Origin of the sequence: Burkholderia sp. AU44665, from assembly GCF_030504405.1 — a bacterium.
GTDB lineage: Bacteria > Pseudomonadota > Gammaproteobacteria > Burkholderiales > Burkholderiaceae > Burkholderia > Burkholderia semiarida.
Map to the genome: position 1 here is coordinate 228,326 of NZ_JAUJRI010000003.1, position 113,866 is coordinate 342,191.

103 protein-coding genes and 1 pseudogene (2 of these 104 cut by a window edge) are annotated in these 113,866 nt (G+C 67.3%); 59 read left to right on the forward strand and 45 right to left on the reverse strand.

What is annotated here, in order from left to right; genetic code table 11:
* The 4 genes in view from hpnD to QZM15_RS09565 are tightly spaced (at most 54 nt apart) and all read left to right on the forward strand, a layout consistent with a single transcriptional unit that may run on beyond the window.
* A protein-coding gene (gene hpnD / locus QZM15_RS09550; protein WP_059581498.1) for a presqualene diphosphate synthase HpnD crosses the window boundary here: on the forward strand, window positions 1–518 show its 3' portion. Its footprint begins 331 nt before the window's first position; the window shows 518 of its 849 coding nt (coding positions 332–849); its start codon lies beyond the left edge, outside the window; the stop codon is at window positions 516–518.
* Window positions 519–531: 13 nt separating this feature from the next.
* On the forward strand, window positions 532–1,785 hold the full coding sequence (gene hpnE, locus QZM15_RS09555; RefSeq protein ID WP_302106276.1) for a hydroxysqualene dehydroxylase HpnE: 1,254 nt from the start codon (window positions 532–534) through the stop codon (window positions 1,783–1,785).
* Window positions 1,786–1,797: 12 nt separating this feature from the next.
* Complete coding sequence (gene shc / locus QZM15_RS09560) at window positions 1,798–3,771, forward strand: squalene--hopene cyclase (RefSeq protein WP_059581505.1); 1,974 nt, start codon at window positions 1,798–1,800, stop codon at window positions 3,769–3,771.
* Between the two features lie 54 nt (window positions 3,772–3,825).
* Window positions 3,826–4,482: a phosphorylase gene (locus QZM15_RS09565; protein WP_059581508.1), complete on the forward strand. Its 657-nt coding sequence runs from the start codon at window positions 3,826–3,828 to the stop codon at window positions 4,480–4,482.
* A gap of 114 nt (window positions 4,483–4,596) precedes the next feature.
* Here QZM15_RS09565 and QZM15_RS09570 read toward each other — a convergent pair whose 3' ends face one another.
* Window positions 4,597–5,601 (reverse strand): VacJ family lipoprotein, encoded by a 1,005-nt coding sequence (locus QZM15_RS09570; protein WP_099318092.1) that lies wholly within the window; start codon window positions 5,599–5,601, stop codon window positions 4,597–4,599.
* A complete protein-coding gene (locus QZM15_RS09575) occupies window positions 5,594–8,227 on the reverse strand; it encodes an MMPL family transporter (RefSeq protein WP_060011162.1) in 2,634 nt (877 codons plus the stop codon). Before QZM15_RS09575 ends, QZM15_RS09570 begins: the two co-directional genes overlap by 8 nt.
* A gap of 327 nt (window positions 8,228–8,554) precedes the next feature.
* On the opposite strand from QZM15_RS09575, the gene QZM15_RS09580 reads away from it, so the two are divergent.
* Window positions 8,555–9,151, forward strand: a complete 597-nt coding sequence (locus tag QZM15_RS09580; RefSeq protein WP_059581520.1) for a phospholipid-binding protein MlaC — start codon at window positions 8,555–8,557, stop codon at window positions 9,149–9,151.
* Between the two features lie 249 nt (window positions 9,152–9,400).
* Here QZM15_RS09580 and QZM15_RS09585 read toward each other — a convergent pair whose 3' ends face one another.
* The 8 genes and pseudogenes from QZM15_RS09585 to QZM15_RS09620 form a co-directional block, all read right to left on the reverse strand.
* On the reverse strand, window positions 9,401–9,619 hold the full coding sequence (locus QZM15_RS09585; protein WP_081059309.1) for a hypothetical protein: 219 nt from the start codon (window positions 9,617–9,619) through the stop codon (window positions 9,401–9,403).
* A gap of 9 nt (window positions 9,620–9,628) precedes the next feature.
* Window positions 9,629–9,799, reverse strand: a complete 171-nt coding sequence (locus QZM15_RS09590; RefSeq protein ID WP_155634545.1) for a hypothetical protein — start codon at window positions 9,797–9,799, stop codon at window positions 9,629–9,631.
* A gap of 166 nt (window positions 9,800–9,965) precedes the next feature.
* Window positions 9,966–10,610 carry a response regulator transcription factor gene (locus tag QZM15_RS09595; RefSeq protein ID WP_060011164.1) on the reverse strand — a complete coding sequence of 215 codons (645 nt, stop codon included), beginning with the start codon at window positions 10,608–10,610 and terminating at the stop codon, window positions 9,966–9,968.
* Window positions 10,611–10,641: 31 nt separating this feature from the next.
* Window positions 10,642–12,027 carry a cache domain-containing protein gene (locus QZM15_RS09600; RefSeq protein ID WP_059581525.1) on the reverse strand — a complete coding sequence of 462 codons (1,386 nt, stop codon included), beginning with the start codon at window positions 12,025–12,027 and terminating at the stop codon, window positions 10,642–10,644.
* Between the two features lie 179 nt (window positions 12,028–12,206).
* Window positions 12,207–13,775 (reverse strand): sensor domain-containing diguanylate cyclase, encoded by a 1,569-nt coding sequence (locus tag QZM15_RS09605; protein WP_302106277.1) that lies wholly within the window; start codon window positions 13,773–13,775, stop codon window positions 12,207–12,209.
* A gap of 573 nt (window positions 13,776–14,348) precedes the next feature.
* On the reverse strand, window positions 14,349–16,523 hold the full coding sequence (locus QZM15_RS09610; RefSeq protein WP_059644537.1) for a malate synthase G: 2,175 nt from the start codon (window positions 16,521–16,523) through the stop codon (window positions 14,349–14,351).
* Window positions 16,524–16,562: 39 nt separating this feature from the next.
* Window positions 16,563–16,967 (reverse strand): heme-binding protein, encoded by a 405-nt coding sequence (locus tag QZM15_RS09615; RefSeq protein WP_059581533.1) that lies wholly within the window; start codon window positions 16,965–16,967, stop codon window positions 16,563–16,565.
* A 28-nt stretch (window positions 16,968–16,995) separates the two neighbouring features.
* A pseudogene (locus tag QZM15_RS09620) lies at window positions 16,996–17,243 on the reverse strand (hypothetical protein); the annotation flags it as partial.
* A gap of 81 nt (window positions 17,244–17,324) precedes the next feature.
* On the opposite strand from QZM15_RS09620, the gene QZM15_RS09625 reads away from it, so the two are divergent.
* On the forward strand, window positions 17,325–18,776 hold the full coding sequence (locus QZM15_RS09625) for a DEAD/DEAH box helicase (protein WP_302106278.1): 1,452 nt from the start codon (window positions 17,325–17,327) through the stop codon (window positions 18,774–18,776).
* 172 nt (window positions 18,777–18,948) lie between these two features.
* Entirely contained in the window at window positions 18,949–19,332 is a 384-nt protein-coding gene (locus QZM15_RS09630) for a hypothetical protein (protein ID WP_060011169.1), read from the forward strand.
* 246 nt (window positions 19,333–19,578) lie between these two features.
* Here QZM15_RS09630 and QZM15_RS09635 read toward each other — a convergent pair whose 3' ends face one another.
* The 5 genes from QZM15_RS09635 to QZM15_RS09655 all read right to left on the reverse strand — a co-directional run bounded on the left by QZM15_RS09635 (window position 19,579) and on the right by QZM15_RS09655 (window position 25,934).
* Window positions 19,579–20,430 carry a carbohydrate ABC transporter permease gene (locus tag QZM15_RS09635; protein ID WP_060011171.1) on the reverse strand — a complete coding sequence of 284 codons (852 nt, stop codon included), beginning with the start codon at window positions 20,428–20,430 and terminating at the stop codon, window positions 19,579–19,581.
* 21 nt (window positions 20,431–20,451) lie between these two features.
* Window positions 20,452–21,396: a carbohydrate ABC transporter permease gene (locus tag QZM15_RS09640; RefSeq protein ID WP_060011173.1), complete on the reverse strand. Its 945-nt coding sequence runs from the start codon at window positions 21,394–21,396 to the stop codon at window positions 20,452–20,454.
* A 54-nt stretch (window positions 21,397–21,450) separates the two neighbouring features.
* Window positions 21,451–22,710 carry an ABC transporter substrate-binding protein gene (locus QZM15_RS09645; RefSeq protein ID WP_060011175.1) on the reverse strand — a complete coding sequence of 420 codons (1,260 nt, stop codon included), beginning with the start codon at window positions 22,708–22,710 and terminating at the stop codon, window positions 21,451–21,453.
* Between the two features lie 66 nt (window positions 22,711–22,776).
* Window positions 22,777–24,768 carry a beta-galactosidase gene (locus QZM15_RS09650; protein WP_060011178.1) on the reverse strand — a complete coding sequence of 664 codons (1,992 nt, stop codon included), beginning with the start codon at window positions 24,766–24,768 and terminating at the stop codon, window positions 22,777–22,779.
* A gap of 8 nt (window positions 24,769–24,776) precedes the next feature.
* Entirely contained in the window at window positions 24,777–25,934 is a 1,158-nt protein-coding gene (locus tag QZM15_RS09655) for an ABC transporter ATP-binding protein (RefSeq protein ID WP_060011180.1), read from the reverse strand.
* 189 nt (window positions 25,935–26,123) lie between these two features.
* Between QZM15_RS09655 and QZM15_RS09660 the strand changes: the two genes are divergently transcribed.
* Window positions 26,124–27,149, forward strand: coding sequence for a LacI family DNA-binding transcriptional regulator (locus tag QZM15_RS09660; protein ID WP_060011182.1), 1,026 nt, complete (start codon window positions 26,124–26,126; stop codon window positions 27,147–27,149).
* Between the two features lie 26 nt (window positions 27,150–27,175).
* Here the strand turns inward: QZM15_RS09660 and QZM15_RS09665 are convergent, their stop codons facing one another.
* Window positions 27,176–27,817, reverse strand: a complete 642-nt coding sequence (locus QZM15_RS09665) for a GntR family transcriptional regulator (protein WP_059581559.1) — start codon at window positions 27,815–27,817, stop codon at window positions 27,176–27,178.
* A 130-nt stretch (window positions 27,818–27,947) separates the two neighbouring features.
* Between QZM15_RS09665 and QZM15_RS09670 the strand changes: the two genes are divergently transcribed.
* The 9 genes from QZM15_RS09670 (at window position 27,948) to QZM15_RS09710 (ending at window position 42,871) form a co-directional block, all read left to right on the forward strand.
* Entirely contained in the window at window positions 27,948–28,424 is a 477-nt protein-coding gene (locus QZM15_RS09670; RefSeq protein WP_060011291.1) for an OsmC family protein, read from the forward strand.
* Between the two features lie 438 nt (window positions 28,425–28,862).
* Complete coding sequence (locus QZM15_RS09675; protein WP_302106279.1) at window positions 28,863–38,198, forward strand: hemagglutinin repeat-containing protein; 9,336 nt, start codon at window positions 28,863–28,865, stop codon at window positions 38,196–38,198.
* Between the two features lie 120 nt (window positions 38,199–38,318).
* Window positions 38,319–39,044, forward strand: coding sequence for a polymorphic toxin type 22 domain-containing protein (locus QZM15_RS09680; RefSeq protein ID WP_179231803.1), 726 nt, complete (start codon window positions 38,319–38,321; stop codon window positions 39,042–39,044).
* Between the two features lie 240 nt (window positions 39,045–39,284).
* On the forward strand, window positions 39,285–39,695 hold the full coding sequence (locus tag QZM15_RS09685) for a hypothetical protein (RefSeq protein ID WP_226223406.1): 411 nt from the start codon (window positions 39,285–39,287) through the stop codon (window positions 39,693–39,695).
* The gene (locus tag QZM15_RS09690) at window positions 39,692–39,871 is read left to right on the forward strand and encodes a hypothetical protein (RefSeq protein WP_302106280.1); all 180 of its coding nucleotides are present in this window, start codon (window positions 39,692–39,694) and stop codon (window positions 39,869–39,871) included. The genes QZM15_RS09685 and QZM15_RS09690 overlap by 4 nt, the downstream gene beginning before the upstream one ends.
* Window positions 39,868–40,119 (forward strand): hypothetical protein, encoded by a 252-nt coding sequence (locus QZM15_RS09695; RefSeq protein WP_226223408.1) that lies wholly within the window; start codon window positions 39,868–39,870, stop codon window positions 40,117–40,119. Before QZM15_RS09690 ends, QZM15_RS09695 begins: the two co-directional genes overlap by 4 nt.
* Window positions 40,120–40,221: 102 nt before the next feature.
* Window positions 40,222–40,869, forward strand: coding sequence for a hypothetical protein (locus QZM15_RS09700; protein ID WP_226223409.1), 648 nt, complete (start codon window positions 40,222–40,224; stop codon window positions 40,867–40,869).
* Window positions 40,866–41,138: a hypothetical protein gene (locus QZM15_RS09705; protein WP_226223411.1), complete on the forward strand. Its 273-nt coding sequence runs from the start codon at window positions 40,866–40,868 to the stop codon at window positions 41,136–41,138. The genes QZM15_RS09700 and QZM15_RS09705 overlap by 4 nt, the downstream gene beginning before the upstream one ends.
* Window positions 41,135–42,871 carry a ShlB/FhaC/HecB family hemolysin secretion/activation protein gene (locus QZM15_RS09710; RefSeq protein WP_302106281.1) on the forward strand — a complete coding sequence of 579 codons (1,737 nt, stop codon included), beginning with the start codon at window positions 41,135–41,137 and terminating at the stop codon, window positions 42,869–42,871. The genes QZM15_RS09705 and QZM15_RS09710 overlap by 4 nt, the downstream gene beginning before the upstream one ends.
* Window positions 42,872–43,039: 168 nt before the next feature.
* On the opposite strand, the gene QZM15_RS09715 is transcribed toward QZM15_RS09710, so the two are convergent.
* Window positions 43,040–43,990, reverse strand: a complete 951-nt coding sequence (locus QZM15_RS09715) for a LysR family transcriptional regulator (RefSeq protein ID WP_059581569.1) — start codon at window positions 43,988–43,990, stop codon at window positions 43,040–43,042.
* Window positions 43,991–44,104: 114 nt separating this feature from the next.
* On the opposite strand from QZM15_RS09715, the gene QZM15_RS09720 reads away from it, so the two are divergent.
* From QZM15_RS09720 to QZM15_RS09785, 14 genes are all read left to right on the forward strand, one after another.
* Window positions 44,105–45,856 carry an IlvD/Edd family dehydratase gene (locus QZM15_RS09720; RefSeq protein ID WP_059581572.1) on the forward strand — a complete coding sequence of 584 codons (1,752 nt, stop codon included), beginning with the start codon at window positions 44,105–44,107 and terminating at the stop codon, window positions 45,854–45,856.
* 115 nt (window positions 45,857–45,971) lie between these two features.
* A complete protein-coding gene (locus QZM15_RS09725; protein ID WP_059581575.1) occupies window positions 45,972–46,901 on the forward strand; it encodes a dihydrodipicolinate synthase family protein in 930 nt (309 codons plus the stop codon).
* A 25-nt stretch (window positions 46,902–46,926) separates the two neighbouring features.
* Window positions 46,927–47,856: a Gfo/Idh/MocA family protein gene (locus QZM15_RS09730; RefSeq protein WP_060968186.1), complete on the forward strand. Its 930-nt coding sequence runs from the start codon at window positions 46,927–46,929 to the stop codon at window positions 47,854–47,856.
* A 90-nt stretch (window positions 47,857–47,946) separates the two neighbouring features.
* The gene (locus QZM15_RS09735) at window positions 47,947–48,960 is read left to right on the forward strand and encodes an arabinose ABC transporter substrate-binding protein (protein ID WP_059581581.1); all 1,014 of its coding nucleotides are present in this window, start codon (window positions 47,947–47,949) and stop codon (window positions 48,958–48,960) included.
* A gap of 20 nt (window positions 48,961–48,980) precedes the next feature.
* Window positions 48,981–50,531: an L-arabinose ABC transporter ATP-binding protein AraG gene (gene araG, locus QZM15_RS09740; protein ID WP_059581583.1), complete on the forward strand. Its 1,551-nt coding sequence runs from the start codon at window positions 48,981–48,983 to the stop codon at window positions 50,529–50,531.
* 30 nt (window positions 50,532–50,561) lie between these two features.
* The gene (gene araH / locus QZM15_RS09745; RefSeq protein WP_059581586.1) at window positions 50,562–51,587 is read left to right on the forward strand and encodes an L-arabinose ABC transporter permease AraH; all 1,026 of its coding nucleotides are present in this window, start codon (window positions 50,562–50,564) and stop codon (window positions 51,585–51,587) included.
* Between the two features lie 50 nt (window positions 51,588–51,637).
* Window positions 51,638–52,546, forward strand: a complete 909-nt coding sequence (locus QZM15_RS09750; RefSeq protein WP_302106282.1) for an SMP-30/gluconolactonase/LRE family protein — start codon at window positions 51,638–51,640, stop codon at window positions 52,544–52,546.
* A gap of 104 nt (window positions 52,547–52,650) precedes the next feature.
* Window positions 52,651–53,169, forward strand: a complete 519-nt coding sequence (locus QZM15_RS09755; protein WP_302106283.1) for a MarR family winged helix-turn-helix transcriptional regulator — start codon at window positions 52,651–52,653, stop codon at window positions 53,167–53,169.
* Window positions 53,170–53,461: 292 nt separating this feature from the next.
* Window positions 53,462–54,292: a p-hydroxycinnamoyl CoA hydratase/lyase gene (locus QZM15_RS09760; protein ID WP_059581593.1), complete on the forward strand. Its 831-nt coding sequence runs from the start codon at window positions 53,462–53,464 to the stop codon at window positions 54,290–54,292.
* A gap of 70 nt (window positions 54,293–54,362) precedes the next feature.
* Window positions 54,363–55,811: an aldehyde dehydrogenase gene (locus QZM15_RS09765; RefSeq protein ID WP_302106284.1), complete on the forward strand. Its 1,449-nt coding sequence runs from the start codon at window positions 54,363–54,365 to the stop codon at window positions 55,809–55,811.
* A gap of 11 nt (window positions 55,812–55,822) precedes the next feature.
* Entirely contained in the window at window positions 55,823–57,721 is a 1,899-nt protein-coding gene (locus QZM15_RS09770; RefSeq protein ID WP_302106285.1) for a feruloyl-CoA synthase, read from the forward strand.
* A 215-nt stretch (window positions 57,722–57,936) separates the two neighbouring features.
* A complete protein-coding gene (gene mhpT / locus QZM15_RS09775; protein ID WP_060011188.1) occupies window positions 57,937–59,142 on the forward strand; it encodes a 3-(3-hydroxy-phenyl)propionate transporter MhpT in 1,206 nt (401 codons plus the stop codon).
* A 68-nt stretch (window positions 59,143–59,210) separates the two neighbouring features.
* Window positions 59,211–60,350 carry a porin gene (locus QZM15_RS09780; protein WP_059644485.1) on the forward strand — a complete coding sequence of 380 codons (1,140 nt, stop codon included), beginning with the start codon at window positions 59,211–59,213 and terminating at the stop codon, window positions 60,348–60,350.
* A 33-nt stretch (window positions 60,351–60,383) separates the two neighbouring features.
* Entirely contained in the window at window positions 60,384–62,108 is a 1,725-nt protein-coding gene (locus QZM15_RS09785; RefSeq protein WP_302106286.1) for a tannase/feruloyl esterase family alpha/beta hydrolase, read from the forward strand.
* Between the two features lie 63 nt (window positions 62,109–62,171).
* Here QZM15_RS09785 and QZM15_RS09790 read toward each other — a convergent pair whose 3' ends face one another.
* On the reverse strand, window positions 62,172–62,648 hold the full coding sequence (locus QZM15_RS09790; RefSeq protein ID WP_059581607.1) for an Lrp/AsnC family transcriptional regulator: 477 nt from the start codon (window positions 62,646–62,648) through the stop codon (window positions 62,172–62,174).
* 179 nt (window positions 62,649–62,827) lie between these two features.
* Here QZM15_RS09790 and QZM15_RS09795 point away from each other — a divergent pair, with 179 nt between their 5' ends.
* Window positions 62,828–64,060: a diaminopropionate ammonia-lyase gene (locus QZM15_RS09795; RefSeq protein ID WP_302106287.1), complete on the forward strand. Its 1,233-nt coding sequence runs from the start codon at window positions 62,828–62,830 to the stop codon at window positions 64,058–64,060.
* Window positions 64,061–64,089: 29 nt separating this feature from the next.
* Entirely contained in the window at window positions 64,090–65,274 is a 1,185-nt protein-coding gene (locus tag QZM15_RS09800) for a M20 aminoacylase family protein (RefSeq protein WP_226223426.1), read from the forward strand.
* Between the two features lie 129 nt (window positions 65,275–65,403).
* Here QZM15_RS09800 and QZM15_RS09805 read toward each other — a convergent pair whose 3' ends face one another.
* On the reverse strand, window positions 65,404–66,765 hold the full coding sequence (locus QZM15_RS09805) for an aspartate aminotransferase family protein (RefSeq protein WP_226223427.1): 1,362 nt from the start codon (window positions 66,763–66,765) through the stop codon (window positions 65,404–65,406).
* A gap of 480 nt (window positions 66,766–67,245) precedes the next feature.
* On the opposite strand from QZM15_RS09805, the gene QZM15_RS09810 reads away from it, so the two are divergent.
* Together QZM15_RS09810 and QZM15_RS09815 are read left to right on the forward strand one after the other, a co-directional pair.
* Window positions 67,246–67,821, forward strand: coding sequence for a CS1 type fimbrial major subunit (locus QZM15_RS09810; protein WP_099318073.1), 576 nt, complete (start codon window positions 67,246–67,248; stop codon window positions 67,819–67,821).
* 260 nt (window positions 67,822–68,081) lie between these two features.
* Window positions 68,082–70,079, forward strand: a complete 1,998-nt coding sequence (locus tag QZM15_RS09815) for a glycoside hydrolase family 28 protein (RefSeq protein WP_302106288.1) — start codon at window positions 68,082–68,084, stop codon at window positions 70,077–70,079.
* A 64-nt stretch (window positions 70,080–70,143) separates the two neighbouring features.
* Here QZM15_RS09815 and QZM15_RS09820 read toward each other — a convergent pair whose 3' ends face one another.
* Both QZM15_RS09820 and QZM15_RS09825 read right to left on the reverse strand, forming a co-directional pair.
* Window positions 70,144–70,653, reverse strand: a complete 510-nt coding sequence (locus QZM15_RS09820; protein ID WP_059582180.1) for a GNAT family N-acetyltransferase — start codon at window positions 70,651–70,653, stop codon at window positions 70,144–70,146.
* A gap of 285 nt (window positions 70,654–70,938) precedes the next feature.
* A complete protein-coding gene (locus QZM15_RS09825; RefSeq protein ID WP_059581620.1) occupies window positions 70,939–71,586 on the reverse strand; it encodes a glycine zipper 2TM domain-containing protein in 648 nt (215 codons plus the stop codon).
* A gap of 464 nt (window positions 71,587–72,050) precedes the next feature.
* On the opposite strand from QZM15_RS09825, the gene QZM15_RS09830 reads away from it, so the two are divergent.
* The 3 genes from QZM15_RS09830 (at window position 72,051) to QZM15_RS09840 (ending at window position 75,030) form a co-directional block, all read left to right on the forward strand.
* On the forward strand, window positions 72,051–73,250 hold the full coding sequence (locus tag QZM15_RS09830; RefSeq protein WP_302106289.1) for an amidohydrolase family protein: 1,200 nt from the start codon (window positions 72,051–72,053) through the stop codon (window positions 73,248–73,250).
* A 67-nt stretch (window positions 73,251–73,317) separates the two neighbouring features.
* Window positions 73,318–74,502, forward strand: coding sequence for an amidohydrolase family protein (locus QZM15_RS09835; protein WP_059644457.1), 1,185 nt, complete (start codon window positions 73,318–73,320; stop codon window positions 74,500–74,502).
* Window positions 74,503–74,556: 54 nt separating this feature from the next.
* Complete coding sequence (locus tag QZM15_RS09840) at window positions 74,557–75,030, forward strand: nuclear transport factor 2 family protein (RefSeq protein WP_124658178.1); 474 nt, start codon at window positions 74,557–74,559, stop codon at window positions 75,028–75,030.
* 220 nt (window positions 75,031–75,250) lie between these two features.
* Here QZM15_RS09840 and QZM15_RS09845 read toward each other — a convergent pair whose 3' ends face one another.
* Both QZM15_RS09845 and QZM15_RS09850 read right to left on the reverse strand, forming a co-directional pair.
* On the reverse strand, window positions 75,251–76,114 hold the full coding sequence (locus tag QZM15_RS09845) for a LysR family transcriptional regulator (protein ID WP_059581630.1): 864 nt from the start codon (window positions 76,112–76,114) through the stop codon (window positions 75,251–75,253).
* 27 nt (window positions 76,115–76,141) lie between these two features.
* Window positions 76,142–76,366, reverse strand: a complete 225-nt coding sequence (locus QZM15_RS09850; RefSeq protein ID WP_302106290.1) for a hypothetical protein — start codon at window positions 76,364–76,366, stop codon at window positions 76,142–76,144.
* Between QZM15_RS09850 and QZM15_RS09855 the strand changes: the two genes are divergently transcribed.
* Window positions 76,365–76,538 (forward strand): hypothetical protein, encoded by a 174-nt coding sequence (locus QZM15_RS09855; protein ID WP_226093803.1) that lies wholly within the window; start codon window positions 76,365–76,367, stop codon window positions 76,536–76,538. The two genes, QZM15_RS09850 and QZM15_RS09855, sit on opposite strands and share 2 nt — an antisense overlap.
* Here QZM15_RS09855 and QZM15_RS09860 read toward each other — a convergent pair.
* Window positions 76,535–77,224 (reverse strand): nucleotidyl transferase AbiEii/AbiGii toxin family protein, encoded by a 690-nt coding sequence (locus QZM15_RS09860; protein ID WP_089465869.1) that lies wholly within the window; start codon window positions 77,222–77,224, stop codon window positions 76,535–76,537. The two genes, QZM15_RS09855 and QZM15_RS09860, sit on opposite strands and share 4 nt — an antisense overlap.
* Window positions 77,221–77,700, reverse strand: coding sequence for a helix-turn-helix domain-containing protein (locus QZM15_RS09865; RefSeq protein ID WP_089465868.1), 480 nt, complete (start codon window positions 77,698–77,700; stop codon window positions 77,221–77,223). Before QZM15_RS09865 ends, QZM15_RS09860 begins: the two co-directional genes overlap by 4 nt.
* Window positions 77,701–78,285: 585 nt before the next feature.
* On the opposite strand from QZM15_RS09865, the gene QZM15_RS09870 reads away from it, so the two are divergent.
* Window positions 78,286–79,143, forward strand: coding sequence for a phytanoyl-CoA dioxygenase family protein (locus QZM15_RS09870; protein ID WP_059581640.1), 858 nt, complete (start codon window positions 78,286–78,288; stop codon window positions 79,141–79,143).
* Between the two features lie 66 nt (window positions 79,144–79,209).
* Here QZM15_RS09870 and hutC read toward each other — a convergent pair whose 3' ends face one another.
* Together hutC and QZM15_RS09880 are read right to left on the reverse strand one after the other, a co-directional pair.
* The gene (hutC, locus tag QZM15_RS09875; RefSeq protein WP_059581643.1) at window positions 79,210–79,947 is read right to left on the reverse strand and encodes a histidine utilization repressor; all 738 of its coding nucleotides are present in this window, start codon (window positions 79,945–79,947) and stop codon (window positions 79,210–79,212) included.
* A 31-nt stretch (window positions 79,948–79,978) separates the two neighbouring features.
* Window positions 79,979–80,521 carry a helix-turn-helix domain-containing protein gene (locus QZM15_RS09880; protein ID WP_059644440.1) on the reverse strand — a complete coding sequence of 181 codons (543 nt, stop codon included), beginning with the start codon at window positions 80,519–80,521 and terminating at the stop codon, window positions 79,979–79,981.
* Window positions 80,522–80,666: 145 nt separating this feature from the next.
* Here QZM15_RS09880 and QZM15_RS09885 point away from each other — a divergent pair, with 145 nt between their 5' ends.
* From QZM15_RS09885 to QZM15_RS09895, 3 genes are read left to right on the forward strand one after another with little or no spacing between them, the layout of a single operon-like run.
* The gene (locus QZM15_RS09885) at window positions 80,667–81,449 is read left to right on the forward strand and encodes an aldolase (protein WP_059644435.1); all 783 of its coding nucleotides are present in this window, start codon (window positions 80,667–80,669) and stop codon (window positions 81,447–81,449) included.
* A 50-nt stretch (window positions 81,450–81,499) separates the two neighbouring features.
* Window positions 81,500–82,396, forward strand: a complete 897-nt coding sequence (locus QZM15_RS09890; protein WP_060968201.1) for a dihydrodipicolinate synthase family protein — start codon at window positions 81,500–81,502, stop codon at window positions 82,394–82,396.
* On the forward strand, window positions 82,393–83,097 hold the full coding sequence (locus tag QZM15_RS09895; protein ID WP_302106291.1) for an MOSC domain-containing protein: 705 nt from the start codon (window positions 82,393–82,395) through the stop codon (window positions 83,095–83,097). The genes QZM15_RS09890 and QZM15_RS09895 overlap by 4 nt, the downstream gene beginning before the upstream one ends.
* Window positions 83,098–83,114: 17 nt before the next feature.
* On the opposite strand, the gene QZM15_RS09900 is transcribed toward QZM15_RS09895, so the two are convergent.
* Window positions 83,115–83,876: an SDR family oxidoreductase gene (locus QZM15_RS09900; RefSeq protein WP_302106292.1), complete on the reverse strand. Its 762-nt coding sequence runs from the start codon at window positions 83,874–83,876 to the stop codon at window positions 83,115–83,117.
* 407 nt (window positions 83,877–84,283) lie between these two features.
* Here QZM15_RS09900 and QZM15_RS09905 point away from each other — a divergent pair, with 407 nt between their 5' ends.
* Window positions 84,284–84,991 carry a YceH family protein gene (locus QZM15_RS09905; RefSeq protein WP_059644423.1) on the forward strand — a complete coding sequence of 236 codons (708 nt, stop codon included), beginning with the start codon at window positions 84,284–84,286 and terminating at the stop codon, window positions 84,989–84,991.
* 158 nt (window positions 84,992–85,149) lie between these two features.
* Here QZM15_RS09905 and QZM15_RS09910 read toward each other — a convergent pair whose 3' ends face one another.
* The gene (locus tag QZM15_RS09910) at window positions 85,150–85,704 is read right to left on the reverse strand and encodes a hypothetical protein (RefSeq protein ID WP_059581666.1); all 555 of its coding nucleotides are present in this window, start codon (window positions 85,702–85,704) and stop codon (window positions 85,150–85,152) included.
* Window positions 85,705–86,053: 349 nt separating this feature from the next.
* Here QZM15_RS09910 and QZM15_RS09915 point away from each other — a divergent pair, with 349 nt between their 5' ends.
* Both QZM15_RS09915 and QZM15_RS09920 read left to right on the forward strand, forming a co-directional pair.
* Window positions 86,054–87,184 carry a 3-deoxy-7-phosphoheptulonate synthase gene (locus QZM15_RS09915; protein ID WP_059581668.1) on the forward strand — a complete coding sequence of 377 codons (1,131 nt, stop codon included), beginning with the start codon at window positions 86,054–86,056 and terminating at the stop codon, window positions 87,182–87,184.
* Between the two features lie 373 nt (window positions 87,185–87,557).
* Window positions 87,558–87,986, forward strand: coding sequence for a PRC-barrel domain-containing protein (locus QZM15_RS09920; protein WP_059581669.1), 429 nt, complete (start codon window positions 87,558–87,560; stop codon window positions 87,984–87,986).
* A 60-nt stretch (window positions 87,987–88,046) separates the two neighbouring features.
* Here the strand turns inward: QZM15_RS09920 and QZM15_RS09925 are convergent, their stop codons facing one another.
* The 8 genes from QZM15_RS09925 to QZM15_RS09960 all read right to left on the reverse strand — a co-directional run bounded on the left by QZM15_RS09925 (window position 88,047) and on the right by QZM15_RS09960 (window position 93,965).
* Window positions 88,047–88,799 carry an SDR family NAD(P)-dependent oxidoreductase gene (locus QZM15_RS09925; protein WP_302106293.1) on the reverse strand — a complete coding sequence of 251 codons (753 nt, stop codon included), beginning with the start codon at window positions 88,797–88,799 and terminating at the stop codon, window positions 88,047–88,049.
* A 40-nt stretch (window positions 88,800–88,839) separates the two neighbouring features.
* Complete coding sequence (locus QZM15_RS09930) at window positions 88,840–89,355, reverse strand: Ohr family peroxiredoxin (RefSeq protein WP_060968205.1); 516 nt, start codon at window positions 89,353–89,355, stop codon at window positions 88,840–88,842.
* Between the two features lie 20 nt (window positions 89,356–89,375).
* Window positions 89,376–90,131, reverse strand: coding sequence for an SDR family oxidoreductase (locus tag QZM15_RS09935; protein WP_302106294.1), 756 nt, complete (start codon window positions 90,129–90,131; stop codon window positions 89,376–89,378).
* A 205-nt stretch (window positions 90,132–90,336) separates the two neighbouring features.
* Window positions 90,337–91,350, reverse strand: a complete 1,014-nt coding sequence (locus QZM15_RS09940; protein WP_059581680.1) for a LysR family transcriptional regulator — start codon at window positions 91,348–91,350, stop codon at window positions 90,337–90,339.
* 110 nt (window positions 91,351–91,460) lie between these two features.
* Window positions 91,461–91,865, reverse strand: coding sequence for a cupin domain-containing protein (locus tag QZM15_RS09945; RefSeq protein WP_059644407.1), 405 nt, complete (start codon window positions 91,863–91,865; stop codon window positions 91,461–91,463).
* A gap of 73 nt (window positions 91,866–91,938) precedes the next feature.
* Complete coding sequence (locus QZM15_RS09950; RefSeq protein WP_059581685.1) at window positions 91,939–92,418, reverse strand: carboxymuconolactone decarboxylase family protein; 480 nt, start codon at window positions 92,416–92,418, stop codon at window positions 91,939–91,941.
* Between the two features lie 192 nt (window positions 92,419–92,610).
* Window positions 92,611–93,495: an RNA polymerase sigma-70 factor gene (locus QZM15_RS09955; RefSeq protein WP_226223454.1), complete on the reverse strand. Its 885-nt coding sequence runs from the start codon at window positions 93,493–93,495 to the stop codon at window positions 92,611–92,613.
* The gene (locus QZM15_RS09960) at window positions 93,495–93,965 is read right to left on the reverse strand and encodes a hypothetical protein (protein WP_302106295.1); all 471 of its coding nucleotides are present in this window, start codon (window positions 93,963–93,965) and stop codon (window positions 93,495–93,497) included. Before QZM15_RS09960 ends, QZM15_RS09955 begins: the two co-directional genes overlap by 1 nt.
* A 269-nt stretch (window positions 93,966–94,234) precedes the next feature.
* Between QZM15_RS09960 and QZM15_RS09965 the strand changes: the two genes are divergently transcribed.
* The 3 genes from QZM15_RS09965 to QZM15_RS09975 all read left to right on the forward strand — a co-directional run bounded on the left by QZM15_RS09965 (window position 94,235) and on the right by QZM15_RS09975 (window position 97,350).
* The gene (locus tag QZM15_RS09965) at window positions 94,235–96,313 is read left to right on the forward strand and encodes a carbon starvation CstA family protein (protein ID WP_059581690.1); all 2,079 of its coding nucleotides are present in this window, start codon (window positions 94,235–94,237) and stop codon (window positions 96,311–96,313) included.
* A 12-nt stretch (window positions 96,314–96,325) separates the two neighbouring features.
* Window positions 96,326–96,532 carry a YbdD/YjiX family protein gene (locus QZM15_RS09970; protein ID WP_027781714.1) on the forward strand — a complete coding sequence of 69 codons (207 nt, stop codon included), beginning with the start codon at window positions 96,326–96,328 and terminating at the stop codon, window positions 96,530–96,532.
* A 197-nt stretch (window positions 96,533–96,729) separates the two neighbouring features.
* Entirely contained in the window at window positions 96,730–97,350 is a 621-nt protein-coding gene (locus QZM15_RS09975; RefSeq protein WP_060968207.1) for a hemolysin III family protein, read from the forward strand.
* 58 nt (window positions 97,351–97,408) lie between these two features.
* On the opposite strand, the gene QZM15_RS09980 is transcribed toward QZM15_RS09975, so the two are convergent.
* Both QZM15_RS09980 and QZM15_RS09985 read right to left on the reverse strand, forming a co-directional pair.
* Entirely contained in the window at window positions 97,409–97,834 is a 426-nt protein-coding gene (locus tag QZM15_RS09980) for a nuclear transport factor 2 family protein (protein WP_302106296.1), read from the reverse strand.
* 120 nt (window positions 97,835–97,954) lie between these two features.
* Window positions 97,955–98,308 carry a DOPA 4,5-dioxygenase family protein gene (locus tag QZM15_RS09985; protein WP_059581700.1) on the reverse strand — a complete coding sequence of 118 codons (354 nt, stop codon included), beginning with the start codon at window positions 98,306–98,308 and terminating at the stop codon, window positions 97,955–97,957.
* A 175-nt stretch (window positions 98,309–98,483) separates the two neighbouring features.
* Between QZM15_RS09985 and QZM15_RS09990 the strand changes: the two genes are divergently transcribed.
* The 4 genes from QZM15_RS09990 (at window position 98,484) to QZM15_RS10005 (ending at window position 100,320) form a co-directional block, all read left to right on the forward strand.
* Complete coding sequence (locus tag QZM15_RS09990) at window positions 98,484–98,660, forward strand: hypothetical protein (RefSeq protein WP_155753852.1); 177 nt, start codon at window positions 98,484–98,486, stop codon at window positions 98,658–98,660.
* Between the two features lie 136 nt (window positions 98,661–98,796).
* A complete protein-coding gene (locus QZM15_RS33975; RefSeq protein WP_060011197.1) occupies window positions 98,797–99,174 on the forward strand; it encodes a hypothetical protein in 378 nt (125 codons plus the stop codon).
* A gap of 223 nt (window positions 99,175–99,397) precedes the next feature.
* The gene (locus QZM15_RS10000; RefSeq protein WP_060011201.1) at window positions 99,398–99,877 is read left to right on the forward strand and encodes a hypothetical protein; all 480 of its coding nucleotides are present in this window, start codon (window positions 99,398–99,400) and stop codon (window positions 99,875–99,877) included.
* 182 nt (window positions 99,878–100,059) lie between these two features.
* A complete protein-coding gene (locus tag QZM15_RS10005) occupies window positions 100,060–100,320 on the forward strand; it encodes a hypothetical protein (RefSeq protein WP_059581711.1) in 261 nt (86 codons plus the stop codon).
* Window positions 100,321–100,468: 148 nt separating this feature from the next.
* On the opposite strand, the gene hpnH is transcribed toward QZM15_RS10005, so the two are convergent.
* Both hpnH and ispH read right to left on the reverse strand, forming a co-directional pair.
* A complete protein-coding gene (hpnH, locus tag QZM15_RS10010) occupies window positions 100,469–101,629 on the reverse strand; it encodes an adenosyl-hopene transferase HpnH (RefSeq protein WP_006480287.1) in 1,161 nt (386 codons plus the stop codon).
* A gap of 12 nt (window positions 101,630–101,641) precedes the next feature.
* Window positions 101,642–102,583, reverse strand: a complete 942-nt coding sequence (ispH, locus tag QZM15_RS10015) for a 4-hydroxy-3-methylbut-2-enyl diphosphate reductase (RefSeq protein WP_059581714.1) — start codon at window positions 102,581–102,583, stop codon at window positions 101,642–101,644.
* A 402-nt stretch (window positions 102,584–102,985) separates the two neighbouring features.
* Between ispH and QZM15_RS10020 the strand changes: the two genes are divergently transcribed.
* Window positions 102,986–104,173, forward strand: a complete 1,188-nt coding sequence (locus tag QZM15_RS10020; protein WP_302106297.1) for a glycosyltransferase — start codon at window positions 102,986–102,988, stop codon at window positions 104,171–104,173.
* 122 nt (window positions 104,174–104,295) lie between these two features.
* Here QZM15_RS10020 and QZM15_RS10025 read toward each other — a convergent pair whose 3' ends face one another.
* Window positions 104,296–105,702 carry a phage tail protein gene (locus QZM15_RS10025; protein WP_302106298.1) on the reverse strand — a complete coding sequence of 469 codons (1,407 nt, stop codon included), beginning with the start codon at window positions 105,700–105,702 and terminating at the stop codon, window positions 104,296–104,298.
* A gap of 108 nt (window positions 105,703–105,810) precedes the next feature.
* Window positions 105,811–106,818: a hopanoid-associated sugar epimerase gene (gene hpnA, locus QZM15_RS10030; RefSeq protein ID WP_057925559.1), complete on the reverse strand. Its 1,008-nt coding sequence runs from the start codon at window positions 106,816–106,818 to the stop codon at window positions 105,811–105,813.
* 152 nt (window positions 106,819–106,970) lie between these two features.
* Here hpnA and QZM15_RS10035 point away from each other — a divergent pair, with 152 nt between their 5' ends.
* The 3 genes from QZM15_RS10035 (at window position 106,971) to QZM15_RS10045 (ending at window position 109,729) form a co-directional block, all read left to right on the forward strand.
* A complete protein-coding gene (locus QZM15_RS10035) occupies window positions 106,971–107,267 on the forward strand; it encodes an acylphosphatase (RefSeq protein ID WP_006480292.1) in 297 nt (98 codons plus the stop codon).
* Window positions 107,268–107,283: 16 nt separating this feature from the next.
* Window positions 107,284–108,183: an EamA family transporter RarD gene (rarD, locus tag QZM15_RS10040; protein WP_302106299.1), complete on the forward strand. Its 900-nt coding sequence runs from the start codon at window positions 107,284–107,286 to the stop codon at window positions 108,181–108,183.
* 421 nt (window positions 108,184–108,604) lie between these two features.
* Entirely contained in the window at window positions 108,605–109,729 is a 1,125-nt protein-coding gene (locus tag QZM15_RS10045) for an OpgC domain-containing protein (RefSeq protein WP_302106300.1), read from the forward strand.
* A 44-nt stretch (window positions 109,730–109,773) separates the two neighbouring features.
* On the opposite strand, the gene QZM15_RS10050 is transcribed toward QZM15_RS10045, so the two are convergent.
* Both QZM15_RS10050 and QZM15_RS10055 read right to left on the reverse strand, forming a co-directional pair.
* Window positions 109,774–109,980, reverse strand: a complete 207-nt coding sequence (locus tag QZM15_RS10050; protein ID WP_302106301.1) for a hypothetical protein — start codon at window positions 109,978–109,980, stop codon at window positions 109,774–109,776.
* 120 nt (window positions 109,981–110,100) lie between these two features.
* A complete protein-coding gene (locus tag QZM15_RS10055) occupies window positions 110,101–111,618 on the reverse strand; it encodes a peptide MFS transporter (RefSeq protein WP_059608903.1) in 1,518 nt (505 codons plus the stop codon).
* A gap of 497 nt (window positions 111,619–112,115) precedes the next feature.
* Between QZM15_RS10055 and QZM15_RS10060 the strand changes: the two genes are divergently transcribed.
* Entirely contained in the window at window positions 112,116–112,694 is a 579-nt protein-coding gene (locus QZM15_RS10060) for a cupin domain-containing protein (RefSeq protein ID WP_011548888.1), read from the forward strand.
* A 178-nt stretch (window positions 112,695–112,872) separates the two neighbouring features.
* Window positions 112,873–113,866, forward strand: partial view of a peptide ABC transporter substrate-binding protein gene (locus QZM15_RS10065; RefSeq protein WP_059581732.1) — the 5' portion only. 623 nt of this gene lie beyond the right edge of the window; only the first 994 of its 1,617 coding nucleotides appear in the window; it begins with the start codon at window positions 112,873–112,875; its stop codon lies beyond the right edge, outside the window.

Here is a 113,866-nt window from a genome sequence, read left to right on the forward strand (position 1 = left end):
TGGACGCGGTGGAAGACATCTGCGCGCCCGACGAACCGACGCTCGACCTCTTCTGCGATCGAGTGGCGAGCGCGGCCGGTCGGCTGTCGGTGAGGATTTTCGGGATGCCGGAAGCCGAAGGGATCACGCTGTCGCACCACCTCGGCCGTGCGCTGCAACTGACGAACATCCTGCGCGACATCGACGACGACGCGGCGATCAACCGCTGCTACCTGCCGCGCGAGCTGCTCGCGCGCGAAGGCATCGCGATCACCGATCCGGCGACGATCGTGCGCGATCCGGCGTTGCCGCGCGTGTGTGCAACGCTCGTCGAGCGCGCGCTCGAGCACTTCCGCCAGGCCGACGCGGTGATGGACACCTGCCCGCGTGCGCAGGTGAAGGCGCCGCGCATCATGTCGGGCGCGTATCGCTGCATTCTCGACGCCGCGATCGCACGCGGCTTTGCCGCGCCGCGCGCACCGCTGCGCAAGCCGAAGGCGCGCATGCTGATGATCGCCGCGCGCTACGCGCTGTTCTGAGTCGACCGACGCGATGCCCAGAACCGTCCACGTGATCGGCGCAGGACTCGCGGGCCTGTCGGCCGCGGTCGAGCTGCAACGTCGCGGGCGGCGCATCGTGCTGCACGACGCGCATGCGCACGCGGGCGGCCGCTGCCGCTCGTGGTTCGACGGGACGCTGAGCACGACGCTCGACAGCGGGCTGCACACGGTTTTCGCGGGGCAGCCGGCGACGCAGCGCTACCTGCGCGCGATCGGCGCGGCCGATCAGCTCGCGGGGCCCGCGCTGGCGGAATTCCCGGTCATGGACATCGCGTCGCAGCAGCGCTGGACGCTACGCTTCGGCAACGGCCGTTGGCCGTCGTGGCTGTTCGATGCCGCGTCGCGCGCGCCGGGCACGACGCCGTTCGACTACCTCGCGCTGGCTCCGCTCGCGTTCGCCCGCACGGGCCGCTCGCTTGCGCAGACGATGCGATGCGACGGCGTGCTGTGGGATCGCTGGCTGCGACCGTTTTTCCTCGGGGTGCTGAATATCGAGCCGCGCCACGCGAGCGCCGAGCTCGCGCGCGCCGCGCTGTGCGGCACGTTCGCCGCGGGCGGCCCCGGCTGCCGTCCGCTCGTCGCGCGCCGCGGGCTCGGCAGCGCGTTCGTCGAACCGGCGCTGCGGATGCTGCAGTACGGCGGCGCGCAGATCCGCCTGAATTCGCGGCTCGATGCGTTCGAATTCGGCGCGCACGGCAATGCGGTCGACGCGGTGTCGGTCGGCGGCGAGCGCATCGATCTCGCGCCGGGCGACGCGGTCGTGCTGGCCGTGCCGCCCGAGGTCGCGCGGCCGCTCGTGCCCGAACTCACCGCGCCCGACACGTTCAGCGCGGTCGTGACCGCGTATTTCGCGGTCGAATCGTCGGCCGGCAATCCGTTGCAGACGACCGTCGTCAACGGCGTCGTCGACGCGGTGCGTACCGGCGACGGCCAGCTCGTGGCGACGATCCGCGATGCGGGGCGCTGGCTCGACTTGCCGCGCGACACGCTCGCGCGGCGCATCTGGGAAGACGTCGCGCGCGTGACCGGCGCGAACCCGCAAGCCATTCCCGCGTGGCAGCTCGTCGTCGAGCCGCGCGCGGGCTTTGCGGCGGTGCCGTCGCAGGAAATGAAACGTCCGGCCGTGCGTACGCGCTGGACCAATCTTGTACTCGCGGGCGACTGGATTGCCACCGGCTTGCCCGCCACGATCGAGGGCGCGATCCGTTCCGGCCAGCTGGCCGCGGACGTGCTCCAGACGCAATAAACAGAGGGACCGATGAACGATCTCACCGAAATGGCTACCCTGTCCGCCGGCGCCGTGCCGGCCGGCGTCGACGCGGCTGTCGCGCGTGCGACCGACGCGCTGCTCGCGGCGCAGCAACCGGACGGACACTGGGTCTACGAACTCGAAGCGGATTCGACGATTCCCGCCGAATACGTGCTGCTCGTCCACTATCTGGGCGAGACGCCGAACCTCGAGCTCGAACAGAAGATCGGCAAGTATCTGCGCCGCATCCAGCAGGCCGACGGCGGCTGGCCGCTGTTCACCGACGGCGCGCCGAACATCAGCGCGAGCGTGAAGGCGTATTTCGCGCTGAAGGTGATCGGCGACGACGAGAATGCCGAGCACATGCAGCGCGCGCGCCGCGCGATCCATGCGATGGGCGGCGCCGAGATGTCGAACGTGTTCACGCGCATCCAGCTCGCGCTGTACGGTGCGATCCCGTGGCGCGCGGTGCCGATGATGCCGGTCGAGATCATGCTGCTGCCGCAGTGGTTCCCGTTCCACCTGTCGAAGGTGTCGTACTGGGCGCGCACCGTGATCGTGCCGCTGCTCGTGCTGAACGCGAAGCGTCCGCTCGCGAAGAACCCGCGCGGCGTGCGCATCGACGAGCTGTTCATCGACCCGCCCGTCAACGCCGGGCTGCTGCCGCGCCAGGGCCACCAGAGCCCGGGCTGGTTCGCGTTCTTCCGCGTGGTCGACCATGCGTTGCGCGCGGTCGACGGCCTGTTCCCGAGCTATACGCGCGAACGCGCGATCCGTCAGGCCGTGTCGTTCGTCGACGAGCGCCTGAACGGCGAGGACGGCCTCGGCGCGATCTATCCGGCGATGGCCAACGCGGTGATGATGTACGACGTGCTCGGTTACGCGGAAGATCATCCGAACCGCGCGCTCGCGCGCAAGTCGGTCGAGAAGCTGCTCGTCGTGCACGACGACGAAGCGTATTGCCAGCCGTGCCTGTCGCCCGTATGGGACACGTCGCTCGTCGCGCATGCGTTGCTCGAGACCGGCGACGCGCGTGCGCAGGCAGCCGTGCTGCGCGGCCTCGAATGGCTGCGTCCGCTGCAGATCCTCGACGTGCGCGGCGACTGGATCTCGCGCCGCCCGAACGTGCGGCCCGGCGGCTGGGCGTTCCAGTACGCGAACGCGCACTACCCGGACGTCGACGATACGGCCGTGGTCGTGATGGCGATGGATCGCGCGCAGAAGCTCACGCAGTCGGACACGTATCGCGAATCGATGGCGCGTGCGCGCGAATGGGTCGTCGGCATGCAAAGCAGCGACGGCGGCTGGGGCGCGTTCGAACCGGAAAACACGCAGTACTACCTGAACAACATCCCGTTTTCCGATCACGGCGCGCTGCTCGATCCGCCGACGGCCGACGTGTCGGGCCGCTGCCTGTCGATGCTGGCGCAGCTCGGCGAGACGCCGCTGAACAGCGAGCCGGCGCGCCGTGCGCTCGACTACATGCTCAAGGAGCAGGAGCCGGACGGTAGCTGGTACGGCCGCTGGGGGATGAACTACGTGTACGGCACGTGGACCGCACTGTGCTCGCTGAACGCGGCCGGCCTGACGCCGGACGATCCGCGCATGAAGCGCGGGGCGCAGTGGCTGCTGTCGATCCAGAACAAGGACGGCGGCTGGGGCGAGGACGGCGACAGCTACAAGCTGAACTACCGCGGCTACGAGCAGGCGCCGAGCACGGCGTCGCAGACGGCCTGGGCGCTGCTCGGCCTGATGGCGGCCGGCGAAGTGAACAACCCGGCCGTTGCGCGCGGCGTCGACTACCTGGTTGCCCAGCAGAACGAAGAGGGCCTGTGGGACGAGACGCGCTTCACGGCGACGGGCTTCCCGCGCGTGTTCTACCTGCGCTACCACGGCTATCGCAAGTTCTTCCCGCTGTGGGCGCTCGCGCGCTACCGCAACCTGAAGCGCGCCAATGCGACGCGCGTGACGGTCGGGATGTAACGCGTGCCGACGACGCAGCACAATGGCACGTTGCCCGTCATCGCGGTTACCGGGATGGCGTTCGAGGCGCGCATCGCGCGCGGTGAAGGCGTCGAGGCCGTGTTCGCCGCGCGGGCCGACCGGCTCGAGCGCGCGCTGACCGAAGCGACCGCGCGCGGTTGCGCGGGCATCGTGAGCTTCGGCACGGCGGGCGGGCTCGCGCCCGACCTGACGCCCGGCGCGCTCGTGATCGCGAACGCGATCGACGGGCCGTTCGGCCGCGTGGAGACCGATGCGGGCTGGAGCACGCGGCTCGTCGCCGCGCTGCACGACACGCCGGTGTGGGCGCGCGTCACGCGCGGCACGATCGCGGCCGTCGGTGCGCCGGTCGTCAGCGAACAGGACAAGGCGTCGCTGCATCATGCGAAGGGTGCACTGGCCGTCGACATGGAGTCGCACATCGCCGCCGCGTTCGCGGCCGCGCGCGGCGTGCCGTTCGCGGTGTGCCGCGCGATCGTCGATCCGGCGTGGCGCACGCTGCCGCGTGCGGCGACGGCCGGCCTGCGCGACGACGGCAGCACGGCGATCCTGCCGATCCTGCGCGAACTGCTGAAGCAGCCGTCGCAGCTCGGCCCCTTGCTGCAGGTCGCCAGCGACGCGCGTGCGGCGCGCACGACGCTGATCCAGGCGCGCCACGCGTTCGAGCGGGCAGGCGCGATGCGGATCGTCTGAGCGGCGTTCGCCGCGGCCCTTTCCCCCGCTTTCCGGTTTGCCGTTTCGCGTGGACAAAAAAAGAGCGCTGCATCATGCAGCGCTCTTCGTTTGTGCGCGTCCGCCGTTGCGGCGTTACTGCGCGGCCGGACCGCTCGCGGGCAGCGTCGGCATCGCCGGCGCGATCGGCGCGCCGTTGGCGGCCGGCGCCGTGGTGGCGCCCGACGATGCTGCCGCCGGTGCCGCAGCAGGCGTACTCGCCGGCATCGCACTGTCCGCGCCGGGATCGTCGTACTGCGGCAATCCAGGTGCCGCCGGCGCGTTGTTCGGCGTGGCGCCCGATGTGCCGCCCGCATCGCCCGGATCCTCGTAGTTCGGCAGCCCCGGCACGGCCGGCGTCGCGGCCGGCACGGCGCCCGCTTCGCCCGGCTCGTTGTAGTTCGGCGCCGCGGCCGATGTCGACTGGCCGCGATACGTGAGCGACTTGCGCTGCTGCAGGTACGCGTCGCGCACGAACGAATACGGATCGAGCGCGGCCTGCTTCAGCAGGTCGGTCGCGCCGAGCAGGTCCGAGCGCGCGCTGATGAACTGCGCGATGTACATCGGATTGCGCGCGGCCGGCTCGATGTAGTTCAGCAGGTTGAAGCGCACGTCCACCGCACGGCCGACGCCGTCGCGGATCGTGCTCGGCCCGAACACCGGCAGCACGAGGTACGGGCCGGACGGCATGCCCCAGCGCGCCATCGTCAGCCCGAAATCCTGGTGATGCTTCGGCAGCCCGGCCGGCGTCGCGATGTCGATCAGGCCGGCGACGCCGAACAGCGAGTTCATCGCCACGCGCATCAGATCCTGCGTCGCATCGGTGATGCGCAACTGCAGCAGGTTGTTCGCCATGTTGCCGAGATCGCCGAGGTTCGAGAAGAAGTTGCTGATCGCGGTGCGCACCGGCGTCGGCGTGACTTTCTGGTAACCCTTCGCGATCGGCTGGGCGATGTTCGTGTCGACCGTGTCGTTGAACTTGTACATCGCCCGGTTCATCGGCTCGAGCGGGTCGTTGGGATTGCGGTTCGGTCCCGTCGCGCAGCCGGTCAGCATCGCGCTGGCGGCGACGGTCGCCGCAATGATTCGCACCTTATTCATTGATTCCTTGCGATTGGTTCTTGGCGCGCTTGACGCGCGGTTTGCCCATCAGGACGGGCTGGAACACCACGGCACCGATCAGCGTGCAGGTCAGGGCCAGCGCGAGCAGCTTGCCCATGCTCGACGTGCCCGGATGGTGCGACAGCCACAGGCTGCCGAAGGCGGTCGCCGTCGTCGCGGCGCTGAACAGCACGGCGTGCGTGAGGCTCGAATGCAGCAGCCCCGTCTGCCCCGCGCGCCACGCCATCACGAAATACACCTTGAACGCGACGCCGACGCCGAGCATCAGCGGCAGCGCGATGATGTTCGCGAAGTTCAGCGACATGCCGAGCACGACGCACATCTCGAGCGTCACGATGCCCGACACGAGCAGCGGCACCAGCGTGCGCAGCACGTCGCCGAAGCGGCGCAGCGTGACCCACAGCAGGATCGTGATCGAGATGATCGACCACAGCGCCGCATGCAGGAACGCGTTGATAATCGTGTCGGCCGAATGCAGGATCGAGATCGGCCCGCCGGTCGCGCCAGGCTCCGCGGCCTTCACGGCCTTCGCGAAACGGCGCAGCATCGTGTCGTCGTTCGGGTCGACGCCCTTCGGCACCTTCGGCGAGATCTGCACGAGCGCATGGCCGTCCGGCGCGACCCAGTCGCGCACGACCTGCGGCGGCAGCGATTCGCGCGTGATGTCCTGCGGCTGCAGCAGCGCGGCGAGCTGGTTCAGCGCGATGCGCAGCGTATCGGAGAACGCGCGTTCGGCACGGTCGCGCGTCGCGCTGTCGGCGGCGGCGAGCTTCGCGAGCGACGCGGACAGGTGCTGCGCGGCGGCCGCGCCCGGGCCCGGATGATCTTCGGCCGCATAGCTCAACAGGTCCGACACGCGCTTGAGCGCGGCCACGCGCTGCGCGTCGGTCGCGGGCGGCGCGGCCGGCTGCGTCAGTGCGGGCAGCAGCTCGCTCGCGGCCGCGGCGATTGCCGCGCGCTTGGCCGGCTGGTCGGCGGGGATGAAGGTCGACAGCGTGGTCGTGCGGCCCACTTCGGGCAGCGCGTCGAGGCGCTTCGCGGCCGCGTCGGCTTCGGCAAGCGACGGCGCGAGCAGCGTGACGTCGTTGACGGCGGCTTCCGGCGAATCCTTCAGCGCGAGCAGCGTCGCCATCGATTCGCTGTTCGGATCCTTCAGGTGCAGCGGGTTGAAGTCGAAATGCAGGAACGCGAGCAGCGGCAGCGCGCCGATCACGACCGCCAGCGTGCCGATCAGGATCGGCTTGCGATGGCGATCGAGATAATCGTCGACCGGCGCGAGCCACGGGAAGCCCGGCGTCTTCGATTCGCCCGGCGGCGCGAACAGGCGCAGCAGCGCGGGCAGCAGCGTGAGCGTGGTCAGCAGCGCGACGAACATCCCGACGCCCGCGATCAGGCCGAGCTCGGACACGCCGCGATAGGCAGTGGGAATGAACGAGAAGAAGCTCGCCGCGACCGCTGTGGTGGCCAGCGCGAGCGGCATGCCCATCGAGTGCGCGGCGCCGATCAGCGCGTGATCGATGCGTTGATCGCGAAAGCGTTCCTCGCGGTACTTCACGCCGTACTGGATCGAGAAATCGACGCCGAGGCCGACGAACAGCACCATGAACGCGACCGAGATCATGTTCAGCGAGCCAACCATCGCGAGGCCGAGCGCGGCCGTCACGACGAGGCCGACGAACAGCGTGACGAGCACCGAGCCGATCATCCGCTTCGAGCGCAGCGCGAGCCACAGGATCACGAGTACGGCGAGCAGCGTGAGCACGCCGTTGAGCGCGGCGCCGTCTTCGACCGACGCGAATTCGTCGTCGGCGAGCGGCTGTTCGCCGGTCAGGCGCACGGCCGCGCCATAGCGCTTGTCGAGATCGAGCGACCGGGCCGCGTCGCGGATCACCTGGCTCGTTGCCGCGCCGGCCTTCAGCGCGCCGTAGTTGACCACCGGCTGCACGGTGACGAACGCGCGCGCGGGCTGCCGCGCGGCATCGTTGTCGACCAGCGCGCGCCACGAGAACGCGGCCGGCTTGCCGGCCAGCACGTCGTCGACCGTCGCGGCGCTGCGCGCGAGCAGCTTCGCCATCGCGGGCAGCTTCACCTGGCCGGTCAGGAGCGGCTGGCCGAGCGTGGTGGACAGCGTGGTGGCGAGCCCCGTGAGGCTCGGGTTCTTCGCGAGTTCGTTGACGAGCGGGCGCGCGCTCGCGAGCTGGGCGGTCGTATCGGAGACTTCCTGCGGCGACAGGAACAGCAGCCCGTTGTGCTCGAAGAACGGCCCGCCGCCCGGTTCCGCGACCGGGCCGATGCGGCCGGCGGCGGCATCCTTCTGCAGCGCTTCGGCCAGCGCATGCGCGGCGGCAGTCGCGAATTCCGGCGCGGGCGCCTCGACGACCGCGAGGATCGTGCCGTTGCGTTGCGGGAACGCCTTGTCGACGGCCTGGCTGAGCGCGGCCCATTGCGGTTCCGCATCGACGAGCTTGCTGATGTCGGTGTTGATCTTGAAATGCTGCGCGACGTAGACGCCGCTGAAGGCGGCGATGACGAGCGACAGGACGACGACCCAGACGGGGCGGCGCACCGACCACGCAACGAGTCGGACGATGAGAGATGTCACCATGTGGCGGTGGGGAGCGGCTGGCTAGGGCAAAGTAGCCAAGTATACCGGCGCGGCGCGGCGACGGTCGTGACGGTGGGGAGATTCGGGGCGGGAAGGATATTTGCTTCCGGCGTCGCAATCGGAGTGCGCGGTCGGTTCATTTGTATGGGGATATTTACATAATGGGGCGCGGCGACGCGCCGACATGCGGCCGAGCGCCTGTGACAAACGGCGCTGAAAGGTAACAGTCGGTCACCGGGCGGCACCGGGGCGTCGGGCCCGGTATACTTTGCTCCACCGGCCGATGCAAAGAGCCGGCCGTTTTTTTCCATCGAGTGCGAAATTCGTATGAAACGTCATCTGTTTGCTTTCGTCGCGGCGGCCGCCGTGTCGGTTTCCGCTTTCGCGCAGAGCGCGCCGGTCGATGTCGTCCGCACGGCGGTCGAGGGCACCGTCAATGCGATGAAGGCCGATCCGGCCGCGCGCGGCGGTGACATGGCGAAAATCACGCAAGTCGTCGAGCAGCGCTTCCTGCCCGTGACGAACTTCGAGCGCACGACCCGCATCGCGGTCGGCGACGCGTGGAAGCAGGCCACGCCGCAACAGCAGCAGGAGCTGTACAAGCAGTTCAGGCTGCTGATGACGCGCACCTACGCCGCGTCGCTCGCGCAGCTCGGCAACCAGGACGCGAAGTTCTCGTTCAAGCCGGGCGGCGCTTCGGGCGCCGACGCGCTCGTGCAGTCGACGGTGACGACGCCGGGCGACAGCCAGTCGGTCGGCTATCGTCTCGGCAAGGTCGGCAACGACTGGAAGATCTACGACATCGACATGTCGGGTGCGTGGCTGATCCAGGTCTACCAGGGCCAGTTCAAGAGCCAGCTCGCGGCGGGCGGGATCGACGGCCTGATCGCGTATCTGCAGAAGCACAACTCGCGGACGAATTGACGGCTGCCGCGCGATGCGCGACTGAAATGCGGCTCGCAAAACATGACGCCCCGGCCGCGGATGCTGCCGGGGCGTTTCACATTGCGCCGTGGCCGGGCAATATCCGCCCGCCTCGCAAGCCAATCGATGCCGGGCCGGACGCTGCGAGTCTGCGGTGACAATCCGTTCGGCAAAGCGCCGGACGGCAGGTTCCGTCATCCGGCGGCTGCCTCGCCATGGCACGAATGACCGCCGTGCGGCATGCCCCGCTCACGGCTCGCGTCGTCGATTTTCGTCGGTGACTTGCCGCAGCGCCTTGCGAAGCCTGCGGTTATCGATAAGCAGCGCGAAGACGGTAATTGCCAGGATGATCGTCGGTGCATTCTTTCCCGACATTCGGGCAAACGCGCTCGCCAGCCCGGCGCACAAAAACGCAACCAGCAAAAGCAGTAACCGGTCCTTCCACCACGCGTACGAACCCAGTTTCACGTTGCGACCTCAGCTATATCGGCGGCGAGTACCCGCGAGCCCTTTGCGCGCATACGTTGCACGCGCCGGATTTTCCGCGTCGAATATTTCGGGATGCATTTTCAAATGCAATTGAAGGCTGTAGGGCACGTAGATGGCCGTTTGCGTGCCACCGGCATTCGATTCGAGCGTCGTGGCCACCGGAATAGTGTCATCTATCCAGCGAGGGGGCGATTGGACAAGTATGAAATCGGACGGGCGAATTGCGCGTGGCGCAAGGCAGACGCGCTGGCGTGTTGCCCGCTGCGGGTTTGTCGCCGTTCGCGCGACGGTCTTGGCGCGGGGGGCAAGCCGCCCCGGTGTCACCCTACCGCCGCCGATGCTCGACCGCGAACTTGATCAGCTCGGCCTGCCCTTCGATCTCCAGCTTGCGCTTCAGGTTGAGCCGATGCGTCTCGACCGTGCGCACCGACAGCCCCGTCTGCTGCGCGATCTGCTTGCTCGACAGCCCTTCGGCCAGCATGTCGAGGATGTCGCGTTCGCGCGGCGTCAACCGGTCCAGCGGCGACGCCGTCGCGCTGGCCTGGATCATCCGTGCGGCGAGCCCTTCGCTGAAGAACGTCTGGCCGGCCAGCACCGCACCGATCGCGCGGACGATTTCGCTCGCCGGCGAATCCTTCAGCAGATAGCCGCTCGCGCCGGCGCGCACCGCCTGCGTCACGTATTCGACGTTGTCGTGCATCGACAGCATCAGCACGCGAATGCCCGGAAAACGCTCGTGGAACACGCCCGCGAGCGTGATGCCGTTCATTCCGTTCATGCCGACGTCCATCAGCGCGAGATCGGGTTCGAGCGACGCGGCGAGCGCGAGCGCCTCGTCCGCGTTGCCGGCCTCGCCGACCACCGACAGGTCGGCGGCTTCGAGCCGCATCCGCAAGCCGTCGCGCACGAGCGGGTGATCGTCGACGAGCAGCAGTCGCGCGGCGGGCCGGGCGGTATCGGGGGCGCTCATGGGCAAAAGTCTCCGGTTAGGGTGCGCGTGCTCAGGCGGCGGCACGCCGCAGCGGCACGCGCGCGGCCACGACGGTGTGGCCGACCTGCGACGTGATCGTCAGCGTGCCGCCGAGCGCGTCGAGGCGTTCGCGCATGTTGCGCAGGCCGATGCCGCGGCTCGCGTCGGCCTGCGAGCGTTCGGCGTCGAAGCCGCAGCCGTTGTCGGCGATGGTCAGCGTGACGGATTGCGCGCCGACGTCCAGCGTGACGGCCGCGCGCGACGCCCGCGCATGATGCACGATGTTGCTCAGCGCTTCCTGCGCGATCCGGAACAGCGCGGTATTGACGGCTTCGGGCAGCGGCCGCGTGCCGCTGTGCGCGACCTGCGTATAGCCGATGTCGATGCCGCTTTCGGCGCCGAGCTCGCGCACGAGTTGTTCGAGCGCGGCCGCGAGGCCGAGATCGTCGAGCATCGACGGCCGCAGCGCATGCGAGATGCGCCGGACTTCGCGCAGCGTGTCGCCGAGCCGCCCGACGCCCGACGCGAGCGCCTGCTCGGCTTCCGGCACGCGCGACGCGCCGCGCTCGAAGCGCGCGAGCGCGGATTCGAGCATCAGCTTCGCGGACACCATCATCTGGCTGATCCCGTCGTGCAGCTCGCGCGACAGCCGCGCGCGTTCCTGCTCTTGCGATTCGACGACGCGCTGCGCGAGCAGCTTCAGCTTCGCGTCGGCGCTGCGCGACTCGCTGACGTTCAGCACCAGCGCGCACACGGCGATCGCCGCCGCGCCGGTGAGCGCGATCGCGGTCAGCCAGCTCATCGTGCGCTCGATGTTCGCGGACGCGCGCGCGTCGATGCGCTGCAGCGCGGTGTCGACGTCGTCGAGATAGATGCCGGTGCCGACCATCCAGCCCCAGCGCTCGAGCGCGACGACGTAGCCGAGCTTCGGCGCGACGCGGCCCGTCGACGGCCGCTGCCATGCGTAGCGCACGTAGCCGCCGCCCTGCGACGCCGCACCGATCAGCTTCTGGATGGTGAGCGCGCCTTGCGGGTCGCGCATCGACCAGAAGTTGTGGCCGACGCGCTCCGGCTCGCGCGGATGCATCAGCGAATTGCCGTGCAGGTCGTAGACGAAGAAATAGCCGTCGGGGCCGAAATCCATCTTCTGCAGCATCGCGAGCGCCTGCGTGCGCAGCAGCGCGTCGTCGCGCGCATTGCGGCCGCTCGCGTCGTAGAGCGGCATGATCGCGCTCGTCGCGAGTTCGACGTAGTGTTTCAGCTCGACTTCCTTGCTCGACAGGTACGCGGCCTGGATCGTCGCGTGCTGCGTGCGCGCGAGCGACGTCGCCTGGTGGCGCACGCCGAAGCCGATGCCGGCGATCGCGAGCAGGAACGGCACGATGGCCAGAAGGAAGATCTTTGCCTTGAGTCTCATGGTGGTGCGAAGCGGCCGTGAAGCGGCGCGGCCGGCTAGGCGCGGCCGGCCAGGCGCGGCCGGGGTGCTGCCGACAGGCCCGGGCCGGCCGGGCGCATCGGCCGCGCGGCGGCGTATCGAGCCGATATTGTCGGCGATTTTGCAGGCGGACGGCGGCTGCCCTGCCGCTGCCCGTACGCTCAGGCCCGCCGCGATTCGAGATCGACGGGCGGCGTGGCCGCCGTCTGCACGACGACGCGGTTGCGCCCGCCTTCCTTCGCCCGATACAGCGCATCGTCGGCGAGCTTCAGCGCGGCCTGGATGTTGTCGTCGCGTTCGGGATAGCTCGTCGTCACGCCGATGCTCACGGTCAGCCGGCCGACCGTGCCGGCGTCGTGCCGGATGCCGAGATCGAGGATGCCCGTGCGGATCGTTTCGGCGATCGTCGCCGCGCCGTCGCTATCGATATCCGGCAGCACCACGACGAATTCCTCGCCGCCGTAGCGCGCCGCATAGTCGGCCGGGCGGCGCAGGCAGCCGGCGATGCAGTGGCCGACCGCGGCGAGCGCGTCGTCGCCGGCCTGGTGGCCCTGCGTGTCGTTATAGTGCTTGAAGTAATCGACGTCGATGAACAGCAGCGACAGCGGATGTTGCGAGCGCGCGGCGCGCCGCCATTCACGCGCGAGCGTGACGTCGAGCATCCGGCGGTTGTCGAGGCCCGTCAGGCCATCGGTGCGCGCGAGCGCCTGCAGCTCGGTTTCGGCGCGGTGGCGTTTGCGCAGCTGCACGTCGAGCAGCAGCGACAGGCCGACGAAGCCGATCGCAAGCGCCACCATCGCGGAGCCGATCGGGATCGCACGGTCGTACCACGCGGCGTAGGTGTCCGCTTCCGAGCGCGCGACCATGACGATGAGCGGCAGGTGATCGAGGTGCCGGAACACGTACAGGCGCCGCACGCCGTCGATCGACGCGGTGTCGGCGAAGCTGCCTTCGCTGGCGGTCATGAATTGCCGGAACGTACTCGCGCGGCTGATGTCGCGGCCGACGATCCTGGGGTCGTACGGCTCGCGCGCGACCATCCTGCCGTCCGTGTTGATCAGCGCGACCGAGCCGCGATCGCCGAGCGACAGGCGCGAGAACAGGTTCTGGAAATATTCGAGCCGGATCGACATCACCGCGACGCCGCCGAACGACCCGTCGGGCCGCGTGATCCGCCGGCTGAGCGCGATGCTCGGCGAGCCGCCGCGCAGCCGCGAATGATACGGGGGGCTGACGTACAGGCCGACGTCGGGGCGGTCGCGGTGCACGGCGAAGTACGGCTCGTTGCCGAAGTTGGCCTTGCGCGGCACGTCGCTCATGCCGTCGACCGCGATGTCGCCTTTCGCGTCGAGCACGTAGATGCCGCCGAGGTACTTGGCCGTCGTCGAGCGGTCGAACAGCACCTGGCGGCGCAGCGGCATCGGCAGCCTGGCGACCTCGGGGTCGTTCGCGCCGTCGACGACCGCCTGCAGCGACAGCGAATAGATCTCGATGTTGCGTTCGATGTCCCACGCCGCCATCAGCGCGAGGTTCTGCTGCATGCTGCGCGAGCGGTCGCGCGCGTCGATACGGCCTTCGTACAGCACGATCGCGCACAGGAGCAGCAGGATCAGCGCGATCAGCAGCCCCGTGTAGAAGATCAGGTGCGGCAGCAACAACCGGCGCAGATGAGCGGCGACACGGCTCGTCACGCCGGATTCGCTGGGCATTGCGTAGTTGGTTTCGGCCATGGTCCGTGGATCGGGGGCATCGTCGCCGGGCGGCGTGCCGATGCGATTGTTCGTATGGCTACCGGTGGCGACCCGGTGCGCAGCCCTGCCCGTGCATACCTTCCGTCCAGCGGAGAAAACGGGCACCGATTATCGACAACCGCGGCCAGATAAACCCGATATTCACAGGTAACATCGGCTGCAATTCGACGATCTGACAAATCGCGCGATGCGAATGCCACGGAGTATAACGCGCGTGTTTGCGTGCGCGGAAAATGTTGCGACCGGTTGATCGGGGTCAAATTATGGGGTAATCCCGCGCTTGCAAATATCGGGCGGATCGTTGCTGAGCAAGGCATTGCGGTGCGGCGGGAAAGTTCGCGCGGCTTCCGGCCGCGGATACCGGCGGATCGGCGGATTAACGGCGGGCGGGCGTCGCACGCGAAAGCGCGCGATATGCGCCGATTATCGGTTTCAACGGTCGGGTGAATACCCATGTGAAAACGGGCAGCCGCGAGGGCCGCCCGTTTCGCAAGGCCGGTGTACCACCGGCATGCGGCGCCCGGCATGCGGGACGAGCCCGCATGCGCAGGTTCATGCGCCGTGCTGCTGCGCCTTGAACGCGAGCCGGAACCGGTGCAGCAGCGGCTCGGTATAGCCGCTCGGCTGCGACGTGCCTTGCAGCGCGAGCGCGCACGCGGCCTTGAACGCGGTCGACCGGTCGTAATCGGGCGCCATCGGACGATAGTTCGGATCGCCGGCGTTCTGCTGGTCGACGACGCGAGCCATCCGCTTGAACACGTCGAGCACGAACGCCTCGGTGATCACGCCGTGGCGCAGCCAGTTCGCGATGTGCTGGCTCGAGATGCGCAGCGTCGCGCGATCTTCCATCAGGCCGACGTCGTGGATGTCCGGCACCTTCGAGCAGCCCACGCCCTGTTCGACCCAGCGCACGACGTAGCCGAGGATGCCCTGCGCGTTGTTCTCGACCTCGCTCAGGATCTCGGCCTCGCTCCACGCGGCGCGCTCGACGACCGGCACGGTCAGCAGCCCTTCGAGCAGCGCGTCGCGCTCGCTCGCGTACGGCGTTTTCTCGAGTGCCTGCTGGACGGCCTGCACGTCAACGAGGTGGTAGTGCAGCGCGTGCAGCGTCGCCGCGGTCGGCGACGGCACCCAGGCGGTGTTCGCGCCGGCGCGCGGATGCGCGATCTTCTGCTCGAGCATCGCGTGCATCAGGTCCGGCATCGCCCACATGCCCTTGCCGATCTGCGCGCGGCCGCGCAGGCCGGCCGACAAGCCCGCGAGCACGTTGTTGCGCTCGTACGACTGGATCCACGCCGACGATTTCATGTCGCCCTTGCGGATCATCGGGCCCGCTTCCATCGCGGTGTGCATCTCGTCGCCGGTGCGATCGAGGAAGCCGGTGTTGATGAACGCGACGCGCGCGGCGGCGGCGGCGATACATGCGGCGAGGTTCACGCTGGTGCGGCGTTCCTCGTCCATGATGCCCATCTTCAGCGTGTTGCGCGGCAGGCCGTACAGATCCTCGATGCGCGCGAACAGCGTGTCGGCGAACGCGACTTCGGCCGGGCCGTGCATCTTCGGCTTCACGATGTAGATCGAGCCCGTGCGCGAGTTGCGCTTCGCCTTCAGGTCGTGCAGCGCGCACAGCGTCGTGACGACGCCGTCGAGGATGCCTTCCGGAATCTCGTTGCCGTCGCGGTCGAGCACCGCGCCGTTGGTCATCAGGTGGCCGACGTTGCGCACGAACAGCAGCGAGCGGCCGTGCAGCGACAGCGTGCCGCCGGCGGGCGTCGTGTACTCGCGATCGGCGTTCAGCCGGCGCGTGAAGGTCTTGCCGCCCTTCGCGACTTCCTCGACCAGCGTGCCCTGCATCAGGCCGAGCCAGTTGCGGTAGAGCTGGACCTTGTCGTCCGCGTCGACCGCCGCGACCGAATCCTCGCAGTCGATGATCGTGCTGACCGCGGCTTCGAGCACGACGTCCTTCACGTTCGCGAGATCGGCGCGGCCGATCGGCGTGGATGCATCGATCTGGATCTCGAGGTGCAGGCCGTTGTGCTTGAGCAGGATCGCGGACGGCGCACCGGCCGCGCCCTGGTAGCCGACGAACTGCGCCGGCTGCGCGAGCCCGACGTCGCCCTTCGCGGTTTCCACCGCGAGCTGGCCGTCCTGCACGCGGTAGCGCAGCGCGTCGCGGTGCGAGCCGCTCGCGAGCGGCGCGGCGTTGTCGAGCACGTCGCGCGCGTAGTCGATCACGCGCTGGCCGCGCGTCGGGTTGTAGGCCGCGGTGCGTTCGGCGCCGCCGTCTTCCGGCAGCGCGTCGGTGCCGTACAGCGCGTCGTACAGGCTGCCCCAGCGCGCGTTCGCGGCGTTCAGCGCATAGCGCGCGTTCGACAGCGGCACGACGAGCTGCGGGCCGGCCTGCGTGGCGATCTCGCTGTCGACGTTCGCGGTGGCTGCCGTGACGTTCGACGGGACCGGCACGAGGTAGCCGATTTGTTCGAGGAATGCGCGATACGCGGCATGGTCGCGTACCGGGCCGGGGTGCGCGCGATGCCACGCGTCGAGTTCCTGCTGCAGGCGGTCGCGTTCGGCGAGCAGCTCGCGGTTGCGCGGCGCGAGGTCGTGCACCAGGGCCGAGAAACCGCTCCAGAACGCGGCCTTGTCGATGCCGGTGCCCGGCAGCGCTTCGTTTTCAATGAACTGGCTCAGCGCTGGCGCGACTTGCAGTCCTGCTTGGTCGATCATCGTGAATCCTCCCGGGGAAAATGCGCGCGGTTTGGCTGGTTATTCCGCGACGCTCTGTGTGCCGGCGCGGGCGATCTGCGCGTCCTGTTCGGACTTTACGCCAGACACGCCGATCGCGCCCGCGATCCGGCCGCCGACCGTGACCGGCACGCCGCCTTCGAGCAAGCCCGTCAGCGGCGCGCTCAGAAACGCGGTGCGGCCACCGTTGATCATATCCTCATACGCCTTCGTCTCGCGACGGCCGAGCGCCGCCGCGCGCGCCTTGTCCTGCGCGATGCAGCTGCTGGCCGGCGATGCGCCGTTCAGCCGCGCGAACGCGAGTAGGTGGCCGCCGTCGTCGACGACGGCGATCGACACGGCCCAGCCGTGGCGTTCCGCTTCCGCGCGGGCCGCGGCGAGCATGCGCTCGGCATCGGCCAGTTCGAGTTCGGGTTTCGTTTGCATGGCTTTCCTCGGGAATAGGCGGCCGGTCCACCAGCCGGTTGTCGACGCGCTCGATCCAGTGGCGCATGGGCGTGTGGCTCGCGCCATTCGGATGAGTCTGGCAGCCGACGTTGGCGGTGACAATCAGGTCCGGCCGCGCGCGCCTTCTCCGCATGGACGGGGTCGGAGCGCGACAGGTCGCCGTATTCCTTCATGAACTTGCCGCAGCCGCTTGCGGTCGGCGGCGATCGCTGCCGCGCCGGCTTCGATCGCGGGCCACCACGCGTCGACGTTGCGGCTCGACGGCCGGACGTGAGCGGGCGCGGCTTGGTCGGCGCGGTAACCGCTAGAATTGCGGTTTTAGCCCGGAACATGTCCATGTCTTTTGCCTCGCTTGGCCTGATCGAGCCGTTGCTGCGTAATCTGCAGGGCCTCAATTACCAGACACCCACGCCGGTGCAGGCCAAGGCGATTCCCGCCGTGCTCGGCGGCAAGGACGTTATGGCCGCCGCACAGACCGGCACCGGCAAGACGGCCGGTTTCGCGCTGCCGCTGTTGCAACGGCTGGCGCAACACGGCCCGGCGGTATCCAGCAACCGTGCGCGCGTGCTGGTGCTGGTGCCGACACGTGAACTGGCCGAGCAGGTGCTGCAAAGCTTCGTCGTGTACGGCAAAGGCCTCGATCTGCGATTTCTGGCCGCCTACGGCGGCGTGAGCATCAATCCGCAGATGATGAAGCTGCGCAAGGGCGTCGACGTGCTCGTGGCGACGCCCGGCCGTTTGCTCGACCTCAATCGCCAGAACGCCGTGCAGTTCGATCAGGTGCAGACGCTCGTGCTCGATGAAGCCGACCGCATGCTCGATCTCGGCTTCGCGCGCGAACTCGACGCGGTCTTTGCCGCGTTGCCCGCCAGGCGCCAGACGCTGCTGTTCTCGGCCACGTTTTCGGACGAAATCCGCAAGATGGCCGCGAGCATTCTGCGCAGCCCGGTCGATATCAGCGTCAGCCCGCCCAACGCCACGGCCAGCAAGATCAAGCAGTGGGTGGTGACGGTCGACAAGCGGAACAAGCCCGAGCTCTTCATGCACCTGGTGGCCCAAAACAAGTGGGAACACGCGCTGGTGTTCGTCAAGACCCGCAATGGCGTCGATTATCTGGCGCTCATGCTGGAGAAAGCCGGCTATGCGGTCGATACGATCCACGGCGACAAGCCGCAACCCGCGCGTTTGCGTGCGCTGGAGCGCTTCAAGACGGGTGAAGTGCAGATGCTGGTCGCCACCGATGTGGCGGCGCGCGGGCTGGATATCGACGATCTGCCGCTGGTGATCAACGTCGATCTGCCGATCGTCGCGCAAGACTACGTGCACCGTATCGGCCGTACCGGCCGAGCGGGCGCGAGCGGCGTGGCTGTGTCGCTCGTGTGCGCCGATGAAGCGCCGCAACTGGCCGCGATCGAAGCGCTGATCCGGCAGACGCTGCGGCGGGAAGAAGAGCCGGGTTTCGAAGCCGAACACCGCGTGCCGGAAACCAGCGCGACGGGCGAGATCATCAGGAAACCCAAAAAGCCGAAAAAGCCCAAAGTGCCGCAAGCCGTGCCGGTCGCCAGGCAGGCGCCGGGCAAGAAGCCGCCAGCGCAACGGAGCGAAGGCAAGCGCAAGCCCGCGGCGCAGCATGCGAAGCCTGCCGTCGGCACGGGAACGGACTACACCGTCGGCAGCCCGTTCAGCGTGCACAAGCCGCGCGGCAAACCGGCGGGCAAGCCGGCGACGGGGAAGGCTGCGGGCAAATCCGCGGGTGGTCGCGGCAAATCTGGCAAACCGTCCAGATAGCCCGATCCTTCGCTTTCGACGTGCCCGATACGATCGAGCTGTCCGATGCCGTGAACGCATACGGGTGGTTCGGAACAGCGCTGCCGGGTTTCTCGTGAGCGACCTGAAACCGCCCGCGATAGAAGCTTTGCGGCGTGACCGATGATGTGCGATGACTGAAGTGAGAGATGGAATGACGACGACATTCGACGAGGCGACAACGGCGGCGATCGCCGCGTTTGCCCAACTGGATTTCTACACGGCCGTGCAAGCGATGCGCGCCGAAGCCGATTACGACCACGAACGAGACCAGTGGATCTCGCGCTATATCGACGAGCACGGCGGCGGCGTGGACGATGCGGAATACGACGCCCTGCACGCGCGAGCGCAGGCCACGCCGGAATACGCGCAGTTCATCGATGGGGTTCGGCGGGAAATTCTGGAGTACTTCGGCGTGACCGACGATCAACTGGACTGGATGGTCGTGCTGCGCGACGACGACAGCGATGAACTGTGGGCGGAAGTCAACCGGCAGCGGAACGCGCTGGGAACGGGTGAAGTGCGCGGAGATCTCTGACCGGGCCTGTCATTCGCCGGTACGTTGGGCGCGCCGTTGTGAAGGTCGGCTCCGCACCACGTATCGGACGCTTGCCGTTCATATCAGTCTTCTCGCTCATCCGATTCGTGGACGGTGTTGAAGCTGAACGGCGGGCCAGGGTTGCCAAACGAGATCCACCGAACCCGCGACGCATGAAAAAAGCCCGCCGAAGCGGGCAACCTCACGATGCGGAGGGGGAGATCCGAAAACGCGATCGGCGCGCGCTCAGCCTTTCGTCGCGCCGAACGTGAGCCCCGCGACGAAGTGCTTCTGCATCGCGAAGAACATCGCGACCGACGGCAGCGCGGCGAGAATCGACCCGGCCGATACGAGATTCCACGACGTCGTCCATTGCCCCTTCAGCGCCGCGACGCCCGCCGTGATCGGCGCCGCCTCGTCGCCCTGGGTGAGACACAGCGCCCAGAAATAATCGTTCCACACGAACGTGAACACCAGAATCGCGAGCGCGGCCAGCGCCGGCCGGATCAGCGGCAGCACGATGCGCCAGAACACCGTCCATTCGCCCGCGCCCTCGATGCGCGCCGCCTCGATCAGCTCGAACGGCAGCTGCTTGATGAAGTTGCGCAGGAACAGCGTGCAGAACCCCGTCTGAAACGCGACGTGGAACAGGATCAGCGCTTCGACGGTATTGAATACGCCGAGCCGCAGCGACAGGTCGCGCACCGGAATCATCAGCACCTGCACCGGCACGAAGTTGCCGGCGACGAACGTGCCGAACAGCGCGGTATTGCCGCGAAACCGGTAGGTCGCGAGCGCGAAGCCGGCCATCGCCGCGAGCGCGATCGAGCCGATGACGGACGGCACGGTGATCTGCACGCTGTTCCAGAAGTAATGCAGCATCGGCGACGTGGTCAGCGCGTCGCGATAGTTCTCGATCATCGAGAAGTGCCGCGGCCAGCCCCAGTAGTGGCCTTCGACGAGTTCCTCGGTCGAGCGCACCGACGTGATGAATACCGCGATCATCGGCAGCAGCCAGATCACGAGCGCGACGGGCAGCGACAGCTTGTACAGCCGGCGCGATATCGGCTTCCAGTGGGCAACGGGTGTCGGAAACATGATGAGTGAACTCCCGAAAGGTCACTGTTCGTTGCGCAGCATGCGGCGCAACTGGAACACGATGTAGACGAGCATGATCGCGAACAGCACGACGGCGATCGACGCGGAATAGCCGAGCCGGTAGTACTTGATCGCCTGGTCGTACATGTAATACGCGAGCACGGTCGAGCTTTCGAACGGGCCGCCGCCCGTCATCACCGAGATCAGGTCGAAGCTGCGCAGCGCGCCGATCACGGTGACGACGATCGCCATGAACGTGGTCGGCCGCAGTTGCGGCAGCACGACGTGCCACAGCAGCGCGAAGCCGCGCGCGCCTTCCATCCGCGCGGCCTCGATCTGTTCCGGGTTGACCGACGTGAGGCCGGTCAGGTACAGGATCATGCAGTACGCCGTTTGCGGCCACAGCGCGGCGAATACGATGCCGAACGTCGCGTAGCGCGCGTCGCCGAGCACCGGGATCCCATGCCCGGCGAGCAGCGCGAGCAGGCCGAAGGTCGGATCGTAGAACCACGAGAAGATCAGGCCGACCACCACGCCCGACAGCACGAACGGCGCGAAGAACAGCGACTTCACGAGCCGGATGCCGCCGACCGCCTGGTTCAGGTACAGCGCGAGCGCGAGGCCGAGCGGCGGCGCGAGCATGAACAGCAGGAGCCAGATCACGTTGTTGCGCAGCGCCGTGTAGAACGTCGGCGCATGCAGCAGCTCCGCGTAGTTCGCGAGGCCGACGAAGGTGCGCTCGGTCATCCCGTCCCAGTTGTACAGGCTCAGCGACAGCGTCGACAGGATCGGCCAGATCACATAGACGGCAACCATCGCGCAGGCCGGCGCGAGAAAGAGCCACGCGGCGCGCCGTTGCCGCCGCACGGCGGGCGACGGGCGGCGCGCGCGCAATGCGCTGGCGGACGAGCCGCGCGACGGCGGCGCGGTGCCGTCGCGCGGGGTGGACGTGGTCGGACTGGACACGGCAAGCCTCCTGAACGGACACGGCGGCCCGCGGCCGCCGGTTGGGTCACGCGGTCACTTCTTGTAGATCCGCTTGCGGGTCTGTTCGAGTTGCGCGAGCACCGTATCGAGCTGCGCGGGATTCGCGACGAACTGCTGCATGCCCTTCATCCCCTCGTCGGCCATTTCCTTGGTCATGTCGCGGTCGTAGAACTGCGCGACGCCGCCCTTCGTGTCGGCGAGGATCCGGAAGCCGATGCGCGAGATCGGATCGGCCGGCTCGGGCGACTTGCTGTTGGCCGACAGCGAGCCGAGCCCTTCGGCGAGCTTCGCGCCGATCTCGGGCGTTTCGACGAATGCGAGGAACGTGTGCGCGTCGGCCTTGTTCTTCGCCTTGGTCGGGATGTGCAGCGATTCGACCGGGCCGTCCTCGGCGGTCGGCACCTTCGGGTCGATGATCGGGAAGCGGTAGTAGCCCATTTCCGGTTTCACGTTGGGCGGGAAACCCGCCGCGATGAAGGTGCCCATCAGCATCATCGCGGCCTTGCCCTGGAACAGGAACGGCTGCGCGCCGTCGAGATCGTAGGACAGCGCGTTGTCGATGAAGTAGCCGGCATCGATCAGCGATTTCCACGTCGTGTAGACCTTCTTCACGCGCGGGTCGGTGTACGGCACGTCGCCGGCCATCAGCTGCTGGTGGAACGCGTTGCCGTTCAGGCGCAGGTCGAGATAGTCGAACCAGCCGGCGAGCGTCCACGCGTCGCGACCGCCGATCGCGATCGGCGTGATGCCGGCCGCCTTCAGCTTCCTGCACGCATCGAGAAACTGGTCCCACGTCTTCGGCTCGTCGGCGATGCCGACCTTGCGGAACAGGTCCTTGCGGTAGAACAGCCCCCACGAGTAGTAGACGGTCGGCGCCGCGTATTGCTTGCCGTTGTACGACGAGGCGCTGCGCGTCGACGCGTACATCGCGTCCCAGCCGTTTTTCGTCCAGTCGCCGCTCAGGTCCTCGAACAGCCCGCGCTTCGCGTAGTACGCCATCCGCTCGCCCGCGTGCCAGTTCACGACGTCCGGCGCGACGGTCGTGAGCCACGCGGGGAGCTGCACCTTGTACGCTTCCTCGTCGACGAAGGTCGGCTTCACGTCGATGTCGGGATGGGCCTTGTGGAACGCTTCGATCGTCGACTGCCACACGGCGCGCTGGCTCGCGCCCTTGAACGCGATGTTGATCGTCAGCGTGCCGGCATCGGCGGGCGCCGCGGCGCCGAACGATGCGGATGCGATGGCGGCGACGGTCGCCAGGCGGGCAGCGACGCGAAGGGGGCGATGGGTCATGAGTGTCTCCAGTCCTGTGTGTCGTTGTTTGTGCGTGACCGGCGCGTCTTCGCGCCGGGGCGGTTGCTACGAACGGCTTCGATACACGGCGATGCCTTGCGGCTCGACCTGCGCGGCGCCGAGCACGAACGCCGACGGCGGTACCGCGTCGATCGCGTGCGGTGTGTCGCCGTAGTTGAAGACGTAGGTCAGGCCGCCGCGGCGGCTCACGCGCACGGCGTCGCCGAGCGGCGTCGGGGCCAGGCCGGCTTCGGCCGCGATATCGGCGAACAGGCGCACGGTGGTCGCATCGTCGAACAGCGCGGCCCAGTAATGCAGCGTACCGTGCGATAGGCAGGCCGGATGGCCGTCGGCGAAGCGCGCGTGCACGACGCTGCGCGTGTCGTCGTGCAGCTCGACGAAGTCGCGCCAGTGGCGCGCCGCGCCCGTGAGCGGCGACCCGTCGCGTAGCGTGCCGTCGATCCGTTCGGTCAGGTTCGGCCGCAGCGATTCGACGCGCCACACACGCACCGGCAGGATCGACGCGAGCGGGCCGGGCGGCAGCGCCGGCGGAATCTGCAGGTCGGCGGTTTTCGAGCCGGTGCGCGGGCCGAACACCGCGTGCGCACCCGATGCGGCGAGCCGCGACGCGAAATCGTCCGGGACGATCGGCAGCGGCGGCACGACGACGAGCCGATAGCCGTCGAGCGGTGCATGCGCGGACACGATGTCGACGTCGAGGCCGAGCGAGCGCAGCGCCGAGTAGTACTCGAACGCGAAACGCGGGTAGTGGAAATCGGCGCCCTGCGGCTGCACTTCGAACAGCCACTTCGCTTCATAGTCGAACACGAGCGCGACGGGCGCACGCACCGCACCGTTCGCGTCGGCATCCGGGCCGGCGTCGAGCACGGCGGCGATTTCCCGCGCGACGCGCTGCGCTTCGCGCCCGCCTTCGTCGAGCCTGTCGTCGGGCGTGTGCAGGCCCGCATGCATCTGCTCCTGCGCGAACGGCGCCTGCCGCCAGCGGAAGTACGACACGCAGCCCGCGCCGTGCGCGAACGCTTCCCAGCTCCACAGCCGCACCATGCCCGGCAGCGGCGCGGGGTTCCAGTGCGCCCAGTTCACGGGGCCCGGTTGCTGTTCCATCACCCAGAACGGCCGCTTCGACATGCCGCGGTACAGGTCGTGATTGAACGATGCGAAATCCGGATGGCCGGTGCGCAGCCAGCGCGCCTTCACGTCGGGCGCGAACCATTGTTCCTCGAGCGCGCCGAGCGGGTAGCTGTCCCACGTCGCGATGTCGAGGTCGCGCGCGACCTCGTAGTGATCGAACTCGGTGAACAGCTGCATGAAGTTGTGCGCGACCGGCCGGCCCGGCGAATGCGCGCGGATCACGTCGACCTGCATCCGGTGATAGCGCGCGAGCTCGTCGGACGCGAAGCGCCGGTAGTCGAGGCGATGCGACGGATGGGCTTCGGTCACGGTGCCCACGGGCGCGTCCACTTCGTCGAAATGGCGATACTCCATGCTCCAGAACACGGTGCCCCACGCGCGGTTCAGCGCATCGATCGTGCCGTAGCGCGCCTTCAGCCATGCACGGAAGCGCACGAGCGCGGCCGGCGAATAGCTGACGACCGTCTGGTGGCAGCCCAGCTCGTTGTCGGTCTGCCAGTAGCGCACGGCCGGGTGGCGGCCGTAGCGTTCGGCAACCGCCGTGCAGATCTGGCGCGACGCTTCGAGATAGGTCGGCGACGAGAAATCGTAGTGGCGGCGTGAGCCGAACGCGCGCGGCCGGCCGTCGGCGCCGATCGCGAGAATGTCGGGATGGCGGTCGACCAGCCATTTCGGCGGCGTGGCGGTCGGCGTGCACATCACGATCTCGAGGCCGGCCGCGCCGAGCACGTCGACCGCACGGTCGAGCCAGCCCCAGTCGTATTCGCCGGGAGACGGCTCGATGCGGCTCCACGCGAATTCGGCGATCCGCACCTGCTCGATGCCGAGCGCTTTCATCCGGCGGGCATCGTCGGCCCACATCGATTCCGGCCAGTGTTCCGGGTAGTAGCAGACTCCGAGGCGCATGCCGATCCTTATGCGTAGTGGTGAACGTGAACGTCGGCGCGCGCGGGCACCGCGCGGCCGTCTTCGGTGAACAGGTGGCAGGCCGCGGCCGGCGCGTGCACGTGCACGCGTTCGCCGGTGCGGACCTGCGCGTCCCCGGGCACCTTCGCGATCAGCGGCGTGGCGTTGGGCTGGCCGGGCTGGTCGAGGTGCACGTAGGTCTGTTCGCCCAGGCGTTCGACGAGCGCGACGTCGCGCGCGAGCGTCGTCGCGTCGGGCGCGGCGCCGAGCGTCAGGTGCTCGGGGCGGATGCCGAGCGTGACGGCGGCGCCGGCGCCCAGCGCCGAGCCGTCTCGCGGCAGCACGAAGGTTTCGCCGGACGGCACGAGCGTGACGGTCGTGCGATGCGCGTCGCACGCGGCCACGACGGCCGGCAGGAAATTCATGCGCGGCGAGCCGATGAAGCCGGCGACGAAGCGGCTGGCCGGATGGTGGTAGAGGTCGAGCGGCGCGCCCACTTGCGCGATGCTGCCGTGCCGCGCGGTATCCGCACCGGCGTGCAGCAGCACGATCTTGTCGGCGAGCGTCATCGCCTCGGTCTGGTCGTGCGTCACGTAGACGACGCTCGCGCGCTCGAATTGCCGATGCAGCCGCGCGATCTCGATGCGGGTCTGGCCGCGCAGCGCCGCGTCGAGGTTCGACAGCGGCTCGTCGAACAGGAACACGCCGGGCTCGCGCACGATCGCGCGGCCGATCGCGACGCGTTGCCGTTGGCCGCCCGACAGCGCCTTCGGCTTGCGCTCGAGCAGCGTGTCGAGCTGCAGGATGCGCGCGGCGTCGCGCACCTTCCGGTCGATCTCGGCCTTCGGCACGCGCGCGAGCTTCAACCCGAACGCCATGTTCTCGTACACCGTCATGTGCGGAAACAGCGCGTAGCTCTGGAACACCATCGCGACGCCGCGCTCGGCGGCCGGCACGTCGTCGACGCGGCGGCCGTCGATCGACAGCTCGCCCGCGCTCAGATCCTCGAGCCCGGCGATCATGCGCAGCAGCGTCGATTTCCCGCACCCGGACGGCCCGAGAAACACGCAGAACTCGTGCGCGCCGATCTCCAGATCGACGTCGCGAATGACCGGCGCGTGCTCGCCATAGGCTTTCTGCACGCGCCGCATCGAGATGCTCGCCATTGTCTCCGCTCCATGTTTTAATGCGCCATCCTGCTTGATTAAGCGCTTAATCACCGCGATCAAAAAAAGAGGCGATGCGATCGCGGCCGAGTCGCGCCCGTCGGTCGGGCGGCAAGGTGTGCGGCGATAGTGCGCCGCTTCGGTGAGCGAAGCAAATACTGGATCGACGTCTCATATAGTGGGCAAACGATGGCAACACTGGAAGAAGTGGCGCGCCGCGCCGGCGTGACGGCCGCGACGGTGTCGAACGTGCTGCGCGGCCGCGGCCGGGTCGGCGACGCGACGCGGGCGCGCGTGCTCGAAGCGGTCGACGCGCTCGGCTACCGGCCGCATCTCGCCGCGCGGGCGCTGGCCGAAGGCCGTGCGCCGACGGTCGCGCTGATGGTATCGAGTATCGCGAACCCGTTCTATCCGGAGTTCGCACTGGCGGTCGAGCGCGCGGTGCGCCGCAACGGGCAGTTCCTGATCGTCTGCAATACGAATGAAGACCCGTTGCAGGGGCGCGCGTATCTCGACCAGATCGCCGGCACGGTCTCCGAGGGGATTCTCGTGACCAATGCGAACCTGCACCTGCCGGATCTGCTCGACGTCGCGCGGCGCGGCGTGCCGGTCGTGCTGTGCCTGTGGGAGCGGCCCGACGCGCCGCCCGACGGCCTGCCGTGCGTGGCGATCGATTTCCGCGAGGCCGGACGGATCGCGACGCGGCATCTGCTCGAGCTCGGTCACGAGAAGATCGGCGTGATCGTCGGCGGTGCGGCGAGCGGCGTGCAGGCGGCGCGCTACGACGGCTTCGTCGACGTGATGCGCGACGCGGGGCTCGACGCATCGATCGTCGCGGCCGAGCATGATTCGATCGAAGGCGGACTGCGTGCGGCGGGCCGGCTGCTCGATGCGCACCCGCGGTTGACCGCGCTCGTCGCGACCAACGACCTGCCGGCGATCGGCGCGATGCATGCGGCCGCCGATCGCGGCCGGCGCGTGCCCGACGATCTGTCGATCGTCGGCATCACCGACATCCATCTCGCCCGCGACACGCGGCCCACGCTGACGACCGTCGCGATCCCGACCGCCGAGGCGGCCGGCCTCGCGGTCGAATTGCTCAATACGCTGCGCGAGGCGGGCGGGCAGGGTGGAGACGCATCGCGCGTGCGGGTCGCGTCACCGCCGACGCTGGCGGTGCGCGGGACGACGGGGCCGGTACCGCACGCGGCATAGCGAGGCGCGGGCGGTCGTGCGCCGCCTCAGCCGCCTTCGACGAGCCGCAGCACGATGTTTCTTGCCGACTCGAGATGCGCGACCGTCATCGCGCGTGCCGCGCGTGCATTGCGTTCGCGACATGCCTGCAGAATCGCTTCGTGCTCGACCTGGAACGACGGTGTGTCCGCGAGCAGCGTGGCCTGCAGGCGCTCGTAACGTTCGACCTGGCCGCGCAGTTCGGCGATCGACTTCAACTGCCGCGCGTTGCCGCAGCACGAATACAGCAATGCGTGGAATTCACGGTTCAGCTCGCCCTGCCGGCGCGGCGCGGTTGCATCGCCGAGCAGCCGATGCACGAGTTCGGCGCGCGCGAGCGTTTCGTCGTCGAGCCGCTTCACGCTGCGGTAGATTGCATCGCCTTCGAGCAGCACGCGCAGATCATAGATTTCCTGCACGTCCGATGCGCTCAGCATCCGCACGACGGCGCCGCGATTCCGGAAGATATCGAGCAAACCTTCGCGCTCCAGCCGCTGGATCGCCTCGCGCATCGGGATCCGGCTGATGCCGAACCGCTCGGCCAGGTCGCGCTCGACGAGCCGCTCGCCGGCCGCCAGTTCGCCGTTGATGATCATGTCGCGCAGCGACGCGGCGATCGCGTCCGCCGTGGAGTCGAGTTTGGCTTCCATGCGTGCCTGTTCGTTGATTTTGGAATAATGGTATACCAAACGGCCATCCAGTGCCACAATGGCGACCATCGACGGGCTGCACGCAACGGTGTTCGGCCCGGTGGGGCAACCAACCTCAATGGAGAGCGAAATGGCATCTGGCGAACACCGGTATCGCGTCGCGGTGGAGTGGACGGGCAATCGCGGCACCGGCACGTCCGGCTATCGCGAGTACGGTCGCGATCATGTGATCCGGGCCGGTTCGAAGCCGGATATCCCCGGTTCGTCGGACCCGGCGTTCCGCGGCGACGCCGCGCGCTGGAACCCCGAAGATCTGCTGCTCGCGTCGGCATCGGCATGCCACGAGCTCTGGTATCTGCATCTGTGCGCCGAGGCCGGCATCCGCGTGCTGGCCTATGTCGACCACGCGGAAGGCACGATGGTCGATAGCGCCGAAGCCGGGCGCTTCACCGAAATCGTGCTGCGCCCGCGGGTGATGATCCGGGCGGGCGACGATCGCGCGCTCGCCGAGCGGCTGCATCACGATGCGCACGCGAAGTGCTATATCGCGAATTCGGTCAATTTTCCGATTCGTTGCGAGCCGGTGATCGAGGTCGAGGCAGCCTAGCTCGGAGCAATCAGTCCTCGTTCGTAGCCGGACATTTTCGAGCAGATCAATGCGCCTGCATGGACGCTCGGGATAGCGATGCGAGTCGTGCTTCCGATATACGCCCGTTTATTGTGACCGAGTGGGCTACGGGCGCGCCATCGATGTCGAATGCCTCTTGTTTAATTGACTGCATACGATAACGATTATTTTCGGACGGGAGTCGTGCGAGAGAAATCGGAAAACAAAATTTATGCGAAAAGTCAGTCCGATTGTCCGTCAGTATGCCTTACGTATCTGACAGGAAATGTCCACGGCGCATGTCAATCAGACGCATCCGAAATTCACAATTTGTGGTGTTTCTTCAACGGCTTAGCAATTGTTGACAGTGATTTACCAGTGCTTTGGTACGCTCACGCTCGATAATCCAACGAATGGACGCGGGCCGCGTCAACGAGAGTGAACAAAAATACGCATCGCCTGGTGTATTCCAGGCTTCGGGGTATCGTGGTGGCCGTCGCGGAGACGGCGATCGCCGAGGGCAAATACGCAACAGCCGAGGTGCGCGCACGTCGACGCTCGCCGATATCCGGTGTGCACGTCGTAGCAGCGGGCGTTGCTGCGCTTGGCATGTTCCCCACCTTGTCCGATGCGCAGATCGTTCCGACGCCGGGCACCAGCACGCACGTGATCCAGACGCCGAACGGCTTGCCTCAAGTCAACGTGGCGCGACCGTCGAATGCGGGCGTCTCGGTCAACACCTACAACCAGTTCGACGTACAAAAGGCTGGCGCGATCCTGAACAACTCGGCCACGATGGTTCAGACGCAGCAGGCGGGCTGGATCAACGGCAACCCGAATTACGGAGCCGGGCAGGCTGCGAGGATCATCGTCAACCAGGTCAACAGTCCGAATCCTTCCCAAATTCGTGGCGCTTTGGAGATCGCCGGCTCCCGGGCGGAGCTCGTCCTCGCGAATCCGTCGGGCATTTATCTTGATGGCGCGTCCTTCATCAACACCAGTCGCGCAACCCTCACAACGGGCGCGCCGTACTACGGCGCCGATGGTTCGCTCGCCGGTTACAACGTCAACCGCGGGCTCGTGACCGTCTCGGGTGCCGGTTTGAATGCAACCGGTACCGATCAGGTGGATCTTATTGCTCGCGCGGTACAGGTGAACGCGGCGGTCTACGCGAAGAACCTGAACGTGATCGCCGGCGCGGCCCAAGTCAACCACGACACGCTTGCCGCGACGCCGATCGCCGGCGACGGCCCCGCTCCGTCAGTCGCGATCGACGTGAGCCAGTTAGGCGGTATGTATAGTAATCGGATCTTCCTGGCGTCCAACGAGTTCGGTGTCGGGGTGGCCAACGCTGGCACGATCGCGGCGCAGGCCGGTGACCTGACGCTGCAGTCGAACGGCCGGCTCGTGCTGACCGGCAAGACCACGGCGAGCGGCAATCTCGCACTGTCGGCCGCCGGTGGCCTTCAGAACAGCGGCACGACGTACGCGCAACAGTCGGCGTCGGTGAATACCGTCGCCGATCTGACGAACACCGGGACGCTCGCGGCGCAACGGAATACGACCGTGAACGCCGGCACCGTCAATTCGACGGGTACGCTCGGCGCGGGTGTGAACAACGATGGCTCCGTCGGCCGCGGTGGCGACCTGAACGTCTCGACGTCGGGCCAACTGAGCGCAACCGGCCAGAACGTGGCAGGCGGCAATGCGTCGCTGTCCGGCAGCAGCGTGAATCTTGCCGGCGGCCAGACGGCAGCAAACGGCAATCTGTCGCTGAACGCGACGGCCGGGGACATGAACCTGTCGAACGCGACGACGAGCGCGCAAGGCGACGTCCACGCGAATGCTTCGGGCACGATGATCAACGATCACGGCAACCTGTCGAGCGGCGGCAGCACGACGCTGACCGGCGGTGCCCTCTCGAACCAGAGCGGCAAGGTTTCGTCACAGAGCGCGTTGTCGGTGAATGTCGCCGGCCAGATCGCCAACCAATCGGGCGAACTCGTATCCGAAAGCACGGCCGACCTGCGTGGCGGTGATATCGCGAACAACCAGGGCACTATTCAAAGCGCGGCCGGCATGACGGTGGCCGGCGCGTCACTGGACAACACGGCGGGGCGGATCACGTCGCTCAACGCAGACGGCCTCTCGGTCACGACGAGCGGCCAATTGATCAATGCGGCAGGTACCACCGCGAACGGTGCGCAAGGCGGTGTCATCGGCGGCAACGGCGATGTGTCGGTCGGCGGCGCAAACGTTGTCAATCGCGGCGCGATCACGTCCAACACGAATCTGCGGGTATCGGGCCAGTCGGTCTACAACGGTAGCGGCACGCTGCAGGCTGCGCAAAAGATAGCGGTCGATGCGGGCGCGCGCTTGATCAACAACGGCGGCTCGATCGTTGGTCAGACGGCCACGGTCAGCGCGACGACGCTCGACAACAGCGCCGGCACCGTGCAGGCCGACCAGATGTCGCTGACCGCGACCGACCTCGTGAATCACAGCGGCACGATCACGCAGACCGGCGCCGGCGCGATGAACGTGAACGTGTCGGGCACGCTCGACAATTCGAGTGGCGGTACGCTGCAAACGAACAGTACCGCCCTGACGCTCGCGCCGACGGCACTCGTGAACGACGGCGGCACGATCACGCATGCTGGAACCGGCACGCTGACGCTCGGCAATGGTTCGGGCTCGGTATCGAACGTCGGCGGCGCAATCGCGAGCAACGGGCGCGTGGTCGCGCAAGCCGGCACGCTGAACAACACGTCGGGCTCGATAAACGCGCAGAACGGACTGGCGGCAACCGTCGCCGGCACGCTGAACAATGCGAGCGGCAAGCTGCTGTCGAACACGGATCTCGGCGTCACCAGCGGTACGCTGTCGAACGACGGCGGCCAGATCGGTGCCGGCACGAATGCGACGCTCCGCACGGGCTCCATGACGAATCAGGGCGGCTCGATCGTCGCGCCGAATCTGTCTGTCATCGCCGATTCGACGCTCGACAACAGCGGCGGAAAGCTCGAAGCCAATCAGCTTGCGCTGACGGCTGCGAACCTCGTGAATCACGGCGGCACGATCACGCAGTATGGATCGTCGGCGATGGGGATGAACGTCAGCGGCACGCTCGACAACTCGGCCGCCGGCGTGATCCAGACCAATGCCACGGATCTGACGCTTGAGCCGGCCGAGTTGAACAACGCAGGCGGCACCATTACGCATGCTGGCACCGGCACGCTGACGATTGCGCCGGGCAATGGCGCCCGCGCGCTGAACAACGCGTCGGGCACCATCGTGACGAAGGGACAAGCCATCGTCAACGCGGCTTCCTGGAACAACGCGAGCGGTATTCTTGCCGCGCAGCGTGGTATCAACGCCACCATTGCGGGTGACGTGAACAACGCACAGGGCCTGCTGCAATCAGACGCGTCGCTGTCGTTGAAGAACGGTGGGGCGCTGTCGAACCGAAGCGGCCACATCCAGGCAGGGCAATCGGTTGCAGGCGACACCAGCACGCTCGCCATTCAATCGGCCTCGATCGACAACGCGGACGGCGCCATTGTCGACCTCGGTGCCGGCAAGATGACGGTGCAAGGCGGCAGCCAGATCGCCAACAGCGACGCCGGCGGCGTAGCGGGCATGGGCGCGATTACCGGCAACGGCGATGTGACGGTCAGCGCCGCGTCGATCAGTAACACGCAAGGTGGCCAGCTCAGCGGCGCGTCGCTGCATGTTCAAGGCGGCACGTTGGACAACAGCGGCGGCACCATCGGCAACGTCACGAATTCGAACGGCGACGTGGACGTCACGACGACCGGCGCGATCACGAATACGAACGGACAGATCAGCTCGACGCACGATCTGTCGGTGTCGGCGGCCACGCTGCTGGACGGCGGCACGTACAGCGCAACGCACGACGCCAACGTGAGCCTGCAGGGCAACTACACTGCGGCGGCCGACACCCAGTTCAACGTCGGCCACGATCTCGCCTTCACGCTGCCCGGCACCTTCACGAACAACGCGAACCTGCAGTCGGTCAACAACCTGAGCGTCAACGCTGGCAACATCTTCAACGTCGGTACGTTGACGGCTGGCGGCCTGCTGCACACGCAATCGGCCAATCTGACGAACACGGGTGCGCTCGTGGGCGCCAGCGCGTCGCTTAACGCCGTCAATACGATCTCGAACCTCGGCCCGACCGCGCTGATCGGCGCATCCGACAGCAACGGCACGCTCGAAATCCTCGCACGCGACATCGAAAACCGCGACGACACGACCGCGACCGATTCAATGGCGACGACGGCCATCTTTGGCATGGGCAAGGTCGTGCTTGGAGGTGGCAAGGATGCCAGCGGCAATTACACGAACGCCGCGCTGATCAATAACGTATCGGCGCTGATCCAGTCCAGCGGCGACATGGAACTGCACGCGGACAAGGTGACGAGCACGCGCCGCGTGATGAAGACGTCCACCAGCCAGATCGATCCGGCATTGCTCGCGCAGTTCGGCATCAGCATGTCCGGATGCGTGGCTGTGCACATGGATGCCTGCGCGGGTCGGGACGTGGGCGGGGTCGACCTTCGCGACCCCGCAGTACGTGAACTTTTTCTGGATTTCGTGGGTGGGGTGCCGACCGATCCGCCGCATAGCGGGCAGTGGAACAGCAACTACCAGAAGACGACGTACTACGCGGACAGCGCAACGGCGACGACCGTGACCGACATCAGTCCGGCCGCGCAGATCGTGTCGGGCGGCAAGATCGACGCATCTTCGGTCGGCACGCTGCAGAACTACTGGAGCAATATCGCGGCGGTCGGCGACATCAAGGTGCCGGGGCACTACGACGCCGATGGCTGGGCGGCGTCCGGCCAGAAACTGCCGGGCGTGACGGTCTCGTACTCCGGGCAGTACCACTACAACAACTACGACAACACCGAACACGACTGGCAATTGCCATTCGGCAATGCACCGTTCGTGACCGGGCATCCGGGTGGCTACACGCAGGCGGCGCCCGCGTCGATCAAGGACTACACGCTGCCGGGTTACTTTTCGACGTTGAGTTCGAACGGCACGATTTCGGGCACGGGTGTGAGCGTCAACAACTCGGCGGCCAACACATCGATTCCGTCGCTCGGCTTGTTGCCGGGACAGTCGGTGCCGGGCCTCACGCCCGCCAATCTGAGCGGTAACGCGAGCGGCGCGAAATCGGGGGCGTCGTCGGTGCACGGCGGTCCGCCGGCGCCGGTCGATCCGATCATCGCCAGCGCGACGGCGCTGAACGTCCTGAGCAACCTCACGATTCCGCAGGGCGGGCTGTACCGGCCGACCAACGCACCGAATGCGAGCTACGTGATCGAGACGAACCCGGCGTTCACGAACCAGAAGAATTTCATTTCGAGCGACTACTTCTTCGGTCAGCTCGGCGTCGACCTCACGCACATCCCGAAGCGGCTCGGCGACGGCTTCTATGAGCAGCAGCTCGTACGCAATCAAGTGACGGCGCTGACCGGCAAGGCGGTGCTCGGCCCGTACGCGGACCTGCAGACGATGTATCAGTCGTTGATGACGGCGGGCGCGGATCTGTCGAGATCGCTCGATCTGCCGATGGGCGCGAGCTTGACGGCCGAGCAGGTGTCGAAGCTAACCAGCAACGTGATCATGATGGAGACGCGTGTGGTCGACGGCCAGTCGGTGCTGGTGCCGGTCGTATATCTCGCGCAGGCGAATCAGCAGAATATCAACGGCCCGCTGATCAGCGCGACGAACATCGATTTCCAGAATGCGCAGTCGTTCACGAACAGCGGCACGATCAAGGCCGACAACACGCTGGAGATCCAGGGCAAGCAGATCGACAACGCGTTCGGTGCGCTGCAAAGCGGCGGGCTGATGTCGCTGAAGACCGACAACAACATCGATCTGACGTCGGCCAACGTGAAGGCTGGCAGCCTGCAGCTGGATGCCGGGAAAGACCTGATTCTCGACACGGCGACGAAGACGAACACGCGCGTGAGCCGGGACGGCGCGACGAGCGTGGTGACGACGCTCGGGCCGACCGCCAAACTCGACGTGGTGGGCAATGCGTCGATCACGACGGGCGGCAACTTCCAGCAGAACGCGGGCAACGTGTCGGTCGGCGGCAATCTCGGGATGAATGTCGGCGGCAACTGGGATCTCGGCGCGGTCCAGACCGGCGAGCACAAGATCGTGCAGCGCGCGAACGGCGTGTCGAATACAGACATCAACAAGGTCACCGGCAGCACTGTGCAGGTTGGCGGTGCTTCACTGATTGGCGTCGGCGGAGATCTGACCGCCAAGGGTGCGCAGATCGACCTCGGCCAAGGCGGGGCGATCGCAGCCAAGGGCAACGTCACGCTCGGCGCAGCGAGCGCGACGTCGACCGTGAACAGCAACAGTTCGGGCAGCGATAGTCACGGCAGTTACGCGGAGACGCTGCACACGTCGGATCAGGCGCTGACCGGGACGACGCTTAAAGGCAGCGACACGGTCACGATTGCGTCGGGCAAGGATCTCACGATCCGTGGCAGCACGGTTAGCCTCGACAAGGGGAATGCGAACCTGATGGCGGCCGGCGACGTGAATATCGGCGCAGCGACCGAAACGCATGAGCTGAACTCACACGAGACGCATAGCCACAGCAACGTCGTGAGCGGCGTGAAGGTCGCGAGCGGGATCGACCAGACGATGACGCTGAATCAGGGTAGTCTGGTATCAGCGGACGGCGTGAACATCGTCAGTGGAAAGGACGTCAATGTTCAGGGCAGCACCATCGTCGGAACGAATGACGTGACGCTCACGGCAGCGCGTAACGTAACGGTAACGACGTCGCAGGATACCTTGCAGTCGTCGAGCTACTACAACAAGAAGGAATCCGGGCTGATGTCGGGCGGCGGACTGTCGGTGTCGGTGGGCAGCAGTTCGCTGAAGACAACCAACCAGAGCGCCGAGGTGTCGAACAACGCCAGCACGATCGGCTCACTGAACGGCAACCTGAGCATCGCGGCTGGCAACGATCTGCACGTGACCGGCAGCGACCTGATCGCGGCGAAGAATCTCAGCGGGACAGGCGCGAACGTTACGATTGACGCCGCGCAGGACAAGAACCACCGCGGCGAGACGCAGGAAGTGTCGAAGAGCGGCCTGACGCTGGCGCTGAAGGCGCCGGTAATCGACGCGGTGTCGAATGCGGTGGGTCAATCGCGTGCGTCCAGTAATAGCCAGGATGGCCGTGCAGCAGCGCTGCACGGGATGGCCGCGGCGAGTGCGGCGTGGGATGCGAACGTGGCTGCAGGCGACGTGGTCAACGCGCTGGGAGCAGGCCAGACGCCCCAATTCAAGGTCGAACTCAGCGTCGGCAGCAGCCATAGCAAGAGCGCGTTTACCGAGAACAGCGTGACGAATCGCGGCTCGAATGTGAACGCCGGCGGAACGGTGGCATTTGCGGCAACCGGCAACGGTCAGCCGGGCAGCGGCAATGTGACGATCGCCGGCTCGAACGTGAACGCGAGCGATGTGATTCTGGCGGCGAAGAATCAGGTCAATATCGTCAATACGACGGACACCGATTCGACGCGCAGTACGAACGACTCGAAGAGTGCGAGCGTGGGCGTGTCGGTCGGCACGGGCGGCTTTGGTATCTCGGCGGCGATGTCGAAAGCCAATGGCGACGGCAACAGCGATCTGGCCACGCAGAACAACAGTCACGTGAATGCGGCAAACGGCGTGACGATCATTTCGGGCGGTGATACGAACATCATCGGCTCGAACGTGAACGGCAACCAGGTGAATGCCGATGTGGGCGGGAACCTGAACATCGCGAGCGTGCAAGACACGCTGACGAGCGCGGCGCATCAGTCGAGTTCGGGCGGCGGCTTCAGCATCAGTCAGGGCGGCGCCAGCGCGAGCTTCAGCCAGAGCAAGGGGAATGCGTCGGGCAGCTATGCGGGCGTCAACGAGCAAGCCGGTATTCGCGCGGGCGACGGCGGCTTCAATATCAACGTCACCGGCAATACCGACCTGAAAGGCGGGCTGATCGCGAGTAGCGCGGATGCGTCGAAGAATTCGCTGACGACGGGTTCCCTCTCGTTCTCGGACATCCAGAACCAGTCGCACTACGACGCGAGCTCGAGCGGCTTCAGCGCGGGCGCGACGACCGGCGACGGCGGGATGAACTACAGCACGCACGGCAGCACGTCGGGCAAGAATGCAGGCGGCGCCGCGCCGATGCTTGGCCAAAACGACAGCGGCAGTGATAGCGCGACGACGAAGAGCGGCGTGAGTGCGGGGACCATTACGATTACGGATTCGGCAAACCAGAAGCAGGATGTGGCGGGCTTGAACCGCGACACGACGAATACGAACGGTACGGTCGCCAAACTCCCCGACATGCAGAACCTGCTGGCCAATCAAGCGGACATGATGGCCGCAGCCAGCGCGGCCGGCGAAGCGGTGTCGCGCCGGATCGGGGACTACGCGGACAAGATGATGAAAGACGCCGCCGCGAACGGTGATCAGGCGGGAGTCGACGCGTGGAAGGAAGGTGGAGCAAATCGCGCGCTGATGCAAGGTGCCGGTGCGGCGCTGGTGACAGGGCTGGCGGGCGGTAATGCGGTAGGCGGTGCCGCCGGTGCCGCGATTGCATCGATAGCGTCGGGCAAGCTGAACGAGCTGAGCAGCGCGATCGCAGGCAGCGATCCGACCGGCAACGCCAATATGAATCAGGCACTGGGCAACATCGTGGCGAACGCGCTTGCGACGGGTGCCGGCGCTGCTGTGGGCGGTGAAGCGGGAGCGTTCTCGGGGTACAACGTTGATCGGTTTAACCGGCAGCTTCACCCTGATGAAAGACAGTGGGCGAAGGACAAGGCGAAGGACTTCGCGAAGTTCTATGAAGAAAAGACCGGGAAAGCACTCACCGTGGAACAAGCGCGGAATATGTTGCTGGCGAACGGCTATCGTTTGGTGGACGCGGCGGCAAGCAAGGGGCCGGGAGGGGACGCAACCGCGGTCGCCTATATCAGTCAGAATGGTGGCGGACTGTTCCATGCGACGCCGGCGGAGTACAACAGTCCGTTCTTGTCTGGGAACAAGGATGGTTCACTGACGCCGGAGCAGAAGGCGTTGCCGGGCGCAGTGGCTAATCCAAAGGCCGGACTCGTCATTGCCGGCGGGCTGGTAACTGCTGGGTTGGCGCCAGAGATTGCTGCAGGGTTAGCTGCTATCCCGGGCGCGCCAATTTTTGGTTCAACTGGAGCGTTGGGATCCAGCGCGTGGACGTCGCCTGTTGGGATTGGCGTCCTAACTGGTGGTGTAAATGCGACTTCACAGTACATTCAGAATGGCACGGTCAATCCAGTCGATGTTGGGTATGCCGCAATGGCTGGCGGAGCCGGCACCTATACCAAGTTCTTTGGGAACGTCGTAATAAATTCTGTAACAGGTGCTCTTGATACTGTCACAAACAATGCGATTTCCGGGAAACACGACAGCATTGCAACCGGCGCGGCAGTGAACGCAGGTGCGGCGGCTATCGGCTATGTGACGGGGCTCGCCATGCAAAATCTAATTTCTGCGTTGGCGAAATCCGGGATGGGTAGCTTCGGTTGGTCCGGAACTGGAGTTTGGTCGGGATCATCGGGACAAAATCTGTTTAACCCGAACAATGTTCCTGCAATTGGTGCTGGTATCGGTGGTGCAGCCGGCGCTGAAGCAGGAACGAAAGCGATAAACGATGCCAAATCTCGAATTGGGAAGTGAAGAAATGCTTAGATTGATTGCCTTGTATTTAGTGGCTTTCTTGCTTTCATTTATATGCTTTGCCTCCATAAAGGCATTTGTAATGATTTTTGTAGCCTATTTTTATGGCGGTGGCTTCTTGTGGGCGAGCAACGATACGAGATTCGTTTTGGTGAACGGAACTCTGTTGGGGCTTGTTTTTTGTATCTTCGCGACGGTGGCTTTTGTGCGAAAAAAATGATCCTCGATGGCGATACGAACATCATTGGCTCGAACGTGAAGGGCAATCACGTGAATGCCGATGTGGGCGGGAATCTGAACATTGTGAGCGTCCAGGACACGTTGTCGAGCGCGGCGCATCAGTCGAGTTCGGGTGGCGGTTTCAGCATCAGTCAGGGTGGCGCCAGCGCGAGCTTCAGCCAGAGCAAGGGGAATGCGTCGGGCAGCTATGCGGGCGTCAACGAGCAAGGACGCGGTTTGGCACCTGACTACATGACGGTCAATGTGGGCGCGCTTTCTGGAAACGTAAGTGGTACGGTGAATCTGTACGACGGTTCGACGTATGTTTCGGGAGGCGTTTCCATGACCAACCCATCTTCGGTGTCGTACAGACCCGGGGTCAGTTCGACTATCGGCTACATACTCGGGGCAGACACCGTGACGAAAGCAGGAAACTTCTTGACAGGGGATGGAAATCAGGCGTTCATTTCTGTGCCTACCCCATTTGGCGTCAATGTGATTGGTGCAATAACTCACGCCTATGGCGGAAGTACCGCAGTTGAATTTGGTATTGGTCAGCCGGGTTCTATTTCCTTCGGCGTAATGCCGTGGGGCCATTCATCCGAAGTAACTGGGCATGGAAAATAGGAGGCTTAAATGGCTGCAGTCGGCGGAGGACCGAATCCGGATCAGTGGGCCAAGATGACGCGTGGACAAAAAATTGCTTACTGGGTTAGTGTAACCGCTGCTTGCGCATTTATTGGCGGACTTCTGATAAGAAAATGGTTTTATTAGGCGCTTGGCATACTGATCAGATTAATAGCGGTCGATAAGCTGAACGAGTTGAGCGGCGCGATTGCAAGCAGCGATCCGACTAGCAACGCCAACATGGATCAGGCGCTGGGCAACATCGTGGCGAACGCGCTCGCGACGGGCCCGGGTGGTGTTGTGGGCGGTAAATCGGAAGCGCTCTCCGGCCACAACGTGGATCGGTTCAACCGGCAACTGCATCCGGAAGAAAAGACGCTCGCGAAGCAACTGGCAGAGAAAAGCAAAGGTAAATATACCCAAGCCAGATTGAGGACCAGATGCGAATCATGGGTGTGTCGGTTGATGGCCAGCATCAATCAGGTGCGCCGGATACGCTGGTGGGACAAGCGCCGACGGACTCTGGCGCTAAATGGATTTATGCGGGCTCACATGTCAATAAAAAATATGGCAACTATTCGGCGATGGCGGGGGCTGCTGTGGGAACGGCGTTTGGGTATCCCCTGGGTGCGGGAGCTGAGTCTGGTTTGAATAAATTCCTCAATCCGTGGTATCGACAGGAATGGCAGTACCTTGGCTTGGGGATATCGAAATATGTTCCGCCGAGTATGATTCCATCGTGGGCGGGCGGTATTTTGGGAGGTGTGGTGCAAGAGAAAGCAGGCGCAACGGTACAGAACGGGCTTGACGGAGTTGCAAAGAAATGAGTCCCAAGAGCAGCTTTGAATGGTTTCGCTGGGTATACAACGTGTTGCTTTGGATCACTATTATGGGAATTGGCGTTTCCATCTCAGAACTTGCCGCCGGTCCTGCATTGCAATGGTTGTTTCACGACATTCCATATCAATTGCCAACGTGGAATCGGGTCGAGCGAATGGCTGTGTTTGTAGTTGTGTTCAGTTTTTTCGCGGGCACGGTGACTTGGTTCACTGAAAAGAAGAGGTCAGGTCGGTAGTCTTAAAAACGGGCCCGGCAATATACCGGGTCCGTTGTTAGTTTCAATCGATCCCGAATTAGAACTCGACTACGTCCGTTAAAAGCGGCGACGAAATCCGTTATGAAAGCCACTCTCGTAGGGACATCGCCGACTGACATGGGTGCACAATGGGTCGGAGCACCGGCTACGGCTGACGGCAAGATGGTTCTGACGCAGAAGACGGCGCTTGCAAATCCCGAATTGCAATCGTATATCGTGGCAAATGCTGACTCGGCGACGAACAGCCAGGTGCCAAGCCAGTTCAACTACGATCGTACCGCAAGCAGTGGATGGGGGTTCCATCTGACTGGGCCGTTTACGAAATTCGACCAGTCGGATGCGAATTATATGAAGAGCACAATCGCGGACACGGCCTCGATGGTGTCGAACACCGCAGGATGGATCTCATCCAGCGCTGCGACCGGGGCAGCCGTACCATCACCCTTAGCGCCGGCATTTGGAACGATTGCTTACGGAGCGACGGTAGTAGGTATTGCTGCGGATGCCACATCGCAATTGGTAAATCCGAATGCTGGTCAATACACTTATGAAAGCGCTTTGGCACTGGGCGGTCAGGTGATCGGAGACAAGGTGCCGATCGCATCGTTGGTCATCAATGGAGCGTCCGAAGCTATCAAGAAGCAACCGGTCTCAACAACGGTCGGAAACTGGATCGGCCAGCAATTGAATTCGATTTTTGGTCCGAGTGTCAACAAGGAAAAGAAATGAGATTGATCGAGGACGGTAATTTCGCAGGATGGCTAAGAGTTGTGCTTTTTCTGACGGGCTTAGCCTTGGCGTTGGCAGGACTTGGGCTCGACCAAATACCCCGCTGGATCAGGGCGGGGGCATTTCTCCTTGGTTTTGCGACAATGGCGCTTGGAGGGATGTCCAGTCGAGCACATATGCTGAAGATTAAGCCCTTCGACCGCAGCTACAAGAAGGCGCGAGATAGCTACAAAACGAACGACAACGAAGACGCTGACAAGTCAAAATGAAAATTGCTCTGCGACTGTCGCTCCTACCGGCCGCCACCTTCGTTGCGACCGGTGTGTTTGCGCAGGAAGCTTCGCGCCTGGTAATTCCGGGCAACGACCAGCAAACGCGACAGCAGGAGGAGGCGCGTGAGCGTGAGCGGGCGGTCTCTGCGCCCGGGGTGCGTTCGGGCGTCACGGCGAGCGTCGGGTATCCGACACTGCCGTCGGAGCCGCCGTGCTTTCGCATCGATCGTTTCTCGCTCGATGTGCCCGATGCGCTGCCCGCCTCCCTCAAATCGCAAGGCGCGTCGGCATTGCCGATGGACCGCTTCGCGTTCGCGCGCGAATGGCTTGACCACTACGCTGGCCAGTGCGTCGGCAAACAAGGCCTTGACGTGCTCGTCAAGGGCCTGTCGCAAGCGATCCTGGCGCGCGGTTACGTCACGACCCGCGTGCTGCTGCCTGAACAGGATCTGTCGACCGGCACCCTGAAGTTATCGCTGATCCCCGGCGTGATCCGCCACGTGCGCTTCGCTGACGAGAAGCTGCGCGGCACCTGGAAAACCGCCTTCCCGACGCGCGATGGCGAACTGCTAAACCTGCGCGACCTCGAACAGGGCCTCGAGCAGATGAAGCGCGTGTCGAGCCAGGACGTGTCGATGCAGATTGTCCCCGCCGATGTGCCGGGCGAGAGCGACGTCGTGCTCGACGTGCAGCGCGGCAAACCCTGGACCGTCGTCGCGTCGATCGACAACTCGGGCACGCGCGCGACCGGACGGCTGCAGGGCAACTTGTCCCTCGGCATCGACAATCCGCTGGGCCTGAACGATATTTTCAACATCGGCGTGAGCCAAGATCTCGAGCTAGGCGACAAGCGGCTTGGCTCGCACGGCTGGAACGGCTTTTATTCGATCCCTTGGGGCTACTGGACCGCGACGCTTTCGGCGTACACGAACACGTACTACCAGCAGATCGCCGGCGTGAACCAGACGTTCGTCGCGAGCGGCAACTCGAAGACGGTCGACTTCAAGCTGAACCGTGTGCTGTCGCGCAGTCAGAACGACGTGTTCGGCGTGCAGTTCCGGCTGTCACGCCGGTTCGGGCAAAGCTTCATCGAAGACACCGAAATCCCGCAGCAGCGCCGCAACAACACGTTCGTCGAGTTCGGCCTGACCGATCGGCACTACTTCGGCAACGCGCAGTTCGACGGCACGCTCGCGTACCGGCAGGGCGTCGGTGCGTTCGGCGCACAGGACGACAGCGTGGCGGCCGACGGCGGCCCGACCTACCGCTACAAGATGGCGGTGCTCGATGCGAACCTGTCGGTGCCGTTCGCGATCGCGCAGCAGCCGTTTCGTTACGTGACGACCCTCCACGGCCAATTCACGGGCAACACGCTGTACTACATCGACGACATGACGATCGGCAGCCGCTACACGGTGCGCGGCTTCGACGGGGAGACGATGCTGGCCGCCTCCCGTGGTTTTTACTGGCGCAATGAACTGCAGGCGCCGATCGATCAAACCGGGCAGGCGGTGTATGCGGGCATCGACTACGGCCGCGTGTGGGGCCCGCAGCCGGTCACACTCGTGGGCACGCAACTGGCAGGGGCCGTGATCGGCGTGAAGGGGAGCGTCGCGACTCGCTTGGGTGCCTACGGTTACGACCTGTTTGCCGGCACGCCGATCTACAAGCCGTCCGGGTTTCCTACGGCACGCGTGACCGTTGGCTTTCAGCTCACCGCACAGTTCTGACGAAGTGGGCGCAATCCGCTACTTTGCCCGCCGTCGTTTGAGACGACGGCGGCGAGGATCGAGAACTGACGGCTTTTTCGATCGTATGGTGCATGGCTCTCTTGTCGGAGGGCCACGTGTGGCGACCATGCTATCCGCGCTGCGGCGGCAAAGCCCGAAATCGCCGCCTCACAACCCCACTCCGTAAACCTCCCCCGCCGCCGCCCGAATCGCCTCGACCATCACCGCCACCGCCGGCGAATGCAGCCGGTCGGTGCGCGTGATGATCCCGAAATCGTCCATCCGGCAATCCATCTCCAGCGGCAGCACCGTGACGATCCCGTGCCGCGCGTAGTAGTGCGCGACGTCCTCGGCGAGCACCGCGATCATGTCGCTCTGTTCGAGCAGTTGCGTGATGAACAGCAGCGCCGAGGTTTCGACGAGGTTCGCCGGCGGCGCGAGGCTCGCGCGCTGGAACACGAGCTCGAAGCGGTGGCGCAGCACGCTGCCGGCCGGCGGCACGACCCACGCGGCGCGCTGCACGTCCGCGAGCGCCAGCGGCGCGTGCGCGAGCAGCGGGTGGCCGGGCCGCACGACGGCGGCCACCGACTCGCCGGTCAGCGGCTCGTAGCGCAGGCGCAGCTTGTCGTGTTCCGCGGACAGCCGGCCGAGCACGATGTCGATCTTTTCCTGCGCGAGGTGTTCGAGCAGCACGTTGCTGGTATCGATCTCGACCGACACGTGCAGGCCCGCATGCGTCCCCTTTACCGCCGCCACGGCCGGCGGCACGAGCCGCAGGCCCGGCGACGTGATCGCGCCCACCGCCACGTGGCCGAGATGGCCGGCCTTCAGCGCGGCCAGTTCCTCGCGCGCCTGGTCGAGGCTGCCGAGCGCCGCGCGCGCGTGGCGGATCAGCGCGTCGCCGTACAGCGTCGGCCGCATCCCGCGCGGCAGGCGCTCGAACAGCACCGCGCCGATCGATTCCTCGAGCTCGCGCAGCAGCTTCGACGCGGCCGGCTGCGTCATGTTCAGCGCGGCCGCCGCGCGGTGAATGCTGCCTTCGTCGGCGAGCGCGACGAGCAGCAGCAACTGGCGCGTCTTCAGGCGGGCGCGGTTGCCCCACGGGCTGGCTTCGGTCATCGTACGGGTTTATATCGATATCGGAATCGATATCGTAATCGCCTAAATCGTCATTAGCCAGTTATCAAAATTCTGCCTAGACTGCGCCGGTATCCCGTCACCACAGGACTGACGATGTCGGCAACAAAACCCAGGCTGCGCTCCGCTCAATGGTTCGGCACGAACGACAAGAACGGCTTCATGTACCGAAGCTGGATGAAGAACCAGGGCATTCCCGATCACGAATTCGACGGCCGGCCGATCATCGGCATCTGCAACACGTGGTCCGAACTGACGCCATGCAACGCGCACTTCCGCAAGCTCGCCGAGCACGTGAAGCGCGGGATCTCGGAAGCGGGCGGCTTCCCGGTCGAGTTCCCGGTGTTCTCGAACGGCGAATCGAACCTGCGGCCGTCGGCGATGCTCACGCGCAATCTTGCATCGATGGACGTCGAGGAAGCGATCCGCGGCAACCCGATCGACGCGGTCGTGCTGCTCGCCGGCTGCGACAAGACGACACCCGCGCTGCTGATGGGCGCGGCGAGCTGCGACGTGCCGGCGATCGTCGTGTCGGGCGGCCCGATGCTGAACGGCAAGCTCGAAGGCAAGAACATCGGTTCGGGCACGGCCGTGTGGCAGTTGCACGAAGCGCTGAAGGCCGGCGAGATCGACGTGCATCACTTCCTGTCGGCCGAAGCCGGCATGTCGCGCTCGGCCGGCACCTGCAACACGATGGGTACCGCATCGACGATGGCGTGCATGGCCGAGGCGCTCGGCGTCGCGCTGCCGCACAACGCGGCGATTCCGGCCGTCGATTCGCGCCGCTACGTGCTCGCGCACATGTCGGGCATCCGGATCGTCGAGATGGCGCTCGAAGGGCTCGTGCTGTCGAAGATCCTGACGCGCGCGGCGTTCGAGAACGCGATCCGCACGAACGCGGCGATCGGCGGCTCGACCAACGCCGTGATCCACCTGAAGGCGATCGCCGGCCGCATCGGCGTGCCGCTCGAGCTGGAAGACTGGATGCGCATCGGCCGCGACACGCCGACGATCGTCGACCTGATGCCGTCGGGGCGCTTCCTGATGGAGGAGTTCTATTACGCGGGCGGGCTGCCGGCCGTGCTGCGCCGGCTCGGCGAAGGCGGGCTGCTGCCGCACCCGGACGCGCTGACGGTCAACGGCAAGTCGCTGTGGGACAACGTGCGCGAAGCGCCGAACTACGACGAAGAAGTGATCCGCCCGCTCGACCGGCCGCTGATCGAGGACGGCGGCATCCGCATCCTGCGCGGCAATCTCGCGCCGCGCGGCGCGGTGCTGAAGCCGTCGGCGGCGAGCCCCGAACTGCTCAAGCATCGCGGCCGCGCGGTGGTGTTCGAGAACCTCGACCACTACAAGGCGACGATCAACGACGAAGCGCTCGACATCGACGCAAGCTCGGTGATGGTGCTGAAGAATTGCGGGCCGCGCGGGTATCCGGGCATGGCCGAGGTCGGCAACATGGGGCTGCCGCCGAAGCTGCTGCGCCAGGGCGTGAAGGACATGGTGCGGATTTCCGATGCGCGGATGAGCGGCACCGCGTACGGCACGGTCGTGCTGCACGTCGCGCCGGAAGCGGCCGCGGGCGGCCCGCTCGCGGCCGTGCGCAACGGCGACTGGATCGAACTCGACTGCGAGGCCGGCACGCTGCATCTCGACATCACGGATGAAGAACTGCAGCGCCGCCTGTCGGACGTCGATCCGACCGCGGCGCCGGGCGTGGCCGGCCAGCTCGGCAAGGGCGGCTATGCGCGGCTGTATATCGATCACGTGCTGCAGGCCGACGAGGGGTGCGACCTCGACTTCCTGGTCGGTACGCGCGGCGCGGACGTGCCGAGCCATTCGCATTGAGCGGCGGGCGGCGCGACGTGCGCCGCCGCCGATGGCGGGCCTTCCCGGCCCGCGCTTCATGAAACCATGAACGCATGACGGCCGGCGACAACCGGGCCGAAGCAGGACGCGAACCATGACATCGAGCAGCACGCCGCGCTATCGCGGCATCTTCCCCGTCGTCCCGACGACGTTTACCGACACCGGCGAGCTCGACCTCGCGAGCCAGAAGCGCGCGGTCGACTTCATGATCGATGCGGGGTCGGACGGCCTGTGCATCCTCGCGAACTTCTCCGAGCAGTTCGCGATCACCGACGACGAACGCGACGTGCTCACGCGCACGATCCTCGAACACGTCGCCGGCCGCGTGCCGGTGATCGTCACGACGTCGCACTACGGCACGCAGGTGTGCGCGGCGCGCAGCCTGCGCGCGCAGCAGCTCGGCGCGGCGATGGTGATGGCGATGCCGCCGTATCACGGCGCGACGTTCCGCGTGCCGGAGGCGCAGATCTTCGAGTTCTATGCGCGCGTGTCGGATGCGATCGACATCCCGATCATGATCCAGGACGCGCCCGCGAGCGGCACGCCGCTGTCCGCGCCGTTCCTCGCGCGGATGGCGCGCGAGATCGAACAGGTCGCGTACTTCAAGATCGAGACGCCCGGCGCCGCGAACAAGCTGCGCGAGCTGATCCGGCTCGGCGGCGACGCGATCGAGGGGCCGTGGGACGGCGAGGAAGCGATCACGCTGCTCGCCGATCTCCATGCGGGCGCGACCGGCGCGATGACGGGCGGCGGCTTTCCGGACGGCATCCGGCCGATCCTCGAAGCGTTCCGCGAAGGCCGGCACGACGATGCGTTCGCGCATTACCAGACGTGGCTGCCGCTGATCAATCACGAGAACCGCCAGTCCGGGATCCTCACCGCGAAGGCGCTGATGCGCGCCGGCGGCGTGATCGCGTGCGAGCGGCCGCGGCATCCGATGCCGGAACTGCACCCGGACACGCGCGCGGAACTGCTCGCGATCGCGCGCCGGCTCGATCCGCTCGTGCTGCGCTGGGCGCGCTGAGCGATTCGCGAAGGAGAGACGCACGATGAGCAATCCAATTTCGCTGGGCGTGATCGGGATCGGCAAGATCGCCCGCGACCAGCATTTGCCGGCGATCGCCGCCGAACCGGGCTTCGCGTTGACTGCCTGCGCGAGCCGTCACGCGGAAGTCAACGGCGTGCGCAATTATCCGGATCTGAACGCGCTGCTCGCCGCCGAGCCCGAGCTCGACGCCGTGTCGCTGTGCGCGCCGCCGCAGGTGCGCTACGCGCAGGCGCGCGCCGCGCTCGAGGCCGGCAAGCACGTGATGCTCGAGAAGCCGCCGGGCGCGACTCTCGGCGAAGTGGCCGCGCTGGACGCGCTGGCGCGCGAGCGCGGCCTCACGCTGTTCGCGACCTGGCATTCGCGCTGCGCGAGCGCGGTGGAACCGGCGCGTGCGTGGCTTGCGTCACGCACGATCCGCGCGGTGCAGGTTCGCTGGAAGGAAGACGTGCGGCGCTGGCATCCGGGGCAGCAGTGGATCTGGGAACCGGGCGGCCTCGGCGTGTTCGATCCGGGCATCAACGCGCTGTCGATCGTCACGCGGATCCTGCCGCGCGAGCTCGTGCTGCGCGAGGCGACGCTCATCGTGCCGAGCGACGTGCAGACGCCGATCGCGGCCGAACTCGATTGCGCGGATACCGACGGCGTGCCGGTGCGCGCGGAATTCGACTGGCGGCACGGCCCGGTCGAGCAATGGGAAATCGCGGTCGACACGGCCGACGGCGTGCTCGCGATCAGCCGCGGCGGCGCGCAATTGTCGATCGCGGGCGAGCCGGTCGAGATCGGGCCCGAACGCGAGTATCCGGCGCTGTATGCGCACTTTCGTGCGCTGATCGCGCGTGGCGAAAGCGACGTCGACGTGCGGCCGCTGCGGCTCGTCGCCGACGCCTTCCTGTTCGGCCGACGCGTGCAGACCGACGCGTTCGGCCGCTGACCTGCGTGCGCGCACCGCCTCGGGCGCGCACGACGAACGATTGATTACGGACACACATCACGGCATCGGCCGACACAAAGGAGACACCACATGAACCGCACGACTCACACGATCCGTCGACATACCCTGCGCGCGCTGCTGGCCGCGCTGTGCATCGCGCCGCTCGGCATGCAGGGCGCCGCGCACGCCGACGCGCCGCTGAAGATCGGCTTCCTCGTGAAGATGCCCGAGCAGGCGTGGTTCATCAACGAGCAGAACGCGGCGTCCGCGCTCGGCCAGAAGGAGAACTTCTCGGTCGTGAAGATCGGCACGCCGGACGGCGAGAAGGTGCTGGCCGCGATCGACAACCTCGGTTCGCAGGGGGCGCAGGGCTTCGTGATCTGCGCGCCGGACGTGCGCCTCGGGCCGGCAATCGCGTCGCGCGCGAAGCGCTACAACATGAAGTTCGTGACCGTCGACGACCAGCTCGTCGATTCGAGCGGCAAGCCGCTGCCGAACGTGCCGCACCTCGGGATGTCGGCGACCAAGATCGGCAACCAGGTCGGCCAGGCGATCTCCGACGAAATGAAGCGGCGCGGCTGGAAGCCCGAAGAAGTCGGCGCGCTGCGGATCACCAATTACGAGTTGCCGACCGCGAAGCTGCGCACCGACGGCGCGACGCAGGCGCTGCTCGCGAACGGCTTCCGCAAGGAGAACATCTTCGACGCGCCGCAGAAGACGACCGACGACGAAGGCGGCTTCAGCGCGGCGGCACCCGTGCTCGCCCGCCATCCGAACGTGAAGAAATGGGTGATCTACGCGCTGAACGAGGAAACCGTGCTCGGCGCGGTGCGCGCGACGGAACAACTGCACATCCCGGCGGCCGACGTGATCGGCGTCGGCATCAACGGTGCGGGCGAGGCGTTCGCCGAATTCCAGAAGAAGGAGCCGACCGGCTTCTACGGGACGATCGCGGTCAGCTCGACGAACCACGGCAAGGACAGCACGCAGAACCTCGTCGACTGGATCCGCAACGGCAAGGTGCCGCCGGCCGACACGCAGACGAGCGGCAAGCTGATGACGCGCACGAACTGGCAGGCCGTGCGCGCCGAGCTCGGCATCTGAGCGGGCGAGGCGAGAACGCGATGACGATGCAGACGATGACGGCCGCGTCCGCCGGCCACGGTGCCGAAGCGGGCACGCCGCCGAGCGGCGCGCTGCTCGCGCTCGACGGCATCACCGTGACGTTTCCGGGCGTGCGTGCGCTCGACACGGTGTCGCTGTCGGTGCGCGCGGGCGAAGTGCACGGGCTGATGGGCGAGAACGGCGCGGGGAAATCGACGCTGCTGAAGGTGCTGTCCGGCGTGAACCAGCCGCAGGCCGGCACGTTGACGCTGAACGGCACGGTGCAGCGCTTCGCGTCGACCCGCGCGGCGCTCGAGGCCGGCATCGCGATCATCTACCAGGAGCTGCATCTGGTGCCCGAACTGACGGTCGCGGAGAACCTGATGCTCGGGCAATTGCCGAGCCGGGCCGGCGTGGTCGACGAGCGCGCGCTCGCCGCGCGCGCGCTCGATGCGCTGGAGCGGCTGGGCGAGCATATCGATCCGGGTATTCCGGTGAAGTATCTGTCGATCGGCCAGCGCCAGATGATCGAGATCGGCAAGGCGCTGATGCGCGACGCACGCGTGATCGCGTTCGACGAGCCGACGAGCTCGCTGTCCGCGCGCGAGACCACGCAACTGTTCCGGATCATCCGCGCGCTGCGCGCGGAAGGCCGCGCGATCATCTACGTCACGCACCGGATGGAGGAAGTGTACGAACTGTGCGACCGCGTGACCGTGTTTCGCGACGGCCGCCGCATCGACACGTTCGATTCCGTCGCCGATCTCGACCGCGACCGGTTGATCGGCTGCATGGTCGGCCGCTCGATCGAGGACGTGTACGGCTACCGGCCGCGCACGGCCGGCGACGTGCTGATCGAGGCGAAAGGGTTGACGGGGCCGGGGCTCGCCGAGCCCGTGTCGTTCACCGCGCGGCGCGGCGAGATCGTCGGCTTCTTCGGGCTCGTCGGCGCGGGCCGCTCGGAACTGATGAAGCTGCTGTACGGCGCCGCGCGCCCGAGCGCGGGGCACGTCGAGCTGAACGGCAAGCGGGTCGCGTTCGGCAGCCCGCGCGACGCGGTGCGCGCCGGCATCGCGCTGTGCCCGGAAGACCGGAAACAGGAGGGCATCGTCGCGATCGCGTCGGTGGCCGACAACCTGAACATCAGCGTGCGCCGCCATTTCAGCCCGGCGCGCGTGCTGCTCGACGGGCGGCGGGAACGCGAGCTCGCGCAGAAATACATCGAACGCCTCGCGATCAAGACCCGCGACGGCGACACGCCGATCGGCGCGCTGTCGGGCGGCAACCAGCAGAAGGTCGTGATCGCGCGCTGGCTGGCCGAGCGCATCGACGTGTTCCTGATGGACGAGCCGACGCGCGGCATCGACGTCGGCGCGCGCGCGGAAATCTACAACCTGTTCTACGAACTCGCGGAAGCGGGCCGCACGGTGATCCTCGTGTCGAGCGATCTGGCCGAGGTGATCGGCGTGTCGGATCGCATCATCGTGATGAAGGAAGGACGGATCGCGGGCGAGGTCGACAAGGCGCACGCGACGCCCGACGCGCTGATCAAGCTCGCGCTGCCGCGCTAGCGGCGAGCAGTCAACCGGAAAGCAACTGATATGAGCCAGGCAATGCAACCCCAACGTACCTCCCCATCCCCGGATGCCGCCGCCGCGGCCACGCCCGCGCGTCCGCGCGGCGGCGTGTGGCAGCTGATCAACCGTTCCGGCATCGTGATGGTGTTTCTCGTGCTGTTCGCGGTGCTGTCGCTGACCGTGCCGGACTTTCTCACGCCGCGCAACATCCAGGGCCTGCTGCTGTCGGTCACGCTGATCGGCTCGATCGCGGTGACGATGATGTTCGTGCTCGCGTTAGGCGAGGTCGACCTGTCGGTCGCGTCGATCGTCGCGTTTTCCGGCGTCGTCGCGTCGACGCTGATCACCGCGACGCACAGCGTCGTGCTCGGCATCGCGGCCGGCGTGCTCGCCGGCGGCGCGGTCGGGCTCGTGAACGGCGTGCTGATCGCGCGCTGGCGGATCAACTCGCTGATCGTCACGCTCGCGATGATGGAAGTCGTGCGCGGCCTCGCATTCATCACGTCGAACGGCGACGCGGTGATGATCTCCGAGGAGCGCTTCTTCGATCTCGGCGGCGGGTCGTTCCTCGGCATCTCGTTTCCGATCTGGAGCAACATCGTCGGCTTCGTCGTGTTCGGCTTCCTGCTGCGCAAGACGGTGTTCGGCAAGAACGTGCTGGCCGTCGGCGGCAACGGCGAGGCCGCGCTGCTCGCGGGGCTGCCGGTGATGCGCATCAAGATCACGGTGTTCGTGCTGCAGGGGCTCGTGACCGGCTTCGCGGGCGTGATGCTCGCGTCGCGGATGAGCCTCGGCGACCCGAAAACCTCGGTCGGCCTCGAGCTCGGCGTGATCTCCGCGTGCGTGCTCGGCGGCGTGTCGCTGACGGGCGGCGTCGCGACGATCTCCGGCGTGCTGGTCGGCGTGCTGATCATGGGCTCGGTGCAGGACGCGATGAGCCTGTTGAACGTGCCGACCTTTTACCAATATCTGATACGCGGCGGAATTCTGTTGCTCGCGGTGCTGTTCGACCAGTATCGTCGCAACCAGCGGCGCGCGATGAAGATCTGATGTCGACCACGTGCGGCCGCCTGCAAATGCGACGACTATCGGGAGACGGCATGCAACAGACTCATCCGGCCGCGTCGGCGACGCTGCTGGCCGACAGCCGCAACACGCTCGGCGAAGGCGCGACGTGGTGCGACAGGACGCACGCGCTGTACTGGGTGGATATCGAAGGCGCGCAGCTGTGGCGCTGCCGCGCGGACGGTTCGGACCTCGTGCAATGGGCGATGCCCGAACGGCTCGCGTGCTTCGCGCTGACCGACGATCCGGATGTGCTGCTCGTCGGGCTCGCGACACATCTTGCGTTCTTCGATCTGCGCAGCGGCACGTTCACGCGGATCGTCGACGTCGAACCCGAGCTGCCGACGCGGCTGAACGACGGCCGCTGCGATCCGTTCGGCGCGTTCGTGTTCGGGATGAAGGACGAAGGCGGCGAGCCGCCGCGCGCGGTGGGCGGGTTCTATCGGCTCAATCCCGATCTGACGCTCGAACGGCTTGCGCTGCCGGCGGCGGCGATCGCGAACAGCATCGGGTTCTCGCCGGATGGGGCGACGATGTATTTCTGCGATTCGCTGGTGCGCGAGATTTTCGTGTGCGATTACCGCGCGGGCGGCGATGTCGCGAACGTGAGACCGTTCGTCCGGCTGACCGATGCCGACGGCGATCCGGACGGGTCGATCGTCGATCGCGACGGCGGGCTTTGGAACGCGCAGTGGGGCGGGCGAAGGGTGGTGCGTTATGGCGCCGACGGTGTCGAGACGGACCGCGTGGCGGTGCCGACCGCGCAGCCGAGCTGCGTGGCGATCGATGGCGAAGGCAGGCTGTATGTGACGAGTGCGCGTGTTGACCTGAGCGATGACGCGCTGGCCGGCGATGCGCACGCGGGTGGTGTGTTCGTCGCGCAGACGCGCTATGCGGGGCTGCCGACGGCGCGGTTTGCGGGCCAGCGCCCGTCGCACGGCTGACCGTCGCGGCTGACCGCGCGCACCGGGCGCGTGTCGCGTACAACCGGACGGAGCGACGTTTCGCGTGCTGGTAAGATGGCCCGCAATTCCATCCCGCACGCGCCATGAGTTCCACCCCGACCAAGCCCGCGAACCCGAAAACCGCTGCAAAAGCCGCCGCGAAGAACGACGCCGCCCGCGCCCCGGGCGACAGGCCGAAGCCGCGCGTGCAGCAGCGCCTGACCTACGTGATCGGCGGCCTCGACCGGCTGCTGCGCCGTCACATGACCGACGCGCTCGCACCGCTCGGCATCACGCTCGCGCAATACACGGCGCTGTCGGTGCTCGAGGCGCGCGGCGCATCGTCGAACGCGCAACTGGCCGAACGTTCGTGGATCACGCCGCAATCGGCGAACGAGGTGATGAGCGTGATGGCCGCGCGCGGTTTCGTCACGCGCGAAGCCGACCCGTCGCACGGTCGCATCATCCTGCTGAAGCTGACCGACGCAGGCGCGGCGATGCTGCGCGAATGCGAAGCCGTGCTGCGCCCGCTCGAAATGCGCATGCTCGGCGACATTTCGGCCGACGACGCCGCGCACGTGCAGCGCGCGCTCGAACTGTTCTCGCGCAACCTCCGCGGCTGATCGGCTCCGACCCTTCACGACGCGCGGCCCGGGCGGCGCGCGTCCGCTTCGCTTCCCCGCCTCCCGGCGGCTGACCGTTCCCCGATTCCCCCGATTCCCCCGATTCCCCCGATTCCCCCGATTCCCCCGATTCCTCCGATTCCTCCGATTCCTCCGTTTTCCCGCTTTCCGCTCCGGGTTTACACCGGCGCTCGTGCCGCTTGCAATATCAGGTAGCCTGATATTAAATGAAGTCGTCCGCAGCAGGAATGCTGCGCACCGAATCGCACAGGAACGAACGACAGGAACAGACATGAGCAAGTACGACAACCGCTGGCAGACCGTTGAACTGAAAGTGGAGGCCGGCATCGCGTGGGTGACGCTGAATCGCCCGGAGAAGCGCAACGCCATGAGCCCGACGTTGAATCGGGAGATGCTGGAAGTCCTCGACGCGGTCGAATTCGACGACGAAGCGAAGGTGCTGGTGCTGACCGGCGCGGGCGCCGCGTGGACGGCCGGCATGGATCTGAAGGAATACTTCCGCGAGATCGACGGCGGCTCCGACGCGCTGCAGGAAAAAGTGCGCCGCGACGCGTCGGAATGGCAGTGGCGCCGCCTCCGGATGTACAACAAGCCGACGATCGCGATGGTGAACGGCTGGTGTTTCGGCGGCGGATTCTCGCCGCTCGTCGCGTGCGATCTCGCGATCGCGGCCGACGAAGCGGTGTTCGGGCTGTCGGAGATCAACTGGGGCATCCCGCCGGGCAACCTCGTCAGCAAGGCGATGGCGGACACCGTCGGGCATCGCCGCGCGCTGCACTACATCATGACCGGCGACACGTTCACCGGCGCGGAAGCGGCCGAGATGGGCCTCGTGAACAGCAGCGTGCCGCTCGCCGGGCTGCGCGACGCGACGATCGCGCTCGCCGCGCGGCTGATGGACAAGAACCCGGTCGTGCTGCGCGCGGCAAAACACGGCTTCAAGCGCTCGCGCGAGCTCACGTGGGAGCAGTGCGAGGATTACCTGTATGCGAAGCTCGACCAGGCGCAGTTGCGCGACCCGGAGCGCGGCCGCGAACAGGGGCTGAAGCAGTTCCTCGACGACAAGACGATCAAGCCGGGCCTGCAGGCATACAAGCGCTGATACGGCGCGAACGCAGCCGCCGATATAACCGCGGACGTAACCGCAAGAGACAGGCAGGGCAGGAGACGACATGACCGACAGACGGATGCTGATCGGCGGCGAGTGGTGCAACGCTCGCGACGGCCGCACCTTCGACCGCTTCAACCCCGCGACGGGCGCGCTCGCATCGCGCGCACCGGCGGCCGGCCTGGCCGATGCCGACGCGGCGATCGACGCCGCGCACCGCGCGTTCCCCGCATGGGCGGCGCTCGCGCCGACCGAGCGCCGCCGGCTGCTGCTGAAGGCGGCCGATCTAATGGACGCGCGCATCGACGCGTTCGTCGCGGCGGGCGTGGCCGAAACCGGCGCGACGCCCGGCTGGATCGGCTTCAACGTGACGCTCGCGGCGAACATGCTGCGCGAGGCCGCGTCGATGACGACGCAGATCGCCGGCGACGTGATCCCGTCCGACGTACCGGGCAATCTCGCGCTCGCGATGCGCGTGCCGTGCGGCGTGGTGCTCGGCATCGCGCCGTGGAACGCGCCGGTGATCCTCGGCACGCGAGCGCTTGCGATGCCGCTCGCATGCGGCAACACGGTCGTGCTGAAAGCGTCCGAGGCGTGCCCGGGCGTGCACGCGCTGATCGGCGCGGTGCTGGACGAAGCGGGGCTCGGCGCGGGCGTGGTGAACGTGATCACGCACGCGGCGGCCGACGCGCCCGAGCTCGTCGAGCGGATGATCGCGCATCCGCATGTGAGGCGGATCAACTTCACCGGATCGACGCACGTCGGCCGGATCATCGCGCGCCACGCGGCCGCGCACCTGAAACCGGTGCTGCTCGAACTCGGCGGCAAGGCGCCGGTGCTGGTGCTCGACGATGCCGATCTCGATGCGGCGGTCGACGCGATCGCATTCGGCGCATTCTTCAACCAGGGGCAGATCTGCATGTCGACGGAGCGCGTGATCGCCGCGCGGCCGATCGCCGATGCACTCGTCGAGCGGCTCGCCGCGAAGGCGCGCACGCTGGTTGCCGGCGATCCGCTGGCCGGCCATTCGCTCGGCACGATGGTCGATGCGTCGGCCGCCGCGCGCGCGGCGTCGCTGGTCGAGGATGCGCGCGCACTGGGCGCGCAATTGCCGCTCGGCTGCCGCGTGGAAGGCGCGACGATGCAGCCCGCGATCGTCGACGGCGTCACGCGCGACATGCGCCTGTATCGCGAGGAATCGTTCGCGCCGGTGGTGGCGATCCTGCGCGCGGACAGCGACGACGAAGCGGTCGAGCTCGCGAACGACAGCGAGTTCGGCTTGTCGGCGAGCGTGTTCAGCCGCGATATCGCCCGCGCGATGGCGGTCGCGCGCCGGATCGAATCGGGGATCTGCCACGTCAACGGGCCGACCGTGCACGACGAGGCGCAGATGCCGTTCGGCGGCACGAAGGCGAGCGGCTACGGCCGCTTCGGCAGCCGCGCGTCGATCGCCGAATTCACCGAGCTGCGCTGGATCACCGTGCAGACCACGCCGCGCCACTATCCGATATGAGCGAGCCGACGATGAATGCAGAGAAGGCGCCGCTTCAGGCCGGCCAACACGCTGGCGGCGTACGCTATCGCGCGGCGGCCGTCGCCGTGGGCGCGGCCGAGATTCGCCGCGCCGACGACGGCACCTGGTACCTGCGCTCGCGCGAGCCGCTCGGCGATTACCCGACGCGCATCACCGACTGCCTCGTGCGCGGCGCGCAGGCGCACCCCGACCGCGTGCTGGCCGCGCGGCGCAGCGCCGACGGGCACTGGATCGAGATCACCTACGCGCAGATGCTCGAACGCGCGCGCGCGCTCGGCCAGGGCCTCGTCGATCTCGGGTTGTCGGCCGAGCGTCCGCTCGCGGTGCTGTCCGGCAACGATCTCGAGCATCTGCAACTGATGTTCGCGGCGATGCTGGCCGGCGTGCCGTACTCGCCGATCTCGCCCGCGTATTCGCTGGTGTCGACCGATTACGGCAAGCTGCGTCACACGCTCGGCGTGCTGAAGCCGGGCGCCGTGTTCGTCGCCGAACGCGCGCCGTTCGCGCGTGCGCTCGACGCGACGTTGCCGGCCGATGCGGTGCTGATCGTCGCGCGCGATGCCGATGCCGATGCCGATGCGGACGGAAAGGCCCGCGCGGTGCCGCTGTCGCGCCTGCTCGCCACCGTCCCGCGCACGATCGACGCGATCCACGAGGCGGTCGGCCCCGACCATCTCGCGAAGATCCTGTTCACGTCCGGCTCGACGAAGCTGCCGAAGGCCGTGCCGACCACGCACCGGATGCTGTGCAGCAACCAGCAGATGCTGCGCCAGACGATGCCCGAGCTCACGCGCGAGCCGCCGGTGCTGGTCGACTGGCTGCCGTGGAATCACACGTTCGGCGGCAGTCACAACCTCGGCATCGCGCTGTACAACGGCGGCTCGCTCTACATCGACGATGGCCGCCCGATGCCCGGCCGCTTCGACGAAACCGTGCGCAACCTGCGCGAGATCGCGCCGACGATCTACTTCAACGTGCCGAAGGGCTGGGAGGAGCTGACCGCCGCGCTCGAACGCGACGCCGAACTGCGCGACACGTTCTTCTCGCGCGTGAAGCTGTATTTCTTCGGCGGCGCGGGGCTGTCGCAGGCCGCATGGGACCGGCTCGACCGCGTGACCGAAGCGCATTGCGGCGAGCGCATCCGGATCATGGCCGGCCTCGGGATGACGGAGGCGTCGCCGTCGTGCCTGTTCACGACCGGGCCGCTGATGCGCGCGGGCTATATCGGGCTACCCGCGCCCGGCTGCGACGCGAAGCTCGTGCCGTGCGGCGGCAAGCACGAACTGCGCTTCAAGGGGCCGAACGTGATGCGCGGCTACTGGCATGCCGATGTCGATCCGCGCGACGTGTTCGACGAAGAAGGCTACTACCGCAGCGGCGACGCGGGCGTGTTTGCCGATCCGGAGCGGCCGGAGCTCGGGCTGATGTTCGACGGGCGGCTGACCGAGGATTTCAAGCTGAGCAGCGGCACGTTCGTCAGCGTCGGGCCGTTGCGCGCGAACGCGGTGTCGAGCGGCGCGCCGTACGTGCAGGACGTGGTCGTGACGGGAATCAATCGCGACGACATCGGCTTGCTGGTGTTTCCGCGCGTCGATGCATGCCGTGCGCTGGCGGGGCTCGCCGCCGATGCGTCCGTGACCGACGTGCTGCGTGCGCCGGCCGTGCGTGCGGCGTTCGCGGCGTGGCTGGCCGCGCTGAACCGGAACGCGAGCGGCGGTTCGACGTTCGTCGCGAGGATTCGGTTGATCGACACGCCGCCGTCGCTCGATCTCGGCGAAGTGACCGACAAGGGATCGCTGAACCAGGCGGCCGTGCAGAAGCATCGCGCGGCGACGATCGACGCGCTGTACGACCCGGCGCGGCGCGATCCCGACGTGATTTACGCGTAAGCAGCACGCGCGAGCAGTTACAGCGGTAAGCAGCACGCAGGTACAACGACCGGCCGGCCACGACACCGGCAGGCACTTTCGCGGCCAGTGAATCAGGCTGCCTGATAAAGGCGGCCGTTCATACGACACCTCGCGCGCCGAACCGCCACTGGCCGGCGGCGGCGCGCGGCGGCCGTTGCAGGGCCGACCGACCACAAAGACATGGGAATGGAGACATGAACACTTACGTTGCCGAAAAATCCACGGTCGCGACCACGCTCGCGCTGTGTTTCGCGATCGCCCTTCTCGAAGGGCTCGACCTGCAGTCGGTCGGCGTCGCCGCGCCGCGGATGGCGCGCGAATTCGGATTGAGCGTGTCGCAGATGGGCATCGCGTTCAGCGCGGGCACCTTCGGGCTGCTGCCGGGCGCGATGCTCGGCGGGCGGCTCGCCGACCGGATCGGCCGCAAGCGCGTGCTGATCGCATCGGTCGTGCTGTTCGGACTGCTGTCGATCGCGACCGCGCAGGTCTCGACGTTCGCGATGCTCGTCGTCGTGCGCGTGCTGACCGGCATCGGCCTCGGCGGCGCGATGCCGAACCTGATCGCGCTGTCGTCCGAAGCGGTCGAGCCGCGCTCGCGCAGCAGCGCGGTCGCGACGATGTACTGCGGGATTCCGTTCGGCGGCGTGATCGCATCGCTGATCGGCGTGCTGCTCGCCGGCGACACCGAATGGCGGCACATCTTCTACGTCGGCGGGGTGGGGCCGCTGCTGCTCGTGCCGCTGCTCGTGTGGTGCCTGCCGGAATCGCGCGCGTATCTCGACGTCGCCGGCACGCAGGCCGCGCGCATCAGCGTCGCACGCACGCTGTTCGGCGACGGCCGCACGACGTCGACGGTCGCGCTGTGGGTCAGCTACTTCTGCACGCTGATCGTTCTGTACTTCCTGCTGAACTGGCTGCCGTCGCTGATGGCGTCGCGCGGGCTCGATCGCGCGCACGTCGGCCTCGTGCAGATCGCGTTCAACGTCGGCGCGGGGCTCGGCGCGCTCGGCATCGGCGCGGCGCTCGACCGGATGCGCGCATCGCGCGTGGTCGGCGGCATGTACGTCGGGATCGTGCTGTCGCTCGCCGCGCTCGCGGCCGCGCCCGGCTTCGCGTCGCTCGCGGCGGCCGCGTTCGCCGCCGGGATGTTCGTCGTCGGCGGGCAGTCGGTGCTGTACGCGCTTGCCGCGATGTACTACCCGACCGCGATGCGCGGCACCGGCGTCGGCTCCGCGGTCGCCGTCGGCCGGCTCGGCTCCGTCGTCGGGCCGCTCGCGGCCGCGACGCTGCTGGCCGCGGGCCGCAGCGCGCCCGTCGTGATCGGCGCGAGCATCCCCGTCACGCTGGTCGCCGCCGTCGCCGCGCTGGTACTGATCCGGCGGCCGCAGGCACACGACTGAATTCCGTTGCTTTCAACCCACCAGCGCCGACAGAGCGCGATATCGACACAGGTCTGGAGACATTCATCATGAAGCACACCAAAGCCTTGCTGGCAGCCGGCGCATGCGCGCTGGCCGCGACCGGCGCGCACGCCCAGTCGAGCGTGACGCTGTACGGGATCATCGACACGGGCGTCGAGTTCGTGTCGCACGCGAACGCGGCCGGCGATCACGTGGTGCGGATGCCGGGCGTGACGGGCGAACTGCCGTCGCGCTGGGGGCTGCGCGGCACCGAGGATCTCGGCGGCGGCTACCAGGCGGTGTTCACGCTCGAAAGCGGCTTCAACGTGCGCGGCGGCGATCTCGGGCAGGGCGGCCGGCTGTTCGGGCGGCAGGCGTTCGTCGGGCTGAAGAGCGGCTTCGGCACGCTCGCGTTCGGCCGCCAGTACACGATGACCTATCTCGCGCTGCAGGGTGCGGACATCATCGGCCCCGACATCTACGGGCTCGGCTCGTTCGACGCATACGTGCCGAACGGCCGCGCCGACAACGCGGTGACCTACGTCGGCACGTATCGCGGCGTGACGCTCGGCGCCGCGTATTCGTTCGGCCGCGACGGCGCGGGCACCGGCAATTCGCCGGGGCAGGGCACGTGCGCGGGGCAGGTGCCCGGCGACGCGGTGCAGTGCCGCAACTGGTCGGTGATGCTCAAGTACGACAGCGCGTATTTCGGCGCGGCGGCATCGTACGAGGAACAGCGCGGCGGCACCGGCGCGGCCGCCAACTTCTTCGACGGCGTGGCGCCCGTCCCGTTCACGAGCAGCGGCGGCAAGGATGCGCGCACGCACGTGAGCGCGTATGCGCAAGCGGCCGGCGCGAAGATCGGCGCGGGCTGGATCGGGCGGCGCGTGTCGACCGGTTCGCCGGCCGCGCCCGGTGCGCATTCGGACCTGTTCTTCGTCGGCGCGTCGTATGCGGTGAAGCCCGATTTCATCGTCGACGGCGAAGGCTACCGGATCGTCAACACCGCGCACGACACGCGCGCGACGATGGCCACGCTGCGCGCGACTTATCTGCTCACCAAGCGCACGGCCGTCTACGCGCAGTCGTCGTATCTGTGGAACAGCGCGCATGCGCGCTACTCGGTCAGCGGCGGCGGGCCCGGCACGACGCCCGGCGCGGGGATGGGGCAGCTCGGCGCGATGGTCGGCGTGCGGCACATGTTCTGATTTACCGGCGTGACGAACCGAACGGGAGCTATCTTGAACACGAAATCTGCATTCCTCTGTATTGCGCCGCTGTCCGCCGCCGCGATGCTCGCCGGGTGCGGCGGCGACGATTCGATCGGCGCCGCGCCCACGCACCTGAGCGCCGCGACGCCGGCCGCGATGACGCAAACGTGCGACGCGCTGGCCGCGAAGCTCGCGTATGCGAACACGTCGTTCACGTCGGTGACGACCGCGGCGGCCGGCGCGCTGACGGTGGCCGGCAAGCCGGTCGCCGAGCACTGCGTGATCGCCGGCAAGATGAATCAGCGCGTGAGCGCGGTGGACGGCAAGACCTATGCGATCGGCTTCGAGATGCGTCTGCCGAAAGCATGGAACGGCCGCTTCTTCTACCAGGCGAACGGCGGGCTCGACGGCAACGTCGTGACCGCGACCGGCGAGATCGGCGGCGGCGGGCCGCTGACCAATGCACTGAACCAGGGTTTCGCGGTGATCAGCTCGGATTCCGGGCACAGCGCCGCACAGAATCCGCTGTTCGGCCTCGATCCGCAGGCGCGGATCGACTACGGCTACGGCGCCGTCGATGCGCTCACGCCGATGGCGAAGCAGGTGATCCGGCTCGCGTACGGCAAGGCGCCCGATCGCAGCTATTTCGGTGGCTGCTCGAACGGCGGCCGCCACGCGATGGTCACGGCGGTGCGCAACCCGGCCGACTACGACGGCATCATCGCGGGCGACCCGGGCTTCCATCTGCCGAAGGCGGCGATCGGCGAGATGTACGGCGCGCAGCAGTTCGCGAAGATCGCGTCGGCGACGGGCTCGAACGGGTTGCCGGATATCCGCAGCGGTTTCAACGATGCGGAGCGCCAGTTCGTCGGCGCGAAGATCCTCGACAAATGCGACGCGCTCGACGGCGCGGCCGACGGGATGGTGCAGGACGTCGCCGCGTGCCAGGCGCACTTCAGCATCGACGCCGATATCCCGACCTGCGCGAACGGCACGCGCACGGGCGCCTGCCTGACGCCCGCGCAGAAAACCGCGCTGGCGAACGTGTTCGCCGGCGCGCGCAACAGCGCGGGCACGGCGCTGTACGCGAGCTTTCCGTACGATCCGGGCGTGGCCGGCAGCGGCTGGGCCGCGTGGAAGCAGTCGAATTCGATCGCGCTCGATCCGGCCGCGATGGCGTTCACGTTCATGACGCCGCCGAAAACCGCCGCGACGCTCGCGAACCTCGCCGGCTTCGCGCTCGGTTTCGACATGGACAACGACGCGCCGGCGATCTTCGCGACGAACGGCACGTACACGCAATCGTCATGGTCGTTCATGACGCCGCCCGACGAGACGAACCTGTCCGCGCTGAAGGCGCGCGGCGCGAAGCTGCTCGTCTATCACGGCACGGGCGACCCGGTGTTTTCGTTCAACGACACGCGCGACTGGTACGCACAGGTCGCGCAGGCGAACGGCGGCGATGCGTCGAGCTTTGCACGCTTCTATCCGGTGCCGGGGATGAACCACTGCTCGGGCGGGCCGGCGGCTGACCAGTTCGACATGCTGACCCCGCTCGTCGCATGGGTCGAGCAAGGGCAGGCGCCGGCGGCGATCGTGGCGACCGCGCGCGACGCGACGAACGCGGTGCCGAACGCGGAGGTGCCCGCATCGTGGGGCGCGGGGCGCACGCGGCCGCTGTGTCCGTATCCGCAGGTCGCGCGCTACAACGGCGCGGGCGACGTGAATTCGGCGGCGAGCTTCAGTTGTCGTTGACGTAGCCGTCGACGGGAAGCGGCCGGCGCATGCAGTCGCGCGCCGGCCGTTTCGTCGTTGCGTTCACTCGCCGGCATCGACCGGCACGTCGAGCCCGACCTTCACGCGGCTCATGCTCACGAGCGTCTTGAACCGCTTCACGTTGTTGTTCGCGAAGAACAGCTCGCGCGTGAGCGCGTTGTACTGATCCATGTTGCGCACCGCGAGGATCAGCACGAAATCCCATTCCCCCGTCACGTAGTAGCACTGCTGGATCTGTGGGCAGCGCTCGAACGCGCGCTTCATCGCGTCGAGCTGGTCGATCTGCTCGCTTTCGACCTCCACGTTCACGACGATCGTCAGCGGATGATCGACCTTGTCCGGCGCGACGACGGCCGTATAGCGCTCGATCACGCCGGCTTCCGCGAGGCGCCGCAGCCGCCGGTTCACGGCGGCGGTCGACAGGTTGACGCGCGCGCCGAGCTCGGCCTGCGGCGTCTGCGCGTCGCGCTGGACTTCCATCAGCAGCTTGCGATCGAACGCATCGAGAGGGGTCGTCATGATGGCGCGTGAAGCTTCGAAAGAATGAGAAATTTTTGCGTTCAGGCCGTAAGTTTGGCGATTTTTTTGACCGGCGTGTGCAATATTATTTTCCCAACCGACCGCAAGCGCAACTCGCGCCTGCCCGATCCGACCCACCCGACCGCCGCCCGCGCGGTCCCGATCCGGAGCCTTCCGTCATGCTCATCGCCAACCCGCGCGCGTCGCGCACCGCCTACCCGAACGCGCTGCGCCGCGTGATGAGCATCGCGTCGGCCGACGAAAGCGGTGCGTGGCTCGCGCATTGGCCGCTCGTCGGCAATGCGCGCACGCCGTTGCGTGCGCTGCCCGATCTCGCCGCGCGGCTCGGCGTCGCGAGCGTCAGCGTGAAGGACGAGTCGTGCCGTTCGCCGCTCGGCAGCTTCAAGGCGCTCGGTGCGCCGATCGCGCTGGTGCGGCTCGTGAAGCGGCTGCGGCGCACGCAGGCGCTCGATCCGCAGGGGCTCGTCACGGGCCGCTACGCGTCCGAGCTGGCCGACCTGACGGTGATCAGCGCGACCGACGGCAATCACGGCCGCGCGCTGGCCGCCGCCGCGCGCGCGATCGGCTGCGGCTGCGTGATCGTGCTGCACGCGAACGTCGACGCCGAGCGCGAACGCGCGATCTCGGCCTACGGCGCGCGGATCGTGCGCATCGCGGGGAACTACGACGAATCGGTCGTTTGCGCGGCGCAGCTCGCGCAGGCGAACGGCTGGTACGTCGTGTCGGATACGTCGTACGACGGCTACGAAGCGATTCCGCGCGACGTGATGCAGGGCTACGGCGTGATCGCCGCCGAAGCGGCCGCGCAGGCGGCGGAGGACGACGGGCGGCCGTTCACGCACGTGTTCCTGCAGGGCGGCGTGGGCGGCCTCGCCGCGGGCGTCGCGAGCTACCTGTGGGAGCGCGACGGCGTGCAGCGGCCGCGCTTCGTCGTCGTCGAGCCGCGCCAGGCCGATTGCCTGTACCAGAGCGCGCTGGCCGGGCGCGCGACGAAGGCGACCGGCAGCGTCGATTCGGTGATGGCGGGGCTCGCGTGCGGCGAGGCGTCGCCGCTCGCGTGGGATTTCCTCGAGATGTGCATCGACCACTTCATGCTGATCGACGACGAAGACGCGGTGCAGGCGATGCGCGGCCTCGCGGCCGGCAGCGAACGCGACGTGCCGCTCGTCGCCGGCGAGTCGGGCGCGGCCGGCATCGCGGGGCTGGCCGTGCTGATGCGCGATCCGGCGCGCGCGCGTCAGGTCGGGCTCGATGCGAGCGCGCGCGTGCTGGCGATCAACACGGAAGGGGCGACCGCGCCGTCCGTGTACCGGCATTGCGTCGGCGAGACGGCCGACGCGGTGCTCGCGCGCCAGCGCGACTGGCTGAGCCGCGCGGCGGTGGCGGCCTGAACGACATGACGACCGACGAGGCGAACGCAATGGACACGATCGACACAATCGACGAAAGCACGCTGCAGGGCCAATTGAAGACGTGGCGCCGCCATCTGCATCAGTATCCCGAGACGGGATTCGAGGAAGTGAACACGTCGGACTACGTCGCGCGGATCCTGACGACGCTCGGCCTCGACGTGCATCGCGGGATCGGCGGTACGGGCCTCGTCGCGAACCTGACGGCCGGCACGGGCCGGCGCGCGATCGGCATCCGCGCGGACATGGACGCACTGAACATCGCCGAGCACGCGCCGGGCCGCGAACACGTATCGCGCACGCCGGGCAAGATGCATGCGTGCGGTCACGACGGCCACATGTCGATGGTGCTCGGCGCCGCGCGGTTGCTGGCCGAGCGCAAGGATTTCGACGGCACGGTGCGCTTCATTTTCCAGCCGGCGGAAGAGCATGGCCGCGGCGCGAAGGCGATGATGGCCGACGGGCTGTTCGAACGCTTTCCGGTCGACGCGATCTTCGGCGCACACAATATGCCGGGCATGCGCGCGGGCACGTTCTCGACGCGTGCGGGCGGCATCATGGCGAGCGAAGACAATTTCGTGATCCGGATCGACGGGCGCGGCACGCATGCGGCGCGGCCGCACATGGGCATCGATCCGATCGTGATCGGCTCGCAGATCGTGCTCGCGCTGCAGACGATCGTGTCGCGCAATCTCGACCCGGGGCAGCAGGCGGTGGTGTCGTGCACGGAATTCATCACCGACGGGCTGCGTAACGTGCTGCCGTCGACCGTGACGATCAAGGGCGACACGCGCAGCTATTCGCGCGACGTGCAGGCGCTGCTGGAGACGCGGATGCGCGAGATCGCCGAAGGGATCTGCCGCACGCATGGCGCGACCTGCACGTTCGAGTACACGCACGAGTTCGCGCCGACGGTGAACTCGCCGGAATGGGTCGATACGGCCGTGCAGGCCGCCGCGCACGTCGCGGGCGCCGACGCGGTGAACGCCAACGTGCAGCCGATGATGATCTCGGAGGATTTCGGCGCGTTCCTGCAGGCGGTGCCGGGCAACTTCGTGTTCATCGGCAACGGCGAGGCGGCCGGGCAGGGCGGCGTGCCGCTGCACAACGCGGCGTACGATTTCAACGACGAGATTTTGACGATCGGCGCGCGGTATTTCGCGGAAGTGGCGCGGCGCGCGTTGCGGGCCGCGTAGCGCGACGGGGGCGGGTCGCCGCGTATCCGGTTCGCTGCGCGCGCGGCGCCACTTCGTCATCGACGCCGCATCGATGCGCGAGCGCACCGGCTTGCCGGCACGCCGAGAATCCTCCGTCGTCGTATTCGATCAACCGGCCAGTTCACCCAGGCACGCATCGAATTGCGCGACGAGCCGGTCGACATCGTCCGCCGTCGTTTGCGGGCACACGAGCATCATGTTGTGGAACGGCGTGATCAGCACGCCGCGATTGAGCAGGTACAGGTGCACGATGTGCTCGAGTTCGCTGTCGAGCTGCGCGCCGGCCAGCGTGCCGTTGCGCGGCGGCACGGGCGCGAACTGAAACTCGGTGCGCGCGCCGATGCGCGTCACGCACCACGGCAGCCCGTGTTTCGCGATCGCCTGTTCGAGGCCCGTCGCGAGCCGCGCGGCGAGTGCGAACATGTGCGCGTACGCGGCGTCGGTCGCCACTTCGGCGAGCGTCGCGCGCATCGCGTGCATCGCGAGCATGTTCGCGGTGAGCGTCGTGCCGATGCCCGAATGGCCGGGCGGCGCGTTCAGCTTCGCCGCTTTCGCGCGCTCCGCGAATTCGGCGCTGAACCCGTACACCGCGCACGGCACGCCGCCCGCGATCGGCTTGCCGACCACCAGCATGTCGGGTTCGAGACCGTGCGCGACCGCGTAGCCGCCGGGGCCGCTGCTGATCGTGTGCGTCTCGTCGATCACGAGCAGCGTGCCGTGGCGGCGCGTCAATTCGCGCGCGGCCTCCCAGAAGCCCGCGTCGGGCAGCACCATGCCGATGTTCGTCATCGCGGGCTCGGCGAGCACGCATGCGACGTCGCCGTCCTTCAGCGCCGCTTCGAGCGCGGCCAGATCGTTGAATTCGACGACGCGCGTGTTCGCGAGCAGATCGTACGACTGCCCGAGCAGGCTGTCGCGCTGCACCGGGCGGCCGTCGACGAGATCGACGAACACGTCGTCGACCGTGCCGTGATAGCAGCCGTTGAACACGACGATCGTGTTTCGGCCGGTCGCCGCGCGCGCCCAGCGCAGCACGAAGCGGTTCGCGTCGCTCGCGCTCAACGCGAATTGCCACACCGGCAGCTTGAAGCGGCGCGCGAGTTCGCGCGACACCCAGGCGGCGTCCTCGCTCGGCAGCATCGTCGTGTAGCCGCGCGTGGCCTGCTCGACGAGCGCGCGGGCGACGGGTTCGGGCGCATGGCCGAACATCGCGCCCGTATCGCCGAGGCAGAAATCGACGTAGCGATGGCCGTCGACGTCGGTGAACGTCGCGCCGCGCGCTTCCTTTACGTATAGCGAGAACGGGGTCGCCCAGTCCTGCATCCAGTGCAACGGCACGCCGAACAGCAGATGCTCGGACGCTTCCGCGGACAGCGCGCGGGAAACCGGCATGGCTTCGGTGAACGCGTGGCGCTCGCGATCGAACAGCGCGCGGGCGCGGATGAGGTCGACTCCGTGGCGGGTAGGCAAAGGCAGCTCCTGACTGTGAAGATGGGAAACGATAGCGCGGGCAGCGGGGGGCTGAACAGAGGCGGAATTACCGAGGCGGGTGGGCGACGGGCGCGACGCGGCCCGCGCGGCAGCGCGATTTTCGGGCAATTTCCATTTGATTTTGAGATGGCGCTGGTGAACGGAAACGGATACGGGTTGTGAAGGTTTGCATGGATTTTTATCCGCCTGCGCCCGACCTATCGTTGTTGCAGGCCGAGTGCGGCATCGACGCCATTCAGGCGTGGGGCCCGGCGACGCGGCCTCGGCGCGGTCGGGATCGGCACCGGCCGGCCCGTTCGATTGCACGGACGGGTGGTGCATTGAATTCCGCGACAATCTTGCCGGCTAATTTCGAGATAAAGGAATTCCGGATTTTTTCCGTAATGGTGGGAGTTGGGTGCGTGAAGTGAGCCGTTTTTCGACGATCGGATTTTAACCATCAGGATGCGAAACCACACCATGAAGACCTCCAGACATCTCGTCGCACTCGCCGTGAGCATTGCATTGATCGAGGTCGCCCATGCGGGCCAGACGTCGCCGCAAGCGGTCGTCAAGACAATCCGCCTGACCGCGCACATCGGCGACATCCTGTTCGTTTCGCAGCCGGACGATGCCGCATACGGCCTGGTCGAATTGAACGACACGGACGGCAAGCAGCAGACGTTCGCCGCGGCGCTGCCGATCCGCGTACGCACGACGAATCCCGATATCAACGTCACGTTGTTGCAGCCGCTGCGGTTCTCGAACGGTCGCGACGACATGGCCCATGCGAAGGTCGTGCTGACGGGCAAGGCGAGCAGCGCGGAAATCGCGCCCGGCGCCGCCCACGCGCTCGTGGCGACGACGCGGGGGCGCGACGGCTTCGACGGCTATGACGAAACCCGCATGCTGAAGGTCAGCGCGCAAGCGCCGGCCGCGAGCGCGGCGCCGCCGGCCCGCGGAAGTTATCGCGGCGATCTGATGCTGGTGTTCGAGCCGGCTGCGTCGGCGGGACGCGAGCCGGCGACGGCGCCGACTGCGGTAGCGGGCGAGTAGGAAAATCGCCTTGGAGCACATCGTCGGCCGCGCGATCCAGTTGAAGTTGTTGCGCATAAACATACGACAACATATCTCTAAAGGCTGGTTAGGCGAGGTGAGTGTGCGCACACATACCGCACGAAATGTCAGAGAAAACAGGGTAAACGACAAATACGTGTCTTCCATCGATCGCGTCTAGACTGCGCAATGTAGTACGACGACGTATAAATCATGATCCGCCGCCCGGCGCATCGATACCCTGCCCTGAAGGAGTGCCCATGGCCGCCCACCGCCGCCGTTCGTCTTCGCCCGTCCGATCATCCACCCCGAAACGGGTATCGCGCCGCGCCTTCATCGGCTGGACCGGCGCACTCGCCAGCGGCGCGATGTTCGGTGGGCCGTTGACGGCCACCCGGGCGCTGGCGGCGGGCACGACGCCCCATGCGTCGGCGGTCGATCTCGTGTGGGGCGAGCACGGCGCGGCGGCGCGCATCGCCGCGTCGCTCGCGCACGTGTCGCGGCTCGCGCGGCACGGTCGTGACTTCGACGTGACGCACTACGGCGCGCGCCCGTGCGCGACGGTCGCGCAGACGTCGCCGTGGCCGGTCGCGAAATCGCCCGTCAGCCCCGGTTCCGAACTGACGACTGCGCCCGGCGCATTCGATTCGCGGCCGGCGTTTCTCGCGGCGATCGACGCGTGCCGGCGCGAAGGCGGCGGCCGGGTCGTCGTGCCGGCGGGCACCTGGTATTGCGCGGGGCCGATCGTGCTGCAGAGCAACGTCACGTTCCATCTGAGCGCGAATTGCACGATCTATTTCAGCCCGAACCCGGCCGACTACGCGAAGGACGGCCCGATCGATTGCGGCGCGAACGGCCGGCTGTATTACAGCCGCTGGCAGGCGAACGATTGCCTGAACTACGGCGCGCCCGTCTACGCACGCAACGCGACGAACATCGCGCTGACCGGCGAAGGTCCGACGTCGGTGCTCAACGGGCAGGCAATGACGCCGTTCTCCGGCAGCGGCGCGAACAGCGTCTGCTGGTGGACCTACAAGGGTACGTTCGGCGCATACGGCGCGGGCCCGGCGGTGCCGGCCCAGAACGGCGCGAACCCGAACAACGTCGACCTGCGGATCGTCGCGCCCGCGATTCCCGACGCGCTCTATGCGATGCTGACGTCGCCCGTCACGCCGTGGCAGCAGGACCAGAACTACCTGCCCGCGCTGTCCGAGGCCGGCGTGCCGGTGGAGAAGCGAATTTTCGGACTGGGCCACTACCTGCGGCCGTGCATGGTCGAATTCATCGGCTGCACGAACGTGCTGATGGCGAACTACCAGACGCAGAACACGCCGTTCTGGCAGCATCATCCGACCGCGAGCCGCAACGTCGTGATCCGCGGCGTGACGACCAACAGCATCGGCCCGAACAACGACGGCTTCGATCCGGATGCATGCACCGACGTGCTGTGCGAGGACTGCACGTTCAACACCGGCGACGACTGCATCGCGATCAAGTCGGGCAAGGATCGCGACACCGAATACGGGCCCGCGAAGCGGCACCTGATCCGCAACTGCACGATGAACAGCGGGCACGGCGGGATCACGCTCGGCAGCGAGATGGGCGGCGGCGTCGAGCAGATCTATGCGACCAACCTGTCGATGCTGAACGCAAACTGGCAGACCAATCCGCTGAACATCGCGATTCGCGTGAAGACCAACATGAACCGCGGCGGCTACGTGAAGGATTTCCACGTGAAGGGCGTCACGCTGCCGAACGGCGTGACGCTGAAGGGGGGCGGCTACGGCAGTGCGCTACTCGCCGGCAGTCCGATCAACGCGAGCGTGCCGCTCGGCGTGGTCACGCCGTCGGCTGGCAACCCGTCGGCCGCGCAGGGCGGCATCGTCACGTTCGACTGCGACTACCAGCCGGCGAACGACGCGGTGCGCACGCGGCCGCCGGTCGTACAGAACGTGACGATCGCCGACGTGACGGCGAGCAACGTGACGCTGAACGGCGTGACCGCATCGTGCTTCCAGGCGATCGTCGCGCAGGGGCCGGTCGCGTTCGACTACAACGGTACGCCGCCGGCGCCGGCCGTGCAGCCGATCTCCGGCGTGACGATCAGCAACTGCGACTTCGGCACGCCGGTGGCGTCAGGCACGCCGACGGTCACGTCGCCGGGGCCGATCTACGCGTTCAACGTGAGCGCCATGGCGCTGACGAACGTGACGATCGCCGGGCAAGTCGTCAACACGACGATCACCGACAAGCGGTGAGAAAGGCAACGCGCCGCGGCGTTCGCGTGCAACCGGCCGGTGCCCGCACGCGAACGCCATCAGGTTACGCCAGCGTCTTGATCATGTAGTGCTCGTCGTAGAAGCGTCCATCGACGAACATCGAGCGCGGCTCCGTGCCGAACCGCACGAACCCCTGCGACGCATACAGTCGCTCCGCGGTACGGTTGACCTCGTTCACGCACAGCATCAACTGGCTGCATCCCCACGCCTGAGCCGCATGCGCGGTCGCGCTGTCGAGCAGCGCGTGCGCGATGCGTTGCCCGCGATACGCGGCGTCGACGTACACGCCCCAGATCGTCGCCTTGTGCGCGATCTTCGTGCGTGCATCGCGGCGTACGCCGGTGATGCCGACGAGCGTGTCGCCGTCGAACGCGCCGAACACGGCCTGAACCTGCGTCGGCGTGAGGCGCTTCGCGAATTCGTCGACCGGCACCTGCGATTCTTCGTCGAGCGTCGGCAGGAAGGACGTTGGCGCGGTGTCGACCGCACGCAGGCGGACGGTCTGGAACTGCGCCGCGTCGGCGGCGTCAAGCAGGCGGATCGTGATCGTCATCGGGGGGTATTCCGGTCGAGGGCGTGCATGCCGGCGCGCCGCTGCCGCGGTCGCGGGATGCATCGTGCTTATCCTAATAGGAATCCGGATGCCGCGTGGCGATGTGCGGTGCGGTGCGGCGCGCGCGCGGCGCGCACGATCGTGAACGGACGGGACAGTGATGGCGGTACGTCGTACCGCCATCAAGGCGGGAGCGCGTCAAGCGCATGCGCCGTCGCGCCGGTCAGGCGCACGACGTCAAACAAACGACGTGCGCGCGATCGGCTCACGCGCCCGCCGGCGGCATCAATAGCGCGACAGCTGATTGCCGTTGATCTGCACGCGGTCGCCCGGACGCAGGTTGCCCGGCGACTGCACGTCGAACGAGCGCATCGAGCCGTCGCTGACCCGCACGTCGATCCGGTAGCTGCTCGGGCCTTGCGCGGCGCCCATCTGCTGGCCGATCTGGTTACCCGCCACCGCCCCGCCGAGCGCGCCGATCACGGTTGCCGCATCGCGGCCGTGACCGCGGCCGAACTGGTTGCCCACGAGGCCGCCGACCAGCGCACCGACGACGGTGCCGGCCACGCCCGACGGGCCGACCGAGCTGCTGACCGGCTGGATGTTCGACACGGTGCCGTACTGCGTGCCGTACGGGTTCGCGTATTGCTGTTGCTGATTGCCGTACTGGTCGTAAGGCTGCGATCCGTACTGCGACGGGTTGCCGTATTGATCGTACGGTTGCGGCGCCTGATTCGGATACGCCGGTTGCTGCTGCACGTAACCCGGTTGCGAATACGCGGGCTGCGCATAGCCGGGCGTCGCGTATTGCTGCTGCGGATAGCCGGGCTGCGCGCCGTAGTAGCCCGGCGCGACACAGGCGGTGAGCGGAAGCGCCGCCACGGCGACGAGCGAGGCGAACAGAACGGTCTTCGTGGAAGGCATGCGCATCATGATGTTTCCTGCATCGGCAACGTGTCCGCCGATGGATTCCCGTCATGGGTGGCGAACTCGGCGTGAGTATAAGGAATGGGCGGATGCGCGTCCGGTGCGGCCGGGTAACAACGTGTAAAGTCTGTTGCCGCGTAAATCGCCGCCTGGGCGGCGCGTCGAAGCCCCCGCGCGCAACGGCGCGACGCGGCTTCCCGGCACCCGCGGGTGGGCGATGCGGCCCATGCGCGGCCGCCGACATTCCAGCCGTTTCCACGGCCGGCGTAACCTGTCCCGCGCCCGGCCCGGCGGCCCTGCGCGCCGCGCATCGGGAAATCGAATGCGCGGCATCGCGACATTTAATTGGCCTCGCGCAGCGGCGTCCGATATCGTGGCCGGATTCCCTGCCAACGGTCGCGCCGCGCCGGCCGCGGTTCCTCCCCCTGTCCGCGCCGGTGTCGCGCCGCGACCGCTCCACCTATCAAGCCATGACCGAACGACTCTTCCTCAACGCCGTCGACGCCGGCGGCCAGCCCGTCAACTTCGTCGTCCGTGACGGCCGCTTCGCCGCGATCGGCGCCGATTGCGCCGCCGCGCCCGGCGCGCAGACGATCGACCTCGACGGCCGCGTCGTGCTGCCCGGTTTCGTCGACGGCCATATCCATCTCGACAAGAGCTTCGTCGGCGATCGCTGGGTGCCGCACGAACCGGTCGGCTCGCTGCGCGAGCGGCTCGCGGTCGAGAAGCGCCAGCTCGCGGCCGCGCCGCCGATCGTCGAGCGTGCGAACGCGCTGATCGCGCAGGCCGCCGCGTTCGGCACGATCGCGATGCGCAGCCACGTCGACGTCGATGCGACGACCGGCCTGTCGAACCTGCACGCCGTGATGGCCGCGCGCGAACGATGGCGCGGCATCGTCGACATCGAACTGGTCGCGTTTCCGCAGGCCGGCGTGATCACGTGCCCGGGCACTGCCGAGATACTCGACGCAGCCGTGCGCGAAGGCGCGGACGTGGTCGGCGGGATCGACCCGACGACGCTCGACGGCGACGCGGACGGCCAGCTCGACATCGTGTTCGGCATCGCCGAGAAGCGCGGCGCGAAGATCGACATCCATCTGCACGAGCCGGGCGAAACGGGCATCGCGCAACTGCTGCGGATCGCGGCGCGCACGCGCGCGGCCGGGCTCGGCGGGCGCGTGAACGTGAGCCATGCGTACGCGCTCGGCCAGGTGAGCGACGACGACGTGCAGCGCACCGCCGCGGCACTGGCCGAAGCCGGCGTGTCGATCCTGACGAATGCGCCGGGCGACTGCGCGTTCCCGCCGGTGCGACGGCTGCGCGACGCGGGCGTGCACGTGTTCGCAGGCAACGACAACATCCGCGACGCGTGGTGGCCGTACGGCAACGGCGACATGCTGCAGCGCGCGATGATGGTCGGCTACCGGTCGGGTTTCTACACCGACGAAGCGCTCGGCATCGCGCTCGACATGGCGACGCACGCCGGCGCTCGCGTGATCGGCAAGGAGAACTATGGAATCGCGGTCGGCTGCGACGCGAGCTTCGTCGCGGTGCGCGCGCCGAACGCGGCGGCGGCCGTCGCGGGCGTGCCGGCCGAACGCTGGGTATTCCGCCGCGGCGAAAGCGATACGGGCGCACCGCTCACGCCGTCGCTGCGCTTCGCGCATTGACCCGCCCGACCGGCGGCGCGGCACCCGCCGTGTCCGCCTTGCACCGACCGACCCGACCGGAGCCGACATGACGAACCTGCTGATCCGCAATGTGCGCACGCGCGCCGACGCCGCGGTCGATATCCTGATCGAAGGCGATCGCATCGCGCGCGTCGGTCCGTCGCTCGACGCGCCCGCCGGCTGCGCGATCGAGGACGGCGCGCTCGCGTTGGCGCTGCCCGGCCTCGTCGAAGGCCACACGCACCTCGACAAGACCCACTGGGGGATGCCGTGGTATCGCAACCAGGTCGGGCCGCGCCTCGTCGATCGCATCGAGAACGAGCGCCACTATCGCGCGACGAGCGGCCACGACGCGGGCGCCGCCTCGCTCGCGCTGGCGCGCGCGTTTCTCGCGGCCGGCACGACGCGCATCCGCACGCACGTCGACGTCGATACCGAAGCCGGGCTGCGCCATCTGCACGGCGTGCTCGCGACGCGCGAGACGCTGCGCGGGCAGGTCGAGATCCAGATCGTCGCGTTTCCGCAATCGGGCGTGCTCCAGCGGCCGGGCACCGATGCGCTGCTGTCCGACGCACTCGACGCCGGCGCGGACGTGCTCGGCGGGCTCGATCCGTGCGCGATCGAAGGCGATCCGGTGGAGGCGGTGGACGTGCTGTTCGCGATCGCCGCGCGCCACGGCCGCGGGCTCGATATCCATCTGCACGAGCGCGGCTCGATGGGCGCGTACTCGCTCGACCTGATCCTGCAGCGCACGGCCGCGCACGGGATGCACGGGAAGGTCGCGATCAGCCATGGCTTTTGCCTTGGCGATATCGCCGAACGCGAGCGCGATGCGCTGCTCGCGCGGATGGCGGCGCTCGGCGTCGCGATCGTCACGACCGCGCCGGCGGCGGTGCCGGTGCCGCCGGTGGCCGCGTGCCGTGCGGCGGGCGTGACGGTGATCGGCGGCAACGACGGCGTGCGCGATACGTGGACGCCGTACGGTTCGCCCGACATGCTCGAACGCGCGATGCTGATCGGCATGCGCAACGATTTCCGCCGCGACGATGCGCTCGAAGTCGCGCTGGACTGCGTGACGCACGGCGCGGCACGCGGCTGCGGCTTCGCGGATTACGGGCTTCAGCCGGGCAATCGCGCGGACGTCGTGCTCGTCGATGCACTGACGTTCGCCGAGGCCGTCGTCGCGCGGCCGGTGCGGCGCCTCGTCGTATCGTCCGGGAAGATCGTCGCGCGCGACGGCGCGCTGGTCTGAGCGCCGCGTCGCGCCGGTATGATCGGGTTTTCGGCCGGATTTCGGGAGACCACGATGCGACGCACGACCGCGGCACGGGCCGCACGATGGATGGCGGCGGCCCTGTTCGCCGCGAGCGCCGCGCATGCGGTGGCGGCCGGCCCGGCCGACGCGCAGCAGGAAGCCAACCGGCGCGCGGTGCTCGCGTTCTACGAAAAAGGGCTGAACGAGAAGGACGCGGACGCCGCGCTCGCGTACGTCGGCGATCGCTACGTGCAGCACAATCCGAACGCGGCCGACGGCCGCGACGGTTTCCGCAAGTTCGTCGCGTTTCTGCGCGACACATATCCGCAGTCGCACAGCGAGATCAAGCGCGCGTTCGTCGACGGCGATTACGTGATCCTGCACGTGCACGCGGTGCGCGAACCCGGCACGCGCGGCAGCGCGATCATCGACATCTTCCGGCTCGAACACGGCAAGATCGTTGAACACTGGGACGTCAACCAGCCGGTGCCCGAGCCGGCGGCGAACGGCAACACGATGTTCTGACGCGATCCGCGTTGCCCAGGGGCCGTTCTCGTGGCCACCCCAAATTCAAAAATCATTCCAGGGGAATGCCCGAAATCGCCCGCATGGCGGCGTTGCGCGTCACTTGTTTGGCTCGGCCAAACGGCGCTCCTTCCTCCTTGCCTGCGCCCCCGCAAGGAAGTCCCCTTGGGGGACGAGCGATTTCGCGCATTCGCATGTGCGTTCCGGATGTAAACAGACCCTAGCGTCCTTCGAGTTCCAGCATCTTCGCGAGCGTCTTCGTCAGCGCGCCGACCATCGGGTCGGCCGTCGGTCGGTGCAGGATCGCGATGTCCATGTGCTCGATCGGCGCGAAGCCCTGCTTCGCGGTCAGCACCACATGCTCGTCCGTCACGACGCGCGCGGGCAGCACGCTGATGCCGAGCCCGTCGGCGACGGCCGCCTGGATGCCGCTCAGGCTCGACGTCGTGAAGCTGATCCGCCAGCGGCGGCCGCGCTCCTCGATCGCCTTGATCATGTCGTCGCGATAGAGCCCGCGCGGCGGGAACACGACGAGCGGCACCGGGTCGAGATCGATCGACGGATGCTTCGCGCTGTCGATCCAGCGCAGCTTCTCCGGCCAGCGCACGACGGCCTCGCGGCTGTCGCGCCGCTGCTTGATCAGCACGAGATCGAGTTCCCCGCGATCGTACGCGGCGCTGATGTCGCGGCTCAGCCCGCACGTCACTTCGAGTTTGACCTGCGGATGCTCGCGCTTGAACGCCGCGAGCGCGTGCGTCGTGCGGCCCGCCGCGAAATCGTCGGGCACGCCGAGCCGGATCGTCAGCGCGACCGTCGCGCCCGACAGCGCTTCGAGCATCTCGTCGTTCAGCGCGAGCATGCGCCGCGCGTAGCTGAGCACCGTCACGCCCGCGTCGGTCGGCCGCACGTCGCGCGTGCCGCGGTCGAGCAGGCGGTGGCCGGCGATCTCCTCGAGCCGGCGCACCTTCTGGCTGACCGTCGACTGCGTCGAATGTAGCCGTGCGGACGCCGTCGTGAAACTGCCGCAATCGGCGACCATCACGAGCGCGCGCAGCAGATCGATGTCGAACAGGGGTCTATTCATTTCTGCACTTATATGGATAAGAGCATTTCATTTCCAAATGTGTGCGACGATTTTTAACATGACCGGACGGCGCGGGCAATCGCGGTTTCGCCCGACTTGGGCGCGGTATTTCGCGGCGTTCTCGGGGCGCTCGACCCATCGTATCGGCCGCGCGTCGACGAGCGCCGGCACGTCGGGAGGGAACCGGATGTTTTTCAAACGGATCGCGATCATCGGCTCGTTTGCATCGACCGCGCTGCTGGAGGCAAGCATGGCCGGCGACGGCAGCGAGCGGTACGTGCGGATCGTGCAGTTGCGCGTCGATGCGCATGCGAACGTCGATCTTGCCGATTCGAACGGCGTGACGCCGCTGCGGCGTGGGCGGCAAAGCGGGTATCGGGAGGTCGAGCGGGTGTTGGCGGCGGCGGGGGCGCGTCAGGTTTAGCGGCGGCGCGATTTTGGTTCGGGCGTGCCACCGGGGAGTTTTCGCAGGAATGCATCGGCGAGTTCAATGCAATAGTCGAACGACGGCGCGTAGCCGAGTGTCCGAATGTCGTCGAAGCGCGGTCGTACGAAGGCGCGATGCTCGTTGAGCAGACGCAGAAACGTGTCGCGATGCCGAACGAGGAACGCACCGGCTTCGATCAGGCTTCCCGGCTCCCGCTCGATGACCAGGCACAGATCGAACAGGTCCCGCGCAGTCGGACGATCACCGCGGTGCCACATTTTCTTGGCGATGATTTCCGCCGAAGTCTCGACCTTGACGACGCGATCCATCAGGGTCCATTCGTCGTAACCGGGAGACGTCAGATTCCGGGAGACCACGAAGTCGATTTCGCCATCGGGAAGCATCAGCTTCACGAACCCGGCGTGTTCCTCATAATTCGGCGTGATGTCGGACGCGGCATCGCTGATGCGGGGATTCACGTACCCGAGATACTGGGGATCGGGTACGAAGATGTCGACGTCTTTGCTGACGCGATGGCCGTGACGCAGCATGAGGACGGTGCCTCCGCCAAATGTCCAGAACGGATTCGACGTGCCATGCTTTCGTATCTCGTCGATCAGTGTCAGTGCGTGGCGAAAAAGACCTTGCCACGGGCCGTCGGGCAACGTGGATGGTGCGGTCATGCCCACACCTCCCGATACAGATGAAGCTCCTTCGACCAGGCGGCAAGATTTTTCCAGATGGTCCGAAGCGGGGTGCCCGAGCGCTCGGCGGCTTCCTCTGCCGCCTTCACCACGACAGGGAGTGGCACCTCGTCGAGGATGACGGAGAACTGTGATTCGTATCCCTTCGGAATCCGTCCCGTGGTCAACGCCTCAGCCAGAAGGCGTTCGGTCAGTTCGCCCTTGTAGCTGACGTTTGCGCTCACGACGGCTTTGTAAAGCCCGTTTTGAGCCTGTCGCGGAAGTACCAGGAGTTCAATGCCGAGCACACTGAGCAACGGGATGAGCTTGTTGATACCGAGATCCTTGACCTTGCCGGCTTCGAGTTGGTTGATGGTAAGGCGAGACAACCCTGCGAGCTTGGCAAGTTGCGCCTGAGTGAGGTCGAGTTGGGCCCGCCGTTTTGCGACGGCCTGTCCGATTTCATAGAGTTGCATGGCGACCTCCCGACGACGGCTGGGTGCTCTTCAATGTAAGCTATATCTTACATCTCGAGCGTGATGTCGGTGCTGAAAAATTCCTTGGCGGTATAGGGCGTGTTGCCGACCGGTTCGATGGAACATCGGGGAAATGCGTCGCCGTGGTTGACGGTATAGACCGCCGCGTCTCGCTGACACCTCGAAAACACGCCTTGCGACAGACGTTTGTCACACGCGGTAAATAACCGAAAATTCCGCAGAAAGGCCTTCAGCGGAGGATTTTCCCGTCTTCTCAGTCCGCATCTTCCATCCGCCGCGCTCCCCATTTCCCCGCTTGCGCTCGAAAATTGAGCAGTCTAGACTGCATCGCAGTTTCATCGAAGTCCCTGTCTTTCGCGCCCAGCGCCGGCATCCCGTCGCAGCGCCTCCACCGGACGCCGGCGTCGCCCGCCGCGTCGAGACTTTCAAGGACACGCCATGACCCGCACCGCAACGCTCCTCGTTACCGCGCCGGCGTTCGCGCCGCTCGTGTCGACACCTACGGCGCAAGGCAACTGACTTCGGCACCGTGACCCCGCCACTCATTCGACCGACAGGCACACCATGACGAGTATCCCGGATCGCGTCGCGCAAGCCGTGACGCCCGAACTGATCGCCGCGTTCCGCGAGGAAGGCGCGGTCTGCATCAAAGGCATCTTTTCCCCCGACGAAGTGGCCGCGCTGCGGGCCGGCATCGACGCGAACCTCGCGCAGCCGAGCGAACGCGCGAAAGTCGCGAGCCGGCCCGACGATCCGGGCTGGTTCTTCGAGGATTTCTGCAACTGGCAGCACAACGACGCGTATCGCCACTTCATCGCGCGCTCGCCGGCCCCGTCTGTCGCCGCCGCGCTGATGGGCACGGACACCGTGCGGCTGCATCACGACCACCTGCTCGTGAAGGAGCCCGGCACGCGGCAGCGCACGCCGTGGCATCAGGATCAGCCGTACTACAACATCGAAGGCGACGACAACGTCAGCATGTGGATTCCGGTCGACCCGGTGCCGCTCGAATCGACGCTGGAATTCGTCGCCGGCTCGCACCGCGGCCCGTGGCTGATGCCGCGCACGTTCATGGACAAGGAGGCGAAGTGGTTCCCGGAAGGCAGCCTCGCCGACCTGCCCGACATCGAAGCCGATCGCGCGGCCTTTCCGATCCGCCGCTGGGCGCTCGAACCCGGCGACATGGTGTGCTTCCGGATGCTCACGCTGCATGCGTCGGGCGGCACGCAGAACCGCCGGCGCGCGTTTTCACTGCGCTTCGTCGGCGACGACATCCGTCACGCGCCGCGCCGCTGGAAAACCTCGCCCGATTTCCCGGGGCTCGCGGCGCAACTGGCCGATGGCGCGCCGCTCGATCACCCGTTGTTTCCGGTCGTGTGGTCGCGCGACGCGGGGCAGGTGGGTGCGATCGGAGCAGTGTAGATAACGAACGCGGCGGCCGTTTCGTGACGAAACGGCCGCCGTGCGTCTGGGGCGTGCGACAAGCGATCAGGTCGGGTGGCGCCCCGCGCCCGGCTTGAAGCGCGACCCGAGCCGGTAGCGGTTGCCCGGATGCAGGAAGTGCACGAACGTGACGGGCAGCCCGTCCGTCCACGTGCGGCGCGTGAGCGTGAGGCACGGCTCGTCGGCGCGCATGTCGAGCAGCCGCGCCTGTTCGCCGGTCGGCAGCGATGCGTCGACGACGTGCTCGATTTCCAGTTCGTCGTGCGACACGTTGTTGTACAGATACTCGGACGGCGGCTCGGTCTGGAAATCCTGATCGATGAAGCCGGGCGCGGCGGCCGGGTTCACGTAGCGGTCCTCGAGCTGGATCGGGCGGCCGTTTTCCTCGTGCACGCACACCACGTGAAAGACCGGCGTGTTGACCGGCAGGCCGAACGCGGCCGCGACGTCGAACGACGCGGGCTCGCGCGACTGGCTGAGCACGCGGCAGCGGTACTCGTGGCCGCGCGCGCGAATCTCGTCGCGGATATGCGCGATCATCAGCAGGTTCGACTGCGGCTTCACCTCGGCGACGAAGGTGCCGACGCCCGCGATGCGCTTGAGCACGCCTTCCTCGGTCAGCTCGCGCAGCGCGCGGTTGACCGTCATGCGCGCGACGCCGAACTGCGCGGCGAGATCGAGCTCGGACGGAATGCGGTCGCCGGGGCGCCAGTCCCCGGACTCGACGTTCTGGCGAACGAGCGTCTTGATCTGCTGGAACGGTGCGGTGGCCTTGGTGACCATCGGAAGATCCTTGCGCGAAGAAGTGACGAGGCTAGTCGTCGTGGCTGACGATGACCAGGATCTCCGCCTGCGCGGTGCCGAGGCTGCGCGTGCGGTGCGGGATGAGCGCGTTGAAATAGACTGAATCGCCGGCCCTGAGTTGCACCGTCTCGTTCGGAAATTCGATTTCGACGCGGCCCTTGTGCACGAACAGGAATTCCTCGCCTTCGTGCTCGCGGAACGTCGACGCGACGAATTCGTGCGGCGGATGCACGACGAACGGCAGCATCTTCTTCGGCGCGACGCCGGCCGCGATGCTCTCGAAGCGGTGCGCATGGCTGTCGGCCGCCGCGCCCATCGCGGTGCGCTCGCCGGCGCGCGTGACCGTGATCAGTTCGCGGTTGCGGCTTTCCGAGAACAGTTGCTCGACGTCGACGTTCAGCGCCTTCGACAGCTTCAGCGCGACGGCGATCGACGGCACGCTCAGGCCGCGTTCGACCTTCGACAGGTAGCTCTTCGTGAGACCGGTTTCGTCGGCCAGCACGTCGAGCGTCCAGCCCTTCTGTTTTCTCAGCAGTTTCAGGCGAATCGTCATGGTGCGCCAGGTGTCCTTCGAAAAACCGATTGTAACGCATGACACAAAGTGTCATTCGGTGTATCGTGTGTCATTCGTATCGCGTGGGACACCCGGGAGACGGTCGCGAGCGGTGCGGCCGGCCCGGTTCATTCAGGAGGCGAACATGGCGGAAACGCTGAATTTGACGAAGGAAGCGCTGGTCGCGCTGGCGGAGCGGCGGCTCGAAAACGAGGTGGGCGACAGCGGCTGGTCCGCGCGGCAAAAGCTCGCGCTGACGTGCCGGATCTTGTTCGACGCGGGCCACGACTCGGGTCTGGCCGGGCAGATCACCTGCCGCGCGGACGCGGCCGGCACGTACTACACGCAGCGGCTCGGGCTCGGCTTCGACGAGATCTCGGCCGCGAACCTGCTGCGCGTCAACGAGGATCTCGACGTCGTCGACGGCGAAGGCATTCCGAACCCGGCCAACCGGTTCCATACGTGGATCTATCGCGAGCGCCCGGACGTGAACTGCATCATCCACACGCACCCGGCGCATGTCGCGGCGCTGTCGATGCTCGAGCAGCCGCTCGTGGTGTCGCACATGGACACCTGCCCGCTGTACGACGATTGCGCGTTCCTGAAGGACTGGCCGGGCGTGCCGGTCGGCAACGAGGAGGGCGAGATCATCTCGAAGGCGCTGGGCGACAAGCGCGCGATCCTGCTCGCGCATCACGGCCAGCTCGTGGTCGGCAAGACGATCGAGGAGGCCTGCATCCTCGCGCTGCTGATCGAGCGCGCGGCGAAGCTGCAACTGCTCGCGATGTCGGCCGGCGAGATCAGGCCGGTGCCGCCGGCGCTGGCGCGTGAAGCGCACGACTGGATCTCGAAGCCGAAACGCGATGCGGTGACGTTCGACTACTACGCGCGCCGCGCGTTGCGTACGCATCGGGATTGCGTCGCGTGAATCGGCGCATCGCTTCAACTCCGTCAGACCATCATTGAGGAATACCCATCGTGTCCATCCTGCTGAAAGGCATCATTGCCTACCCGGTCACCCCGTTCTCCGCCGACGGCGGCGTCGATCTCAAAGCGCTCGACGCGCTGATCGAACGCCTGATCGCCGACGGCGTTCACGCGATCGCGCCGTTGGGCAGCACCGGCGAAAGCGCGTACCTGTCCGACGCCGAATGGGAGGCCGTCGCCGCCGCGTCGATTGACGCGGTGCGCCGGCGCGTGCCGACCGTCGTCGGGATTTCCGATCTCACCACGGCGGGCGCGGTGCGCCGTGCCCGCTTCGCCGAACAGGCCGGCGCCGATGCGGTGATGGTGCTGCCGGTGTCGTACTGGAAGCTCGGCAACGACGAGATCGTCGCGCACTATCGCGCGATCGGCGACGCGATCGGCATCCCGGTCATGCTGTACAACAACCCGGCGACGAGCGGCGTCGACATGTCGCCGGACCTGATCGTGACGATCTGCCGGGCCGTCGACAACGTGACGATGGTCAAGGAAAGCACCGGCGACATCGGCCGGATGCATCGGCTCGCGCAATTGAGCGACGGGACGATCCCGTTCTACAACGGCAGCAATCCGATGGCGCTTGCCGCGCTGGCCGCCGGCGCGGCCGGATGGTGCACGGCCGCGCCGAACCTGAATGCCGCGTTGCCGCTCGCGTTGTTCGATGCGATGCGCGCAGGCGATCTCGCGCGCGCCAGATCGGTCTTTCACGCGCAGTTGCCGTTGCTGCAGTTCATCGTCAACGGCGGGTTGCCAGTGACCGTGAAGGCCGGGCTGAGGCTGCGCGGCTTCGACGCAGGAGAACCGAGGCGGCCGCTGCTGCCGCTCGGCGAGGCACGCACGCGCGAGCTCGAGCGCCTGCTCGCGACGCTGCCGGACGGTGTGGCGGCATGAGCGACGACGCACGGCCGGCGATCGCGGTCGCCATCGGCGCGGTGCGGATCGGCGCGAGCCGGCCGCTTGCCGGCACACCGCACGCGAGCGCGATCGACAAGCAGCCGACGGAGGCGCGTCTGTGGCTGGGCGCGCTCGGGTTTGCCGGCGACGCGCAGGCCGATACGCGGCATCACGGCGGCCCCGACAAGGCCGTCCACCACTATGCGCACGATCACTATGCGTGGTGGGCCGCGCAGATAGGCGCGCGCGACGTGCTCGCCCGGCCGGGTGCGTTCGGCGAGAACCTGTCGACGCGCGGCATCACCGAGCACGACGTGTGTCTCGGCGACGTGTTCACGCTGGGCGGCGCGGTGCTTCAGGTCTCGCAGTCGCGACAGCCGTGCTGGAAGCTCAACGCGCGCTTCGATCATCCGCGCATGGCGGCGCTCGTGCAGCAAAGCGGCCGGACCGGCTGGTATTACCGCGTGCTGCAGGAAGGCTGGGTCGCGCCGGGCGATGTGCTGGCGCTGCTTGAGCGCCGCTACCCGCAATGGCCGCTGTCGGCGGTGCTCGACGTGCTGTATCGGCGCACGCTCGACATGGCGGCGCTCGATGCGCTGTGCGACGTGCCGTTGCTGCCGCCCGGCTGGCGCAAGATGCTCGACAGGCGCCGCACGGAGCGGCAGGTCGAGGACTGGACGAAGCGGCTCGAGGGATGACGGGCCGCGTCCGGCGCTTACTTCGTCGGCAGGTTGCGCACGTCGGCCGTCGGCTCGGCACCGAATGCGTCGCTCAGCGCATAGCCGATCAGTTGTCGGGCGGTCGCTTCGGGCGTGGCGAGCGCACCGCTCGACTTCAACTGGTCGAATTTCCCGCGCATCGGGAAGCGATCTTCGCCGGTCGCGCGGATCGTGGCCTGCATGCCCGTATCGACGACGCCCGGCGCGACGCTGCAGATGCGCAGCGCGCCGTTCGCATCGAGCGCGACGGCGCGCGCATGGTGATCGAGCGCGGCCTTGGTCGCGCAGTAGACGCTCCAGCCCGCATACGCGTTGCGGGCCGCGCCGCTCGACAGGTGCACGATCCGGCATTCGGTCGACGCCGATGCGGCTTGCACGAGCGCCGCCGACAGCATCAGAGGCGCGGCGACGTTCAGTCCGACCGCGCGGGCGACGATCGTCGGGTCCTGCGCGGCGAGCGGGCCGATCGGATCGACGATGCCCGCGTTGTTGAACAGCAGCACGAGCGACGCGCCGTCGACGAAGCCGCGCAGCGTGTCGCCGGCCAGCCAGGTGGCGACGGCCGTCGTGTCCGACAGATCGAGTTCGACTTCGGCGAAGCGGTCGCTGGCTTGCGACGCGAGCGACGGATGACGGCTGCGCGACACGCCGAGCACGACGATGCCTTCCTGCAGCAGTTGTTCGGCGAGCGCCGCGCCGACGCCGCGCGTGTGTCCGGTGACGATGGCGCGCACGTGTGCGGAAGAAGATGCAGTCATGGTGGTGAACCGGTGAGCGGGTGAGCAGGAGTGACGAGCGGCGCGCGGCACGGCGGCGGCGCGTTCGGCGAGTCATGTGTCGCGTCGGCGTGCGAAGACGGTCGCGCGCGGCGCCGCGGGTATCGGGATGAACGCATATCGTAGCGCCGGCATGCGCATCGCGCAAACGCCCCGGGCGCGCGTGGACGATGAATCGGCGGTGCGGCGCGCGCATGCATCGCCGCGTGATGCCGCGTGCCATCGGGCGCACCGCCACGTCCGACGAAAGCCCGCTGCGGCACGTGCGCACGCGGGGGCGGCGAGCGGCGCCGGGACACGCGTCGCGAGCTATCATATGCCTCGCCCGTGCGCGATGCCGCGCGGGCCGCGACCGTTCCCTTCACCTGCTGCACGCTGCGACGCCACCCATGAACACCACGCCGGATACGCCCACGCCCCGCGCCCTTCGCGAACTCACGCCCCTCGAGGCCCGCATTCTCGGCGTGCTCGTCGAGAAACAGCACACGGTGCCAGATACCTATCCGCTGTCGCTGAACGCGCTGACCGCCGGCTGCAACCAGAAAACCGCGCGCTCGCCCGTGATGAACGTGAGCGAGGACGAAGTCACGACCGCGCTCGACGGGCTGAAGCACCTGAGCCTCGTGATGGAGGGCAGCAGCAGCCGCGTGCCGCGCTTCGAGCACAACATGAACCGCGTGCTCGGCATCCCGAGCCAGGCGATCGCGCTGCTGACGATCCTGCTGCTGCGCGGCCCGCAGACGGCCGCGGAGTTGCGCCTGAACAGCGCGCGCCTGCACGGCTTCGCGGATATCTCGTCGGTCGAGGCGTTCCTCGACGAACTCGCCGCGCGCGCGCAGCCGCTCGTCGTCCGCCTGCCGCGTGCACCGGGCGCGCGCGAGAACCGCTGGATGCACCTGATGTGCGGCGAAGTGAACATGGCCGACTTCGCGAGCGCGGATGCAGGCGGCGCGGATTCGGTGCCGCCTTCCGAATTCGAAGCGCTGAAGGCCGAGCAGAAGCGCCTGGCGGACGAAGTGGCGCGACTGAATGCGCTGGTTCAGCGGATGGCGAGCGAACTCGGCATCGACGCCGACGCGCCGGGCGACGCGGGCTGATCGTCTGCCGATGCAATGACGGCGGAGCGTGCGCACCGCCGCGTTACTTCAGCTTGACGCCGGGGACGAGGTAGCGACACGCGCTTCGGATCAACGGGCGCATCACGGGCGACAACAGGATGGTTTTCATGACGGTGCGTGAATGATGAAGATGCATGTCAACCGACACTGATCCGCGTCGCGCCGGCATCGACGAGCCGGAACAGCAGATCCTCGACGGCCGTCTCCGGCGCGGAACCGAGATCCGCGTGGATGCGCCAGCCCTGTTCCGTGCGAACCGGTTCCGACAGGTAGTGAACGATACCGTGCAATCCATCCTCGGCTGGCGTGTTCTCGTCGTCCCCGTCGAACCACGCGAGGAACCACGTCTTGAAGGCATCGTTGGCAGCGGTTTCGTCGAGACCGTCGGCTTCGACCGCGGCCCAGTCCCAGACGAACGGGCGGATCGACACGGCCGCCGTTTCGAGCTCGAACGCGAACGGCTCGAAATCCAGTTGCGTGGCCGAGTCGACCATCGCGGGCTCGCCGGCCGATTCGCCTTCGGCGGCGATGGTATCGGCGCGGCACGGCAGCGCGAGCGGACCTTCGGTGGCCAGCGTGCCATCGTCCCGCCGGTAGGCCGGTTCGACGACGACTGCCGGTTGCGTGGCTGCTTTCGCGAGCAGATCGGCATAGGGTTGGCGGATGGCGCGGAGCAATTCGGAAACGGTCATCGTGATGTGTCGGTCGGGCAGGGAACGCGTGGTCGCAGGCAAGTGGTACGCGAAGCGGCGGACGTCACCCGACGGGCCGCTTCGCTACCGGACAGTTGCGATCGTACGGTACTTCGCCCGCACGCGAACACTCGGCCGAACGGCCGGGCCGCTTGCTGGCCACCACGCCGCGCAACGCGGCGAACGGCGGGCGAACCCTTGCGACACGCCTTTTTTGCCTCGTTTTGACGTCGGCCCTATTCCCGCGGCGGCCTCCCGCCTTCCCCCGCCGCAAGCCGCTACCGTCTCGCGCGAGTGCCATAATCGAGCCTGCCCATCATTCCAGACAGACGTCCCCCGGAGAATCACCATGCAGAACCTCGACAATCCTTCCCACGATCGCGAGGTAGGCAGCGCCGACGCGACGCAGGACACCACGCGCATCGACGACGTGCGCATCGGCGCGGTGCGCCCGCTGATTTCGCCCGCGCTGCTGCTCGACGAACTGCCGGTGCCGGCCGCCACGCAGACGCTCGTCGAAGACACGCGCCGCGCGATCGGCGATATCCTGCACGGCCGCGACGACCGCCTGCTGCTCGTCGTCGGCCCGTGCTCGATCCACGATCACGACCAGGCGCTCGATTACGCACGCCGGCTGAAGGCGGCCGCCGACGCGTTGAAGGACGACCTGCTGATCACGATGCGCGTCTACTTCGAGAAGCCGCGCACGACGGTCGGCTGGAAGGGCTACATCAACGATCCGCGCCTGGATGGCAGCTTCCGCATCAACGAAGGGCTGCGCGCCGCGCGGCAACTGTTGCTCGACATCAACGCGCTCGGCCTGCCGGCGTCGACCGAATTCCTCGACCTGCTGAGCCCGCAGTACATCGCCGACCTGATCGCGTGGGGCGCGATCGGCGCGCGCACCACCGAGAGCCAGAGCCACCGCCAGCTGGCGTCGGGGCTGAGCTGCCCGATCGGTTTCAAGAACGGCACCGACGGCGGCGTGCAGGTCGCGTCGGACGCGATCGTCGCCGCGGCCGCGAGCCATGCGTTCATGGGGATGACGAAGATGGGGATGGCCGCGATCTTCGAGACGCGCGGCAACGACGATGCGCACGTGATCCTGCGCGGCGGCAAGAACGGCCCGAACTATGACGCCGAGCACGTCGAAGCAAGCTGCGCGGTGCTGCGCAAGGCCGGATTGCGCGAACAGGTGATGGTCGATTGCTCGCATGCGAACTCGAACAAGTCGCACGAGCGGCAGATCGAGGTGGCGCAGGATCTCGCGCGGCAGTTGGGGCAGGGCGAGCATCGGATCGTCGGCGTGATGGTGGAGAGCCATCTCGAAGCCGGCCGACAGGACCTGAAGCCCGGCGTGCCGCTCAAGTACGGCGTGTCGATCACCGATGCGTGCCTGAGCTGGACGCAGACGGAGCCTGTGCTCGACGTGCTGGCCGACGCCGTGCGGCACCGGCGAACGTATTCGCGCAATGCGTGACGCCGCGTGGTCCGATGCGCCCCGAAGGCCGGGTATGCGTTTCGTGAGGTTGTCCCGATCGGCAGGCCGCGGCGCCATTTTTCGGGGCCGCTCGCTCCACTTGTCCGCACGATCGTTGATCCCGATCCGGCTTGCCCCATCTGCCGTGTTGCATCGTGAACGCACGATCCGGCGAATGCCGCTACCATGAAAGACGTGTTGCTCGCCGCAGTCCGGCCACGCCGGTCCGCCACGCACACGCGCAGTGGCGGTGCGGCCGGCCGTCACGCGACCGACGAAGCGCGGGGCGGCCATCCGTGGGGCGGCCACCGATCAGCCGTTGCGCCCGCTTCGCGCCCGGAATCCACAACAACCGCACCGGAGTGCATGAAACATGAAGTTCTACAAGACCCTCATCGCAGCAACCGTCCTCGCCTCGAGCGTCAGCGCGCACGCGCAGATCGCGGGCGCGCAGCCGATCAGCGTGACCGTCGAGCAGTCGCAGGCGCTGCTCGAAGGCTGGAGCGTGAAGAAGAGCGTGCTTGGCAAGACCGTATACAACGACGACAACCAGAAGGTCGGCAAGGTGCGCGACCTGATCGTCGCGCCGGACGGCTCGGTGTCCGCCGCGATCGTGTCAGCCGGCGGCTTCCTCGGCGTGGCCGCGCATGACGTCGCGGTGCCGATCGCGTCGCTCGACGTGCGCAACGGCAACATCTACCTGCCCGGCGCGACGAAGGAGGCGCTGAAGGCCACGCCGGCGTTCCAGTACGCGAAGGTGCCGTCGCCGCCGAAGCCGAAGAAGGTCGACGAAAAGCACTGATCCGCTACCTGCGCGTCACGCGTCGCCCGTCGCGACGGGTGACGCGCGCTCCGGCGACGGTCAGGTTGCGTCGAGCCCGCCGTCGACCGTGATCACCTGCCCCGTCATCCATGCCGCCTGCGGTGACGCGAGCGACACGATCCAGCTCGCGACGTCCGCGGGCTCGCCACGCCGGCCGAGCGGAATGCGCGCGCGCTCCTGCGCCTTGATCGCTTCGATGTCGGTTTCCGACAGCTTCATCCGTTCCGACAGGAAGTCCGTTTCCGTCGGGCCCGCCGCAACGGCGTTCACGCGCACGCCCGCCGATGCGAGCTCGAGCGCCCAGCAGCGCGTCAGATGCTCGAGCGCGGCCTTGCTCGCCGCATAGTGCGACAACAGCGCCGCTGCCTTGTGTCCGAACGTGCTCGACACGTTGACGATGCTGCCGCGCGCCGCTTTCAGATGCGGCAGCGCGGCGGTCGCGAGCATCGACGGCCCGAGCGTATTGACGCGGAAGATCGCGCTGATCGCGTCGAAGGTCGCCGACTCGAGCGGCAGGATCGCCCCCGCGCCCGCATTGTTGACCAGCACGTCGAGCCGCCCCGCCAGTGCGACCGTTTCGTCGATCGTGCGCGAGGCGTCGGCCGGATTGCCGGCGTCCGCGACCACGTAGTCGATGCCCGGCGCGCTGCGCGCGGCGGCGGAAAGCGCCTCTTCGCGGCGGCCCGTGATGACGACGCGCGCCCCCTCGCGTACGAACGCGACGGCCGCCGCCCGCCCGATGCCGGCGCCGCCGCCGGTAATGAGGACCACCTTGTTGTCGAATGACTGCATGACTCCCTCGTGAAGACGATGGGTGGAACGTTCGCGCCGTCTAGCGTTCGGGCGCATCGTCCGCCGGCGCAAGCGCCACGATGTGGCTGATGCCCTCGTGCGCCATCTTCGTATACGGACAGAAACGCTCCGTATTGCGGACGAGTTCTTCCGCCAACGTGCGTTCGACGCCCGGCAGCCGCACGCGAATGTTCGCGTTCAGCATGAACAGCCCGTCCATCGGATCGCGGCAGAAGTCGATCGATGCGGACACCGACGCGCCGGCGATCGCTACGCCCGCCCGTGCGGCCAGCAGGCTCAGCGCGCCGTGAAAACACGCCGCATAGCTCGCGGCGAACAGTTGCTCCGGGTTCGGGCCGTCGCCGGGCCCGCCCAGCGCGGACGGCAGGCGCAGCGCGACATCCAGGCGCCCGTCGTCGGAACGCGCGACGCCCGATGCGCGGCCGTGCTCGGCCTCGCCGCCCGTGACGGTGACCGTCGTCGAGTACAGCGTCTGCGGTTCTCGGCCGCGATACCGGTCGAGCAGCGACAGCGGCGGCGGGCGCAGTGGCGTCATGGTGTGCGATCCGGCGGTGGTCAGCGCGCGAGCGCGTGCTGCCGGAACCACGCGTCGAAGGTCGTCGCGCCGAGGCGCGCGCCGGGCGCCGGCACGAGCGTGTCGTCCTGCAGCACCGCGCCGAAGTAGTCGGCGTCCGCATCCCGCGTCACCGTGCGCGCGTCGTGCGTGGCCGACAGGAAACGTTCGACCAGATCGGCGATCCGCACGCGCTCGGGGCCGCCGATCTCGACGATGCCGTTGCGCGGCGCATCGAGCGCGAAATCGGTCACGGCGGCCGCGACGTCGTCCGATGCGATCGGCTGGAAGTGCGCGGTGGTCAAGCGGACCGTGTCGCCTTGCGCGCCAGCCTGCGCGATCGCGCCGACGAATTCGAAGAACTGCGTCGAGCGCACGATGGTGTACGGCACGCCCGCTTCGCGGATCAGGTTTTCCTGAACGATCTTGCCGCGGAAATACGCGCTCTGTTGCAACCGGTCGGTGCCGACCACCGACAACGCGACGTGATGGCGCACGCCGGCCGCACGCTCCGCGGCGAACAGGTTGCGTCCCGACGCCTCGAAGAATGCCTTCACGGCCGCTTCCTCGAACGACGGCGAATTCGCGAGATCGACCACGACCTCCGCGCCGGCGAGCGCGTCGTCTAGCCCCGCACCCGTGATCGTATCGACGCCCGTCGACGGCGCTGCCGCCACCGCGTCGTGGCCGCGTGCGATCAGGTTCCTGACGACCTTGCTGCCGATGAGGCCGGTACCACCAATGACGACGATCTTCACGATTGCTCTCCTTGAACGGGCGCGCGACATGCGCGCCGCTTGAACCTGCCGAAACCGGCGCCGATCGCGTTCGCGCGATTGGGCCGCCGCCTTGCCGAGCGGCGCCGCGCCGTATGCGCGTGCCTGCCGAACAGCCCGCATCGTAGGCATGCGCCGCGCGATCCGCCAGTGTCCTGCAAGCCCTCACCATGTTGCCGCGAATGCATCAATCGACCGCCTCCAGCGGCGCCGTCGTCGTCATGGTCGTCATCGTCGCCGGGCAGTGCAGTTCGCGCGCACGCGTCTGTTCGATCATGTAGTCGATGAACACGCGGATCCGCGTGGGCAGGTGCTTGCGGCTCAGGTAACAGAGATAGTGGCCGCCGTCGTCCGGCGCGTGCTGGCCGAGACAGCTCACCAGCCGGCCGTCGGCGAGCAGGTCGCACACCTGGTACGCGGGCAACTGCGCGATGCCGAGCCCGTCGAGCGCCGCCTGCACGACGAGATCGATGTCGTTGAACGTGTGATGCGCGGCGATCTGGCGCTGCTGCGTCACGCCGTCGATCCTGAATTCCCATTCCGTCACGCGGCCCGATGCGGTGCGCAGGTTGATGCAGCGATGCCGCTCGAGATCGTCGACGTGGCGCGGCAAGCCGTGCTGATGCGCGTACGACGGCGACGCGCAGACGATCATCTGCATCGGAATCAGCCGGCGCGCGACGATCGCGCTGTCCTCCATGCGGCCGTCGCGAAACGCGACGTCGATGCGGTCGGCGGAGAAATCGACGGGCCGGTCGTTCAGCAGCAGTTCGAGCGTGATGTCCGGATACTGCGCATGGAAGTCGCGCAGCAGCGGCGCGATGACCTTGCGGCCGAAGCCCGGCGTCGCGCCGATGCGCAGGTGTCCGCTAGGCGGCCCGCTGCGCAGCTCGCGCATGTCCTCGAGCGCCTGCGCCAGATGCTCGATGCCGGGCCGGCAGTTTTCGTAGAAAAGCTCGCCTTCGCGCGTCAGCGACATGCTGCGGGTGGTGCGCTGGAACAGGCGTGCGTCGAGCCGGTCCTCGAGCCGCTGCACGTGGCGGCTGACCGACGAGCGGCCGACGCCGAGGCGGTCGGCGGCGCGCGCGAAGCTGCCCTCGGTGACGACGGCCAGGAACGTGACCACACCGGCGTAGCAGGTCGAGAAGCTGCGCGCGAACGGGTCGTCGGCATCGGGGCGGCGGATGGAGGTGTCGGGCATGGTGGCGCTGGAATCGTGGTGTCCGTATGCGACTAGACGTTTCAGCGCTGCCGCCTGTGACACCGCCCGCCGCATTTTTTCAAAAAAGGCTGCGGCGGCGTACGAGCCGGCTATTTTTCCGGCACGAGCACGGGCGCGCCCTTGTCCTTCAACAACAGCACGATGAACTTCGCGGGCCGGGTCTGGCTCGCGTTGCGTCCGACCGTGTGCAGGTCGTTCGGGCCCTCGTAGAAGGTCTGGCCCGGTTTCAGCGTGACGGGCTCGCCGCCCTTCACCTGCATCACGATCGAGCCTTCGACGACATAGACGAATGCGTCGGCGTGGTGGCGGTGAACCGGGTCGACAGCGCCGGGCGGGTATTCGACCGAGATCATCTGGGCTTCCTTGCCCGGATAGTCGTCGAGCGGCTTCGTCATCAGCGTCGTGACGATGGCCGAGGGCGCCGCATGGGCGGCGCCGGCGGTGGCGGCCGCGACCAGGAGCGCGGATGCGACGGCATGTTTCAAGCGAATCATGGGATGTATTCCAGTGACCGCCGCCGGCAGGCCGCCGGCGGCGAAGAAGGGCGCCCGCGACCGGGCGAGGGCGTCAGGCGAGATTGGCCTTGTCGAGGCCGTAAGCCTTGTCGGCCGAACCCGGAGCGGTGCGGAACGCCACATTCGCGCGGTTCCAGCCGTTGATCGCCATCACTTCGAACGTCAGGTCCGACAATTCCTTCTCGGAGAACTGGCCGCGCACGCGATCGTAGACATCGTCCGGCACGCCGTGCTCGGGGAGTTTCGTCAGTATTTCGGTCCAGGCCAGCGCGGCCCGCTCGCGCGGCGAGAACAGCGTCGATTCGCGCCACGTCGCCAGATGGTGCAGGCGCAGTTCGCGCTCGCCGTGAAGGCGCGCTTCCTTCACGTGCATGTCGAGGCAGAACGCGCAGCCGTTGAGCTGCGACGCACGGGCCGATACGAGATCGCGGATCGATTCCTCGATCGCGCTGCCGCGCAGCAAATTGCTGAGTTCGAGGAACTGCTTGAACAGCTCGGGCGATTGATGCATGTAGTTGAGACGCTGCGTCATGATTTCTCCTGGCGACGAAGAGGCTGGCCCGCGTGGTGCGGGTGTCGTGGGCGGCAGGGCGCCGCGCGAAATCATCTTAGGAGGGTGCGCCGGTACGCGGTAGCCACGCACAGGGACGCATCGTGTTGCGCGCGCTGCATCAATCCGCGCTCGACGGCGGGTGCGGCCGGCGCCGGCGCGGGGACGCGCAAGTCAGCCGGCCGCGCAGGCGGCCGCGATCCGCGCGAGCTTGTCGGGGTTGCGCTGCACGAGAATCCGGCCGATGCGCGCGCCGTCGGTCTCGAACGACATCGCCGCTTCGAGTTGCCCCGCGATGAAGCGCAGCATCGCCCATTCGCCGTTCAGCACGACCGGCCGCATCTCGACACCGCTGCCGCAGCGCAACCACGTCGCATAGAACAGTTGAGCGATGCGGCGACCGCCGACCAGCGGTTTCGGGAAACTCTGGACCTTGCCGCCGCCATCGCCGATCAGCATCGCGTCTTCGGCGAGGAGCGCCTGGATCGACGGGAAATCGCCTTGCGCGAGCGCGTGCGAAAAGCTCTGCAGCAATTGCCGGTGGGTTTCGCGCGGCACGACGTGGCGCGGCCTGTCGGCGTCTCGCAACTGGGCCTTCGCGCGGCTGACGAGCTGCCGGCACGCGGCTTCGGATTTGCCGATCGCGTCGGCAATCTCGTCGTAGTCGGCATCGAACACTTCGCGCAGCAGGAACGCCGCGCGCGCTTCCGGCGTCAGCCGTTCGAGCAGCAGCAAGTACGCGACCGATACGTCGTTCGCGCGCTCGGTCATTTCCTCCGGCGTGGCAGGCGATTCGCCGAGCTCCGGCTCGGGCAGCCAGATGCCCGTGTAGTGCTCGCGCCGGAGCTTCGCCGCGCGCAGGCGGTCGATCGACGTCCGCGTCGTGACCGCGACGAGCCAGGCCTCGGCGTTCTCGATGCGCTCGCGCGCCGCGTCGTGCCAGCGTAGCCACACGTCCTGCACGATGTCCTCGGCGTCCGCGATCGAGCCGAGCATCCGGTACGCGATCTTCTGCAGGCGCGGGCGCAACGCGTGGAAGGTTTGTGCGTCGTCGGTCATCACAGCCACACCCCGTTGAACGCGAACGTCACGGGCCCGCTCAGGAACACGCTGCCGGCGTCGTTCCATCGAACCGTCACGTCCTGCCAGCCGAGCCGCGGCGCGCCCATTTCGACCTCGATCAACCCGTCTGTATCGTGGGAACAGTGCAGGCGCCCGCGATTCGTGCGCAGCACGACCGACGCCGCGCCGGTTCCCCGCCTCAGCTTTTTCCACGCGACACCGCGCGTCGCGCTGCCGCAGGTATCGAGCGCCGAGCCGTCGGGGTTCCGGAACGCGACGCGGGCGGCTGCATCGTCGCAATCCGACCCAACCGCGAGCGCGTTGGAGCCGATGCCGCGATGCCGACCGCCGATACGTCGCACGAGGTCGCGATCGACACGATGCGCGGGATCGTGCCCTTGACCACGCAGGTTGACGATGACGAAGTCATCGCCATTCGCGTTCGTCTTCTGAAATGCAATCGGCATGGCGGTTCCGGAATGGGGGCAGGCAAATACTGTACGTGGCTCGCCGGTCGTGAGCAATCGTGGCCTGACGGCGGGCATGTGACAGCGACTACGTAATTCTACGTAGATCCTCATACGTAGTTATCCGCTTGTAAGCGGCCCCCGTCGCGCGGAATACTACGGCCCATCGCCGCGGCCTCTGCGAGGCTGCGGCACGACGCATCGACGTCACGCGGGTTCGGCTTTCGGGCCGCATCCACTCAAAAACACATTGGAGACCAGGAGACGCCATGAATCGGGCTTCCAGTACCCTGCTCTGGATCGCGGTCGCGCTGCTCGGCGCGTTCGCATTCGGCACGATCGCACTCGCACACGGCGAGCGCGTCAGTGCCCTCTGGATCGTGATCGCCGCAGTCTGCGTGTATCTGATCGCGTATCGCTTCTACAGCCGTTTCATCGCCAGCAAGGTCATGCAGCTCGACGGGCTGCGGATGACGCCGGCGGTCAAGTACAACGACGGCCTCGACTACGTGCCGACCAACAAGTACGTGCTGTTCGGCCATCACTTCGCCGCGATCGCCGGCGCCGGGCCGCTGGTCGGCCCCGTGCTCGCCGCGCAGATGGGCTACACGCCCGGCATGCTGTGGATCCTGGCCGGCGTCGTGTTCGCGGGCGCCGTGCAGGACTTCATCGTGCTGTTCATCTCGACGCGCCGCGACGGCCGCTCGCTCGGCGACCTCGTCAAGATGGAACTCGGCACGGTGCCCGGCGTGATCGCGCTGTTCGGCGCGTTCCTGATCATGGTGATCATCCTCGCGGTGCTCGCGCTGATCGTCGTGAAGGCGCTGACGAATTCGCCGTGGGGCACGTTCACCGTCGCCGCGACGATTCCGATCGCGCTGTTCATGGGCGTCTACACGCGCTACATCCGCCCGGGCCGCATCGGCGAAGTGTCGATCATCGGCTTCATCGGGCTGATGGCGGCGATCGCGTTCGGCCAGAACGTGGCCGCCTCGCCCACGGTCGCCGCATGGTTCACGTTCAGCGGCACGCAGCTCACGTGGATTCTCATCGGCTACGGCTTCGTCGCATCGGTGCTGCCGGTGTGGCTGCTGCTCGCGCCGCGCGACTACCTGTCGACGTTCCTGAAGATCGGCACGATCCTCGGCCTCGCGATCGGCATCCTGGTCGTCGCACCGGAACTGAAGATGCCCGCGCTGACGAAGTTCGTCGACGGCACGGGCCCGGTGTGGTCGGGCAACCTGTTCCCGTTCCTGTTCATCACGATCGCGTGCGGCGCCGTATCGGGCTTCCACGCGCTGATCTCGTCGGGCACGACGCCGAAGCTGATCGACAACGAAACCAACGCGCGCTTCATCGGTTACGGCGCGATGCTGATGGAATCGTTCGTCGCGATCATGGCGCTGGTCGCCGCGTGCGTGATCGAGCCGGGCATCTACTTCGCGATGAACGCGCCGGCCGCCGTGCTCGGCTCGACGCCGGAAGCGGTCGCGAACACCGTCACGCAATGGGGCTTCGTGCTGACGCCCGACATGCTAACGCAAACCGCGAAGGCCGTCGGCGAAACGACGATCATCGCGCGCGCGGGCGGCGCGCCGACGCTGGCCGTCGGCATGGCGCACATCCTGCACCAGGTGATCGGCGGCGAAGCGATGATGGCGTTCTGGTATCACTTCGCGATCCTGTTCGAGGCGCTGTTCATCCTGACGGCCGTCGACGCGGGCACGCGTGCGGGCCGCTTCATGCTGCAGGATCTGCTCGGCACGTTCCACCCGGCGCTCAAGCGCACCGAGTCGCTGCCCGCGAACCTGGTCGCCACGGGGCTGTGCGTGGCCGCATGGGGCTACTTCCTGTACCAGGGCGTGGTCGATCCGCTCGGCGGCATCAACACGCTGTGGCCGCTGTTCGGCATCTCCAACCAGATGCTCGCCGCGATCGCGCTGGTGCTCGGCACCGTCGTGCTGTTCAAGATGAAGCGCGAGCGCTATGCGTGGGTGACGATCGTGCCGACCGCGTGGCTCCTGATCTGCACGCTGACGGCCGGCTGGCAGAAGATTTTCGACGCGAACCCGAAGGTCAGCTTCCTCGCGCACGCCGCGAAGCTGCAGGCCGCGGTGGACGAAGGCAAGGTGCTCGCGCCGGCGAAGTCGATCGCGCAGATGAAGCGGATCATCTTCAACGACTACATCGATGCGGCGCTGGCCGGGCTGTTCATCTTCGTCGTCGTGAGCATCGCGGTGTACGGCCTGCTCGCCGTGCTGCGCGCGCGCCGCGAATCGAAGCCGACCGTGCGCGAGACGCCGTACGAAGCGATGCCGGCCGCGCAGGCGCTCGGCAGCGGACGTTGAGGAGAGGCCGCGATGTTTACCGATCTCGGCAGCGACCTGCGCAGCGCGGGGCGTTACCTCGGGCAGGCGTTGCGGCTGATGGTCGGCCTGCCCGACTACGACACCTACGTCGCGCACATGCGCGAAACCCATCCGGACCGCGAGCCGATGACGTACGAGGAATTCTTTCGCGAGCGTCAGAATGCGCGGTACGGGTCGGGAGCAGGGAAATGTTGCTGAACCGGCCGTTGCAATGACCTGACGAATCGGTCCGGTTGACGAAACGGAAGCGCCGCGATGGATGTCGCGGCGCTTTTTTTGCGCCGGCCGGCGGCGCATGGCGCTCGCACGCCGTTTGCCCGGGCGCAGCACGGGCTATCCGGCCGCCGGTATCATAGGGCTCCCTCTTTTCCCGATGGACCGCAGGAGAACACGTCGTGCATGCCGGTGAGCGTTTCAACAGCATTTCCCATCTCGTCGGCGCGGTGCTGTCGGTAGCCGGCCTCGTGGCGCTCGTGACGATGGGCGCGCTCGAAGGGGACCCGTACAAGGTGGTGAGCTTCAGCGTGTACGGCGCGATGCTGATCCTGCTCTACGCGATTTCGACGGCGTATCACAGCGTGCGCAACCCGCGCCTGAAGGCGATCCTGCAGAAATGCGACCATGCCGCGATCTACCTGCTGATCGCCGGCAGCTACACGCCGTTCACGCTGGTCACGCTGCGCGGCCCGTGGGGCTGGTCGCTGTTCGGCGTGAGCTGGGGGCTCGCCGTGTTCGGCATCGTGCAGGAACTGACGCTCGGGCGCCGCACGCGCCTGCTGTCGATGATCCTGTACGTGCTGATGGGCTGGCTCGCGCTCGTCGCCGTGCGTCCGCTGATTCATGCGCTGCCGCCCGTGGGCACCGCGTGGCTCGTGGCCGGCGGCGTGATCTACAGCGCGGGAATCTACTTCTTCATCAACGACGAACGCATCCGCCACGGGCACGGTATCTGGCACCTTTTCGTGCTGGCCGGCAGCCTGTGCCAGTTCGTCAGTGTCGCGATGTATGTCGCGTGAGCGGCATGGAGCGTCGGGCAGGTGACGTCCGCGCGTGGCCAGCCGGCCCCAGCATGCGCTACGGGCGCGAGGCGGCCCGCAGCGCGTTGAACCCGGCCAATCCCCAATACACACGATGATGCGCGATCAGCCCGTCGCGCAGATCCATCACTTCGACGAGATCCACCTGGTCGCCGTCCGGCGTTGCGCGCGGGTACTCCCAGACGAGCTGGCGGCCGTTCGAGAAGAACAGCCCGGTCCGGTACCAGCGCCCGAGCCCGTTGTCCGGATCGCGCAGGCCGGCCGCGAAGAAGGCGCCGATCGCGGCCTTGCCGTGCAGCACGCCCGTGCCGTGCGCGGGCCGCGTGGCGACGACGAGCGGCGTTTCGAGCACCGCGTCGTCGGCATACAGCGACATCAGCGCGTCGAGGTCGCGGGCGACGACGGCGGCGTGCCAGTCTTCATGGATGCGCCGGGCGTCGACGTGGGTGTCTGCGGGTGTCATCGCGGGTTTCTGGAAGCCGATCATGGAAACCACTGTAGAGGCGCGCCGCCGCCAGACGTTTCACGTCGACCCGAAACGTGAATGCCTCGCCGCGGCGAAGACGGCAGGGCGCGCGTGCCGTTAGCCGGCCAGCGCGTCGAGATTCAGCGTATACGACTTGCCGATCCACATCGCGCAATCGCGATGGTCGCGCAGGTCGTCGCCGGTATTCGGATGCACGAAGATGTCGAGCGCGCCGTGGTTCAGCACGAGCCAGGGCACGATGTCGTCGAATCGCGCGGCGCCGAACGCGATCTGGTACGACCACGCCGGATGCGGGCCGACGAGGCGTTCGTGAAAGCGGCCGAGTTCGATGACCGCGCCGAACCGCGCGTCGACGACCTGGCGAAACGCCCAGGCCGCGTCGCGGCTCGCCGCATCGAAATAGACGTGCGCGTGCCAACTGTCGATGGCGGTAATGTCGAGAGCGACCATGGAGAGGCTCGATTAAAAATGAAAACGCCTGAGATGCCGTGTGAAACGGCTGATGCGTGATTATCGCGCGTCCTTGCGGCATGCGTCGTGTCCCGATCCGGCAGGCCGACGCGGACGATTTGTCCTGCATCAGAAGAATCGGCTGATCGGATGAAATCGTTTCGGCGGTATCCGCATGCGCGACATCACGCCAAAGCCTTGTCTGCAGGCGCGCCGGCCGGCATCGCGCCGGCAACACGTCATTTCGGAAATTGAAAGAGCGGTATGTGCGCCGAGCCGGATCACCGGTAAGAATCCGATCAGGTCGTTGAATGAAATAAAGAAATTCCGTTTTGAATGGATTCGCGAATGACGCGGCTCATGCGCCGAATGCGCGGCTGAAAATAACAATTGCGGATTCGGCTATTCAACCGGGATGCGGCCCGACATACGATGATTTCAACGCATCGATGCTGGATCGATGCGGGGACAACCATCTGGAGGCCATTATGCGATCCCTCGTTCCCGTTGCCGTTCTTTCTTGCGCACTCGCTGCGTTGCCGGCCGTTAGCTTTGCGCAGTCGATCGGCGTCGCCGACACCCCGAATGCCGCGCCGTTGACCTGGTCGGCGGCGCGTGCCGAAACCGATGCGCAGCTCATGCAGATGACGCGCGCCGGCTATCGCGCGACGACGGCCGGCAACCAGAACTATCCGCTCGCGATGCAGCGTGCGCTCGAGCGCGTGAACAACCCGATGCCCGACCGGTGGCGCGACGAGAAGGCCGCGATGGAAGCGCGGGCGGCCCGCGACGCGCAGAGCGGCCATCCGGTGAAGGCGTTCTTCGTGAAAACCGCGTACTACCTGAAGGGCGACAACACGTTTTGATGCGGGAGACGGACATGGCGTGCCCGAACCGATTGTTCGGCGTGTTGCGTGAGCTGGCGATACGCAGGCTGCCGCAAGCGAGCGCGACGCGACGGCGGGCCGATGTGCGCGGCGTGCGACGTCGGGCGCACGCCCTGCGCGACGCGGGCCGCTGCGCGCGCGTGTGCCGCAGCGCGTGGCCGGGGGCGGCGGCGAACGACGCATGCGCGAGCGAGGGCGAATCATGAAGGTTGCCCGAAAAGGCCGGCGCCATCCGCCGTTGACGCGCGAATGGCTGCTGCCGCTGCCGCTCGCGCATGCACGCGACATCTCGCTGAAATGCCACATGGCGCTGGTCGCGCTGCGCGGCGAGCACGGTAGCGAAGCGCTGCTGATGCGGCTGCGCACGAGCGTGTATCTGGTCTTCCTCGCGCTCGACGATGCGGTCTCCCCCGATGCGACCATCGCCCTGTGCGTCGACGCGGAGCGCGTGCTGGACGCGAGCGCGGCGCGCGCCGCGCAAGGCGGTGCATGGACGCTGCACGCCCACGAATGCGCGGTGCTCGAACGCGTGCTCGCCGCGAACGACGCGTGCGTCGCGACGCTCACGCGGCATCGGCTGGCAGAGCTGTGGCGTCATGTCTGCACGTTCGCTTCCGCCGAACAGCCGGGGTTGGTCGCGCAGGCCGCGACGAAGATGCGGGAGCCGGCCATTCTGCATTGAACGGCTGGCCGACGGCCGCGTTTCATACGTGTCCGATTCCATCGCGCGGCCGCGCGCCGTCTAATGACATGACTGGAACCCGGTGTGGCCGGGCGACGACGATCCATGTTCGCGACGTTCGCGGCGAACGCCGCGATCATGCGTGTCGACGCGAACGCATTCGTTTTCGGTCAGGAGGAGCGATGGCGCTATACAGGAGCGGCGGCTACTTCACGTGCGGAAGTGGCCGCGCATTCAGCGAGAATCTCCCGCCGGGCAGCGAGGTGACGGTGGCGGGCATCTACCGATGCACCGTCTGCGGCGACGAAATCGGCATCGCGAAATCACAGAGATTGCCGTCGGAGGAAGCGCATCGGCACGATCTCGACCCGCCGTCCGATCCGCTGCTCGATCCGGGGCCGACCGCGTGGCAACTGATCGCCGCAGCGGAGTCGCGAAGCTAGGCGACGGACGTTCGTCCCCGCACGTACACGTGCAAGCGCCACGCGTCACACGGCGTCCGACAAAACAAAAGCGCCACGGAGCGAACTCCGTGGCGCTGCTTCGATGCGTGGCCGCTGAAGGCGCGAACCGCCGCGCGGCGAAACGCGCTTAAGCGGCCGTTGCCGACTTCGCCGGCTTCTGCAGCTTGCCCTTGCCGGCGCGCTGGATTTCCTCGAGCTTGATCTCGACGTGGCGCGAGAACACGTACTCGGCCGGACGCTGCTTCGCGATCGAGATGTCCGGTGCGAACGGGCCGTCGGTCTTGATGCCCTTGCGGCTCACGCGCAGCGCCTTCAGCGGGTTCGAGATCGTGTCCATCACGGCCGTGGCCTCGAAGCCGCAGTGGACCATGCAGTCCGCGCACTTCTCGTAGTTGCCGACGCCGTAGTTGTCCCACTCCGTCGTTTCCATCAGCTCCTTGAAGGTCTTCACGTAACCTTCGCCGACCAGGTAGCACGGCTTCTGCCAGCCGAACACCGTACGCGCCGGGTTGCCCCACGGCGTGCACTTGTACGTCTGGTTGCCGGCCAGGAAGTCGAGGAACAGCGACGACTGGCTGAACGACCAGCGCTTGCCGCCTTCGCCGCGCTTCAGGATTTCGCGGAACAGGTTCTTCGTCTTGTCGCGGTTCAGGAAGTGCTGCTGATCCGGCGCGCGCTCGTACGCGTAGCCCGGCGACACGGTGATGCCGTCGACGCCGATCGGGCCCAGCGTGTCGAAGAACTTCGCGACGCGCTCGGGGATCGCATCGTTGAACAGCGTGCAGTTGATGTTCACGCGGAAGCCGCGGCGCTTCGCTTCCTTGATCGCCGCGACCGCCTTGTCGTACACGCCTTCCTGCGACACGGAATGGTCGTGCATGTCCTTGTCGCCGTCGAGGTGGACCGACCAGACGAAATACGGGCTCGGCTGGTAGTCGTCCATCTTCTTTTCCATCAGCAGCGCGTTCGTGCACAGGTACACGAACTTCTTGCGCTTCATGATGCCCTTGACGATTTCCGGCATCTCCTTGTGGAGCAGCGGCTCGCCGCCGGCGATCGACACGACGGGCGCGCCGCACTCGTCGACGGCCTGCAGGCATTCCTCGACGGAAAGACGCTGGTTCAGGATCGGATCCGGATAATCGATCTTGCCGCAGCCGTTGCACGCGAGGTTGCAGCGGAACAGCGGCTCGAGCATCAGCGCGAGCGGATAGCGTTTGTTGCCGGACAGGTGCTGGCGCACGATGTAGGCGCCGACACGGACTTGCTGGAGCAGCGGAATAGACAAGGGATGTCCTCCTTAAACTTCGCGGGCGACAGCTTGCGTGAGCTTCGCCGGCAACTTGAATTCGACTTTTTCTTCACGGCCCGCCATCGTCGCGACCTCGACGGGCCCCAGCGCGCGCAGCGCGCCGATTACATCCTCGACCATTTCCTCGGGCGCCGACGCGCCGGCGGTCAGGCCGACCGTCTGCACGCCCGCGAACCATTCGGCCTTCACTTCCGAGCCGTCGGCGACGAGATAGCTCGGCACACCGCTTTCGGTGCCGATCTCGCGCAGGCGGTTCGAGTTCGAGCTGTTCGTCGCACCGACGACGAGCAGCACGTCAACCTGTTCGCTCAGCTCGCGCACGGCGGCCTGGCGATTCTGCGTGGCATAGCAGATGTCGCGCGTGTCCGGGCCGACGAGGTCGGTGAACCGGCGCTGCAGCGCTTCGATGATGCCGCGCGTGTCGTCCACCGACAGCGTGGTCTGCGTGATGTACGCGACCGGCGTGTCGACGGGCAACGTCAGCGTATCGACTTCGGCCTCGCTCTGCACGAGGATCACCTCGGCCGGAATCTGGCCGATCGTGCCCTCGACTTCCGGGTGGCCCGCGTGGCCGATCAGGATCAGCCGGCGGCCCGCCGCGACGTACTGGCGGCCTTGCACGTGCACTTTCGTGACGAGCGGGCAGGTCGCGTCGAGCACGTCGAGCCCGCGCGTTTGCGCGTCGCGCTCGACCGTCTGGGCGACACCGTGCGCGCTGAAGATCGCGACAGCGCCGTGCGGCACCTCGTCGAGCTCCTCAACGAATCGTGCCCCTTTATTACGCAGATTTTCGACGACATGCCGGTTATGCACGATCTCGTGACGCACATAGACCGGCGCACCGTGCTGTTGCAGCGCGCGATCGACGATCTCGATCGCACGGACAACCCCCGCACAAAAGCCGCGGGGCTGGGCAAGGATGACTCGCATAGGTGAGCGAACTCCGACGACAGACGCCGGGGTTCGAGGCGCTGGCACGCGCTTGCTCGCCCCGGCTTGATGTTATGAAGGCAGGAACGAACCGGCCGGCCAGGCCCCGGAACCCCGAATTAATCGCGCATTTTAACCCTATCGGGCCGTCCTTGCTTCGGTGCCGTATCGACACCGTTGCAATTGCGGGAGAGCCGCGTCGGCGCTGGCGCGCGCGGAACCCGGTAAACTGCGCGGTTTCGCGGGCGGCCGCTCCGGCTGCCCGCCATCGCGCTCATTTCAAGGCCATTCGATGACCGTCGATTCTTACGCGTATTGCCCGTCCGCCCCTGCGGGGCCGGGTGTTTTGTTCCAGACCCTTATTGATGTCGCACGCGCCGGTGCCCGGCAGGGGGCAGGCCGATGATGCTCGCGATCGCCTTCCTGGTGTCCGGCCTGTCGCTGGTGATCTGGATCGTGCTGCTCGTCGCGCGCGGCGGCTTCTGGCGCGCGCAGCCCGCGCGGCCGCTGCCGCCCGGCGCTCGCGGCGCGGCGGCCGAGGCCGGCTGGCCGGCCGTCGTGGCCGTCGTGCCGGCGCGCAACGAAGCCGACGTGATCGCCCGCGCGGCGACTTCGCTGCTCGAGCAGGACTATCCGGGCGACTTTCATCTGATCATCGTCGACGACCACAGCGACGACGGCACCGCCGACGCGGCCCGCGCGGCCGCGCTCGCGATCAACCGCGCCGACCGGCTGACGGTGCTGAGCGCGAAGCCGTTGCCGGCCGGCTGGTCGGGCAAGGTGTGGGCGCAATCGCAGGGGATCGCGGCCGTGCAGACGCTCGGCCTGCCGGCCGACTACCTGTTGCTGACGGATGCCGACATCGGCCATCCGCCCGACGCCGTCGCGCAGCTCGTCACGCGCGCGCAGGCCGAAAATCGCGATCTCGTGTCGCTGATGGTGCGGCTGCGCTGCGATTCGTTCTGGGAAAAGGCGTTGATTCCGGCGTTCGTGTTCTTCTTCGCGAAGCTGTACCCGTTCTCGTGGATCAACAACCCGCGCAACCGGACGGCCGGCGCCGCGGGCGGCTGCATGCTCGTGAAGCGCACGGCGCTCGAGGAAGCGGGCGGCATCGAATCGATTCGCGGCGCGCTGATCGACGACTGCAGCCTTGCCGCGCAGATCAAGCATCGCGGCGGCGGCCGTCATCCGATCCGGCTCGATCTCGCCGATCGCAGCGTGTCGCTGCGCCCGTACGACAGCTGGCGCGACATCTGGAACATGATCGCGCGCACCGCGTTCACGCAGTTGCACTATTCGCCGCTGCTGCTGGCCGGCACGCTGCTCGGGATGACGATCATCTATCTGGTGCCGCCCGTCGCCGCGCTGGCCTACGGCGCGCGCGCATGGCCGGCCTGGCTCGCGTGGGCGTCGATGTGCGCCGCGTATGCGCCGACGCTGCGCTACTACCGGCGCTCGCCGCTGTGGGCGCCCGCGCTGCCGCTCGTCGCGTTGTTCTACGTCGGCGCGACGTTCGCGTCCGCGTGGCGTTACTGGCGCGGCAAGGGCGGCCAGTGGAAGGCGCGCGTGCAGGCGCCGGTGGAGCGCTGACCCACGCCGGCGGATGCCGCTGCCGTACCGATAAACCGGCCCCCTGAAAACACACAGCCCGGATCGACGCAAGCCGATTCGGGCTGTGTGTTCTCCGGCCGGTTGCCGGCCGATGCCGGCGCTTACCGCTGCGTCAGCATCATGTACATCTGGATCACGACGTCCGGCGAGAACGTGAACGGCACCCAGCCGTAGCCCGTGTGGCGCGCGACCAGCAGGCGGTCGCCGTTCGCCTGCTTCTGCACGGCCATCATCGGGTTCTTCGTCGTCACGAAACGCCAGCCGGCCGGAATGCCGGGCGGCGGCTCCGGCTGCATCGACGCGCGTGCATGCGCGAGCTCCTCGATCAACTGGCCCAGTTGCTCGGGATGCAGCGTGATCGACTGGCCGTTGATGGACAGCGTGAGTTCGTTCTGGGACGGGCGCGACACGTGCAGCGTCGCCTTGTCGGCAGGCGCGGCAGCGGCGTCGGCTTCAACCGCGGTTTCGGCTCGTGTGGTCGGAATCGGTGCCGTCTCGGCATCGGCCGGCGCGCCGGCTGCTTCGACCACTTCGACCGTCTCGACCGTTTCAGCCACGGCCGGCGCGGCCGCGTTCACGGACGCTGGCGGCGCCACCGCCGGCTCGACGACTTCAGCCGCCACGGCGGTTGCCGCCGCGCTCGTCGCGGCTTCCTGGACCACGGCCTCGACCAGCGCCTCGGCGTCGGCGATGGCCTTCGCGTGGTGCTGCGCGGCCGCTTCGGCGTGAGCGATCGCCTCGGTATGGCGCTGCGTGATGGCTTCGGCTTCGGCGGTGGCCTCGGCGTGGCGTTGCGCGGCGGCTTCGGCCTGGGCGATCGCCTCGGCGTGGCGCTGCGTGACGGCTTCGGCCTCGGCGGTCGCTTCGGCGTGACGCCGGGCGGCGGCCTGCGTGTCGGCGAGCGCCTGCGTGTGACGCTGGGCGAGCGCCTCGGCCTCGGCGATCGCGGCCCGGTGGCGCTGCGCGGCGGCCTCGGCTTCGGCGGTCGCTTCCGCGTGGCGCTTCGCGGCGGCTTCGGCTTCGGCGGTCGCCGCCGCATGACGTTGCGCGGCCGCTTCGGCTTCGGTCGCGGCAGCGTGATGACGCTGCGCGGCGGCCTCGGCTTCGGCGATCGCCGCGGCGTGCCGCTGCGATGCGGCCTCGGCATCCGCGTGACGTTGCGCGAGCGCTTCGGTCAGCGCGGTGGCTTCCGCATGGCGCTGCGAAGCGGCTTCGGCTTGCGCGGCGGCATCGGTATGACGTTGGGCGGCCGCCTCGGCGACGGCGGTGGCATCGGCATGGCGCCGCTGCGCGGCTTCGGCATCGGCGGCGGCGGCCGTGTGGCGCTGCGCGGCAGCCTTCGCTTCGGCTTCCGCCGCCGCGTGGCGCTCGGCGGCAGCCCGGGCTTCCGCCGCGGCGGCGCGCGCGAAGGCTTCCGCGCTGCGTGCCGCCTGCTGCGCGGCGTGGTGATCGTGGAGGAGCTGATCGACGCCCGTGGTGAGCGAAGCGATCTGATCGTTGAGGTTCATGCGTGTCTTCTCTGCGTAAGACCCGCGATTTTAACCGCTGCACCGATGCCGGTCCGTGCGCGACGTGTAACAAAGTGCGCAAAGCGGCGCGAGGTGCGCCGCTTTGTGTTACTTCAGGTAGCCCGCCGAGCCGAACCAGTCGAGCGCATCGCGCAGCCCTTCGCGATACGGGCGCGCCCGGTAGCCGAGCTCGCGCTCGGCCTTCGCGGACGTGAAATACATCTTGTTCTTCGACATCCGCAGCCCGTCCACGGTGACGAACGGCTCCTTCTTCGTGAACTTCGCGACCGCTTCGGCGCCCACCGCGAGCGGATACAGCGGCCAGCGCGGCAGCGCGATCGTCGGCGCCTTGCGGCCCGTCATCTGCGCGATGTCCGCGAGCATCTGCTGCAGCGGCAGGTTCTCGCCGCCGAGGATGTAGCGCTCGCCGATCCGGCCGCGCTCGAGCGCGAGGAAGTGGCCGTGCGCGACGTCGTCGACGTGCACGAGGTTCAGCCCCGTATCGACGAACGCGGGAATCTTGCCGAGCGCGGCCTCGACGATGATGCGGCCGGTCGGCGTCGGTTTCACGTCGCGCGGGCCGATCGGCGTCGACGGATTGACGATCACGGCCGGCAGCCCTTCGTCGGCGATCATCCGTTCGACCGCGCGCTCCGCGAGCACCTTGCTGCGCTTGTAGACGCCGATCGCCTGCTCGGCCGTGAGCGGCCGGTTCTCGTCGGACGGGTCGCCGGCGCTCGTCACCTTCAGCGTCGCGACGCTGCTCGTGTAGACGATCCGCTCGACGCCTTCCGCGCGGGCCGCGCGCATCGTCGCGACCGCGCCTTCGAGGTTCGCGCGCTCGATCTCGTCGGGATCGGGCGCCCACAGCCGGTAGTCGGCCGCCACGTGCAGCAGGTAGCGCACGCCGCGCAGCGCGGCGCGCATCGACGTCTCGTCGCGCATGTCGCCGGTGACGATCTCGGCATCGAGATCCGCGACGTTCGTGCGCGGGCTGGTCGGGCGCACGAGCACGCGCACCGCATAGCCTTTCTGCTGCGCGATGCGCGCGACGGCCGAGCCGACGAAACCGGACGCGCCGGTGACGAGAACGAGATCGCGGGAAGTATCAGTCATGCGTTTCCTTCTGGGCCGCGCGGGCGGCGCGGCGGTTGGGCATCGGCGAGATTGTACGTGGTCGGCGGGCGCGGCGACGCCCGGCCGGCGCGTGTGCGAAGCGGCCGACGCGACTACAATGCCGGGCTTGAATGCAACGGGAGGGCGACGCGATGAGCCGCAATGAACTGGACGAACGGATCGAGACCTACTACGTGCGGGTGCGCGGCGTCGTGCAGGGCGTCGGCTTTCGTCATGCGACGGTGCGCGAAGCGCATGCGCTGAAGCTGCGCGGCTGGGTCGCGAATCTCGAGGACGGCACCGTCGAGGCGATGATCCAGGGGCCCGGCGCACAGATCGACCGGATGCTCGCGTGGCTGCGTCACGGGCCGCCCGCCGCGCGCGTGACCGAGGTGACGTTCGAGGAACGCCGCACCGAGAAGCGCTTCGAACGTTTCCAGCAGCAGTAAGGGGCACACAACGATCATGACGGGGTATCCGGAGGCGGGGCGCGGCCTCATGCTGTCGGTGATGGCGTCGACGCTGTTCGCGCTGATGTCGGCTTACGCGAAACTGCTCGCGCCGCTCACGGGGCTCGACATCTTCGCGTGGCGCATCCTCTGGACCGCGCCGGGCGCGCTCGCGCTGATCGCGCTGCGCGGCCGCTGGCCGGCGCTCGTCGCCCTCGCCGCGCGCGGTGCGCGCGACTGGCGCCTGCTGATCGCGCTGCCGGTGAGCGCGGCGCTGCTCGGCGTGCAACTGTGGCTGTTCCTGTGGGCGCCGCTGCACGGCCGCATGCTCGAAGTGTCGCTCGGCTATTTCCTGCTGCCGCTGACGATGGTGCTCGTCGGCCGCTTCTACTATCGCGAACGGCTCGACCCGCTGCAATGGGCGGCGGTCGCCTGTGCGGCGCTCGGTGTCGCGCACGAGGTGTGGGCGACGCGCGCGTTCGCGTGGCCGACGCTGGTCGTCGCGCTCGGCTATCCGCCGTATTTCGTGCTGCGCCGGCGCATCAGCGCCGATTCGCTGGCCGCGTTCGCGATCGAGATCGTGCTGCTGTGCCCGGTCGCGTTCGCGATGGTCGCGGCGAGCACGACGCGTGTCGCCGGCCATCCGCTGCTGTGGGCCGCGCTGCTGCCGGGGCTCGGCATTCTCAGCACGCTCGCGCTCGCGAGCTACCTGAAGGCGAGCCGCATGCTGCCGATGGCGCTGTTCGGGATTCTCGGCTACGTCGAGCCGGTGCTGCTCGTCGTGGTGTCGCTGCTGCTGCTCGGCGAAACGCTGAGCGTCGCGCAGCTCGCGACGTACGGGCCGATCTGGGCTGCCGTCGCGCTCACCGCGTGGCACGGCGCGATGCTGATGCGGCGCCTGCCCGCGCGCGGGTAACGGCCTCGTCGCGATGCGCGGGCCGTGCGGAAACGTGCCGCGCATCGCGTGCTTCATCGACCGTCGAACGGCGCCCGTTTCGCTGCCGAATCCCGCCGAATCCAATCGGTACCGACCGGCAACCGACGCCGCGCTGACGCGAATCTGGCGACGCCGCCAGCTTCGTTGCGCCACGCTCGCGCTTGTAATCGAAGAGAAGATTCAGTTGCATTTTGTTACTTAGGGTCTCCGCTGATCGGCCATTAGACTGACCTGACCGACTTCCCTTCGTATGCAGATTTTCGATGAACGGTCATCTCCGTGCCTGGCCAGCCGGGTTGGCGCGATACGGGCATACGCGTATCGCCGCCGATCGCGTTCGCCTGCTTGTTCCCGATCCCCTCCCCGGTGCGCGTTGCACCGCCGCCGTACAGGTGCGCTCATGTCGTTGAGCCCGCTGCATTCCACGATGGTGCAGCCGCCGCGCAGCGGCCGCCTGATCGAAATCGATTTCTTCCGCGGGCTGGTGCTGTTGATGATCGTCGTCGATCACATCGGCGCGAGCGTGCTGTCGCGCGTGACGCTGCACGCGTTCGCGCTGTGCGATGCGGCCGAGGTGTTCGTGTTCCTCGGCGGCTTCGCGACCGCGAGCGCGTACGGCGCGATCGCCGAGCGGCACGGCGCGCGCGCCGCGCAGCAGCGGTTCGTGCGGCGCGCGATGCAGATCTACCGCGCGTTTCTCGCGACGTCGACGCTGATGCTCGTCGTGTCGGCGGTGCTCGACCACTACGGGATCGATGCGCCGAACCTCGCGCTCGACGACGTCAGCGTGATGCTCGCGTCGCCGCTCACGGGGCTCGCCGAGCTGCTGACGTTCCAGCGCCAGCCGTATCTCGCGTCGGTGCTGCCGATGTACGTGCTGTTCGCGCTCGCGTCGCCGGTGCTGGTGCCGTTCGCGCGGCGCCATCCGTGGCCGCTCGTCGCGCTCAGCGTCGCGTCGTGGCTCGCGGCGGCCTGGCTCGGCCCGGAGCTGCTGGACACCGATGGCTTCCGCTGGAGCTTCAACCCGTTCGCGTGGCAACTGATGTTCGTCGCCGGCGTGCTCGCGCGCTGCCAGCCGTTCTACCGGCGCATCGCGCTCGGCCGCTGGGGCGCCGCGGCGACCGGGCTCGCGTGCGCGATCGTGCTCGGTTGCGCGAGCTACAAGCTGTTCTCGGGGCTACCGGTGCCGGAAGGCGTGTTCAAGCGCGATCTCGCGCTGCCGCGCGTCGTGAGCTTCGCGGCCGTCGCGTGGCTGATGGCCGATTGCGTGCGCTTCGGCTGGATCGCGCGGATCGCGCAGGGCGTGCGGCCCGTCGTGGCGGTCGGCCAGCGCGGGCTGGTCTGCTTCGTCGCGGGCGCGGCGATCTCGCTCGTGATCGATTCGCTGCTGCATCCGGTCGTGCGCGGCGCCGATCTGCGGCATGTCGGCGTGGGCCTCGTGGCCGACGCGTGCGCGCTCGGGCTGATGATGGCGGTGGCCGGTTCGGGAACGTGGATCGCGCGATGGCGCGGCGCGGCGGCGTAGGCGCGCGGAAGCGGCGTATGCGGCGCGGCAGGCGCCGCGCGGCGTCAGTGAGGTGAGCCGATACGGGCGCGGGGCGTGGCGGTGGCGTCGTCGGGTTCGGCGTCGTCGCGTTCGTCCTGCGCCGGCTCGTCGCGCTCCGCGAGCACCGCATCGGCTTCGGCCGCGGCCCGGGCGGCGCGCATCGCGGTGCAGCGCTGCGCGTGCCGGATGTCCGACAGGATCCTCAAAAGCCGCGTCGTCTTGCTTTTCATCGTGTTCTCCCGCCAGTGCGCATCTCGCGAAGCGGATGCGTTGCCTGCAACCAGTGTAGGACGCGTTCGCGTTTCTGGCGGGAGAATGTGGCGTGCACGCCGCACGCCGAGGGATAGTCCTTACTGCGCGGCGGCGGCCTGCGCCTGCAGCGCTTCTTCGCGGCGCTCGTCCGTGCAGCGCTGATGCTGGCGCGACAGGCGGTTCATCAGCGGCAGCAGCAGCAGCGCGAGCAGCATGCCGATCGCGGCGAGCCAGCCGAGCTTCTCGAACAGCGACAGGTAGAGCGGCAGCGATTCGGTGGCCGGCAGTTCGTGCGACGGCATCTGCGCGAAGTTCGCGACGACGCTGCCCAGATACTGCGACACGCCCGTCGCGACGAAATACGCGCCCATCATGAAGCCGCTCATGCGCGCCGGCACGTAGCGGGCGATCATCGCGAGGCCGAGGCCGCTCACCAGCAGCTCGCCGAGCGAGTACAGGCCGTAGCCCCACACCATGAACCACGACGACACGCGGCCGTCGACCGCATAGCGGCCGCTGATCGTGAACACCAGGTAGCCCGCGGCGACCGCACCGAAACCGAGCGCGTACTTCGCGGCGACCGGCAGATCGCGCCCGCCCTTCGCGACGGCGTTGTAGACCCACACGAGCACCGGGCTCAGCAGCATGATCCAGATCGGGTTCAGCGCCTGGAACTGCGCGGCGCTCCACGTGAACAGCGTCGTGCCGAACAGCATGAAGCGCGGATCGACGTTGCGCAGCGCGAACAGCGTCAGCGACGTCGACATCTGCACGTAGAAGATGAAGAACAGGATCACCTGGCCGATCAGCACGAGCGCCGCGATCAGGCCCGCGCGCTCCGAGCGCTCCGACTTCGCGATCATGTACGCGAAGATCGCGAGGATCGCGAATGCGGCCGTCCACACGCTCGCGACCGCGAGCTGCTTGTGCTGCAGCACGTACAGCGTGATCAGCGCGAGCGCGACGCCGCCGGCCGCGACCGCGCCGAGGCGCTTCCAGCGGATCGGCTCGTCGTCCGGCTGCGAGCCGACGTGCGCGAGCGTGCGGTGCATCAGCATGAAGTTGAGGATCGCGAGCAGCATGCCGCCGCAGCAGACCGCGAACGCGGTGTGCCAGCCCCAGTGATCCTTGATCCACGGCGTCGCGAGCATCGACACCGTCGAGCCGATGTTGACCGCCATGTAGTAGATCGTGAACGCGCTGTCGATGCGCGCGTCGTCGCCTTCGTAGATGCGGCGCACGAGGTTCGCCGCGTTGGCCTTGAACAGGCCGTTGCCGACGACGATCACGCCGAGCGACGCGTACATGTACGCCAGGTGATCGTTCGGCACCGCGAGCATCAGGTAGCCGGCGCACAGCACGGACGCGCCGATGATCATCGTGCGGCGCGCGCCGAGCACCTTGTCGCCGATCCAGCCGCCGATCGACGGCGCGGCGTAGACGAGCGCGGTGAACGCCCCCCAGGTCAGGTTCGCGTGGCTGTCGGTGAAGCCGAGCCGGTCGACCATGAAGAGGACCAGGAGCGCGGCCATGCCGTAGTAGCCGAAGCGCTCCCACATTTCGATGAGGAAGACCGTCGTAAACGATCGGGTCTGTGAAACAGGTGCTTGCATCATCAATCTCGTTTGAAACGGACGGCGCGGATCGCGCGTCGCCTTGGGGTCGAACTGGCGCCGGAGCACGGTGGCCGGGTAGGCTTGGCGTCGGCGATGGAGCAGTCGGGCGGTTAGCCCGGGCCGGGGTCGAACTCCGCGTTGGAAGGCGGAGCAAGCCCCCGACCGGCGCGCGAATGGTAACGTTTGCCGGTCCGGTGCGTCGGGTCCGCGCCACTTAGGGAAACTCCCGATATGGCAGCAGCTTTCAGGAACATTTGTCTCATCATCTACTTGTAAGCTTCGCGACCGTTCTCCGCAAATTCCCGGAGAGCCGCTTGCAGCTTGCCTGTGAAGCCGGCGAGTCTGGCAAGATAGCGCGTCGTTTCGCTCGCTTCGGCCCCTGTTTAGTGCACCGGGCTCAACGCCGAAAGCGTGTACGAAACCGAAGATTAAGCTATCTCTAATTAACTTAGTTACTTTCCATCAAACATTTTTTGACGACCACTTTTCGGCCTGCTATGGTTCCCCCCACTGAAAACTCGCGATCGGCAGACGCTGTCGCACTGGGCAGCAAGATTCGCGCGTTGCGCCAACGTCTGAAGCGCACGCTCGACGACACCGCTACCGCCGCGGGGATTTCGAAGCCGTTTCTGTCTCAAGTCGAGCGCGGGCTCGCGTCGCCGTCACTGACGTCGCTGGCCGGTATCGCCCACGCGCTCGGCGTGACGGTGCAGTACTTCGTGGATACGCCGAGCGAGGAACGCTCGGTGTGCCGAGGCGATCAGTTGCGCTTCTTCGGGTTTGCCGATTCGGCGAACCTGTTCGCGCGACTGACGAACGTGTCCGAAGGGCGCCAGTTGGAGGCGATCCTCGTGAGGATGCCGCCGGGGCAGAAGCGGTCGGAGGTGACGACACATGCAGGAGAGGAGTTCCTGTACGTGATTGAAGGGGAAGTGTCGCTGACGCTGGAAGGCAAGACGTTCGTCCTGCAGGCCGGGGACAGTTCGCACTATCAGTCGACGGTCCCGCACAGCTGGGTCAACACCGCGAAGATCGAGTCGGTGGTGGTCTGGGTCGGTACGCCGCGGCTGTTCTAACGCACGGGTATTCCTTCGTTTCTTCGACGGGATGCCCGTCGAAAGAAATGTAAGGAATACTAACATGCAATACGAGAACCACGGGCCTCCCCGATCGCTGCACCCGTCAGCGTCTCACGCGTAAGCCGCGGCATCCGCCGCGCGACGCCCACCGAACCACCTTCTCAAAACCGCCACGATGAAATCCTTGCATGCCATGTCGGCCGTGCTGGCCGCGCTCGCCCTGACGACGCCCGCCGCCCACGCCGTGACCGTTCCGTCCAACGTCGCGCTCGCTCCCCAACAGGACCTCACGCGCCAGGTGCCGGCCGAAGTCGAGTCGCTCGACCCGGCGCACATCGAATCGTGGACCGGCAACACGATCGGCCTCGACCTGTTCGAAGGGCTCGCGCGCATCGACGCCGCCGGCCAGATCGTGCCGGGCGTCGCGCTGTCGTGGGAACGCAAGACGCCGCAGACCTGGATCTTCAAGCTTCGCCACGACGCGAAGTGGAGCAACGGCCAGCCGGTGACGGCCGCCGATTTCGTCTACTCGTGGCAGCGTCTCGTCGATCCGAAGACGGGCTCGAAGTACACGATCCTCGTCGAGTTCATCAAGAACTCGAAGGACATCATCGCCGGCAAGGCCGCGCCGTCGACGCTCGGCGTGCGTGCGGTCGATCCGTACACGCTGGAAGTGACGACCGACGTGCCCGTCGCGTTCTTCCCCGAACTGACCGCGATGGCGCCGCTCGCGCCGGTGAACAAGGACGTGGTCGCGAAGTTCGGCGACGCGTGGACGCGCCCGGGCAACATCGTCAGCAACGGCGCGTACCAGCTCGCCGACTGGCAGCCGAACAACCGCATCGTGGCGACGAAGGACGCGAAGTACTGGAACGCGTCGAAGGTCGTGATCAACAAGGTCACGTACCTGCCGATCGAAAGCGACGAAACCGCGATGCGCATGTACCAGGCCGGCCAGATCGACTACAGCTACTCGATCCCGTCGGGCATCTTCCAGCAGGTCAGCAAGCAGTTCGGCGGCGAGCTGCGCCAGGGCCTGCAGCTCGCGACCTACTACTACTACCTGAACAACAGCGACGCGGCGCTGAAGGACAAGCGCGTGCGCCAGGCGCTATCGATGGTGATCGATCGCGACGTGCTCACGTCGAAGCTCACGCAGGCCGGCGAGA

Excerpts from the sequence above, each read along its gene's own strand:
- hpnE (WP_302106276.1), top strand. The coding sequence starts at position 532 with ATGCCCAGAACCGTCCACGTGATCGGCGCAGGACTCGCGGGCCTGTCG.
- shc (WP_059581505.1), top strand. The coding sequence starts at position 1,798 with ATGAACGATCTCACCGAAATGGCTACCCTGTCCGCCGGCGCCGTGCCG.
- QZM15_RS09565 (WP_059581508.1), top strand. The coding sequence starts at position 3,826 with ATGGCGTTCGAGGCGCGCATCGCGCGCGGTGAAGGCGTCGAGGCCGTG.
- QZM15_RS09570 (WP_099318092.1), bottom strand. The coding sequence starts at position 5,601 with ATGAATAAGGTGCGAATCATTGCGGCGACCGTCGCCGCCAGCGCGATG.
- QZM15_RS09575 (WP_060011162.1), bottom strand. The coding sequence starts at position 8,227 with ATGGTGACATCTCTCATCGTCCGACTCGTTGCGTGGTCGGTGCGCCGC.
- QZM15_RS09580 (WP_059581520.1), top strand. The coding sequence starts at position 8,555 with ATGAAACGTCATCTGTTTGCTTTCGTCGCGGCGGCCGCCGTGTCGGTT.
- QZM15_RS09595 (WP_060011164.1), bottom strand. The coding sequence starts at position 10,610 with ATGAGCGCCCCCGATACCGCCCGGCCCGCCGCGCGACTGCTGCTCGTC.
- QZM15_RS09600 (WP_059581525.1), bottom strand. The coding sequence starts at position 12,027 with ATGAGACTCAAGGCAAAGATCTTCCTTCTGGCCATCGTGCCGTTCCTG.
- QZM15_RS09605 (WP_302106277.1), bottom strand. The coding sequence starts at position 13,775 with ATGGCCGAAACCAACTACGCAATGCCCAGCGAATCCGGCGTGACGAGC.
- QZM15_RS09610 (WP_059644537.1), bottom strand. The coding sequence starts at position 16,523 with ATGATCGACCAAGCAGGACTGCAAGTCGCGCCAGCGCTGAGCCAGTTC.
- QZM15_RS09615 (WP_059581533.1), bottom strand. The coding sequence starts at position 16,967 with ATGCAAACGAAACCCGAACTCGAACTGGCCGATGCCGAGCGCATGCTC.
- QZM15_RS09625 (WP_302106278.1), top strand. The coding sequence starts at position 17,325 with ATGTCTTTTGCCTCGCTTGGCCTGATCGAGCCGTTGCTGCGTAATCTG.
- QZM15_RS09630 (WP_060011169.1), top strand. The coding sequence starts at position 18,949 with ATGACGACGACATTCGACGAGGCGACAACGGCGGCGATCGCCGCGTTT.
- QZM15_RS09635 (WP_060011171.1), bottom strand. The coding sequence starts at position 20,430 with ATGTTTCCGACACCCGTTGCCCACTGGAAGCCGATATCGCGCCGGCTG.
- QZM15_RS09645 (WP_060011175.1), bottom strand. The coding sequence starts at position 22,710 with ATGACCCATCGCCCCCTTCGCGTCGCTGCCCGCCTGGCGACCGTCGCC.
- QZM15_RS09650 (WP_060011178.1), bottom strand. The coding sequence starts at position 24,768 with ATGCGCCTCGGAGTCTGCTACTACCCGGAACACTGGCCGGAATCGATG.
- QZM15_RS09655 (WP_060011180.1), bottom strand. The coding sequence starts at position 25,934 with ATGGCGAGCATCTCGATGCGGCGCGTGCAGAAAGCCTATGGCGAGCAC.
- QZM15_RS09660 (WP_060011182.1), top strand. The coding sequence starts at position 26,124 with ATGGCAACACTGGAAGAAGTGGCGCGCCGCGCCGGCGTGACGGCCGCG.
- QZM15_RS09665 (WP_059581559.1), bottom strand. The coding sequence starts at position 27,817 with ATGGAAGCCAAACTCGACTCCACGGCGGACGCGATCGCCGCGTCGCTG.
- QZM15_RS09670 (WP_060011291.1), top strand. The coding sequence starts at position 27,948 with ATGGCATCTGGCGAACACCGGTATCGCGTCGCGGTGGAGTGGACGGGC.
- QZM15_RS09685 (WP_226223406.1), top strand. The coding sequence starts at position 39,285 with ATGGATCAGGCGCTGGGCAACATCGTGGCGAACGCGCTCGCGACGGGC.
- QZM15_RS09695 (WP_226223408.1), top strand. The coding sequence starts at position 39,868 with ATGAGTCCCAAGAGCAGCTTTGAATGGTTTCGCTGGGTATACAACGTG.
- QZM15_RS09700 (WP_226223409.1), top strand. The coding sequence starts at position 40,222 with ATGAAAGCCACTCTCGTAGGGACATCGCCGACTGACATGGGTGCACAA.
- QZM15_RS09705 (WP_226223411.1), top strand. The coding sequence starts at position 40,866 with ATGAGATTGATCGAGGACGGTAATTTCGCAGGATGGCTAAGAGTTGTG.
- QZM15_RS09710 (WP_302106281.1), top strand. The coding sequence starts at position 41,135 with ATGAAAATTGCTCTGCGACTGTCGCTCCTACCGGCCGCCACCTTCGTT.
- QZM15_RS09715 (WP_059581569.1), bottom strand. The coding sequence starts at position 43,990 with ATGACCGAAGCCAGCCCGTGGGGCAACCGCGCCCGCCTGAAGACGCGC.
- QZM15_RS09720 (WP_059581572.1), top strand. The coding sequence starts at position 44,105 with ATGTCGGCAACAAAACCCAGGCTGCGCTCCGCTCAATGGTTCGGCACG.
- QZM15_RS09725 (WP_059581575.1), top strand. The coding sequence starts at position 45,972 with ATGACATCGAGCAGCACGCCGCGCTATCGCGGCATCTTCCCCGTCGTC.
- QZM15_RS09730 (WP_060968186.1), top strand. The coding sequence starts at position 46,927 with ATGAGCAATCCAATTTCGCTGGGCGTGATCGGGATCGGCAAGATCGCC.
- QZM15_RS09735 (WP_059581581.1), top strand. The coding sequence starts at position 47,947 with ATGAACCGCACGACTCACACGATCCGTCGACATACCCTGCGCGCGCTG.
- araG (WP_059581583.1), top strand. The coding sequence starts at position 48,981 with ATGACGATGCAGACGATGACGGCCGCGTCCGCCGGCCACGGTGCCGAA.
- araH (WP_059581586.1), top strand. The coding sequence starts at position 50,562 with ATGAGCCAGGCAATGCAACCCCAACGTACCTCCCCATCCCCGGATGCC.
- QZM15_RS09750 (WP_302106282.1), top strand. The coding sequence starts at position 51,638 with ATGCAACAGACTCATCCGGCCGCGTCGGCGACGCTGCTGGCCGACAGC.
- QZM15_RS09755 (WP_302106283.1), top strand. The coding sequence starts at position 52,651 with ATGAGTTCCACCCCGACCAAGCCCGCGAACCCGAAAACCGCTGCAAAA.
- QZM15_RS09760 (WP_059581593.1), top strand. The coding sequence starts at position 53,462 with ATGAGCAAGTACGACAACCGCTGGCAGACCGTTGAACTGAAAGTGGAG.
- QZM15_RS09765 (WP_302106284.1), top strand. The coding sequence starts at position 54,363 with ATGACCGACAGACGGATGCTGATCGGCGGCGAGTGGTGCAACGCTCGC.
- QZM15_RS09770 (WP_302106285.1), top strand. The coding sequence starts at position 55,823 with ATGAATGCAGAGAAGGCGCCGCTTCAGGCCGGCCAACACGCTGGCGGC.
- mhpT (WP_060011188.1), top strand. The coding sequence starts at position 57,937 with ATGAACACTTACGTTGCCGAAAAATCCACGGTCGCGACCACGCTCGCG.
- QZM15_RS09780 (WP_059644485.1), top strand. The coding sequence starts at position 59,211 with ATGAAGCACACCAAAGCCTTGCTGGCAGCCGGCGCATGCGCGCTGGCC.
- QZM15_RS09790 (WP_059581607.1), bottom strand. The coding sequence starts at position 62,648 with ATGACGACCCCTCTCGATGCGTTCGATCGCAAGCTGCTGATGGAAGTC.
- QZM15_RS09795 (WP_302106287.1), top strand. The coding sequence starts at position 62,828 with ATGCTCATCGCCAACCCGCGCGCGTCGCGCACCGCCTACCCGAACGCG.
- QZM15_RS09800 (WP_226223426.1), top strand. The coding sequence starts at position 64,090 with ATGGACACGATCGACACAATCGACGAAAGCACGCTGCAGGGCCAATTG.
- QZM15_RS09810 (WP_099318073.1), top strand. The coding sequence starts at position 67,246 with ATGAAGACCTCCAGACATCTCGTCGCACTCGCCGTGAGCATTGCATTG.
- QZM15_RS09815 (WP_302106288.1), top strand. The coding sequence starts at position 68,082 with ATGGCCGCCCACCGCCGCCGTTCGTCTTCGCCCGTCCGATCATCCACC.
- QZM15_RS09820 (WP_059582180.1), bottom strand. The coding sequence starts at position 70,653 with ATGACGATCACGATCCGCCTGCTTGACGCCGCCGACGCGGCGCAGTTC.
- QZM15_RS09825 (WP_059581620.1), bottom strand. The coding sequence starts at position 71,586 with ATGATGCGCATGCCTTCCACGAAGACCGTTCTGTTCGCCTCGCTCGTC.
- QZM15_RS09830 (WP_302106289.1), top strand. The coding sequence starts at position 72,051 with ATGACCGAACGACTCTTCCTCAACGCCGTCGACGCCGGCGGCCAGCCC.
- QZM15_RS09835 (WP_059644457.1), top strand. The coding sequence starts at position 73,318 with ATGACGAACCTGCTGATCCGCAATGTGCGCACGCGCGCCGACGCCGCG.
- QZM15_RS09840 (WP_124658178.1), top strand. The coding sequence starts at position 74,557 with ATGCGACGCACGACCGCGGCACGGGCCGCACGATGGATGGCGGCGGCC.
- QZM15_RS09845 (WP_059581630.1), bottom strand. The coding sequence starts at position 76,114 with ATGAATAGACCCCTGTTCGACATCGATCTGCTGCGCGCGCTCGTGATG.
- QZM15_RS09855 (WP_226093803.1), top strand. The coding sequence starts at position 76,365 with ATGGCCGGCGACGGCAGCGAGCGGTACGTGCGGATCGTGCAGTTGCGC.
- QZM15_RS09850 (WP_302106290.1), bottom strand. The coding sequence starts at position 76,366 with ATGCTTGCCTCCAGCAGCGCGGTCGATGCAAACGAGCCGATGATCGCG.
- QZM15_RS09860 (WP_089465869.1), bottom strand. The coding sequence starts at position 77,224 with ATGACCGCACCATCCACGTTGCCCGACGGCCCGTGGCAAGGTCTTTTT.
- QZM15_RS09865 (WP_089465868.1), bottom strand. The coding sequence starts at position 77,700 with ATGCAACTCTATGAAATCGGACAGGCCGTCGCAAAACGGCGGGCCCAA.
- QZM15_RS09870 (WP_059581640.1), top strand. The coding sequence starts at position 78,286 with ATGACGAGTATCCCGGATCGCGTCGCGCAAGCCGTGACGCCCGAACTG.
- hutC (WP_059581643.1), bottom strand. The coding sequence starts at position 79,947 with ATGGTCACCAAGGCCACCGCACCGTTCCAGCAGATCAAGACGCTCGTT.
- QZM15_RS09880 (WP_059644440.1), bottom strand. The coding sequence starts at position 80,521 with ATGACGATTCGCCTGAAACTGCTGAGAAAACAGAAGGGCTGGACGCTC.
- QZM15_RS09885 (WP_059644435.1), top strand. The coding sequence starts at position 80,667 with ATGGCGGAAACGCTGAATTTGACGAAGGAAGCGCTGGTCGCGCTGGCG.
- QZM15_RS09895 (WP_302106291.1), top strand. The coding sequence starts at position 82,393 with ATGAGCGACGACGCACGGCCGGCGATCGCGGTCGCCATCGGCGCGGTG.
- QZM15_RS09900 (WP_302106292.1), bottom strand. The coding sequence starts at position 83,876 with ATGACTGCATCTTCTTCCGCACACGTGCGCGCCATCGTCACCGGACAC.
- QZM15_RS09905 (WP_059644423.1), top strand. The coding sequence starts at position 84,284 with ATGAACACCACGCCGGATACGCCCACGCCCCGCGCCCTTCGCGAACTC.
- QZM15_RS09910 (WP_059581666.1), bottom strand. The coding sequence starts at position 85,704 with ATGACCGTTTCCGAATTGCTCCGCGCCATCCGCCAACCCTATGCCGAT.
- QZM15_RS09915 (WP_059581668.1), top strand. The coding sequence starts at position 86,054 with ATGCAGAACCTCGACAATCCTTCCCACGATCGCGAGGTAGGCAGCGCC.
- QZM15_RS09920 (WP_059581669.1), top strand. The coding sequence starts at position 87,558 with ATGAAGTTCTACAAGACCCTCATCGCAGCAACCGTCCTCGCCTCGAGC.
- QZM15_RS09925 (WP_302106293.1), bottom strand. The coding sequence starts at position 88,799 with ATGCAGTCATTCGACAACAAGGTGGTCCTCATTACCGGCGGCGGCGCC.
- QZM15_RS09930 (WP_060968205.1), bottom strand. The coding sequence starts at position 89,355 with ATGACGCCACTGCGCCCGCCGCCGCTGTCGCTGCTCGACCGGTATCGC.
- QZM15_RS09940 (WP_059581680.1), bottom strand. The coding sequence starts at position 91,350 with ATGCCCGACACCTCCATCCGCCGCCCCGATGCCGACGACCCGTTCGCG.
- QZM15_RS09945 (WP_059644407.1), bottom strand. The coding sequence starts at position 91,865 with ATGATTCGCTTGAAACATGCCGTCGCATCCGCGCTCCTGGTCGCGGCC.
- QZM15_RS09950 (WP_059581685.1), bottom strand. The coding sequence starts at position 92,418 with ATGACGCAGCGTCTCAACTACATGCATCAATCGCCCGAGCTGTTCAAG.
- QZM15_RS09955 (WP_226223454.1), bottom strand. The coding sequence starts at position 93,495 with ATGACCGACGACGCACAAACCTTCCACGCGTTGCGCCCGCGCCTGCAG.
- QZM15_RS09960 (WP_302106295.1), bottom strand. The coding sequence starts at position 93,965 with ATGCCGATTGCATTTCAGAAGACGAACGCGAATGGCGATGACTTCGTC.
- QZM15_RS09965 (WP_059581690.1), top strand. The coding sequence starts at position 94,235 with ATGAATCGGGCTTCCAGTACCCTGCTCTGGATCGCGGTCGCGCTGCTC.
- QZM15_RS09970 (WP_027781714.1), top strand. The coding sequence starts at position 96,326 with ATGTTTACCGATCTCGGCAGCGACCTGCGCAGCGCGGGGCGTTACCTC.
- QZM15_RS09980 (WP_302106296.1), bottom strand. The coding sequence starts at position 97,834 with ATGACACCCGCAGACACCCACGTCGACGCCCGGCGCATCCATGAAGAC.
- QZM15_RS09985 (WP_059581700.1), bottom strand. The coding sequence starts at position 98,308 with ATGGTCGCTCTCGACATTACCGCCATCGACAGTTGGCACGCGCACGTC.
- QZM15_RS09990 (WP_155753852.1), top strand. The coding sequence starts at position 98,484 with ATGCGCGACATCACGCCAAAGCCTTGTCTGCAGGCGCGCCGGCCGGCA.
- QZM15_RS33975 (WP_060011197.1), top strand. The coding sequence starts at position 98,797 with ATGCGATCCCTCGTTCCCGTTGCCGTTCTTTCTTGCGCACTCGCTGCG.
- QZM15_RS10000 (WP_060011201.1), top strand. The coding sequence starts at position 99,398 with ATGAAGGTTGCCCGAAAAGGCCGGCGCCATCCGCCGTTGACGCGCGAA.
- QZM15_RS10005 (WP_059581711.1), top strand. The coding sequence starts at position 100,060 with ATGGCGCTATACAGGAGCGGCGGCTACTTCACGTGCGGAAGTGGCCGC.
- ispH (WP_059581714.1), bottom strand. The coding sequence starts at position 102,583 with ATGCGAGTCATCCTTGCCCAGCCCCGCGGCTTTTGTGCGGGGGTTGTC.
- QZM15_RS10020 (WP_302106297.1), top strand. The coding sequence starts at position 102,986 with ATGATGCTCGCGATCGCCTTCCTGGTGTCCGGCCTGTCGCTGGTGATC.
- QZM15_RS10025 (WP_302106298.1), bottom strand. The coding sequence starts at position 105,702 with ATGAACCTCAACGATCAGATCGCTTCGCTCACCACGGGCGTCGATCAG.
- hpnA (WP_057925559.1), bottom strand. The coding sequence starts at position 106,818 with ATGACTGATACTTCCCGCGATCTCGTTCTCGTCACCGGCGCGTCCGGT.
- QZM15_RS10035 (WP_006480292.1), top strand. The coding sequence starts at position 106,971 with ATGAGCCGCAATGAACTGGACGAACGGATCGAGACCTACTACGTGCGG.
- rarD (WP_302106299.1), top strand. The coding sequence starts at position 107,284 with ATGACGGGGTATCCGGAGGCGGGGCGCGGCCTCATGCTGTCGGTGATG.
- QZM15_RS10045 (WP_302106300.1), top strand. The coding sequence starts at position 108,605 with ATGTCGTTGAGCCCGCTGCATTCCACGATGGTGCAGCCGCCGCGCAGC.
- QZM15_RS10050 (WP_302106301.1), bottom strand. The coding sequence starts at position 109,980 with ATGAAAAGCAAGACGACGCGGCTTTTGAGGATCCTGTCGGACATCCGG.
- QZM15_RS10055 (WP_059608903.1), bottom strand. The coding sequence starts at position 111,618 with ATGATGCAAGCACCTGTTTCACAGACCCGATCGTTTACGACGGTCTTC.
- QZM15_RS10060 (WP_011548888.1), top strand. The coding sequence starts at position 112,116 with ATGGTTCCCCCCACTGAAAACTCGCGATCGGCAGACGCTGTCGCACTG.